101 protein-coding genes (2 of these 101 cut by a window edge) are annotated in these 113290 nt (G+C 68.6%); 45 read left to right on the top strand and 56 right to left on the bottom strand.

Annotated elements, in window-relative coordinates:
• The 3 genes in view from OV287_RS01115 to OV287_RS01105 are tightly spaced (at most 27 nt apart) and all read left to right on the top strand, a layout consistent with a single transcriptional unit that may run on beyond the window.
• Positions 1–685 carry the 3' portion of a sulfite exporter TauE/SafE family protein gene (locus tag OV287_RS01115; protein WP_267532088.1) on the top strand. The gene continues 212 nt to the left of window position 1, outside the view, so the window shows 685 of its 897 coding nt (coding positions 213–897); its start codon lies beyond the left edge, outside the window; its stop codon occupies positions 683–685.
• A 27-nt stretch (positions 686–712) separates the two neighbouring features.
• Positions 713–2794 (top strand): AAA family ATPase, encoded by a 2082-nt coding sequence (locus tag OV287_RS01110; RefSeq protein WP_267532087.1) that lies wholly within the window; start codon positions 713–715, stop codon positions 2792–2794.
• A complete protein-coding gene (locus OV287_RS01105; RefSeq protein ID WP_267532086.1) occupies positions 2791–3459 on the top strand; it encodes a hypothetical protein in 669 nt (222 codons plus the stop codon). The genes OV287_RS01110 and OV287_RS01105 overlap by 4 nt, the downstream gene beginning before the upstream one ends.
• A gap of 35 nt (positions 3460–3494) precedes the next feature.
• Here OV287_RS01105 and OV287_RS01100 read toward each other — a convergent pair whose 3' ends face one another.
• Entirely contained in the window at positions 3495–5456 is a 1962-nt protein-coding gene (locus OV287_RS01100) for a hypothetical protein (protein ID WP_267532085.1), read from the bottom strand.
• A 297-nt stretch (positions 5457–5753) separates the two neighbouring features.
• Between OV287_RS01100 and OV287_RS01095 the strand changes: the two genes are divergently transcribed.
• The 3 genes from OV287_RS01095 to OV287_RS01085 all read left to right on the top strand — a co-directional run bounded on the left by OV287_RS01095 (position 5754) and on the right by OV287_RS01085 (position 9215).
• Entirely contained in the window at positions 5754–7706 is a 1953-nt protein-coding gene (locus OV287_RS01095) for a hypothetical protein (RefSeq protein ID WP_267532084.1), read from the top strand.
• 150 nt (positions 7707–7856) lie between these two features.
• Positions 7857–8705 carry a helix-turn-helix transcriptional regulator gene (locus OV287_RS01090; RefSeq protein ID WP_267532083.1) on the top strand — a complete coding sequence of 283 codons (849 nt, stop codon included), beginning with the start codon at positions 7857–7859 and terminating at the stop codon, positions 8703–8705.
• Between the two features lie 102 nt (positions 8706–8807).
• On the top strand, positions 8808–9215 hold the full coding sequence (locus OV287_RS01085; protein WP_267532082.1) for an SRPBCC family protein: 408 nt from the start codon (positions 8808–8810) through the stop codon (positions 9213–9215).
• A gap of 115 nt (positions 9216–9330) precedes the next feature.
• Here the strand turns inward: OV287_RS01085 and OV287_RS01080 are convergent, their stop codons facing one another.
• Both OV287_RS01080 and OV287_RS01075 read right to left on the bottom strand, forming a co-directional pair.
• Positions 9331–10920 carry a methyl-accepting chemotaxis protein gene (locus OV287_RS01080; RefSeq protein ID WP_267532081.1) on the bottom strand — a complete coding sequence of 530 codons (1590 nt, stop codon included), beginning with the start codon at positions 10918–10920 and terminating at the stop codon, positions 9331–9333.
• Positions 10921–11171: 251 nt separating this feature from the next.
• Entirely contained in the window at positions 11172–12248 is a 1077-nt protein-coding gene (locus OV287_RS01075; RefSeq protein ID WP_267532080.1) for a saccharopine dehydrogenase family protein, read from the bottom strand.
• 83 nt (positions 12249–12331) lie between these two features.
• On the opposite strand from OV287_RS01075, the gene OV287_RS01070 reads away from it, so the two are divergent.
• Positions 12332–13078 (top strand): GNAT family N-acetyltransferase, encoded by a 747-nt coding sequence (locus OV287_RS01070; protein WP_267532079.1) that lies wholly within the window; start codon positions 12332–12334, stop codon positions 13076–13078.
• Positions 13079–13094: 16 nt separating this feature from the next.
• Here OV287_RS01070 and OV287_RS01065 read toward each other — a convergent pair whose 3' ends face one another.
• Together OV287_RS01065 and OV287_RS01060 are read right to left on the bottom strand one after the other, a co-directional pair.
• Entirely contained in the window at positions 13095–13826 is a 732-nt protein-coding gene (locus tag OV287_RS01065; RefSeq protein WP_267532078.1) for a hypothetical protein, read from the bottom strand.
• 203 nt (positions 13827–14029) lie between these two features.
• On the bottom strand, positions 14030–14374 hold the full coding sequence (locus OV287_RS01060; protein WP_267532077.1) for a hypothetical protein: 345 nt from the start codon (positions 14372–14374) through the stop codon (positions 14030–14032).
• Between the two features lie 213 nt (positions 14375–14587).
• Between OV287_RS01060 and OV287_RS01055 the strand changes: the two genes are divergently transcribed.
• From OV287_RS01055 to OV287_RS01045, 3 genes are all read left to right on the top strand, one after another.
• Positions 14588–15937, top strand: a complete 1350-nt coding sequence (locus OV287_RS01055) for a sigma-54-dependent transcriptional regulator (protein WP_267542270.1) — start codon at positions 14588–14590, stop codon at positions 15935–15937.
• 192 nt (positions 15938–16129) lie between these two features.
• Positions 16130–16504: a helix-turn-helix domain-containing protein gene (locus tag OV287_RS01050; protein WP_267532076.1), complete on the top strand. Its 375-nt coding sequence runs from the start codon at positions 16130–16132 to the stop codon at positions 16502–16504.
• A gap of 60 nt (positions 16505–16564) precedes the next feature.
• On the top strand, positions 16565–17125 hold the full coding sequence (locus OV287_RS01045; protein ID WP_267532075.1) for a PIN domain-containing protein: 561 nt from the start codon (positions 16565–16567) through the stop codon (positions 17123–17125).
• 1 nt (position 17126) lies between these two features.
• Here the strand turns inward: OV287_RS01045 and OV287_RS01040 are convergent, their stop codons facing one another.
• The 16 genes from OV287_RS01040 to OV287_RS00965 all read right to left on the bottom strand — a co-directional run bounded on the left by OV287_RS01040 (position 17127) and on the right by OV287_RS00965 (position 37272).
• Positions 17127–18989 carry a HAMP domain-containing sensor histidine kinase gene (locus OV287_RS01040; RefSeq protein ID WP_267532074.1) on the bottom strand — a complete coding sequence of 621 codons (1863 nt, stop codon included), beginning with the start codon at positions 18987–18989 and terminating at the stop codon, positions 17127–17129.
• Complete coding sequence (locus OV287_RS01035) at positions 18986–20146, bottom strand: sensor protein KdpD (protein ID WP_267532073.1); 1161 nt, start codon at positions 20144–20146, stop codon at positions 18986–18988. The genes OV287_RS01040 and OV287_RS01035 overlap by 4 nt, the downstream gene beginning before the upstream one ends.
• Complete coding sequence (gene kdpC / locus OV287_RS01030) at positions 20143–20760, bottom strand: potassium-transporting ATPase subunit KdpC (protein WP_267532072.1); 618 nt, start codon at positions 20758–20760, stop codon at positions 20143–20145. The genes OV287_RS01035 and kdpC overlap by 4 nt, the downstream gene beginning before the upstream one ends.
• A 15-nt stretch (positions 20761–20775) precedes the next feature.
• Positions 20776–22836: a potassium-transporting ATPase subunit KdpB gene (kdpB, locus tag OV287_RS01025; protein WP_267532071.1), complete on the bottom strand. Its 2061-nt coding sequence runs from the start codon at positions 22834–22836 to the stop codon at positions 20776–20778.
• 4 nt (positions 22837–22840) lie between these two features.
• Positions 22841–24565: a potassium-transporting ATPase subunit KdpA gene (gene kdpA / locus OV287_RS01020; RefSeq protein WP_267532070.1), complete on the bottom strand. Its 1725-nt coding sequence runs from the start codon at positions 24563–24565 to the stop codon at positions 22841–22843.
• A 7-nt stretch (positions 24566–24572) separates the two neighbouring features.
• Positions 24573–24662, bottom strand: coding sequence for a K(+)-transporting ATPase subunit F (gene kdpF / locus OV287_RS01015; RefSeq protein WP_267532069.1), 90 nt, complete (start codon positions 24660–24662; stop codon positions 24573–24575).
• A gap of 107 nt (positions 24663–24769) precedes the next feature.
• Positions 24770–25873: an outer membrane beta-barrel protein gene (locus OV287_RS01010; RefSeq protein ID WP_267532068.1), complete on the bottom strand. Its 1104-nt coding sequence runs from the start codon at positions 25871–25873 to the stop codon at positions 24770–24772.
• Between the two features lie 185 nt (positions 25874–26058).
• Positions 26059–26565 (bottom strand): PTS sugar transporter subunit IIA, encoded by a 507-nt coding sequence (locus OV287_RS01005; protein ID WP_267532067.1) that lies wholly within the window; start codon positions 26563–26565, stop codon positions 26059–26061.
• 230 nt (positions 26566–26795) lie between these two features.
• Complete coding sequence (locus tag OV287_RS01000; RefSeq protein ID WP_267532066.1) at positions 26796–27527, bottom strand: M90 family metallopeptidase; 732 nt, start codon at positions 27525–27527, stop codon at positions 26796–26798.
• Positions 27528–27578: 51 nt separating this feature from the next.
• Entirely contained in the window at positions 27579–28109 is a 531-nt protein-coding gene (locus OV287_RS00995; protein WP_267532065.1) for a DUF6232 family protein, read from the bottom strand.
• Positions 28096–28524: a hypothetical protein gene (locus OV287_RS00990; protein WP_267532064.1), complete on the bottom strand. Its 429-nt coding sequence runs from the start codon at positions 28522–28524 to the stop codon at positions 28096–28098. Before OV287_RS00990 ends, OV287_RS00995 begins: the two co-directional genes overlap by 14 nt.
• A 169-nt stretch (positions 28525–28693) precedes the next feature.
• Entirely contained in the window at positions 28694–30361 is a 1668-nt protein-coding gene (locus tag OV287_RS00985) for a right-handed parallel beta-helix repeat-containing protein (protein ID WP_267532063.1), read from the bottom strand.
• 80 nt (positions 30362–30441) lie between these two features.
• Positions 30442–30960: a hypothetical protein gene (locus tag OV287_RS00980; protein ID WP_267532062.1), complete on the bottom strand. Its 519-nt coding sequence runs from the start codon at positions 30958–30960 to the stop codon at positions 30442–30444.
• A 92-nt stretch (positions 30961–31052) separates the two neighbouring features.
• The gene (locus OV287_RS00975; RefSeq protein WP_267532061.1) at positions 31053–33662 is read right to left on the bottom strand and encodes a serine/threonine-protein kinase; all 2610 of its coding nucleotides are present in this window, start codon (positions 33660–33662) and stop codon (positions 31053–31055) included.
• A gap of 158 nt (positions 33663–33820) precedes the next feature.
• The gene (locus tag OV287_RS00970) at positions 33821–36565 is read right to left on the bottom strand and encodes a hypothetical protein (protein ID WP_267532060.1); all 2745 of its coding nucleotides are present in this window, start codon (positions 36563–36565) and stop codon (positions 33821–33823) included.
• A 299-nt stretch (positions 36566–36864) separates the two neighbouring features.
• Complete coding sequence (locus OV287_RS00965; RefSeq protein ID WP_267532059.1) at positions 36865–37272, bottom strand: hypothetical protein; 408 nt, start codon at positions 37270–37272, stop codon at positions 36865–36867.
• Positions 37273–37556: 284 nt separating this feature from the next.
• Here OV287_RS00965 and OV287_RS00960 point away from each other — a divergent pair, with 284 nt between their 5' ends.
• The 4 genes from OV287_RS00960 (at position 37557) to OV287_RS00945 (ending at position 43741) form a co-directional block, all read left to right on the top strand.
• Positions 37557–40667, top strand: coding sequence for a serine/threonine-protein kinase (locus tag OV287_RS00960; RefSeq protein WP_267532058.1), 3111 nt, complete (start codon positions 37557–37559; stop codon positions 40665–40667).
• The gene (locus OV287_RS00955) at positions 40664–41557 is read left to right on the top strand and encodes an RNA polymerase subunit sigma-70 (protein WP_267532057.1); all 894 of its coding nucleotides are present in this window, start codon (positions 40664–40666) and stop codon (positions 41555–41557) included. The genes OV287_RS00960 and OV287_RS00955 overlap by 4 nt, the downstream gene beginning before the upstream one ends.
• Before the next feature lie 106 nt (positions 41558–41663).
• Positions 41664–41978 carry a hypothetical protein gene (locus OV287_RS00950; RefSeq protein WP_267532056.1) on the top strand — a complete coding sequence of 105 codons (315 nt, stop codon included), beginning with the start codon at positions 41664–41666 and terminating at the stop codon, positions 41976–41978.
• 11 nt (positions 41979–41989) lie between these two features.
• Positions 41990–43741: a hypothetical protein gene (locus OV287_RS00945; RefSeq protein WP_267532055.1), complete on the top strand. Its 1752-nt coding sequence runs from the start codon at positions 41990–41992 to the stop codon at positions 43739–43741.
• Between the two features lie 13 nt (positions 43742–43754).
• On the opposite strand, the gene OV287_RS00940 is transcribed toward OV287_RS00945, so the two are convergent.
• The 5 genes from OV287_RS00940 to OV287_RS00920 all read right to left on the bottom strand — a co-directional run bounded on the left by OV287_RS00940 (position 43755) and on the right by OV287_RS00920 (position 50085).
• Positions 43755–44147 (bottom strand): hypothetical protein, encoded by a 393-nt coding sequence (locus OV287_RS00940; protein ID WP_267532054.1) that lies wholly within the window; start codon positions 44145–44147, stop codon positions 43755–43757.
• A 119-nt stretch (positions 44148–44266) separates the two neighbouring features.
• Positions 44267–45598, bottom strand: coding sequence for an FG-GAP repeat domain-containing protein (locus tag OV287_RS00935; protein WP_267532053.1), 1332 nt, complete (start codon positions 45596–45598; stop codon positions 44267–44269).
• A gap of 54 nt (positions 45599–45652) precedes the next feature.
• On the bottom strand, positions 45653–47023 hold the full coding sequence (locus tag OV287_RS00930) for a sigma-54-dependent transcriptional regulator (protein WP_267532052.1): 1371 nt from the start codon (positions 47021–47023) through the stop codon (positions 45653–45655).
• Complete coding sequence (locus tag OV287_RS00925; protein WP_267532051.1) at positions 47013–49130, bottom strand: two-component system sensor histidine kinase NtrB; 2118 nt, start codon at positions 49128–49130, stop codon at positions 47013–47015. Before OV287_RS00925 ends, OV287_RS00930 begins: the two co-directional genes overlap by 11 nt.
• Positions 49131–49305: 175 nt before the next feature.
• Positions 49306–50085: a hypothetical protein gene (locus OV287_RS00920; protein WP_267532050.1), complete on the bottom strand. Its 780-nt coding sequence runs from the start codon at positions 50083–50085 to the stop codon at positions 49306–49308.
• Positions 50086–50782: 697 nt separating this feature from the next.
• On the opposite strand from OV287_RS00920, the gene OV287_RS00915 reads away from it, so the two are divergent.
• The 3 genes from OV287_RS00915 (at position 50783) to OV287_RS00905 (ending at position 53340) form a co-directional block, all read left to right on the top strand.
• Positions 50783–51259: an SMI1/KNR4 family protein gene (locus OV287_RS00915; protein ID WP_267542269.1), complete on the top strand. Its 477-nt coding sequence runs from the start codon at positions 50783–50785 to the stop codon at positions 51257–51259.
• Positions 51260–51690: 431 nt separating this feature from the next.
• The gene (locus OV287_RS00910) at positions 51691–52320 is read left to right on the top strand and encodes a TetR/AcrR family transcriptional regulator (RefSeq protein WP_267532049.1); all 630 of its coding nucleotides are present in this window, start codon (positions 51691–51693) and stop codon (positions 52318–52320) included.
• A 15-nt stretch (positions 52321–52335) separates the two neighbouring features.
• Positions 52336–53340, top strand: coding sequence for an NAD-dependent epimerase/dehydratase family protein (locus OV287_RS00905; protein WP_267532048.1), 1005 nt, complete (start codon positions 52336–52338; stop codon positions 53338–53340).
• A gap of 90 nt (positions 53341–53430) precedes the next feature.
• On the opposite strand, the gene OV287_RS00900 is transcribed toward OV287_RS00905, so the two are convergent.
• Positions 53431–54186: a class I SAM-dependent methyltransferase gene (locus OV287_RS00900; protein WP_267532047.1), complete on the bottom strand. Its 756-nt coding sequence runs from the start codon at positions 54184–54186 to the stop codon at positions 53431–53433.
• 285 nt (positions 54187–54471) lie between these two features.
• Between OV287_RS00900 and OV287_RS00895 the strand changes: the two genes are divergently transcribed.
• Entirely contained in the window at positions 54472–54966 is a 495-nt protein-coding gene (locus OV287_RS00895) for a hypothetical protein (protein ID WP_267532046.1), read from the top strand.
• A gap of 221 nt (positions 54967–55187) precedes the next feature.
• Here OV287_RS00895 and OV287_RS00890 read toward each other — a convergent pair whose 3' ends face one another.
• Positions 55188–55652 carry a hypothetical protein gene (locus OV287_RS00890; protein WP_267532045.1) on the bottom strand — a complete coding sequence of 155 codons (465 nt, stop codon included), beginning with the start codon at positions 55650–55652 and terminating at the stop codon, positions 55188–55190.
• A gap of 193 nt (positions 55653–55845) precedes the next feature.
• Here OV287_RS00890 and OV287_RS00885 point away from each other — a divergent pair, with 193 nt between their 5' ends.
• Together OV287_RS00885 and OV287_RS00880 are read left to right on the top strand one after the other, a co-directional pair.
• Positions 55846–56859 (top strand): phosphotransferase family protein, encoded by a 1014-nt coding sequence (locus OV287_RS00885; RefSeq protein WP_267532044.1) that lies wholly within the window; start codon positions 55846–55848, stop codon positions 56857–56859.
• Between the two features lie 36 nt (positions 56860–56895).
• On the top strand, positions 56896–57495 hold the full coding sequence (locus OV287_RS00880; RefSeq protein ID WP_267532043.1) for a pentapeptide repeat-containing protein: 600 nt from the start codon (positions 56896–56898) through the stop codon (positions 57493–57495).
• Positions 57496–57548: 53 nt separating this feature from the next.
• Here the strand turns inward: OV287_RS00880 and OV287_RS00875 are convergent, their stop codons facing one another.
• Both OV287_RS00875 and OV287_RS00870 read right to left on the bottom strand, forming a co-directional pair.
• Positions 57549–57956 (bottom strand): hypothetical protein, encoded by a 408-nt coding sequence (locus tag OV287_RS00875; protein ID WP_267532042.1) that lies wholly within the window; start codon positions 57954–57956, stop codon positions 57549–57551.
• 10 nt (positions 57957–57966) lie between these two features.
• Entirely contained in the window at positions 57967–58434 is a 468-nt protein-coding gene (locus tag OV287_RS00870; RefSeq protein WP_267532041.1) for a helix-turn-helix domain-containing protein, read from the bottom strand.
• 255 nt (positions 58435–58689) lie between these two features.
• On the opposite strand from OV287_RS00870, the gene OV287_RS00865 reads away from it, so the two are divergent.
• Complete coding sequence (locus tag OV287_RS00865; RefSeq protein WP_267532040.1) at positions 58690–59340, top strand: cytochrome b/b6 domain-containing protein; 651 nt, start codon at positions 58690–58692, stop codon at positions 59338–59340.
• Positions 59333–60040 (top strand): molybdopterin-dependent oxidoreductase, encoded by a 708-nt coding sequence (locus tag OV287_RS00860; protein ID WP_267532039.1) that lies wholly within the window; start codon positions 59333–59335, stop codon positions 60038–60040. Before OV287_RS00865 ends, OV287_RS00860 begins: the two co-directional genes overlap by 8 nt.
• Positions 60041–60056: 16 nt before the next feature.
• Here OV287_RS00860 and OV287_RS00855 read toward each other — a convergent pair whose 3' ends face one another.
• Both OV287_RS00855 and OV287_RS00850 read right to left on the bottom strand, forming a co-directional pair.
• Entirely contained in the window at positions 60057–60491 is a 435-nt protein-coding gene (locus OV287_RS00855) for a hypothetical protein (protein ID WP_267532038.1), read from the bottom strand.
• 11 nt (positions 60492–60502) lie between these two features.
• Positions 60503–61288, bottom strand: a complete 786-nt coding sequence (locus OV287_RS00850; protein WP_267532037.1) for an alpha/beta fold hydrolase — start codon at positions 61286–61288, stop codon at positions 60503–60505.
• Positions 61289–61601: 313 nt separating this feature from the next.
• Between OV287_RS00850 and OV287_RS00845 the strand changes: the two genes are divergently transcribed.
• Both OV287_RS00845 and OV287_RS00840 read left to right on the top strand, forming a co-directional pair.
• A complete protein-coding gene (locus OV287_RS00845; protein ID WP_267532036.1) occupies positions 61602–61724 on the top strand; it encodes a hypothetical protein in 123 nt (40 codons plus the stop codon).
• A 196-nt stretch (positions 61725–61920) separates the two neighbouring features.
• Entirely contained in the window at positions 61921–64293 is a 2373-nt protein-coding gene (locus OV287_RS00840; protein WP_267532035.1) for an isoamylase, read from the top strand.
• Between the two features lie 80 nt (positions 64294–64373).
• Here the strand turns inward: OV287_RS00840 and OV287_RS00835 are convergent, their stop codons facing one another.
• Both OV287_RS00835 and OV287_RS00830 read right to left on the bottom strand, forming a co-directional pair.
• On the bottom strand, positions 64374–64865 hold the full coding sequence (locus OV287_RS00835) for a hypothetical protein (protein WP_267532034.1): 492 nt from the start codon (positions 64863–64865) through the stop codon (positions 64374–64376).
• A gap of 122 nt (positions 64866–64987) precedes the next feature.
• Positions 64988–66307: a DUF4032 domain-containing protein gene (locus OV287_RS00830; RefSeq protein ID WP_267532033.1), complete on the bottom strand. Its 1320-nt coding sequence runs from the start codon at positions 66305–66307 to the stop codon at positions 64988–64990.
• Positions 66308–66368: 61 nt separating this feature from the next.
• Between OV287_RS00830 and OV287_RS00825 the strand changes: the two genes are divergently transcribed.
• Positions 66369–67130 (top strand): SDR family oxidoreductase, encoded by a 762-nt coding sequence (locus OV287_RS00825; protein WP_267532032.1) that lies wholly within the window; start codon positions 66369–66371, stop codon positions 67128–67130.
• Between the two features lie 17 nt (positions 67131–67147).
• Entirely contained in the window at positions 67148–67870 is a 723-nt protein-coding gene (locus OV287_RS00820) for a TRM11 family methyltransferase (RefSeq protein ID WP_267532031.1), read from the top strand.
• 3 nt (positions 67871–67873) lie between these two features.
• Here OV287_RS00820 and OV287_RS00815 read toward each other — a convergent pair whose 3' ends face one another.
• From OV287_RS00815 to OV287_RS00805, 3 genes are read right to left on the bottom strand one after another with little or no spacing between them, the layout of a single operon-like run.
• Positions 67874–68713 (bottom strand): SDR family NAD(P)-dependent oxidoreductase, encoded by an 840-nt coding sequence (locus OV287_RS00815; RefSeq protein ID WP_267532030.1) that lies wholly within the window; start codon positions 68711–68713, stop codon positions 67874–67876.
• Between the two features lie 51 nt (positions 68714–68764).
• Positions 68765–69667: an alpha/beta fold hydrolase gene (locus OV287_RS00810; RefSeq protein WP_267532029.1), complete on the bottom strand. Its 903-nt coding sequence runs from the start codon at positions 69665–69667 to the stop codon at positions 68765–68767.
• Positions 69664–70566 carry a halocarboxylic acid dehydrogenase DehI family protein gene (locus OV287_RS00805; RefSeq protein WP_267532028.1) on the bottom strand — a complete coding sequence of 301 codons (903 nt, stop codon included), beginning with the start codon at positions 70564–70566 and terminating at the stop codon, positions 69664–69666. The genes OV287_RS00810 and OV287_RS00805 overlap by 4 nt, the downstream gene beginning before the upstream one ends.
• A 252-nt stretch (positions 70567–70818) precedes the next feature.
• Here OV287_RS00805 and OV287_RS00800 point away from each other — a divergent pair, with 252 nt between their 5' ends.
• The 7 genes from OV287_RS00800 to OV287_RS00770 all read left to right on the top strand — a co-directional run bounded on the left by OV287_RS00800 (position 70819) and on the right by OV287_RS00770 (position 75811).
• A complete protein-coding gene (locus OV287_RS00800) occupies positions 70819–71379 on the top strand; it encodes a Uma2 family endonuclease (protein WP_267542268.1) in 561 nt (186 codons plus the stop codon).
• 265 nt (positions 71380–71644) lie between these two features.
• Positions 71645–72424, top strand: coding sequence for a Dyp-type peroxidase (locus OV287_RS00795; protein WP_267532027.1), 780 nt, complete (start codon positions 71645–71647; stop codon positions 72422–72424).
• The gene (locus OV287_RS00790; protein WP_267532026.1) at positions 72421–72789 is read left to right on the top strand and encodes a response regulator; all 369 of its coding nucleotides are present in this window, start codon (positions 72421–72423) and stop codon (positions 72787–72789) included. Before OV287_RS00795 ends, OV287_RS00790 begins: the two co-directional genes overlap by 4 nt.
• 74 nt (positions 72790–72863) lie before the next feature.
• The gene (locus OV287_RS00785) at positions 72864–73178 is read left to right on the top strand and encodes a hypothetical protein (RefSeq protein WP_267532025.1); all 315 of its coding nucleotides are present in this window, start codon (positions 72864–72866) and stop codon (positions 73176–73178) included.
• The gene (locus OV287_RS00780) at positions 73175–74527 is read left to right on the top strand and encodes a sensor histidine kinase (RefSeq protein WP_267532024.1); all 1353 of its coding nucleotides are present in this window, start codon (positions 73175–73177) and stop codon (positions 74525–74527) included. Before OV287_RS00785 ends, OV287_RS00780 begins: the two co-directional genes overlap by 4 nt.
• On the top strand, positions 74524–75276 hold the full coding sequence (locus tag OV287_RS00775; protein ID WP_267532023.1) for a hypothetical protein: 753 nt from the start codon (positions 74524–74526) through the stop codon (positions 75274–75276). Before OV287_RS00780 ends, OV287_RS00775 begins: the two co-directional genes overlap by 4 nt.
• Positions 75277–75358: 82 nt before the next feature.
• Positions 75359–75811 (top strand): hypothetical protein, encoded by a 453-nt coding sequence (locus tag OV287_RS00770; protein WP_267532022.1) that lies wholly within the window; start codon positions 75359–75361, stop codon positions 75809–75811.
• A gap of 21 nt (positions 75812–75832) precedes the next feature.
• Here OV287_RS00770 and OV287_RS00765 read toward each other — a convergent pair whose 3' ends face one another.
• Positions 75833–76609: an alpha/beta hydrolase gene (locus tag OV287_RS00765; protein ID WP_267532021.1), complete on the bottom strand. Its 777-nt coding sequence runs from the start codon at positions 76607–76609 to the stop codon at positions 75833–75835.
• Positions 76610–76863: 254 nt separating this feature from the next.
• Here OV287_RS00765 and OV287_RS00760 point away from each other — a divergent pair, with 254 nt between their 5' ends.
• Together OV287_RS00760 and OV287_RS00755 are read left to right on the top strand one after the other, a co-directional pair.
• Complete coding sequence (locus OV287_RS00760; protein WP_267532020.1) at positions 76864–77016, top strand: hypothetical protein; 153 nt, start codon at positions 76864–76866, stop codon at positions 77014–77016.
• A 146-nt stretch (positions 77017–77162) separates the two neighbouring features.
• Positions 77163–77924, top strand: a complete 762-nt coding sequence (locus tag OV287_RS00755) for a hypothetical protein (RefSeq protein WP_267532019.1) — start codon at positions 77163–77165, stop codon at positions 77922–77924.
• On the opposite strand, the gene OV287_RS00750 is transcribed toward OV287_RS00755, so the two are convergent.
• The 3 genes from OV287_RS00750 to OV287_RS00740 all read right to left on the bottom strand — a co-directional run bounded on the left by OV287_RS00750 (position 77870) and on the right by OV287_RS00740 (position 82094).
• Positions 77870–79432, bottom strand: a complete 1563-nt coding sequence (locus OV287_RS00750; RefSeq protein ID WP_267532018.1) for an ATP-binding protein — start codon at positions 79430–79432, stop codon at positions 77870–77872. The genes OV287_RS00755 and OV287_RS00750 overlap by 55 nt on opposite strands.
• A gap of 166 nt (positions 79433–79598) precedes the next feature.
• Positions 79599–80927, bottom strand: coding sequence for a type II toxin-antitoxin system HipA family toxin YjjJ (gene yjjJ / locus OV287_RS00745; RefSeq protein WP_267532017.1), 1329 nt, complete (start codon positions 80925–80927; stop codon positions 79599–79601).
• 360 nt (positions 80928–81287) lie between these two features.
• On the bottom strand, positions 81288–82094 hold the full coding sequence (locus OV287_RS00740) for a hypothetical protein (protein WP_267532016.1): 807 nt from the start codon (positions 82092–82094) through the stop codon (positions 81288–81290).
• A gap of 275 nt (positions 82095–82369) precedes the next feature.
• Here OV287_RS00740 and OV287_RS00735 point away from each other — a divergent pair, with 275 nt between their 5' ends.
• Complete coding sequence (locus OV287_RS00735) at positions 82370–82927, top strand: Uma2 family endonuclease (RefSeq protein WP_267532015.1); 558 nt, start codon at positions 82370–82372, stop codon at positions 82925–82927.
• A gap of 243 nt (positions 82928–83170) precedes the next feature.
• Here OV287_RS00735 and OV287_RS00730 read toward each other — a convergent pair whose 3' ends face one another.
• The 3 genes from OV287_RS00730 to OV287_RS00720 all read right to left on the bottom strand — a co-directional run bounded on the left by OV287_RS00730 (position 83171) and on the right by OV287_RS00720 (position 85674).
• A complete protein-coding gene (locus tag OV287_RS00730) occupies positions 83171–83710 on the bottom strand; it encodes a PDDEXK family nuclease (RefSeq protein WP_267532014.1) in 540 nt (179 codons plus the stop codon).
• Between the two features lie 102 nt (positions 83711–83812).
• A complete protein-coding gene (locus OV287_RS00725; RefSeq protein ID WP_267532013.1) occupies positions 83813–84472 on the bottom strand; it encodes a hypothetical protein in 660 nt (219 codons plus the stop codon).
• 1061 nt (positions 84473–85533) lie between these two features.
• Positions 85534–85674: a DUF2379 family protein gene (locus OV287_RS00720; protein WP_267532012.1), complete on the bottom strand. Its 141-nt coding sequence runs from the start codon at positions 85672–85674 to the stop codon at positions 85534–85536.
• A 122-nt stretch (positions 85675–85796) separates the two neighbouring features.
• On the opposite strand from OV287_RS00720, the gene OV287_RS00715 reads away from it, so the two are divergent.
• Genes OV287_RS00715 through OV287_RS00705 form a run of 3 tightly spaced genes read left to right on the top strand, consistent with a single transcriptional unit; the run spans position 85797 to position 96835 of the window.
• A complete protein-coding gene (locus tag OV287_RS00715) occupies positions 85797–88520 on the top strand; it encodes a hypothetical protein (RefSeq protein WP_267532011.1) in 2724 nt (907 codons plus the stop codon).
• A 3-nt stretch (positions 88521–88523) separates the two neighbouring features.
• On the top strand, positions 88524–94994 hold the full coding sequence (locus OV287_RS00710) for a HEAT repeat domain-containing protein (RefSeq protein WP_267532010.1): 6471 nt from the start codon (positions 88524–88526) through the stop codon (positions 94992–94994).
• Complete coding sequence (locus OV287_RS00705) at positions 94991–96835, top strand: SWIM zinc finger family protein (protein WP_267532009.1); 1845 nt, start codon at positions 94991–94993, stop codon at positions 96833–96835. Before OV287_RS00710 ends, OV287_RS00705 begins: the two co-directional genes overlap by 4 nt.
• Positions 96836–96879: 44 nt before the next feature.
• Here OV287_RS00705 and OV287_RS00700 read toward each other — a convergent pair whose 3' ends face one another.
• Both OV287_RS00700 and OV287_RS00695 read right to left on the bottom strand, forming a co-directional pair.
• Complete coding sequence (locus OV287_RS00700) at positions 96880–97392, bottom strand: hypothetical protein (RefSeq protein WP_267532008.1); 513 nt, start codon at positions 97390–97392, stop codon at positions 96880–96882.
• Positions 97341–99200, bottom strand: a complete 1860-nt coding sequence (locus OV287_RS00695) for a M28 family peptidase (RefSeq protein ID WP_267532007.1) — start codon at positions 99198–99200, stop codon at positions 97341–97343. Before OV287_RS00695 ends, OV287_RS00700 begins: the two co-directional genes overlap by 52 nt.
• On the opposite strand from OV287_RS00695, the gene OV287_RS00690 reads away from it, so the two are divergent.
• Positions 99169–100089 carry an arginase family protein gene (locus tag OV287_RS00690; RefSeq protein ID WP_267532006.1) on the top strand — a complete coding sequence of 307 codons (921 nt, stop codon included), beginning with the start codon at positions 99169–99171 and terminating at the stop codon, positions 100087–100089. The genes OV287_RS00695 and OV287_RS00690 overlap by 32 nt on opposite strands.
• Positions 100090–100265: 176 nt before the next feature.
• Here OV287_RS00690 and OV287_RS00685 read toward each other — a convergent pair whose 3' ends face one another.
• Entirely contained in the window at positions 100266–101447 is a 1182-nt protein-coding gene (locus OV287_RS00685; protein WP_267532005.1) for a DUF418 domain-containing protein, read from the bottom strand.
• An 82-nt stretch (positions 101448–101529) separates the two neighbouring features.
• Between OV287_RS00685 and OV287_RS00680 the strand changes: the two genes are divergently transcribed.
• Positions 101530–102228, top strand: a complete 699-nt coding sequence (locus OV287_RS00680) for a TetR/AcrR family transcriptional regulator (RefSeq protein ID WP_267532004.1) — start codon at positions 101530–101532, stop codon at positions 102226–102228.
• Between the two features lie 33 nt (positions 102229–102261).
• Here the strand turns inward: OV287_RS00680 and OV287_RS00675 are convergent, their stop codons facing one another.
• The 3 genes from OV287_RS00675 to OV287_RS00665 all read right to left on the bottom strand — a co-directional run bounded on the left by OV287_RS00675 (position 102262) and on the right by OV287_RS00665 (position 103919).
• A complete protein-coding gene (locus tag OV287_RS00675) occupies positions 102262–102735 on the bottom strand; it encodes an SMI1/KNR4 family protein (RefSeq protein ID WP_267532003.1) in 474 nt (157 codons plus the stop codon).
• Positions 102736–102737: 2 nt separating this feature from the next.
• On the bottom strand, positions 102738–103286 hold the full coding sequence (locus tag OV287_RS00670; RefSeq protein WP_267532002.1) for a hypothetical protein: 549 nt from the start codon (positions 103284–103286) through the stop codon (positions 102738–102740).
• Between the two features lie 450 nt (positions 103287–103736).
• Positions 103737–103919 (bottom strand): helix-turn-helix domain-containing protein, encoded by a 183-nt coding sequence (locus OV287_RS00665; protein ID WP_267532001.1) that lies wholly within the window; start codon positions 103917–103919, stop codon positions 103737–103739.
• Between the two features lie 117 nt (positions 103920–104036).
• Here OV287_RS00665 and OV287_RS00660 point away from each other — a divergent pair, with 117 nt between their 5' ends.
• The 3 genes from OV287_RS00660 to OV287_RS00650 all read left to right on the top strand — a co-directional run bounded on the left by OV287_RS00660 (position 104037) and on the right by OV287_RS00650 (position 106793).
• Positions 104037–104375 (top strand): hypothetical protein, encoded by a 339-nt coding sequence (locus OV287_RS00660; RefSeq protein WP_267532000.1) that lies wholly within the window; start codon positions 104037–104039, stop codon positions 104373–104375.
• Between the two features lie 179 nt (positions 104376–104554).
• Positions 104555–105586, top strand: a complete 1032-nt coding sequence (locus OV287_RS00655) for a hypothetical protein (RefSeq protein ID WP_267531999.1) — start codon at positions 104555–104557, stop codon at positions 105584–105586.
• Between the two features lie 190 nt (positions 105587–105776).
• On the top strand, positions 105777–106793 hold the full coding sequence (locus tag OV287_RS00650) for a trigger factor (protein WP_267531998.1): 1017 nt from the start codon (positions 105777–105779) through the stop codon (positions 106791–106793).
• 21 nt (positions 106794–106814) lie between these two features.
• Here OV287_RS00650 and OV287_RS00645 read toward each other — a convergent pair whose 3' ends face one another.
• Both OV287_RS00645 and OV287_RS00640 read right to left on the bottom strand, forming a co-directional pair.
• Entirely contained in the window at positions 106815–107153 is a 339-nt protein-coding gene (locus OV287_RS00645) for a hypothetical protein (RefSeq protein WP_267531997.1), read from the bottom strand.
• A gap of 460 nt (positions 107154–107613) precedes the next feature.
• Positions 107614–107880, bottom strand: a complete 267-nt coding sequence (locus tag OV287_RS00640; protein WP_267531996.1) for a hypothetical protein — start codon at positions 107878–107880, stop codon at positions 107614–107616.
• A 324-nt stretch (positions 107881–108204) separates the two neighbouring features.
• Between OV287_RS00640 and OV287_RS56320 the strand changes: the two genes are divergently transcribed.
• Complete coding sequence (locus OV287_RS56320) at positions 108205–109515, top strand: cupin domain-containing protein (protein WP_373371796.1); 1311 nt, start codon at positions 108205–108207, stop codon at positions 109513–109515.
• Between the two features lie 1115 nt (positions 109516–110630).
• Here the strand turns inward: OV287_RS56320 and OV287_RS00630 are convergent.
• The 4 genes in view from OV287_RS00630 to OV287_RS00615 are tightly spaced (at most 42 nt apart) and all read right to left on the bottom strand, a layout consistent with a single transcriptional unit that may run on beyond the window.
• Positions 110631–111365 carry an SMI1/KNR4 family protein gene (locus tag OV287_RS00630; RefSeq protein ID WP_267531994.1) on the bottom strand — a complete coding sequence of 245 codons (735 nt, stop codon included), beginning with the start codon at positions 111363–111365 and terminating at the stop codon, positions 110631–110633.
• A 42-nt stretch (positions 111366–111407) separates the two neighbouring features.
• A complete protein-coding gene (locus tag OV287_RS00625; RefSeq protein WP_267531993.1) occupies positions 111408–112223 on the bottom strand; it encodes a PAAR domain-containing protein in 816 nt (271 codons plus the stop codon).
• A complete protein-coding gene (locus OV287_RS00620; RefSeq protein WP_267531992.1) occupies positions 112220–112504 on the bottom strand; it encodes a PAAR-like domain-containing protein in 285 nt (94 codons plus the stop codon). The genes OV287_RS00625 and OV287_RS00620 overlap by 4 nt, the downstream gene beginning before the upstream one ends.
• Positions 112501–113290, bottom strand: partial view of a beta-ketoacyl synthase N-terminal-like domain-containing protein gene (locus tag OV287_RS00615; protein WP_267531991.1) — the 3' portion only. Its footprint extends 269 nt past the window's final position; the window shows 790 of its 1059 coding nt (coding positions 270–1059); the start codon falls outside the window, past its right edge; the stop codon is at positions 112501–112503. Before OV287_RS00615 ends, OV287_RS00620 begins: the two co-directional genes overlap by 4 nt.

Below are 113290 nucleotides of genomic sequence, written 5' to 3'. Positions count from 1 at the left end.
CGCCTTCGTCTTCGGAATGGGAGGCATGTCGGGCGCCTTCCTGGGCGGACGGATGGCGCGTTTGCTCCCGACGGGGCTGCTCCTCCTCCTCTTCTCCGCCGTCATGGTGGCCGCCGCAGTCGCCATGCTGCGGCGCAAGGAGGCCCCAGCCGGGACGAGTGGAACCGTCGAGGCGCCGGTGCGCCTGCCCGTACCTCGCGTGCTCGCCCAGGGCGCTGTCGTGGGCCTGCTGTCCGGACTCGTGGGCGCTGGTGGAGGCTTCCTCATCGTCCCCGCGCTCATCCTGGTGGGGCTGCCGACTCAAGCCGCAGTGGGCACCTCGCTCGCCGTCATCTCCCTCCAGTGCCTCGCCGGGCTGCTCGGGCACCTGGGCCACGTCCAGATTCCGTGGGGACTCACCTCCGCCATCGTGAGCACCGCTATTGTTGGCAGCTTCCTTGGCGGGCGCCTCGCGGACCACGTCTCACCGGGCTCGCTGCGCAAGGGGTTCGGTGTGTTCGTGCTCAGCGTGGCCTGCATCATGGTGGCCGGGCAGATGCCTTCCTCGGTACGCGAGGGTGTCGCGCCACTCCTCGCCACTCCGTGGCCCTGGCTTGGGCTCGTGGGCATGGTGGGCGCAGTGACGCTGCCCTATGCGCTGTTGTTGCGCGGCAACACGGGGAGGTCAGGTTCAGAGCGGCGCTGAGTGGGCCCGTGCTAGCTTGGGCCTCCCGTGAACGAGAACCTCCGCCAGTTCCTCGATATCGCCGAGCAGCTCGCCCAGGCATCAGGGTACGACGGCATCCGGATAGGGCTTGTATGGACCAACACGCGACCCAAGGTGGTGCTCGCGCTAAGTGCCACCCTGGTCCGTACCCGTGAGGAGCCACCACTCCTCGCCCCGCTGGACGCGGGTCCTGTCTCAGCGAGTCAATTCATCGGCTCCCCCAGCGGGCTTCCGGCACTCCTCTCGCAGTTCGAATCCGGGATGCTCGAGCAGCTGTCCGGCAGCGCTCTGCCAACGCCGCTCCACCTGACAAAGGAGATGCCAGCTACCCTCTCATGGTGGAGTCCACGCACCACTCAGGGCGACGCTGGATATGGAACGTACCTCGAAGGACATGGGGTTGAGATTCGGAAGCTGCTCGGAACCGCCGACACAACCGCGAACGGGGAGATCGCGGCCCGGTCGGATTATGCCTATGCCTCTCTTGGGCGGCTCATCCGGGCCTACACGGGCCTGGAATTGGAATCCAGGCATGCCGCCTCCATCATTCTCGCGGCCCCCTGGCCCGTGAAGCACCTCTCGGCCAGGCAGGAAGCCACGCGGCTGCGCGTTGAAGTGGATGGCTTCTCGGGGCTGGATACCTCCCGCCTCATCCTCAACGTGGAAGGCTCTCGGAGAGACTACCGGCTCGACTCGAGCACACTGCGCTGGCTGCCGGGCCCCGAAACGGCCCCGGGCACACGCACCTATACGTCTGTCTTTGAGGCGAAGGACCCTCGTCCCACCGCCATCAATCTGTTCCTCTCGCAAGTCCCCGCCATCTCCCTACGCGTAGAGGTCCAACACGAGTCGGGTCGGGACGCCCTTTACTGGGGAAAGCCCGAAACGCCCCCAGCTCCCGTCGCTACCCTGGGGAACTCTGAAGCAAGCCCCGAGGGCATACGGCTCACTGCATTTCGCGTTTACACCTTCCGCCTCCTCCGCGCGGCGGAGCTGCGCTTCGATGACCCGTTCTCCGTCATCGTCGGGCCCAACCAGAGCGGCAAGAGCTCCGTGCTCGATGCACTTCAATTGCTCTCGGATGCGGCACGTGGCGAACTCTCGGATGCACTGGTCCGGCGCCGGAGCGGCTTGCGCGCTCTCCAATCGAGAGGCGCCACAGAGCCCATCCGCCTGGAGGCGGAGCTGCAGACGAGCACGGGCCAGGCCTTGCGCTTCCGGCTCCAGCTCGGCTCGGTAGGGGCCTACGACTTCGCCGTGGAGCAGGAGGAACTCGCCGAGTACGTCCAGGGCTCGTGGATGCCCATCCTCACCCGGCAGGGCACCCAGGCGAAGCTTTCGGGTGTCGCGCTCCCCGTTTCCAATGGCCGTGAAGCCCTGCTCTCCCAGCTCGGCGCCATCACACACCCGTTGGTACAGCAGGCCCGGGCCTCCCTCGCGGCCATCGCGGTGTACCCCTATTTCCGGACAGGAGCCGCGTGGGCGGACCCGGAATCGGTCCCGATGCGCCGGCCCGCGAGGCTCGAGCCCGGTGCCCGCCTGGAGCGAACGGGAAACAATCTCTCCGCGGTCCTCTTCTCCCTACGCGAGGAACGCCCGGAGGACTGGCAGGATTACGTGCGCATCGTCCGCCTCGCCTTTCCAAGCCTCAAGGACTTGCGCCTTCCCGCCGTGAGCCGGGGAATGGTCCAGCTCTTCTGGGACGAGGTGAACGGTGGCCAGTTCGACGCCTCGGAGCTCTCCGATGGAACCCTGAGCTTCCTGACCATCCTCTGCGCCCTGTTCCAACCCGGCAGCGCCCTCATCGCGGTGGACGAGCCCGAGGCGCACCTGCACCCGGACGCACTCATGCGGCTGGTGGGCGCGGCACGTTCGCTCTCCGAGCGCCACCCCATCCTGTTCACTACCCAGTCCGATGCGCTCATCGGACTGTTGGATGATGCGCCCGAGTGCGTCGTGGTAGCGAGGAGGGAGGACAACGAGGCGCGGCTGGTGCGTCCCGCGGTCGAGGAGCTGCGCGAGTGGCTCAAGAGCTTCAGCCTCAGGGAGATGCGCCGCGAGCTCGAAGGGTGGGGCTCCACGCCGTGACGAGTGTCCACATCATCACCGAGGACAAGACCGGTGGCGGACTGGAAGCCATCATTCGCGCGGAGGTCCAGCGGCAACGGCACTCTGCCGGCAAGACCCCCCTTCAGTTCTCCAAGGCACGAGGAACAGTCAACGGCAACGCTCAGCTGCTCGAGCAATGCAGGAAGTACGAGCTGTTCCGCTTCAACTACGCCCCACGCATCGAGCATGTGTTCTATGTCATCGACGCACGCAATGCCTGGGACCTGCCACAACTCGAGGTCCAGGCGCCTCGGGTGCCCTACGAGCAGTCGCTCCCCTCCTTCATCTCCACCATTCAGGGAAGCATGGCCGTGCTCGCACGGGGAACCCGAACCCCACAGGAATGGGAAAAGATTCGCAGCGGCTTTCACCCTCACGTCCTGGTGTGGGAGCGCGAATCCCTCATCCTCCCCGTCACCGATCAACTCGGGATGGGAGAGCCCACCATGGATGTCTACGCCGAACGGCGCGCTGCCGAGGCCATCACGGAGCGGTTCCGCCGCGTGAGGAATCGCAAATACGCCAAGTCCATTGATGGTCCGGAGTATCTGACGCGCATCGCCCAGGATGAGCGGCTCCGCGCCACAGTGCTCGCCTCCAATGCCAGCCTTCGCGCCATCGTGGACGAGCTCGTTTCGCTCTGAGGCCAGCGTAGAGAGCCCCTCATGCTCCGAGCTTTCTATGCGTGAGGAAGGTGTGAAAGCACCCAGCGCACCAGGGGGCTCGTGTCCTCTCGGAGTGGAGCGAGGAGTTCCTCCGGCATCTCCTCAGCGAGCAGGAGCGCCCAGCTCCGAATGACGGCGGAGCGCTCACGGAGGACTGGAGCGAGCTCCGCGACAGGGAGGTCTCGCACGCCGAGGGTCCAGAGTGCGCGCGCGGCGGCCAGACGGGGATGGACGCTCTCCCTCGTGTCGAGGAAGACCCATTGCAACAGGGTTCGGGCAGGTGCGGTGAGACTGCGGGCGATGCGGCCCAGGGCCTCCACCCAGACCACCCGCTCGAACGGCCCCGTGTTCCGGTCGGCGAGGAGCTTCTGAAGGAGAACGATCAGTCCTTCGCACTCAGGCCCCGCCACGCGGAAGGTGAGGGAGGTGAGGTAATGGTTGGGCGTTCCCGCCGCGTGGGACATGAGCCATGAGCGCCAGCGCGGCGAGATGAGGAGCGCCGTCAACCAGTCCTCCTCGATGTTGGCGGCACAGGCACCATCTGTCTCTTCCAGAAGGGTGGCGAGCAGCTCCGTCGGCTCTGGAACTTCGGGGAAGAGCGTGCTCCGTTGTGCCGGCTCCAGCTTGAACAAGAGCCGGATGAGCACCAGACGCTCCTCGACCGTGCGGACCTCTTGCGTCACCCGCCGGCACCGAACGTGGAGCGCTTCGGACCCGCTCTCCCCCTGGCTCCCCAGGAACTCAATGAGGAGACCAAGCGCTTCCAGCCGCTTCCCGGTGGGCCCGGCGTCCGTCCACCGCTCCAGAGGCGGGACGATGTCACGGGAAGCGCCACCCATCCGTCCGAGCAGCCCAAGGAGCGGCAGCGCCGTATCGTGGGTCTCTGCTCGTGCAATGCGTTCGAAGAGCTGGGCGCGCAGGTCCGCGGTCGCGGCGTGCTCACCCAGGGAGGCGATGAAGCTCCACACCCGGTGTTGCTGGTGGGGACGGCGGGAAGAGAGGGCCTCGCGCAGCAGGGGCACGAACTCTCCGGTGAGCCCAAGAGCGACGATGGCAACGGCGGTCACATCCATCGGCCAGGGCTCGCTCGTGAAGAGGAGCCGCCTCACGAGTGCTTCGAGCTCCGCTTCGCCGCGCCCCGCGAACGCCTCACAGAGCCGCTGCTCCACCGCGAGGAGCGTCTTCGGATCTGGCTCGGGCCCATTCCGGGTGCGGACGGTGCGGAGGACGGCCAGTCCCGCCCGCACGTGCTCCAACTCGCCGCCGCGAAGGACAGGAATGCTCCAGGCGAGCACCTCCGGGAGGGAAGGTCGGAGATGATGCAGCACCTGGAGGGCATCCTCGGCCAGCTCCTTGTCGGAGTGGAGGGCCGCATCGAGGAGGGCCGAAGCCGCGGACTGGGAAGCGGGGACCAGCTCGCACCACCCGCGCAACAGCTCCCGTTGCTGGAGCGCAGCCCGGGTGACGTCTCCAACCCGCTCACGGTAGTAGCCCGCCGCCACCGCGAGACGCCGCTCCCACTCGGGTGTCCAACGGAGCTCCCGTATCGCGCTGCCCCAGGGCATGAAGGCATCGGCGCTTCCCAGCCGCCGCGAGAGGTCGTGCACGAAGACCTCCCGCCGGAAGCGAGCGCGGTTCCAGTCATCGAGCGCCGCGTCGATCTCCGGGATGGAGTCCTCGGTGGCACAGGCAATCAACTCCACCCCGTGGGCGAAATCGGGATACGCGTCGTCCTCGGAGGGGAGATACGAGCGCCAGTCGTCCAGGGGCTTCAGGTCGCGAGGGAAAATCTGGTCGGGTTCCAGCGTGGCCCCGCACTCACGGCACCGCCTCCCCGAGGCCCTCCCACAGTCACCGCACACGTTCCGCGCGCATCCCGGGCAGCCGTACCAATGCCCCGAGACGAGCTCCGGAACGGGCGTCTCCTTGCGCTGGAAGGAGAGGAAGACCCGGCACTCCGGGCAGGAATGAACCATGGGGCCATGAGTCTACCCGGCTGAGAACCAGCCCCGGACACTCAACCTGATGCGAAGTCGCTCGGGCGTGGGATTCACATGCGGCACAAGTCCTTTGACCTCCAGCGACGGCGCTACCGATTGCCCTTTCTCGCACTCATAAGTGAAGACTCGGCTCGCGAGACTTCCGCACCCCTCGGTGCTGCGACATTTGTCGGAGCAGTGACGTACAGCTGCAACTGCGCGCGCGGATTCATGACAAATGAAGACCGAGTCAGATTCGCAGCGCCATCACTGCAAGTACGAGGAGAAGAGATCGTGGGTGCCGGACGCGTAGGTGACGGTAGAGCAGCAGAGGCGGGTCGTCGTTCAGCGGAAGAGGCCGCGAGACGTGCGGCGGAAGAGGCCGCGAGACGTGCGGCGGAGGCGGCGAGACAGGCAGCAGAGGCCGCGCGGCAGGCAGCAGAGGCCGCGCGCCGTGCAGCGGAGGCGCAGCATCAGCAGTCGTCCTTCGAGCCAGCGGGCCCGAAGAACCGGCTGAGCCTGGACGGCCAGGGCGCGCCCGCCTCGTCGCTGTTCACCGAGAACAGCAAGGACAACAAGGTCAACTGCCTCGACCAGGCGGCGGACTGGGTGAACAAGAGCTCGCCCGAGCTGCAGAGCCGCTCGGAGCTGGTGTTCCTCGAGGACTCGCGCGGCGGCGCCGAGGGCCAGGCGGGCCACGTGGTGGTGCGCCAGGGCGAGCGCGTGCTCGACCCGAGCAGCGGCAAGAGCTACGACGACATGAAGTCGTACCTCAAGGAGAAGCCGCACTACAGCGAGGCGGGCTCGATTCCCGGGACGACGGCCGCGAAGGTGTTCTCCACCGAGGCGGGCTCTCCCGAGCGCGCCAAGGCGCTGGCCGACGCGAAGGTGTCCCCCGAGCTCCAGCGGATGATGGTCGCGGATCCGTCCGTGCCGTCGGAAGCGCCCAACGCCGCCACCGCCACGCCGCAGGAGGTGAAGGTCCCCGGCCAGCCCGGGCCGGTCTCGGTCGAGTTCAGCAAGACGCTCGAGAAGGACGTGAAGAAGAAGGACGGCTACACGACGGTGAAGCTCACCGCCGAGATGGAGGCGTCCGCCAACGGCACCCTGGACCTGAAGAAGGTGAGCGTCGGGGGTGGCGTCTCGACGAACAAGTCCCAGACCTACGAAGTGAAGATGAAGGATGAGGACTTCGAGAAGCTCAAGCGGGGCGAGATTCCGCCTCCGCACCCGCTCAAGCCGGAGACGGTGCCGGACAAGGCCTCGGTGACGATGGAGGCTTCCCAGCTCAAGGGCTGGTCCGGCGAGGCCGGCGTCGATGTGCTCGGCGTGGAGCTGGGCCTGGGAGAGGAGCACAAGAGCGGCAAGGGCCTCTCCATCCAGACTGAGCGCGACGGCGACAAGGTCAAGGTGACGGGAGGTCCCACGGAGCTGCTCGAGAGCGGTCTCTCGGTCAGCGTCGGCGCGGGGCCGGCCAAGCTCTCCCTCACGGGAACGACGGAGCTGACGCACTACAAGCTCCGCACCGCGGAGTTCGACCTCTCCAACAAGGAGGGACGCGCCGCCTTCGACAAGTACGCCACTTCCGGCGAGCTTCCCTTCAAGGATGGAAACGGCGTCTCGGGCGCGGCGAAGGTCGAGAAGCTGGACCTCAGCTCGAAGACCACGCTGGAGGCGGCGCTGGGGCCCCTCGAGGGCTCCGTGGACGTCGTTCCCGAGAGCAGCAACTCCATCGTCGAGACGACCCACCCGGACGGCTCGAAGGACGCCACGATGGAGCTCAAGCGCTCCAATGGTCACGAGCTCAACTACGAGCGCCACATCGACGCCAACGGCAAGGAGGACTTCTCGAAGCAGAAGTTCTCCCTGTTCATGAAGGGCATGGAGGGCGACGTCGAGGAGATGTACGCCCAGGCCTACCTGGTCGATCAGCACAAGTTCGACAAGGAGAACGACGTCCATCTGTCGTTCACCCCGGACCAGATGACGCAGCTGTCCCAGCGCGCCCGCGACTACGTGGCGAAGATGGACCAGCTCTCCCCCCAGGGTTGGCAGACCCGGACCCAGGGCGATGCGTTCATCGACGCCCTGGCCAAGGCCAAGCACCCGGGTGACGTCGCCAATGCCCTGACTCAGTACTCCAGCGACCCCAACTGGATGGGGGATGCCATGACCCGGTTGCGGCTGACCGTGGACCGCGACACCCCGCTCCCGGGCGACATCACCGCACGAAACAGGAACGACTGACCGCGATTCGCTCCGGGGGCCTCAGCGCCCCCGGAGTGAAGCGTGTCAGCGCGGGCGGGCATGGAGCCAACGCGGTCGGAGCGTCACGCCCCCGCCTTCGCAAGAATGTCCAGGTTCGGCCCCGGCTCTTCGGGTAGCGTCGTCCTTCGGATGGCCGTACAGACAATCCTGAAGACGGGCCAGCTCACGGTCGTGGCCTACAAGTGCGAGGCCGGCCCCTCGGCGGCGCCCTTCACCGAGCTGCACGAGACCACGAGCATCTCCTACGTGCGCACGGGCAGTTTCGGGTACCGGGTCGGCCGGCGGGTCTGCGAGATGGTGGCGGGCTCCACGGTCGTAGGCCGCGCGGGCGACGACTACGTCTGCACGCACGACCACACGTGCGGTGATGAATGCCTTTGCTTCCGGCTGACGCCGGAGCTCCTCGAGGCCTTGAGGGGCCCGCCGGACCTCTGGAGCACGCGCGGCGTTCCGCCCATTCGCGAGCTGGCCGTGGCGGGAGAGCTGGCCCAGGCGGCGGCGGCGGGCCGGAGCGACGTCGGCGTGGACGAGGCCGGCATGCTCTATGCGGCGACCTTCGTCCATGCCGTGACAGGGGAGCACGAACGGGCGCTGGAAGTTGGCACTCGCGACCGCCGAAGGGCCGTCCATGCGGCGCTGTGGCTCGACGCCAACAGCCGTGAGGACATCGACCTTGGCGCGGTGGCCGGACAGGCCGGTCTGAGCCCCTTCCACTTCCTCAGACTGTTCTCGGCAGTGCTGGGCGTGACACCCCACCAGTATCTGGTGCACCTGCGACTGCGAGACGCCGCGCGGTTGCTGGCCCAGGGTGACGAGGCGATCAGCGCGGTGGCCTATGACGTGGGGTTCGGAGACCTCTCCAACTTCACGCGCTCGTTCCACCGCGCCGCGGGCGTGTCGCCTCGAAGCTTCCGTCGGCTGGCCCGAGGCGACCGCAAGATCCTCCAAGATCGGTTGGCGGCAGGGCTCGTACGGTGACCGCCTCTCTTCAGGAGGCACCATGTACGACCACATCGGTTTGAAGGTGAAGGATGTCGCGGCGAGCGTCGTGGAAGCGGTTTGCATGAAGGCGGTTGCGTGATGGGAACGATTCGAAAGGAGATCGTCATCCATGCGCCGGCCGAGGAGGTCTGGAGGGCCTTGCGTGACGTGGGACGGGCTCACGAGCGGCTGACACCGGGCGTGCTCGTGGACTGCCGCATGGAAGGAGACGCCCGGATCGTGACGTTCGCGAATGGAATGGTCGTGAAGGAACGGATCGTCACTGTGGACGATGCCGCCATGCGTGTCGCCTACGCGGTCATCGAGGGAGGGCCTGCGCATCACAATGCCTCCATGCAGGTCTTCGCCGAGGGGCCGCGAACCAGCCGGTTGGTGTGGATTTCCGACTTCCTTCCGGACGAGTTCGCGCAAGTCGCCGCACCGCTCATCGAGGCGGGCGCGGAAGCCATGAAGAAGGCACTGGCCGTGGATTCCCTCACCCCGTAGCCACCGTCACGGGTTGGAGCACCGTGACAAGGCACCCTCTCCCCGGGGGGCTTGCCCCCCCTTTGAACGACGGGGGGCTCCTCTCCCGGTGGGAGAGGGGTTGTTGGGGTTTGGGTTAGACGCGGAAGCTCGTCGCTACCTGCTTCAGCCGCTCCAGCGAGGCGTTCATCCGCACCACCGCCTCCTCCGCGTTCATCGTCGACTCCACCACGTCGCCCATCATCTGCGACAGCGTCGTCATCACATCGGTCATCTGCGCGATGCCCGCGTTCTGCTGCGTCACTGACGCCACGATCTGCTTCGCCGCCTGGCTGCTCTCGTGCACCACCGTGGTGATCTCCTTCAGCCGGTCCGCTGACGTCATCACCTGCACGATTCCCGCCTCCATCTGCTGGCTGTCCTGCTCCGCGATGGACACCGCCCTCCGGATGGCCTGGTTGATCTCCAGCAAGATCTTCCCGATGCGCTGCGTGCTCTGCACCGACTGGCCACTCAGCGCCCTCATCTCCCGCGCCACCACCGCGAAGCCCCGCCCCTCCTCGCCCGCCCTCGCCGCCTCGATGGACGCGTTGAGCGCCAGCACGTTCGACTGGTCCGCCAGGTCGCGCACGCTGCCAATGATTTCACCCGCTCGCGCCGCCTGCTCCGACAGGTGCGCCACGCTGCGCATCAGCGCATCCACCCGCTCGCGCAACTGCTGCAGCCCCTGAGCGCTGCTCTCGATGGAGTGCCGCCCCGAGGCGCTGAACGCGTCCGCCTGCGCCGCCACCCTCAGCACCATCTCCGCCCGGCTCGCCGCCAGGTTCGACGTCTGGGCAATCTCACTCATCGTCGAGCCCGCCTCCGACAGGCTGCGCGACTGGTGGCTCAAGAAGGCCAGCTGCCGCTTGCTCGCCTCGGTGAGCCGCTCCGCCGCTTGCGTCAGCTCGCCCACCACCCCCTCCAGCGTCACCGGCACCGTGCGCAGCCGCGTCACCAGCGCCTCAATGCCCCGCGCCAGCTCGCCCAGCTCGTCCTGAGAGTCCACGTCGATGCGCTGCGTGAGGTCTCCCTCGGTGGCAATGCGCGTGGTCACCTGCGTCAGCCGCGCCAGCGGCCCCACCACGCCCCGCATCAGCCAGAGCGACAGCATCCACAGCGCGACGATGCACAGCAGCCCCATGGTGAGGACCCCGAGCTGCCGCCCGCGCTGCAGCATGCGCATCTCGTCGAAGGAGCGCTCCAGCCCGGCATTGGCCCACTCCCCCGTGCCGCGCAGCAGATGCCGCAGCGTCGCCGAGCGCTCCATCGCCTCCGCATAGGCCACCTCCGCATCCGGCCTCCCCCGCGCCGCATGCTCCACCGCGAGCTGGCTCTGAGACCAGAACCCGTCGAAGGCCGCGCCCAACGACTGCACCCGCGAGTCCTCCATCACCGCGTTCTTCGCCCCGCGCGCCAGCTCCTCCTTGAAGGCCTTCGCCTGCTCGCGCATGGGCACCAACCGGGCCGAGTTCCTCTCCTGGTAGGCCTCGCGCACATTGCCCTCGAGCGAGGCCGCCAGAAACTCCAGGCTCCGCGCCATGGAGAGCACCGGTGTGTACCCGTCGACGATGCGCTGGCTTAGCCGTGCCGCGTCCCGGCCCACCACCACGGACACCCCGAGGATGCCCAGCAGGAAGAGGGTGGCCACCACCGGCAGGAGGAAGACCTTCCGTTTGAACGTCATCGTCCCCCCCCGACGGAGGACGTGCAACGCCTGGACATGGCTCTCCTTACCTCCGCGGGGCAGCGCGGCTCCGCGCTTCCCTGCCACGGGCGGCGGGAGTCCGCCGCGAGGGCCGCAGAATACCGGATGAGCCCCCCGGCGCGCGTCACCCCCCTCCCGGGACGCTGCCCTCCTCCCCCCGGGTGGAGCCAACCCCTCGATTTTTCCTCCGAGACCCCGCCTGCCCGGCCGCCCGCCGGGTGAGCGGCTCCCTACACGGGCAGGTCCATCCGGCGCGCGCCCTCGATGGAGAGGACGAAGTCCGCGCCAAAGGCCTGGGCGGGGGTGAGGGCGCCCCTCCGCTCTCCAGCCAGCACCTCCTCCACCGCACGCACCGTGGCAACCGCGGTGAAGGCATAGGCCTCGGGCGTCTCCAGCACCGCCTCTGCTCGACGCCCGTCCGGCGCGCGCGCTTGGGCCCACACCTGGGAGCGCCCCCGTTGGCGCAGCGCTTCATCCGGCCCCCGTACGCGGGCCTCGACGAGCTTCGTCAACCCCTCGCGCACCGCCCCCACCGACAGCAGCCTCCGAAGGACGGGGAAGGCGAAGCGAACGGCCTGGGCCACCGCCGCCGGTTGGGCCATGTAGGTGGTGATGTTGGGAATGCCGGTGGAGTGCCAGGCCGTCGCCAGGTCTCCCCAGGGGATGGGGATGACCGTGCGCTCCTTGTCCGAGAAACGCACCCGGCGCACGCCCTGCCCCATGGGCCACGGCTGCAGCTGGCCGCCCCGGCGCACGAAGCCCCCCGAGGGCAGCCCCTCCAGCATGGACTTGGTGGTGCCGGGGCTCGCCTGAGCGACGGCGGCGATGGCCAGCTCCAGCTCGTGAGCCCCGGGCACCTTCTGGGCCACGTAGAGGGCCAGACAGTCCGTGGGCACCACGTCGAAGCCCACGCCGGACATCAGCACCACGCCCCGGCGCTTCGCCTCGGCGTCATGGCGGAAGGTGTTCTCGAAGACGGGAATCTCGCCGGTGATGTCCAGGTAGTGGGCGCCGGCGGCGAGACAGGCCTGCACCATGGGCTCGCTGGTGTGCACGAAGGGGCCGGCGGCATGCACCACCAGGGGCAGGCCCTCCAGGGCGGACACCAGGCCGCGCGCGTCCTCGAGCCCCACCGCCACCGAGTCCAACCCGAGCCTCGCGGCCAGGGGGGCGAGCTTCTCGCGCGAGCGGCCGGCCAGCACGGGCCTGTGTCCGCGACGCACCGCCTCCTCGGCGATGAGGACACCGGTGTAGCCGGTGGCGCCGTACAGCAACCAACGGGGAGCCGTCTTCGTCGAAGGATTCACGGGCACACCATATGCCGGGCAGTGGGAAGTCGCGTACGGTTCCGCGCGCATCGCGCCGCCGAGTCGGCTAGGAGGGGGGTTCTATGGGTGAGACCGCGACGAAGCCTCCCTCGCGCAAGAAGAAGGACATGCTGGAGGTGCGCGTACGGCGCATCCACCGGAGGGATTTGAACCGGGCCTGGGAGTTCCTCAAGCTCGTCTTCCGGGATGTCAACCGCGAGACGGTGGAGTACCAGCGGCCTCGCTCCAAGCGGCGCTTCCTCGAGGTGTACTCCTCGGAGTGGATAGAGCAGCTCGTCTACGAGGTGAACGGGGAGATTGTCGGCTACTCCGAGTGCGCCTTCGAGGCCACGGGCGATGACAACTGGGTGAACCCGCGCTGGTTCGAGAAGCGTGGCATGAGGCCGCTCTTCGTCGAGGAGCTCGCCGTGCACCCGGACTACCAGGGCCGAGGCGTGGGCAGCTTCATCATGGAGCAGTTGCAGCACCTGGCGCGCACCCGGGGCTGCACCCACCTGGTGCTCGAGGTGGCGGAGAACAACGAGTCCGCGCTCTCGTGGTACCGCACGCGCAACTTCTACAAGCTGGATGCCGCCATCTTCCTCGCGCAGAAGGTGCCCGGCGAGCCGGACCTGCTGCCTCCGCGCCGTATCAAGCCCCGGGCCTCGCGTGCCGAGGGCACTCCCACCACGGGCCTCATGCCCGAGGAGGTCAGCGGACCAGCGCTCGTGGTCAAGAAGGCCCGGGCAAAGCGGGCGGCCTCGGGAGGCACTCGGAAGAAGGCGGCCAGCTCGCCCTCCCCGAGCACCTCGAAGCCGGAGTCGGAGTAGCGTCCGCCCGGAGCCTTTAGAAGGCCCAGCCCACGCCGAGCGTCATGCGTGGAGACACGGACCAGTTGCGGATGTTGTTCGGGCCGAACCCGCTCCCCAGCAGCTGCTGGCCCTCCACGTCCGTCGCCGCACCCCCGCCCTCCACCCTCGGCGTGCCGAAGTTCGTGTTGCGGCTGGAGAGCGCCGTCAGTCCCGCGCCCACCTGGAAGGTCAATCCCGGAGCCAGGATGGCGGTGTAGCCCACGCGCACGCTCCCGCCGTACTGCACCGTCCGGGATCTCGTCTCCACGGTCACCAGATCCCCCTCGCTCAGGGGGACGTCGGGCCTCCCCATGAGGTACTCGTTCTGCACGGTCCAATGATACGTGGCCAGCTCCAGGTGGGGCCCCACCCAGAGGCCCTCGGGGGCACGGCCGGTCAGATAGAAGTGCACGCCCGGATCCACCCCCACGCCCCACGTCTGGCCGGAGGAGCCCGAGCCCCCAGGGAGAAGGGACTCGGTGCCCTGGAGCGCTCCTGACACCTGCACCGAGCCCACCAGCGCCACGTACGAGCCCACCGCGTGCTCCACCCCGATACCCAGCTGGCCCACCAACCCCCAGATGCTCGAGACCGGCGTCCCCGGCATCGCCATCAGCAGCGTGCGCCGCGCCTCCTGGACCTCCTCGAGCTCCTCCTGCGCCTGGGCGCTGCCCGTCATCGGCACCAGTGCCAATCCCACCCCGGCGGCACAGGCCGCCCAACGCATCCATGTCCTCATTGCAGTCCCTCCCATTGGCCGTCCGGCTCACGGCACGCCGCGGACATAGCAGCGCGCGTGCCAGGGCATGCGTCGAGAGGGAAGCCGCCGTGACGCGGCACCCAGGGCTGACAGATTGGCCCGCGCCCTTCCGAGGCGCTCAAGACATTCTGTCTTCCACGGCCTGTGTGGGAGAGATGAGGAACCGCCGCTCAGCGCGTCCCGTAGGAGAGGTACCGGGACGTCTGTGTGCGGCAGGCGGTGCCACACTCGGGGAAGTTGCTGAGGAAACGGGCCTGCCGGCGGCAGTTCCCCGTGAGGGCTCCGCCCGGGTCCTCCTGGCATAAGGCCTCGAAGCTCGCATAGCTCTCCTGGAAGAGCACCGCTCGCTTCCCCGGCTCCATGCTCTGGATGGCCCGCCGCTCGGCCCCCAGCACCCATTGCAGGCCCACCACCACCAGCAGCACGACCAGGGCCCCCACCAGCACCCGGCTGATGACCTTCCAGTGCTCCCGGGTGAGTCCTGGCTCGCCCCGGCTCATCACGCGCGTCGCCATGGCTTACAGATGGGGCACCGTCCGCGCCCGCGCTACCCTCCCTGCACCCTGCAACCGGAGAACCCGGGCCTTCGTGCAGGATGCAACCTCCACCGGGCCCGGAGGCCGCCATTCTCCTCGGAAGACGCCGGCCGCCCGGTATGGCGCGCGGACTGCATTTAGGATGAGGACATGGAGACCGGACCTGTCGCGCCCGTGGTGGAGCCCCGCCCGATGCGGGTGCTGGTGGTGGACGACGAGCGGAACATCCGCACCACGCTGCGCATGTGCCTGGAAGGGCTCGGCTGCGAGGTGCGAGAGGCCGCCACGGCCGATGCGGCACTCGCCGCGCTCGCCCAATCCCCGGCCGACCTGGCCTTCGTGGACCTGCGCCTGGGCACCGCGAGCGGGTTGGACCTGCTTCCCCGCCTGCTCGCCGAGTCGCCTACCCTGGATGTCGTCCTCATCACCGCCTACGCCACCTTCGACACCGCGGTGGAGGCGGTGAAGCGCGGGGCGCGCGACTACCTCCCCAAGCCCTTCACGCCCGCGCAGATTCGCCACTTCGTGGAGAAGACGCGCGCCCACCAGGAGCTGAGCTCGCAGTTGGGCAACCTGGAGGGGCAGCTCGCCCAGTCCGTGCCCGAGGCCACGCTGGAGACGGCCTCACCGGCGATGCACGCGGCCCTCGCGCTCGTCACCCGGGCGGCGGCCTCGGACGCGGCGGTGCTGCTGCGCGGGGAGAGTGGGACGGGCAAGGGAGTGCTCGCACGGGCCCTGCACTCGCTGAGCGCGCGGCGCCGCCGGCCCTTCGTCACCGTCAACTGCCCGGCCCTCTCCGAGCAGCTGCTCTCCAGCGAGCTCTTCGGCCACGTGCGCGGGGCCTTCACCGGCGCCGTGAGGGACCAGCCGGGCCGGGTGGAGCAGGCCGAGGGCGGCACGCTCTTCCTGGACGAGGTGGCGGAGATGAGCCCGGCCTTGCAGGCGCAGTTGCTGCGCTTCCTCCAGGAGAAACAGTTCGAGCGCCTGGGCGAGGGACGCACGCGCCGGGCGGACGTGCGGGTGGTGGCGGCCACCAACCGGGACCTGGAGAAGGACGTAGCCACGGGCCACTTCCGGGAGGACCTGCTCTACCGGCTCAACGTCATCGAGGTGAAGCTGCCGGCGCTGAGGGAGCGGACCGAGGACATCCTCCCGCTGGCCAGGCGCTTCGTGGCGTTCTTCTCGCGCACGGCGAAACGGCCACTGCCGGAGCTGTCGCCGGCGACGGAGAAGATGCTGCTGGCGTACCCGTGGCCGGGCAACGTGCGCGAGCTGCGCAACGCCCTGGAGCGGGCGCTCATCGTCTGGCCGGCGGAGGTGCTGGAGCCGCAGGCGTTCCCGGATCGCATTGCAGCGGCGACGGGCTCGGTGGTGGCGCTGGGCGGGCCCCACACACTGGAGGAGGTGGAGCGCGAGCACGTCCTCCGGGTGATGGCGAACGCCCCCACGCTGGACGAGGCCGCGCACATCCTCGGCATCGACGCGTCCACGCTCTGGCGCAAGCGCAAGAAGTACGAGGCGGCCCCAGGCGGCACGGGGTGAGTGGAGGCACCCGGCCGGTGTCCGCCAACCGAGGGAGCAACCTGCGAGGTGGTTGCGTTTGGGACGAATATCCGTACATTCGTTGATATGCCTCGCGTTCGCAAAGCCCACCCTCCCGCGATGTTGGATCCGAAAAGTCCGGTCTCCGCGTCCGCGCATGCATTGACGGAGGTCGTCGAATTGGCTCGGGTCATGGAAGGCAAGCGCACACAGAGGCCCAGGCTTGTCGGTCCCAAGGGCGAGACCCTCGAACTACCCGAACCTGTCTTCCATCTGCTCCGCCAGATCGTCACGGTGCTTGCTCGGGGAGACGCCGTGACCGTGGTACCGGTACACAAGGAGCTCACCTCGCAACAGGCCGCGGATCTGCTCAACGTCTCCCGCCAATACCTCGTCCGCCTCTTGGATGAGGGAGCCATTCCCTACACGAAGACCGGAAAACACCGGCGCATCCGCATCAACGACCTGCTGGCGTACAAGCAGAAGCGTGATGCCGAACGAGAAGCGGCTCTGGATGAGTTGGCGCAGATGAGCCAGGACGTTGGCGGCTATTCAGAGTGCGGTTGAAGAAAGTGACCTGAGAGGTTAGGGTGCGTAGCTCGTCCGCGAGCCTGTCGACCCAGCCGATTGCTCACTTCCACCTTCAAGAGCGTCCTCGACGCCTGCGTCCTCTTCCCTTTCTCTCTGCGGGACACCTTGCTGAGAGCCGCGCATGCAGGGCACTACCAGCCCTACTGGAGTGCGCAAATCCTCGAGGAGATGCGCCGCAACCTGGTGTCGACAACGACCACGACGGAGGAGCGCTCTCACTCCCTCGTCGCGCAGATGCGGAAAGCCTTCCCTGAGGCCGTGGTGACCGGCCACGAGTCGCTGGTGCCGGACCTACGTAACCATGAGGGAGACCGCCACGTCGTTGCCGTGGCCCTCCAAGCGCATGCGCAGGTCATCGTCACGAGCAACCTGAAACACTTCCGTGCGAAGGATCTGCCTCCCGGCATTGAGGCACAGCACCCGGACGAGTTTCTCGTCAACCTGTTCGATCTGGATCCATCCGGGATGATCGCGCTCTTGGAGAAACAAGCTGCGGCGCTGAGACGTCCCCCGATGGAGCTGGCCCAACTCCTCGACGGGCTCGCGAAGACGGTGCCCGAGTTCGCCCAACTCATCCGTAGCGAGCTCAGCGGTTGAATCATCGGTGGGACGTTGGCTCCAGCTCCTCGCCCTCCGCCTGCTGGCTTCTCGGCAGGGTGAACCAGAAGGTGCTCCCCACGCCGGGCTGGCTCGACAACCCCATCTCTCCGCCGTGCGCCTGGACAATCTCCTGCGCGATGGACAGCCCGAGCCCCGCGCCTCCGGTGCTCGCCCCCGGGACGCGGTAGAACTTCTCGAAGATGCGCTGCTGGTGCTCCGGCGAGATGCCCTCACCCGTGTCCGCTACCTCGAAGCGCACCCGCTCACCGTCGGATCGCGCCCTCACCACCACCTCGCCTCCGTGTGAGGTATGCCTCACCGCGTTGGCCACCAGGTTGGACAGCACCAACTGCAGCCGGTCCGGATCCGCCTCCACCCGCTCCAGCCCAGGCTCCTGCGACATGGACAGCCGCACGCCCCGCTCCTCCGCCGACACCCGGTGCGGGGCCAGCGCCGCCTCCAATACCGCCTCCGTGGACACCGGCCGAACCTCCAACACCACCCGCCCCGACTGAAGCCGCGACAAATCCAACAAGTCATCCACAATGCCCTGCAGCCGCTCGCAGTCCTCGCGTGCCGCATGCAGCAGGTCCGCCTGCTTCTCCGTGATGGGGCCCACCACGCCCTCGGCACACAGGTGAATGGCCATGCGCAGTGAGGTGAGCGGCGTGCGGAACTCGTGCGCCACCGTGGCCACCAGGTCGTTCTTCAGCTCGTCAAAGCGACGCAACCGCGTCACGTCCTGGAGCAACACCGTCGCCCCCACCACTCCCCCCGCCTCCCCGTATACCGGACTGCCTCGCGGCAGCAGCCACCGGTCTCCCTCCGCTCCCTCGACCCGCACCGCCTCCTCGTAGCCTCGCGGCAAGTACGGTCCCTTGCCGCCCAGCACGTGCGAGCACACTCGCTCCAATACCTCACGCACCTCCGGCGCCACCTGCCCCAGCGCCCCTCCGCCTTCCACTGACAGCCGCAACACCTCCTCCGCGGCGCGGTTGACGTTGAGCACCCCGCCCTCTACGCCAAACACCACCACCGGGTCCGGCAGGCTGTCGATGGAGGCCTGCGAGGAGGCCTGCGCCTGGAGCAGCTCTCCCAGTGAGCTCCGCCGGTAGCGCTGCAACGCCTCCGCCATGGAGTTGAAGTCCCGAGCGAGCTGGGCGATCTCATCCTGACCCTGCACCAGCGCACGGGTGGCCAGGTCTCCCTGCCCCAGCCGCCGCACCGCCTGGGAGAGCACGGACACCGGCCGCAGCGCCCGCTGAGTCAGCGACGCCGAGGCGAGGAAGCCGCCCACCAGCGACACCACCACCGCCGTCACCATGAGCGAGTTCACCCGCCGGCTCTTCCGCTGCAGGGCGTCGCTCTTTCGCACCATGGCGTCTTGGTTGAGCGCGAGGATGGTCTGGGTGGCAGCCTTCGCCTCGCGGAAGGCCGGCGCCAGCGAGTCGAAGTAGGCCGCGCGCCGGGCCTCGGGTGCCTCCGCGATGGCGAAGGCCTCGTACGCGGAGCGGTAGCGAGCCCAAGCCCGCCGCAGCTGCGAGGTGGCCTCGGCCTCGCCGGGCTCGGTGACGTTGCCCTCCTGCACCTTCAGCTCCGCCTCGAGCGGTTGGAGGTGTGCGCCCGCCAGTTCCTGACCCCGCTCCCGCTCGTCCACGACGATGAAGAGGGCGGCGCTGTCCAGACGCTCCAGGTGCTCGCCAATACGCTGCATGGCCAGCACGCTGCGGTAGTTGTCCGCGAGGATGTCCTGCCCCGCGCGCCCCACCCGGCCGAGCGTGTTGACGGCCACCACGCCCACCAGCAGCAGCGCGAGCGCCAGCGGGGCCTGAGCCAGCAACAGCTTGTCGCGCAGACTCATGGCTGACGCTCCTCCTGCGGCGCGGTGAAGGACACCACGTGGATGTCGAAGCCCTCTCCCTCGCGCAGCAGCCGCACGTCCGAGGCGCGCCCCAGCATCCGCTTCCACCACGGCTGCCGCGAGCGGCCCACGATGATGTGGCCCACCCCATGCGAGCGGGCGAAGTCCAACAGCGCCGCCACCGGGTCCGACCCCTTCACCCGCACCACCTCCGCGCCCAGTTCCTTCGCCAGCTCGATGTTGGCCAGCAGGTGGCGCTGTGCCTCGGAGTCGATGAGGTGCGGAGCCTCGCCGGGAGTCTCCACGTAGACGACGAACCAGTCCGTGTTGAGCCGGCCCGCCATGCGAGAACCGCGGCGCATCAGCGTGGCCGCGTGCGGCGGGTTGCTGCTGAGCGCCACCATCACCCGGCCCCAGCCTCCGCCCTTCTGCTGCGGCTCCTCGCCCGGGCGCATGCGCGTGCCCATGGCCCGGTCCAAGCTCTCGGCCACCTCGCGCAGCGCCAGCTCGCGCAACGAGGAGAGATTCTCCTGCTTGAAGAAGCTCTCCAGCGCGTGCGTTACCTTGTCCGGCGCGTAGATTTTTCCCGCCTTCAGCCGCTCGTGCAGGTCCTCCACCGCCAGGTCCAGGTTCACCACCTGGTCGGCGTTCTTGAGGAAGCTGTCGGGAAGTGTCTCGCGCACGCGGATGCCCGTGGCGCGCTCGATGATGTCGTTGAGGCTCTCCAGGTGCTGCACGTTGAAAGCACCGATGACGTTGATGCCAGCGGCGAGCAACTCCTCCACGTCCTGGTAGCGCTTGCGGTTGCGGCACAAGGGGACGTTGGTGTGGGCCAGCTCGTCCACCACGACCACCTGGGGCTTGCGTGCCAGCACCGCGTCCAGGTCCATCTCCTCCACGGGCACGTCGCGGTAGGTGAAGACCTTGCGCGGCACCACCTCGAGCCCCTCGATGAGCGCGGCCGTCTCGGAGCGGCCGTGGGTCTCGACGAAGCCGAGCACCACGTCCACCCCGCGCTTCTCGAGTGCATGCGACTCCTCGAGCATGCGGTACGTCTTGCCCACGCCGGCGGCGAAGCCGATGTACAGCTTCAGCCGCCCGCGCCGTCCGCGCTCGACCAGCTCGAGGAAGTCCTCCGCGCGATTCTTCCGCTTCACGGTGCCTCTGCCGTTGTGCTCATGCCCTCGCCGAACTGGCGGTCCAACGCCAGATTGAGCTGTAGCACGTTCACCCGCGGCTCTCCGAGCACGCCCAGGGTACGGCCCTCGATGTGCGCGTCCACCACGGCCAGGATGCGCTCGGGGGCCACGTGGCGGGCGCGGGCCACCCGGGGCGCCTGCCAGCGCGCGGCCTCGGGGGACAGGTGCGGATCCAACCCCGAGCCCGAGGTGGTGACGAGCTCGGCGGGCACGGGCCCCGAAGCGTCCGGGTTCTCCTCGAGCAGGCGCTCGGCCTCGGCCGCCGCCCGGTCCCGCAACTTCTGGGACGTGGGCCCCAGGTTGCTGCCGCTGGAGGCCGCGGCGTCATAACCGTTGCCGGCCGCGGACGGACGAGGCTGGAAGTAGCCAGCCCGGGAGAACCCCTGGCCGATGAGGGCGCTACCCACCACCTGGCCCTTCTCATTGGTAACGAGCGAGCCATTGGCCTCCTCGTGGAAGAGGACCTGGGACAGTCCGGTGACGGCCAGCGGGTAGAGCACTCCGGTGAGCACCAGGGTGACGAGCGCGGCGCGCAGACCGATGCCGAGCGTGGAACCGAGTGTGGAGACCATGGTGAAAGTCCTTTCTCAAGCCAGCCCGACGGCGGTGATGACCACGTCGATGACCTTGATGCCAATGAAGGGGACGAGGACGCCGCCCACGCCGTACAGGAGCAGGCTGCGCCGCAGGAGCGCCGCCGCGCCCAGGGGGCGGTAGCGCACGCCCCGGAGTGCCAGCGGAATGAGGGCGATGATGATGAGCGCGTTGAAGATGACGGCGGAGAGGATGGCGCTGTAGGGCGACGTGAGGCCCATGATGTTGAGCGGGCCGATCTCCGGGAACACGCCCATGAAGAGCGCGGGGAGGATGGCGAAGTACTTGGCCACGTCGTTGGCGATGGAGAAGGTGGTGAGCGTGCCGCGCGTCATGAGCAGTTGCTTGCCCACCTCCACCACCTCCAGCAGCTTGGTGGGGTTGGAGTCCAGGTCCACCATGTTGCCGGCCTCCTTGGCGGCCTGGGTGCCGGTGTTCATCGCCACGCCCACGTCCGCCTGGGCCAGCGCGGGCGCATCGTTCGTGCCGTCGCCCGTCATCGCCACCAGCTTGCCCTTGGCCTGCTCGGTGCGGATGAGCTCCATCTTTGCCTCGGGCGTGGCCTCGGCGAGGAAGTCATCCACTCCGGCCTCGCGGGCGATGGCCGCCGCGGTGCGCGGGTTGTCGCCCGTAATCATCACCGTGCGGATGCCCATGGCGCGGAAGCGGTCGAAGCGCTCCTTGATGCCGCCCTTCACCACGTCCTTGAGGTGGATGATGCCGAGCACGCGCGCACCATCGGCCACCGCCAGCGGAGTACCTCCCTGGTCGCCAATATGCGCCGCCGTCTCGCGCAACTCGGGCGGGACGGAGCCTCCCTGGGCCTCCACGTACTTGATGACGGCGTCCACCGCACCCTTGCGGATGTGGCGCGGGTGCGGGTCCACGAGATCGCAACCGCTCATGCGCGTCTGCGCGGTGAAGGGCACGAAGGCGGCCTGGTGCGCTTGCAACTCGCGCGGGCGCATCTTGTAGGTGTCCTTCACCAGCACGACGATGGAGCGGCCCTCGGGCGTCTCGTCCGCGAGGCTCGCCAGCTGCGAGGCCTCGGCCAGGTCCTCCATGCGCACGCCCGGCAGGGGCAACAGCTCCGTGGCCATGCGGTTGCCCAGGGTGATGGTGCCCGTCTTGTCCAGCAGCAGCGTGTCCACGTCGCCCGCCGCCTCCACCGCGCGCCCGCTCATCGCCAGCACGTTCTTGCGCAGCAGCCGGTCCATGCCGGCGATGCCAATGGCAGACAACAGGCCGCCAATGGTGGTTGGAATCAGGCACACCAGCAGCGCCACCACCGCCGTGCCCGGCAGCTTCACACCCGAGTAGAGCGCCAGCGGCACCAGCGTCACGCACGCCAGCAGGAAGACAACGGTGAGGCCCACCAGGAGGATGTGCAGGGCAATCTCATTGGGCGTCTTCTGACGCGCGGCGCCCTCCACGAGGCCAATCATCCGGTCCAGGAAGGACTCGCCCGGGTCGGCGGTGATGCGCACCACGATGCGGTCGGAGAGCACCTTCGTACCACCGGTGACGGACGAGCGGTCTCCACCGGACTCGCGGATGACGGGGGCGGACTCGCCGGTGATGGCGGACTCGTCCACGCTGGCGATGCCCTCCACCACCTCTCCATCGCCAGGGATGAGGTCCCCCGCCTCGCAGACGACGAGGTCCTCCTTGCGCAGCTGGGGAGCCGGGACGCGCTCTTCTCGCCCGTCCACCAAGCGCCGGGCGAAGGTGTCCTTGCGCATCTTGCGCAGCGAGCTCGCCTGGGCCTTGCCGCGACCCTCGGCCACCGCCTCGGCGAAGTTGGCGAAGAGGACGGTGAACCACAACCACAGCGTCACCGACACGGTGAACCACATCGGCGTAGGTGCCGGACCCGGCGTGACGAGGTCCTTCACCACCAGCACCGTGGTGAGCAGGCTGCCGGCCCACACCACGAACATCACCGGGTTGCGGGCCACGTCGCGGGGGTGGAGCTTGCGCAGGCTGTCCAGGGAGGCCTGCTTGAGGAGCGTCGGCTCGAAGAGTGAAGCGGGTTTGGAAGACGGGGAGGCCATGGTGTCAGAACACCTTTCCGGCCTGGCCGACGTAGTGGTCGACGATGGGGCCGAGCGAGAGGGCGGGAAAGAAAGTGAGCGCACCGACGATGACGACCACACTCACCAGCAGGCCGGTGAAGAGTGCGCCGTTGGTGGGGAACGTCCCAGGGCCGGGAGCCACCACCTTCTTGCCCACCATGGAGCCGGCGATGGCCAGCACGGGGATGATCATCAGGAAGCGCCCGGCGAGCATGGCCAGGCCCAGGCTGATGTTCCAGAAGGGCGTGTTGGCGTTGAGGCCAGCGAAGGCGCTGCCGTTGTTGGCCGTGCCGCTGGTGAAGGCGTAGAGGATTTCGGACAGGCCATGGGGCCCCGCGTTGTTGAGCGAGGACAGGCCCTGGGGAATCACCGCCGCCACCGCGCTCAGCCCGAGGATGACGAGCGGGAAGATGAGCACGTACAGCATGGCGAGCTTCATCTCCTTCGCTTCGATCTTCTTGCCGAGGTACTCGGGGGTACGGCCCACCATGAGACCGGCGATGAAGACGGAGAGCACCACCATGACGAGGATGCCGTAGAGGCCGGCGCCCACGCCGCCGAAGATGACCTCGCCGAGCTGCATGTTCACCATGGGCACCAGGCCGCCCAGCGGGTTGAAGCTGTCATGCATGGCGTTGACGGCGCCGCAGCTCGCGTCCGTGGTGACGGTGGCGAAGAGCGCCGAGGCCGCGACTCCGAAGCGCACCTCCTTGCCCTCCAGGTTGCCGTCCTGGGCCACCTGGGCAGCGGCCAGCGCGGGGTTGGCCTGGGACTCGGCGGCGTAGGCAGCGGCCACGCCCACGAAGAAGAGGACGCTCATGGCCGCGAAGAGGGCCCAGCCCTGCTTCGTGTCCCCGGCCATCCTCCCGTACGTGTACGTGAGGGCCGCGGGGATGGCGAAGATGGAGAACATCTGCACCAGGTTGGTGAGCGGCGTGGGGTTCTCGAAGGGGTGGGCGCTGTTGGCGTTGAAGAAGCCGCCGCCGTTGGTGCCCAGCATCTTGATGGCCTCCTGCGAGGCCACCGGGCCCATGGCGAGCGTCTGCTTCACCCCCTCCAGCGTGGTCACCTCACGGTAGGGCGCGAGGTTCTGCAGCACGCCCTGGGACACGAGGAAGAGCGCGTAGACGACGCACAGGGGCAGCAGCACGTAGAGGGTGCCGCGCACCAGGTCCACCCAGAAGTTGCCCAGCGTCTTCTGTCCCTCGGGGCCAGGGCGCCGGGTGAAGCCACGTGCGAGCGCCAGCGCCACGCCGAGGCCCGCCGCCGCGGACACGAAGTTCTGCCAGGCCAGCCCCATCATCTGGCTGAGGTAGCTCAGGGTGGACTCGCCCGCGTAGGACTGCCAGTTGGTGTTGGTGGTGAAGCTGGCGGCCGTGTTGAAGGCCAGCTCCGGCCCCACCGCCGGCAGGTTCTGCGGGTTGAGCGGGAGCACGTGCTGTAGCCGCTGCAACACGTACACGATGAGCACGCTGAAGAGACTGAAGGCCAGCAGCGACAGGGCGTACTGAACCCAGGTCTGTTCCCGGTCCCGCTTGAGGTCCACGCCACACAGCTTGAGCAGCAGGCGCTCCACGGGCCCGAGCACCCGGGGCAGGGGCTGGGTGGGCCCCTCGAAGACGTGGAAGAGGTAGGAGCCCAGCGGCTTCGTCACCGCGAGCACCAGTGCGAAGAAGAGGAATATCTGCAACCAACCAATGAGGGTCATGGCGAGCCTAGAAGCGCTCCGGCCGGAGCAGCGCGTAGACGAGGTAGACGACGAGCAGCACCGCGAGCACGGCGCCAGCGACGTATTCGAAAGTCATGAGGGACTTGCCTTTCAGAGGCGCTCGCAGCCGTGGGTGTAGGCCCACGAGAGCGCGAAGAATCCGGCGGTCACGAGCACGAGGACGAAATCCATCGGGGGGGTCTCCTAGAAGTAGGCGGTGGCACCGGCCACCACGAGGGTCTGGGTGGAACGAGGGACGGGCGTGCCCTCGGCGGTTGTCTGGGAGCCGCCGAAGACGTCCGCGGTGGAGCGGTCGTGCCGCGCCTCCAGCTTGAGGACGAGGTGCTCTGCGGGCTTCACTTCCAGGGTGACGGTGCCCTCCACGAGCCGCTGGGCCGTGCCGCTGATGAGACCAGCTTGGTCGTCGAAGAGCTCGGCGCGCGCCGTCACCGCCACCGGCTGCGCCAGTTGCACACGGGCGTTGAGGCTGGCGGCGTACCAAAAGGCTGCGTCCTGCTCCGGGCGCTGCTGGGTGCCCACGTCAGCGCTGGCGGCAACGCTGAAGGCGTCCGTCACCTGATAGCTGGCCACCCCGTCCGCGAAGAGACGCAGGCCCGCGCCGCCACCTGAGCCCTCCTCGCCGATGAAGGTGTTGAAGGCGGCGGAGAGCCGATCGCCCGAGTAGGCCACCTGGGTACCCAGCGCCTTGCCCCGGTTGTTCTCGCCAATCGTCTGCCAGCCGTTGAGCAGGTGAAGCTGCGCGCTCCACGCGTCGGAGAACTTCCAGGTGCCCTTGAGGCCCGTCTGGTAATAGGGCGACAGCTCGCCCATCCACGAGCGCGTGTACGTCCAGTTGAGCTGCGACTGGAAGGACTCGAGGCCGATGTGGCTCGGGTACACGCCGGCCTCCAGCGTGAGCGGCCCGTGCGCGAAGGACAGCGAGGCCTGCTGGAGGAAGCGCCACACGTCGGGCCCGGTGGCGCTCCCCACCGGCTCCGCGGCATGCACCACCTCCATCGCGGTCCCGAGGCCCACCAGCACCCGGAAGCCCACCGGCGCTGGCTCCAGGCTCACGCCCAGGCTGGCGAGGTTGAGAGTGAGCTCGTTGTCGCGCTTGCCCGTGGTGCCGGTGCCAGGGATGAAGTTGGCGCCATCCGCCGGGCGGTTGAAGTTGTAGCCGTAATAGACGTCGGCCCCTCCCTCCACCTTCAGCCGGGAGGCGAGCGCCTCGAGCGCGGAGGGTGGATCGGACTCGGACTGGCCGAGCACCAGGGAGGACAGCAGGCAGGGGAGCGCAGCGAAGGACATGGACACCTCGTCCCCTTCGCTAGAGCACCCGCTGTACCAGGAGCCGCGTCGGTCACGGCCCCAGATTCCAAGGGGTTACAGCCCTGAGTGGGCCTTCGCGGTTGCAACCTGCACGATGACCCCCCAGCGCCCCCTGCACCCTGAAATGCCCCCACACGCCCCCGAAGGGCGGGAGGAGCAGGCGCTCAAGGGCCGTTGACGTGCGAGTTGACGTCGGGGCGGGCCTGGCTGGCCAGGTAGGCGTCCTCGGCCCGCACCAGGAGCGTACGGATGTCGGAGGCCGAGCGCGCCTCCATCAACGCCTGCCGCAACCGCGCATCCCGCATCAGCGTCGCAATCCGCGCCAGCACGCTCAGGTGCGTGCCTGGGGCGTGCGTCGGCGACGCGAGTGTCACGAAGAGCCGCACCGGCCTCCCATCCCGCGCGCCGAAGTCCACCCCTTCCGGGTCCACGGCCACACAGGCGGTTATCTGCCGCAGCCGCTCGGAGCGGCAGTGGGGAATGGCCACCCCCTCGCCAATGGCGGTACTCGAGATGCGCTCCCGCGCCACCAGCTGCTCCTCGAGCTGCTGCTGGGGAGCCCGCGTCCTCGCCGCGAGCATCCCGGCCAGCTCATGCAACACGCCCCCTCTGTCCCGAGCCGTCAGGCCCGGACAGATGCAGTCCTCCGACAGGTAATCGGTGAAACGCATCCCACACCTCCCCATCCCAGCAGCGCGCCCCGGTTGGGCTCACACGAGCAGGCTCATGCGGCAGGTACCGCAACCGGGCGCTCTTCAGCACATGCTCGGAATGGTGAGACGCATCGGCAACCCCCACCGTTCCTCGCGGACGCCCCTCCTCGCCCGCGCTGTCCGCTGGCGTACCCGCACGGCCCCGCGGCAAGCAGCGGCCCGAGTGGCTCGCCAGCCCGTTGGGGTTCCTACGTTTCGGGCGCCGGGTCCCAGCCGTAGAAGCGCTGGAGCTCCGCGTAGAGCTCCGGGGTCTTCTCACGCATCTGCCGGGGCTTCTCGAAGAAGGACTCGGTGGCCACGGCGAAGAACTCGGCCTCATTGAGGCCGCCGTAGTCGTCGAGCACCTGACGCTCCAGGCGCCGGCCCTCACGCAGCTTGAGGAAGTGCTCGCCCATCACCGAGGCCCACGCCCGGTAGTGCGAGTACTGGCGCAGCTGCGGCGTGCCGTCGAAGGCCCCGTCCTCCCGGTCCAACACGTGGGCGAACTCGTGGGTGGCCGTGGAGTGCCCATCATGGGGATTCTCCAGCCCCGCCAGCACCGACTGCCAGGAGAGGATGACGGTGCCCCAGTTCTTCGCCTCGCCGAGCACCACGCCCGTGCGGTCCGGAATCCGGAAGGCGTCCGGGTAGACGATGACCTCGCGCAGCCGGTCGTAATAGGAGAGGTCCAGGTGCACCACCAGGCGCACCGCCGTGGCCGACACCACCACGCGCACCTCATCGGTGATGGTGAAGCCGCCGGCCCCGATGAACTCCTTCTCCCAGGCGAAGAGCTTGAGCTGGTCCAGAAAGCGCTGGCGTAGCTCGGTCGGGAGCTCGCGGAAGAAGGGGACGCGCCGCTCCAGGTAGCCGAGCCACTCGGGAGGAAACGGGCGGCGCAACAGGCGGCGGCGCCGGAGGGTGCGGAAGAGGCCAAGCATGAGGGAGAGCGTAAACCCTCACCCCAGCCCTCTCCCAGAGGGAGAGGGAGCTCAGCGCACCAGCGCGAGCCGGCGTACCGTCACCGGGGGCCGGGGCTCGGGCCGCTCGAGCACCTCGCCGAGGGCCTCCACCACCCGGGCGAAGAGCTGATGATCCTGGCAGCGCAGCACCAGGCGCTCGCCCTCGGCGGTGCGCACCGTGAGCCAGTAGGTGTCCGCCGCCACCACCAGCCGGACGATGGCGGCGAAGACGAGCACCGTGGCCACCACCAACGCGGCCGTCACCCGGAACGAGCCCGGCTGCAGCATCAGCGAGGGCACGGCCATCGCCGCCGCCGCGCCCACCAGCAGCGGGAGCTTGAGGCCGGGAGCCTCGTGCCGCGTGCCGAAACCGCGCAGTTCCTCCAACCGCCACGAGCCACCCGCCACTTCCAAGCGTTCGCTGGTGAGCCGGAAGCCCTCCGCCGCCACCAACACCCGCTCACCCGAGGGGGTGAGTGGCTCCGGTGGAAGGGAAGGAACCAGCCTCAGCACGGACTTCCGGTGCAGCCGCGACCCCGGCCAGGACTCACGCTCCATCATCGTGCCTCCCGCGATCACCACTCATCCCCGAAGCGTCCGTCAGGCGCTCCGGACCCCGCGCCCGTGGCGGCCCCCCCACCACATTGCGCAACAGCTCCTTCAGAGACTCCAGCGGGGTGCCCAGCGCGTAGCAACCGCGCGCCCCCAGACTCACCGCCAGAGTTCGCAACCGCTCGTCCTCGAAGGGCAGCAGCGCGAAGACAGGCGCCGGCCCTGCCTCATTCCCGGCCATCCCCAGTACGCGCGACATGCTGTCCTCGCGCTGCACCAGCGCCAGCACCACGTCCGGCCGCTCCACCCCCCCGCCTGGACGCAGGGCAATGCCCATGTCGCCCAGCACGTCGCTCAAGAGCGACCGCAGCGACTCGTCCGCGTCTGGCGCGAGGATGACGCAGCACGGCAAGGGGTAACGCATAGCGGCTCCTCCCCCTGTCCCCCCAGCAAGTCACATGCCTGTAGGCCTTCCCTCGGGAGAGTCCCGACGCACCGCGGCACAACGTGGCACCGTGCAAGAGCCCCCTGGCGGATTGCCACAGGTCCGGCCGGCGGCACACGGGAGCCCTTGCCGCTCTCCTTCGGAGGGCTCAGTGGATGGTCTGCGCCTGGGAGGCTGTGGTCAGACTTCCGCCAGACACCGCCACCGTCGCCGCGCCCGGCTGCGCGGACTTGAAATAGAAGCTCGCCTCCGCCTGGGCGTTGGAGAGACTCACGGTGGTGAGGGCCGCGCCGGAGCAATCCGGGTCCGCGTGGAAGGTGACGCCGGAAGCCGCGGAACCCGAGGCCCCCAGTTGGAACATCCCCGCCGAGGGCACGAGGTTGCCGGCCGCGTCCTGGCTCTGCACGATGACCTTGCCGGAGCAGGAGCTGGTCGCGACATCGTACTCGGGCGTGAGGAACGTGAGCCTCGACGCTGGCTGGAGGGTGTACACCGACACGTCGAAGGTGCGATCAGGCGCCGTGGCCGGGTCGTAGCCCACCCCGGTGATGGCGTTCGAGGTGATGACACTCCCCGTCCCGTAGTAGTCCGCGATGGCGGCCTGAAAGGCCGGATTGGACACCGAGCCGTGCTGGAGCACGTTGTTGGCAATCCGCGCGCTCGCCGACGGGGAGGGCGGCTCGCCGGCGTCCTGGAAGAGGTAGATGCCAATGTCGTTGTCGGTGAGGGTGTTGCCCTCGACGACGAGCCCGCTCACCAGGGGCGCACCTGCATCCACCTTGACCAGGATTCCCGAGCCCGTGGCGCTCGCGCCGGTATAGGCATTCCCGGAGACCCTGTTCCCCGTCACCCGCGCTTTGGCCCCGTTGCTCACCTGGATGCCATTGCGCGCGATGTGGCCCACGGCGCCTCCACCCTCCACGGTGTTGTCCGCGATGTTCACCTCCACGAAGCCCGTGGCCAGGATGCCGAGCTTCTGGAAATCCGAGACGCGGTTGCGCAGCACGTCCACCCGGAAGGGGCCGGCGCTCGCGTCCTCGTTGCGCACCTCGATGCCAAAGCCCTCCTGGCAGCCGCTCGTGGCGCCCTTGCCGAGGCCGCTCACCACGCTGTCCACGACTTCTCCCGAGGCCCCTTCGAGCAGGATGCCCCGGAGCATCTCCGCACCGGTCTCACACTGGTTCTTCAACCCGCTGGCGGTGACGGTCACGTTGCGCACGCGCGCCAGGGTGCCTCGGTTCCGGATGACGGCCCCGATGAAGTGGCTCCCGGGTGGGTCCACCGCCGTGACGGTGTGGCCCTCGCCATCGAAGGTGTAGCCCTCTGGGACAAGCAGCGTGGCATCCGTGGAACAGTCGGCCGCCAGCGCGAGACGTCCGGCCTCGAGCGAGAAGGCACACGGAGTCCTCGTGCAGACCGGGCCCGACCAGGTGACCGGGAAGGTGTGCGAGGAGCTGAGCCCCGCGGCGTTGGTGACCGTCACTGTCACCGTGGGCGTCACACCGGCGGGCAGACAGGACGGAGAGGTCCAGAGGGCCTCGCTGCCATCGGCGTCACTCACGGGAGCACTCACGGTGCCCGCAGTCGTGGTCCACGAGAAGGACAGCGTCCCGCGAGAGGCCGCTGCGGTGACACCCAGGCGCAGTACCTCCCCGGGCCCCACAGAGGCTGAGGACGAGGAGGTCTCCCCGAGGGTGGGGGGTATCGCGGGCGGGTCATAGGTGACGAGGGGAGCGCCATGCTCGTCACAGCCCACCACCCCCAGTGTCAGTCCCACGACGAGCAGCGACAGGTTCCTCACATCTACACGGCTCATGGTCACGCGACTCCCATTCCAGGCCCGGAATGAGCGTCACCATACCGGTAGACCCTCGCCCCTCGAACTCGGAGCCCGCCTCAGCGCGGGCGAGTGACCAGCTCTGAACGCCCGATGGGCTCGATACCCCGGGCCAGCAGCTGCCGGGCGGCCAGCACGGACACGCAGTCCTCCGTGCTGTGGATGTCTCCATAGAAGGAGAGCAGCGTGGCCGGCTCCACCACGCTCACGCCGCCCACCTGCACCGAGGGCACGTGCCTCACGAAGACATCCAGGATGACCTTCGCGCCCTCGACGTACTTCGCGTACCGATAGAAGTGCGTGGAGGTCGCGTCGAAGCGGCTCCAGATGCGGTGGAAGCCCCGGTCCGAGAGCAGCTGCACCAGCTCGGGGAAGCGCGCGGGCTCCACGAAGAGGTCCACGTCCTTGTGGTCGTGGAAGATTTTGAGCTCTTCGTGGGGCGGGGCCATGAAGTGCCAGGCCCACCCGCCAGAGATGGTGACCAGCGGGGCGAGCGCTCGCAGCTCGGCTTCAGCGATGCGGAGACGCTCGGGGTTCCAGGGCTCGTCCGCCCGTTTGGGGTTGCGGGGATCTCCCATGACACGTCTCCTGCTGAGGTTCGCGGCAGAGGACGCGAGCGGTTCCACGAAGCTGACGGACCGGGCCAAGTTCGAGCTTCGAAAACGAACCGTCACTCCGCTACACCCGTGGGTGGAAGGGATTGGAGGCGACGGTGAAAGCGTACGGCCGCAGCATGCGGCCCGCGCTCCGCTACACGGTCCTCATCAGCACTCCCCCCACCACCTCGTTCATCTCCCGGCCGTCTCGGCGCACCCGGCTCACGGCCGCCCACCTCGACGCCTCCACCCGAGAGCAGCTTGGGAACCACCACTCCGGCCCCACCGACGGTCAGGAACCCGATGACGACCATGACGACCCACTTGAGCGGCGAGGACCTGGGAGCGGCGGGTTTCGCCGCTGCCAGGTCCTCAGCCGGGACCGCGGGCGCCGAAGCCAGGGTGTTCTTCGTCGGAGGCTTGGGTGGCAAGACATTGGGAGAGGGGCGTCCCCGCCGAGCCGGCCTGCAGACCTCGGTGCGCTCGTCCGCACCAACCGCGGCAGGAAGCGGTGCGGGAGGACGCGGTGCCGCCACCGCTCCAGCGGCCGTGCGCGGCTGTCCCCCCACGCTCGGGAACGAACCCAAAGGGGGGCCGTTCTGGGCAGGTCCGAACTCCGCCAGCCGCTCGCCCAGCGTGGCCTTGAAAAACTGGGCCACTGCCGCTGGCGACGAGTTGAGCCGGTGGTGGGCCATCACCGCTTCGATCTCCTCGCGCATGGCGGCGGCAGACGGCGTGCGGCGCGCCGGGTCCTTCACCAGGGCGCGAAGGATGAGGTCCGAGACGTCCCGGGGGATGTTCGGCTCGAGCTGCGACGGCACGGGCGCCGGCTCACTCACGATGGCGTTGAGCGTGGCCGCATCATGGTCTCGCTTGAAGGGCTGCTGACCGGTGAGCAGTTCGAAGAGCACCACACCCAGGGCGAACACGTCGTTGCGCGCGTCCAGGGGCTGGCCCGAGGTGGCCTCGGGGGAGAGATAGGAGATCTTTCCCTTCAGCACGCCCGCCTGGGTGTTCTCCTCACCCTGCACCTTGGCGATGCCGAAGTCGCTCAGCTTGATGGCGCCGTCGAGCGAGATGAGGATGTTGTGGGGACTCACGTCGCGATGCACCACCGGGTGGGGCACACCGGCCGGGTCCACGTAGCAGTGCGCGTAGTGCAGACCCGCGGCCGTCTCGGCGACGATGCGCAGCGCGTGCTCGATGGGCAGGGTGAGCCCCTTGCGCCGCAGCTCGTTCATCAGCTTCTTCAGATCCGGGCCGCGCACGTACTCCATGAGGATGTACGCCACGCCGTCATTCATGCCCACGTCGAATGTCTGCACGATGTTGGGGTGAGTGAGGCGCGCGTTGGCCCGCGCCTCCGCGAAAAGCATGTCGACGAACTCCGCGTTCTCCGCGAACTGCGGGAGAATCTTCTTCATCACCACGAACTTCTCGAACCCCTTCACGCCCACCTGCCTGGCGAGGAACACCTCGGCCATGCCGCCCTGCCCCAGCCGGCGGATGCTCTGCAGCCGGGTGGCGCTGATGGAGTTGCTGATGTCCGTGCTACCGCCGCCCTTGGCGTTCGAATCCAGGTGGGTGGAGCCGAACAGGTACTGGCTGAGGGCCCGCGGCTCGAGCGCCTCGAGGTCTTCCAGCGGCTGCTTCACCAGCGACGAGCGTCTGAGCAGCGGCAACAGCCGGGGAATGGAAGGCAGACGCGCGGTCCCGCCGCAGATGGGGCACTCGCGCTCGGGGCTGGCGTTGGTGCGCAGCCTGGCCAGGTACTCGGAAGCGAGGGCGCGCTGGTGGTGCTCGTGGCCGCAGTTGCGGCACTCGCATGGCAGCCACAGCGTGCCGAGCTGCGCGGTGAGCAGTTGGGTGAAGCGGCTGAGCGCGTTGAGCACCGGCGGTGGCACGCGGCACAGCACCACCTTGGCGCCCTGCGACGCCGTGGCCAGCACCTGCTCCAGCCTGGCAACGGCCTCCGGCTCCACCTTGGTGACGTGAGAGAAGTCGAAGGCAACGCGCCCCTCCAGGCCCGAGGCCAGCCGGCGCACGTTCAAGCTCCCCTTCAGCTCGCTGGCGAGGGTGATGTACGTGATGTCGTCCTGGACGATCTTCAGATGCGTGGTGAGCGGGTTGGGCGCGCTGGGCGAGGTGGCGCGCAGGTAGCGCATCACCACCGGATCCACCGTGCCGAGTTGCTGGCGCCCGACGTAGTCGAAGAACTCGCTCGGCAGCTCCGCGAACTCCAGCTTGCCGGCGCACACCGGGCAGGAGTGTTCGGGGGCACAGCCCTTCGCGATGATGGGCGCCTCCGACAGCAGTTCCACCACGCGCAGCCTGTCCTCGCCACAGGCGCGGCACGTGTAGGGCGCCAGCACCGACAGCACCCGCGACACACCGGCGAAGCCCTCCACCATGTTGAGCTGGTCCACCATCACCGGTGGCGCGTTGACCATGTAGAGCGAGCTCCCCCCGGGAGGCAGCTTGCTGGCGAACTCGACCCACCGCCGCACGCCGAAGGAGCTGATGCGCTCCACCCGGCCGAGGTCGACGATGATGAGCCCACCGAGGTCTGGCGAGGAAGACGTCAGCGGGAACGTCTCATCGATGACGCCAGCGATGCGGATGTGGTTGATGGTACCCACGCGCACGCGGCTGATAGTGGCATTGGACCCCTGCTGCGTCTCCATTGTCCCGCTCCTCATTCCGCTCGAAGAGTGGATGAAGTTGGATGGCTCGAGGCCGAGCTTTCGGAGGAAAAGAGGGAAAGACCCGGCCGGCGTCCCAAAAATCTTCCGGTCGCTCGCGTGGCCGCCGCGCCCTGCATCCACCACGCGCCTCGAAGCGGCTATCGAGGCCGCTCGGGCGGCAGGCTCTTCAGGTACTTGACCGCCGCAGCGATGGCCGGGTTGTCCCGTTCGAGGCTGGTCAGCTCGGCCAGGACATCGGCCCTGTTCCAGAGAGGACCGGTCGGCTGCTGGAAGTTCAGGGGGTCCACGAACATCTCGAGCGCCCGTGCCGGATCTCGAGGGTTGCTCTTGGCAACGGCCTCGAGGAGCCCATGAACCACGTCTCCCTTGAGTCCGGCGGCCTTCATCCGCTGAGCGAACCCGAAGAGCTCGTTTTCGTTGGGCTTCCGGTTCACGAGCGGGAAGTACTTCGACAGATCCTGGATCTGCTCTGGCGAAAGCCCCAGGTCCTTGGACAGGTCGTCGAGCTGATGGGAGCTGCCGTAGAACAACTGTTCCCGGTAGTTCTTGTCGGTGACCGCCGACTCCAGGTAACGCTTGACGTCTTGCCGCTTCTTCCAGTCCTCGATGCCGTTGCCGATGACCTCCGCGATGCCGCTGACGGCCTCGCCGAAGCCTCGGACCAACGGGCCCGCTACCAGTCCTCCCCCCGGGACCAGGGAAGCGATGTTGCCGGCAACGGCAACCGCGTCGCCCACGAGCGCGAACGCGTAGGCGGGATTCTTCGTCTCATTGAGCTTTTGCCAGTGGGACACGCCGGAGGCGAAATTGGCGGCCAGTCCCAGGCCGGGAGCCAGCCGCGCCAGGAACTTGGCGGCGTTGGCCCCCTTGCTTCCAAGCTTGCCCGCATTGACCAGACTCTGCGTCGCGCCCGCGAGGAGCTCGGAGCCCTTCTCCCCAGCCGCCGAGAGCTCCTTGAGGGCGTCCGCGTACTCCCCGTCCCCTTCCTTCAATTTGGCATAGGCGGCGTAGAATACGACCACGCCCCCCTTCGCGGCCCGCTGGGTGGGAGTCGCGTTGTCCCAATCCGCGGTCAATCTGCGGAGGTCGTCCGGCTCGCCCGCCGCCGCGGCGTCGAGGGTTGCCCACTCCGCATACGCCCCCTTTGCTCCGGCCGCGGAACCCGCCGCCTCCACCCCGGGCTTGGCGTAGGAATCGACGAGGGTTTTGATGTCTTCCTTGTACTGCTGATAGGCCGACTTCGGATCGCCGGAATGCTCCGCGAGGTACTGTCCAGCCAGGTTCTTGATGGCCGGCGCCGTGATGTCCTTCTCGAAATTGGGATGGGTCGCGAAGGCCTTCTGCAGCTCCGGATCCTTCTTGAGCTGCTTCGCGAAGCCGACGGCCGCCTTGGGCGTGGGTGAGTTCGCTACCGCCTTGAGCGAATCGTAGATGACCTGGCGCGCCTGCGGATCCTGGATGGCTGCCCGAGGCAGATTCGCATGCTTCTGGAGAATGTCGTTCAGCTCCTTGGCCTTCTGGTCCGCCTTCTCATAGACCTCTTTGTTCTTCGGGTCATTGCGGAAGGCTTCGACATACTTTTCCTTTTGCTCCTGGGTGAGCCCTCCCTTCAGCCCGGCGAGCTGCCGGCCGAGCACCTCGTTCTTCTCTTGGACCGCCTCGTTCGCCTTGTCGAGCTCGGCCTTCTTGGCCTTGAGCTCGTTCACCGCGGCATCGTGGATGGGCTCCTTCCCGACCCGCTGGATGCCGAGCCGTTCCCCCAGGTGTTTCCAGGTGTCGTTCTTCGCGGCCAAGTCGCGGACCTCCTGGTCTGAGAGGTAGCCCTTGGAGCGCGCGATGCGGAGCGCGTCCAGGGTGTTCTCCCGGGACTCCTCGGCGTCCTTGTTGGTGAACTTGTATTGGCCGCTGCGGGGGTCCGTCTCGAAGTCGCCGGAGCCGTCACCCGGCGCGACGATCTTCTCGAGCACCTTGTCATCCTTGCAGCGCTTGACGAACTGGGCGACGAAGTCGGGGTCGTGCTTGTTCTGCTTGATGACCTCGTAGAACGCCCCCCGCATACGCGCATCACCATTCGTGGCGGGAGCCCGCTTGATCAGCTTCTCGTAGTACTCGTTGGCGAGCGCCACCGACTTGGGATTCAGTGGCTGATTCGGGGTCGGCTCTGGCGATGGCGTGGGGGAGAACGGCTCCGGTCTTCCCCGGGGCCCGGTCGCGCCCTGGGAATCCGCCACCATCATCTTCTGGAGCTCGGGGGAGATTCCGGCCTGGGACAGTGCCTCGGCTCGCTCTGGAGAACCGGGAGGCGTGTCCAGGATGCGCTTCGCATCCGTGGCGGAGACACGGCCCGCCTCTTGGTAATGAGGCTGTTCCTCAAGGTACGCCTCCAGCGACTCGTAACTCTTGTTGTTGGACGGGTCGATGACCTTCTCGCCCTGGCGCACGACCACGTGGCCGGACTGGCCTTCCGCTCCCGGACGTTTGTCCTCGAGGAAGACGATCTCCGAGCGCTCACGGTCCTCCGGCGAGGCCTTGTTCACCCAGTCCGCCGCGACATCCAGGCAGTTCACCTTGCCGTCGTTGGCATCCTCCGTCAGCAGCGAGGACGCCCCGGCACCTTCAGCGACCTGGGACCGGCCGAAGAGCCTATCGAGCCCCGCACCGTGCCGGATGTCCTCGAAGGTCGAGGCGAACATGTCGTGCGTCCCATCCTTCGTGGCCAGGACGTTCACCTGCTGCCTGGCTCCCTCGGCGCGCTTCACGGAGGGCGCGGTCTTCTCCTTCGTGGTCTCGAGCGGTTTCTGCGCCCGTTTGGACTGATTGGTGGTGCGGTGGTCCTTGGCAATACGGGACAGCGTGTCACCTGATTTGATGCCGTGGCTCATGGGAATCTCCGGGAGAGAGGGTGAAAATGAAAGGAATAACGACTGACAACCGCCTGATTATCGCTCTCACGAATAAAGCGTTGCATGCTCGAGGCCTTTTCGCGAACTCCCCATTGAGGGGAGAAAGAAACGAACAGGCTCGAGAACACACGAACAGCTTAACTGCCAACGAGAACAGGAAACGGATGTATGGGAATGCTCGGCTCGCGCGGGCGCTTGCGCTCTTCCCGAGGAGGAATTCTGGGGCGACAAGAAGACTCCGGAGTCTTCCGTGCCACCGCTGACGGCGGCAACTCGAGCTACATGAAGATGAAATTGGAGTCGCAGTACTGGAGAACGCCAGTGGCACCGTTCCTCAGGCAGCTCCACACCGTAACGCGTATGCCCGAGCCGTCGCGGGGAAAAGATACGTCTTCGGTCTCGCAAAGCCCATTGGAGCCGCCCGCATCCTGCACTTCCTTGCTGTAGCTACCCCACTCGAGGATCCCCACAGCTCGCAGGCCGTCTGGCGCTCCGCTATCGCACACCTGCATGAAACCGGAAGTGCCCGAGGTCATATAAACCTCAACATCCGAGTATCCCCCCCTGGGTGAGTCTCGCGAGATCCACCCGAACAGGAACTCTTCTGCATGAGCAGATGGGACAACAATCACGGTCGCGGCAATCATTGCCGCCATGGTTGCAGAAAGATTCGAATATCGTCGCATACGCATCTGCTTCCTTTCGCTTGTTACTGCGGTGTGATGGTGAGTGCTGGAATCGCCGACATGTGGAAGACAAGCCCGGCATACCTGGGACACGGCGGACGGCGCGGGCCTGGCCCACACCGAAGCAGGGCGGAGCTACCAGCAGGCTTCAAAGATTCAGGCAGACGCATCTCCACTCCGTGCGTGCGGCAACCAGGCAAGGGATGCCCAGGGCATTCAGGGGTAAAAGAGGGAATGGCCCGGCGTGCGTCCCAAAAAATCTTTCGATCGCCGAATCCCACCCCATGAAAACATGCCCCCAAGAAACGACGCTGAGCGACTTCCTGGCGGGGTTGCTCTCCGAGGAGCACAGAGGTGAAGTCCTGGCGCATGTGGAGCGCTGTGCGGACTGCCAGTGGGTGCTGGCAGCGGGAGATGGCGCTCGGGTCCTCTCCAGCCCCTCGGCGACTCTCACGGAGGAGAGCTCCCCGCCAACGCTGGCCTCCGGCTCCACCGTCTCCCGGTACGTGGTGCGGGAGCACCTCGGCTCCGGGGCCATGGGGGTGGTGTACGCGGCGGATGACCCGGAGCTGGGCCGCAGGGTGGCCCTCAAGGTGCTGCGTCCCGAGGGACACCACCGGGAAGAATTGCAGCAGCGGCTGCTGCGCGAGGCCCAGTCATTGGCCCGGCTCTCCCACCCCAACGTCGTCACCCTCTATGACGTGGGCCCCCATGGCGACGGCATCTTCCTGGCCATGGAGCTGGTGGAAGGCACCACGCTGGCGGAGTGGATGAAGGAGCCGCGCCCGTGGAGGGAGGTGCTCCGGGTCTTCCTGGACGCCGGGCGGGGACTGGCCGCCGCGCACGCGGCGGGTCTGGTGCACCGCGACTTCAAGCCCGCCAACGCCCTGCTGGGGCGGGATGGCCGGGTGTACGTGACGGACTTCGGCATCGCCCGTCTGCTCCACCAGGAGGACGGCCCCTCTCCGCAGGTGAGCCCCGAGGCCGCTGTCACCCCTGTGAGCCCCCTCACCCGGACAGGCCTCGTGCTGGGAACTCCCGCCTACCTCGCACCGGAATTGCTGCGCGGCCAGCGCGCCGACGCGCGCTCGGACGAGTTCAGCTTCTGCGTGGCGCTCTACGAAGCCCTCTTCGGCCTGCGTCCCTTCCAAGGAGAGACCCTGAGGGAGCTGGCCAACGCCGTTCAGCAGGGCCGGGTGACTCCACCGGAGCGCGAAGTAAAGGTCCCCGCCCGGGTGCGGCGCGCGGTGCTCCGGGGGCTGCGCGCCGAGCCCGACGAGCGCTTCCCCTCCATGGAGGCCCTGCTGGCGGCCCTCACCCCACCGCCCCGACGGATGCTCACGTGGGTGGTGGCCACGGCGACCGTGACCGGAGTGTTGGGGGCCATCGCCGCCTACGGGGTGACGCAACGGCGCGAAGCGCGCTGCGAGCAGGAGGTGGAGAAGCTCGCGGCCGCCTGGAGCCCCGCTCGGCGCGAGCGGGTGCGTGCGGCCTTCCTCGCCACGGGCGCTCCCTACGCCGCGCCGACCTGGGAGCGGCTCTCGGCGGCGTTGGACGCCTACGCCGACCAGTGGCGTACGCTGCGCACCGAGGCCTGCCTGGCCGCGGGCAGTGACACCTCGGACGCCACTTCCTGGCAGACGGCCGCGTGCCTCGACGCTCGGCTCTGGCAGCTCGCCGCCACCACCGAGGTGCTCGAGAAGGCGGACGCGCTGACGGTGCAGAACGCGCCCCAACTGGCGGCCTCCCTCGAGGGGCTCGCCGGATGCCGGGACTCGCCCGGGCTCTCCAGCCGCCCTCAGCCCCCCGACAACCTCCGCCCCCGGGTGGATGCGGTACGGCACAAGCTGGCGCAGGCCCGGGCCCACCTCGTGGCGCGCCGCTACCCCGACGGCCTCGCGGTCACGTCGGCCCTTCTCGAGGAAATCAAGGGGCTCGACTACAAGCCGCTGGCGGCGGAGGTGCTCCTGGCCCACGGCACGATCCACGGGGAGAACGACAAACCGAAGGAGGCGGAGGAGTTCCTCTACCAGGCCCTGTGGGCCGCCGAGGCCGGGCGTGATGACGAGACCGTGGCGCGTGCATGGCTGGAGCTCATCTGGGTGGTGGGCGAGTCGCTGTCCCGCCCCGCGGACGCGGAGAAGCTCGTCCGGCACGCCCAGGCCGCCGTCGAGCGACTGGGGCGCGAGCGCTTCCCCGACATCACGACGGAACTGCACCACCGCCAGGCTTCGCTGAGGGATCAGCAAGGGAGGCTCGCCGAGGCGGAGCAGGAGGCGCTCCAGGGTCTGGAGTTCTCGCGCAGGAGGAATGGCCCGGACAGCCTCCGCACGGCCAGCCTCCTCCACATACTCGGCCGGCTCCGCATGCGCCAGCACCGCAACGAGGAGTCGCTGGAGCTCCACCTCCAGGCCCTCGAGATACGCAAGCGCCTGCTGGGCCCCGACAACCCGAACCTCGTGATTTCCTACGACAGAGTCGCCTCGGCCTACACGCAGGTGGGCCGGCGCGCCGAGGCCGTCGACATCCAGCGCAAAGCCCTGGCCCTCCAGGAGGCGTCTCCCGTCCCGGAAAACACCGTCCTCGCGACCCTGCTCCTGAACCTCGCCGTGAACCTGCGCGCCCAGGGCCGGCTGGAGGAGGCGCGGCCCCTGCTCGAGCGGGCGCGCACCATCTTCGAGGGCGCCCGTGGACCCAACCACTTCACTGTCGTCCAGGTGCTCACGGAGCAAGCGATGCTGCACGGCGAGGCAGGCCAGCACGACAAGACAATCGCCCTCACCACCGAGGCCCTGGAGCGCATCCAGCGGTCGCTGGGCCCGGACACACCGCGCGCCACCCTGCCACTCACGATCCGGGGGTATGCGCACCTGTTCTCGGGCCACCATCCCGAGGCACGGCGTGACCTGCTGGACGCGCTGACGTGGATGGAGAAGTCGCAAGGCCCTGGTGGGGCGGGCGCGGTGTCGGTGCTACTCCCCCTGGCCGAGGTGGCCCTTGAAACCAAGGCTCCGAAGGAGGCACTCGAGTACTGCGAGCGTGCGCGGAAGCTCACCGAGAAGGCCGATGGCTTGGAGTCCGAGAACGGTGCCAGCGCCCTGACCTGTACCGGGGAGGCGTATCTGGCACTGGGCGCCGCGGACAAGGCCGTACCGCTCCTCGAGCGCGCCTGGTACATACTCACCCAAAGGGGCAGACCCGGAGACCCGTTGGTCGCCAGCAAGACCGCCTTCGTGCTGGCCCGAGCGCTCCTGGAAACGCGCACCTCCCCGGACCGGGCGCGTGCGCTCGCGATGGCCGAGGAGGCCCGGACGCGGCTGGAGTCCGTGGGCGTCCGGGGCCGGATGGGTCTCCAGAAGGTGCTGGCCTGGCAGCGGCGTGAGGGGAAGCGATGAGCGAGGAACGAAAAACAGACACCCTGGCGGCGTTGCTGCGGGAGCACGTGCCCCTGGCGCAGCGCGCGGAGCTGGAGGCCGTGGAGGGGCTCGAGGCGCTGCTGAGCAAGCACGTCGAGGCGGCCCGGGCCGCGTGGCCCACGTTGAAGTTCCCGGCCGAGGCCTTCGTGCGGCACCTGGCCCGGCACCTGCCCGCGGGAAAATCCTCGGAGGTGATGCACATCCTCCATGGCGCCGACCTGTACCTCGCGTGCGCCTGCGCCACCGGGGAGCCCTCGGCCCTCGGGGCCTTCGAGCAGCACATCCTCCGGCACATCCCCGCACGGCTCGGGGCGTTGTCACCGAGCATGGTGGAGGAGGTACTGCAGGTGCTCCGCGAGCGGCTGCTGGTGGGCAGCGAGGGGACGCCGCCCAAGCTCGAGAGCTACGGGGGCCGGGGGCCGCTGCTGACCTGGGTGGGCATCATCGCCGCGCGCATCGCCGGCGAGCTGGTGAAGCGGAACGGGCGCGAGCTCCTCGTCACCGAGCCCCCGGAGGCGTTCGCGCGGATGCTGGCTTCGGGCAATCCGGAGCACGAGCTGCTCCGAGAGGACGCGCGTCAGCACCTCATCGAGGTGCTCCAGAAGGCGGTGGAGGCGCTCTCGGAGCAGGAGCGCACCCTGCTGCGCCTGCACCACTTCCATGGCCTCACCATGGATCGGCTCGCGTTGATGTACGGCGACTCACGCTCCGGCATGGCGCGCAAGGTCGCCAGCGCCCGCGAGCTGCTGCTCGAGCGCGTCCGTATGGAGCTGGCCTCCCGGCTGAAGCAGGACTCCCTCGCGACGGAGAGCCTCCTGGGGCTGGTGCGCAGCCAGCTGGATATCAGCCTCCGACGAATGCTGGGCTGAAAGACAAACAGAGGGCCCCCACACACGTGGGAGGCCCGCTGCTCATGTCCGGAACAGGTGTCCCGGTCCAGGGCGACTGCTTGCCCGCGCGGTATACGTGGTCCACATGCTGTTCATGCGGCTGTTCTGGCCCGCCCTGCGCGTGTTCCTGCAGGAGTCGCCAGGGCTGGCACAACCCGGGAATGGAGGCGGCCATGGCGTGCACCTGCCCGGCCATCGCATGCTTCGACTGAGCCGACTCGAAGTGGACCTCGATCCGCGCAACCTCCTCGGGCTCGAAGTCAGGGTTGCTGCCACCGATCGCGCGTCCGTAATCGGCGCCGAAGCCGCCTGGATGGAAGTCGATGCGATCCACGAACTCGGGATTCTCGCCTCCATCAAGGATGAGGAAGGCCGGGACCGCGCGCGCAGCAAGGCGTAATAGATAGGCCCATGGACACTTCCTCCCGAGGTCGGTGGTTCGCCTTCCCGCGCATCCTGTGGCTCTCGCTGGTGGCGGCGCTGGTGCTCACCCTGCCCACGGCGTGGATCGGCTTCGTCAGTGACGACTACGTCCACCTGCTCATCCTCGAGGGCTTTCCCGCCCCGGGGACGCCCTGGGACCTGTTCCGCTTCGCGGGCGGTAACCCCACGGAGCTTCAGCGGCTGATGGACGAGGGGCCCTATCCCTGGTGGACGCTGCCCGAGCTGAAGCTGAGCTTCTGGCGACCCCTGTCGAGCGCGCTCGCGGTGATGGACCACCGGCTCTTCGGCCGCAACGCGGTGGGCTGGCACCTGCACTCGCTGGCCTGGTACCTGGGAATGGTGGCGCTCTACGGCGCGCTGCTGCGGCGCTTCCTGCCGGGAGCTATCGGGGCGCTCGCGCTGTTCCTCTTCGCCATCGACGGCGCGCACTTCATGGTCGCCGGGTGGATCGCCAACCGCAACGCGCTGGTGGCCGCCGTGCCCGCGCTGTTCGGCCTGTGGATGCACCTCGAGTGGCGCGAGCACCACCGGCCCTGGGCCCTGCCCCTGTCACTGGCCGGGCTCGCCGTCGGCCTGCTGGGAGGGGAGACCGCACTGGGCCTCTTCGCGTACGTGTTGGCCTACGAACTGCTCGGAGGGCGGAGCGGCGTGAAGGAGCGGCTACGGTCCATCGCTCCGGCGGCGCTGCTCGGGCTCGTCTACCTCGTGGCGTACAAGCTGCGTGGGTACGGCGCCTACGGCTCCGGCTCCTATATGGATCCGGTGGGTGAACCGGGGCGCTTCCTGGTGGGCGCGCTGGCGCGAATCCCCGTGCTGCTCGGTGGGCTGCTGCTGGAGGTGCCCGCGGACATCTGGGTGGCCGGCGAGCCAGTCCGTCCCCCGCTGGTGGTCATCGGACTTTTCGGGCTCGGGCTGCTGGTGCTGCTGGTGCGCGCCGCGTGGCCCTTCCTCTCCGAGGACGAGCGCCGGCACTGCCGCTGGCTCTTCCTCGGCGCGGCGCTGTCGCTGCTGCCGGTGGCCGCCACCTTCCCCTCCAACCGGCTGCTGCTCGTGCCGGGCCTGGGTGGCTCGGTGGCCGTGGCGCTGGTGCTCGTGCACGCGTGGCGCTCGCGAGCGCGCGGCTGGCGTCCCCGCGGCGTGGCGGCCGGTGCCGCCGTGCTCGCGCTCATGCACCTCGTGCTGGCACCGCTCCTCTGGCCGCTGATGACGCTCGCCTTCTGGCAAGGACGGGTCCAGCTGGAGCCCGTCGCCCAGACGCTGGAGCGCGAGCTGGACTACCAGCGGCTCCCCCAGCAGCGACTGGTCGTCCTCCCGATGCCGGTGGCGATGACGTCCATGTACATCCCGATGGTCATGGCCACGCGCGGCATGCCGAAGCCGCTCGCCTGGTGGCAGCTGTCCCTGTCTCCGGAGCCGCATGTCCTCACCCGCACGGGGCCAGACTCCATCGAGCTCACGCTCACCCGGAATCAGTTCCTCACCAGCGAGTTCGAGGGAGTGTTCCGCGGCGTGAGCAGCCACCCGCTGCGCCAGGGAGCGCAGGTGAAGCTGAAGGGCCTGACGGTGACGGTGCTGGAGACGAACGACAAGGGCCCGACGCGGCTCGGCTTCACGTTCGACAGGCCGCTCGAGGACCCCTCCTTCGTCTTCCTGCGCTGGAAGGACGACGCACTGCGCCCCTTCACCCCGCCGCCCGTGGGCGAGCGCGTGGCACTCTGAGAGAACAGCCCGCTCAGCTTCTGCGCGAGGGACTGTCCTCTTCCCCGAAGAGCGCATCGGCATCGTCGCCGAAGAGCTCCTTCATCATCGCCTGCTGCTCCTCGAGGTACTGCGGCGAGTGGGTGTCCACCTGGAAGGTGAAGACGGACTCCCGGCCGCAGTCGTCACACGCCACCTCCAGCCTGTCGAGCTTCAGGTGCTCGGGGAGCGCCGGGCTGGAGCTCACGGACTGCTGCACCAGGGACCACTCGCCGCCACACTCGCAGGCGTTGTCTCGGAGCCACGCGTACTCCTCCGAGACCGCCGCCACGGGGATGTGCCCCGGCTCTCCCCGAGGCATGGCCCCGGAAGCAGCTCCCTTCGCACCAGGCTCCCCATTCCCGAACAGCCGCGAGAGCAATCCCATGGGCAATTCCACCTTCTTGGAATGCGAGACGAGCCCAACAGACTACTCGAAGAGGCCGACATCCGGCACGGGCAAGCCCGCGCATCAGCACGGGCGACAACTTCCACCGCCTCGTGTGTCTACCGGCAGATACCCCACAACAACTGGATGCCGTTCCGAGTGAGAACGGCCAGGTCGTTGGTGTTGTCCTTGTCGAAATCCGAGACGGCCAACCCCTGGAGTCCCAGGTCCTGAGGCCAGACGGTGAGCGGCACCTGCGGCGAGAAGGTGCCACCTGGCTGACCCAGCAACAGGCTCACCTGGTTGCCGGTGGCGCTCACTACCAACACGTCCTTCACCGAGTCCTTGTTGATGTCCGCCAGCACCAGCCGCGACGGCGACTTCACCACGGGGTAGGCCACCGGCGCGTAGAAGGTGCCATCGTTCTTGCCGCGCAGCATGAGCACCTGGTTGCGGCTCGAGTCAGCGACGAGCAGGTCCATCACCGCGTCGGTATCGAGCTTCGCTGCCACGAGGCCTCGCGGCGAGCCGCCCGTGGGCGTGAGCACCTGCTTCTTGAAGGTGTCATTCTCATTGGACGCCAGCAGCACGCCCACCGACTCGCACGGAGCGCTCGACGACGAGCCACAGGCTCCCTCGTGGGTAACGGCGAGGTCCAGCTTGCCATCCCCGTTGAAGTCCTCGGCCACCAGCGCGTAGGCACTGGGGGAGGTGTCGTAGTGGACCGCCGCCTGCAACGTGCCATCCGTCTTCACCGGGAAAACGGAGAGCTTTTGCTCGCCCGTGCGGAGGACGGCGGCACCGAAGCTGCCAGCCACCACATCGTTGAGACTCAGGCCAGGGGCCGCGATGGTGGCGGGCACCAGGAAGTCACCGTTGCCCTTGCCCTTGTGCACCGCGAGGTTGGAATCACCGCTGTTGGCGACGAGCAAATCCAGCGACCCGTCCCCGTTGAAATCCTCGAGCGCCAGAGCCGTGGGCTCCTTGCCGGCCGTCCACAGGTCGGGCTTCTTGAAGAGGCTACCGGCTTGACTGAGCAGCACGGCCACCGACCTGCCGTCATTGTTCGCCGTGAGGAGGTCATCGCGGCCGTCCATATTCACATCGCCGATCGCGATGTCCCTCGGGTCTCCAGCGAACGCGAGCTGCACCGGGGCCAGGAAGCCGCAGTTGCCCGCGCAGACGACTCCACCATCCGGGCAGGCGCCCGCACACGAGGCTCCGCTGGCGCACGTGGGCTTCGCCGCGAAGGTGGTGCCATCGCCGCGGACCACGAGCACCCCTCCATCCGAGCCACCCCCTCCCCCGCCACCACCGCCACCTCCACCACCACCTCCTCCTCCGCCGCCAGGAGCAGGCGGCAGATCCGGCGCACAGCCATTCGACAGGACGAGCACCGCGCTCAGCGCGCAGACGAGAAGAACGAGGGAGGAAGTGCGTGACGTAGACACGAGGCGAGAACCTCCAGTGAAGAGAGGTCCGCAGTCTAGACACCGCGCACGTGACTACGTGCTGTTTCCGCTCCGCTCGCGCTCGCGGCGGTGGATGGTGGAGACGTCGATGCCGAGGATTTCCGCTGCCTTCGTCTTGTTGCCACCGCATTGCGCAACCACATAGGCGATGTACTCCCCCTCGAGCTGGCGCAGGGGGATGAGCCGGCCCTGGGCGCGTGACAGCGGATGGGCATCTACCGTCACACCGGGCGCATGGAGCTGGAGCGTGGGCAGGTCCACCGTCTCCTGCACCGTCACCACGGCGAGGCGCTCGACGAGGTTCTCCAGCTCGCGCACGTTGCCAGGCCAGGGAGCGGCAGCGAGCGCGGCGAGGGCCTCGGGAGAGAAACCAGCGAGGCGCGCACGCGGGTTGCGCTTGCGCGACTGAGCGACGAAGTGCTCCACCAGCAGGGGGATGTCCTCACGCCGCTCGCGCAGGGGCGGCACATGCAGCGGCACCACGTTGAGGCGGTAGAAGAGGTCCTGGCGGAAGCGGCCCTCGCGAACGCGCGTCTCCAGCTCCTGGTGCGTGGCGGCCACCACGCGCACATCCACCTTGCGCGAGGCATCCGCGCCCACCGCGCGCACCTCACCGTCCTCCAGAACGCGCAGCAGCTTGGCCTGGAGCTCGGGCGGCATGTCGCCAATCTCGTCGAGGAAGAGCGTGCCGCCATCCGCCTCCAGGAAGAGGCCACGGCGCGGCGTGGTAGCGCCAGTGAAGCTGCCCTTCACGTGGCCGAACAGCTCGCTCTCCAGCAGCGCGTTGGGGATGGCCGTGCAGTTGACCGCCACGAAGGGACCCTCCTTGCGAGGTCCCTCGAAGTGCAGCGCGCGGGCAACCAGCTCCTTGCCGGAGCCACTCTCGCCGCGCACCAGCACCGGGGCGTGGGAGTGCGCCACGCGCTCGACGAGCTCGTACAGGGTGCGCATGGGCGCGCTGCGGCCCACCAGCGCCGCGAAGGCCGAGCGGTCCCCCACCGCCTGACGCAGCGCCCGGTTCTCCTCGCGCAGCCGCCGCTCGGCGATGGCGCGCTGCACGTACAGCAGCACCTCGTCCAGCCGGAAGGGCTTGGTGAAGTAGTGCGTGGCGCCGCGCCGCATGGCCTCCACCGCGTTCTCCACCCCGCCGAAGGCCGTCATGATGAGCACCGGCAGCGTCGGGTCCACCTTGCGCACCGCGGCCAGCACATCGAAGCCGTCCACCTGCTCCATGCGCAGATCGCACACCACCGCGTCCAGCACGCGCCCGCGCACCACCTCGAGCGCCTCCTGCCCAGTGGTGGCCATGTCCACCGTGTAGCCCGCATCCGTGAGGTGGTCGGACAGCAGCCGAGCCATCTCCACGTGGTCATCCACCACCAGCACTCGTCCTTCAGACGGCATGTCGCTCCTCGCTCGGCAGGGGCGTGGCCGGCCACCACAGCGTCACGCAGGTGCCCTGGCCGGGCTCACTCTCCAGCTCGATGCGGCCCCCGTGGTTGCGCACGATTTGAGCCACCATCGTCAGACCCAGGCCCGTGCCCTGGCCGCGCTTCTTCGTGGTGAAGAAGGGGTCGAAGACATGGTGGAGACTCTCGGGCGGAATGCCGCACCCGTTGTCGCGCACCGTCATCCGCACCCCGCTCCAGGCCCCCGGCTCGCCCGGCGCCTCCACGTGCGCGGCGATGCGCACCGAGCCCCCGGGCTCGCACGCATCGCACGCGTTGAGCGCCAGGTTGAGCACCACCTGCTGAAGCTGGTCCGGGTCCGCCGACAGCGGCGGCAGTCCCTCGGGCACCTCCACCTCCACCTTCACCTTGCGCCGCTCGGCCTCGCCGTGCAGCAGCTCCTGCGCCCCACGCAGCAGTGGCTCCAACGCCACGTCCCTCACCAGCGCCGGCTGCACCCGGGAGAAGTCCAGGAGCTGGCGGATGGTGCGGCTCACCCGGTCTATCTGGTCGATGATGACCTGCACGCCCGCTCCCTGCGGGTGCTGCGCGCCCAGCTTGCCCAGCACGTACTCGGCCCGGCCACGCACCACGCCCAGCGGGGTGCCAATCTCATGCGCAATGCCCGCGGCGAGGATGCCCACCGTGGCCAGCTTCTCCGCGCGCAGGAGTTGGGACTCGAGCGCGTGCACGTTGCTCAGGTCCTCCACCACGAGCAGCACACGAACCTCGGCATCCAGGCGCTCCAGGGGCACGGCGTGGATGCGGTACTGGCCCTCCTGGCCAAAGAGAGACAGCGGCTCGCCGTGCAGGCTGAGAACGCGCTCGGCGGAGCAGGCTGCCTCCACCAGCGAGGAGAGCCGGTCCACCACGGCGGCGGGTGCATGGGGGAAGGCCTCGGGGAGCGAGGCGCCCACGGCGGTGGGAGGCAGCCGTTCGCGCAGGGCCTGGTTGACGGCGGTGATGCGCCCGGCCGCGGAGAGCGCCAGGACACCGGTGGGGATGTTGTCGAGAATCTTCTGCGTCTTCTCGTGCAGGTGGGCCAGCCGGTCCGCGTGGCGGAGGCTCTCTTGGAGCGCGACAGCTCGGCTCGAGGCGACGATGACGTAGGCGCCGAAGACGATGAGGAAGAAGGCCACCAGGATGGCGCCAAGCGCCACGCGCAGAATGACGCCGCGCTCGTGGGCGCGCAGCTCCTCGGTGGTGGAGAAGGTGGCCACCGACCAGTGCGCGCCACCGCGCATGCGAATAGGCGTATAGGCGGCGATGACATCCGCCGCGCCCAGGCCAAGCAGCGCCGCCTCGTTCTCGGGGATGCGCACGGTGCCGCGCTCGCCCGCGCGCATGTGCGCCACCAGCTCCACGTAGGCCGGGACGAGGCCCGCCTCGGCGTCCAGCCGCTTGTGCCATTCAATGAGGGTGGGGTCGCTCGCCGGGGTGGGCACTCCATGCGCGCCGATGAGCAGCAGCTTCGCCTGGGGCTTCGTGGCGATGAGCTTCAGGGCGGCGAAGGAAGGCTCGGTGTCCACCAGCACGGCGACCGAGCCCCCGGGCCCATCCTCGGAGGGCGCGTAGGAGGTGGCGAAGACACGGAACCAACCTCCAGGCGCGGCGGCCACGGGCGGAGAGGTGAGGATGTCGCCGGGCGGCCGGGCGAGCGCCTCACGAGCCGCCTCAGTGAGGACAGTGCCCACGGCGCCCCGGGTGACAGCCGGACCTGCGCGCCGGTCCATGATGGTGAAGCGCTGGGAGCCCGCCGAATCCAGGACGACGATGGCCTTGTACTGGCCCACCACCTCCAGGAGGGCGAGCAGCTCGCGCCGGTGCTCGGTGATGGAGCCGGGGCGAGAGAGCAGCTCGCCGGCGAAGCGGAGATCATCGGCCGCGTCGTCAAGCGCATCAGCCACCTCGCGAGCGGCGGCCTCCACCTGGGCCTTGCGGTCCGCGGCGAACTGGTCCACCAGCGCAGCCCGGTCCCGGCGGATGAGGTGCACCACGCCCACCACCACGCTCGCGAGCGCGATGCACAGCAGGAGCACGGAGGCGAAGGCGTTGCGGTTCATGGGGCCGGGGGGAGGCCAGTGTAGCCCGGGGCTCCAAACCTGGAGGGGCGGGTTTTGACTTCCCGTGCTCCCCGGTCGTCAGGGGAGCAAGCGCGCGCGGCGGGGCCCCCCGTTCTTTCTCACACTGCTGGTGGCCTCGCCGGTCCCTACCCGGTGACCCCGGAGGAGCGGTGGGTCAGAAGCACTGGGCCCTGCCGCCAACCCCCCAATGGGCGGAGGTTCCTCGGAGGTACCAGGAGCCCGTATCGGAGACGATGCTGATCGACTCACTCATGCTGTCGAACTGTCCCGTCATGTACGACAGGGCACAGGACCGGCCCGACCTGGTGCCCAGGTGAGTGGGGTAGCTCTGGGTCTGATTCCAGCCCCTGTCACCACCGCTGGCAGGCACCGAGACGCACCGGGCTCTGGCGTGTCCAGTTCCCGACTGGGAGTCTCCGAACAGGTACCACGTGCCTCCGCTCTGATAGACGCGGACCCAATCCGCCGCGCTGTTGAAGGCTCCACCGACGCGCGAGAGGAAGCACACCCGGCCCGTGGTCGTGCCCAGCTCTGTCGGCAACCGCTGCCCCGCACTCCAGCTGCGCTCGCCGCCGAAGGTTTCGCCGGCGGGCAGTTTCGCGCATCCGGCCCTTGCACTCGTCCCTCCAGACCCGCCGACGTACCAGCTTCCTCCCGACGTGAACACGTGGACGGAGTCGGAGGCGCTGTCGAACCTCCCTTGGATACGGGTGAGGAAGCACACCCGGCCCGTGGTCGAGCCCAGGGGGGAGGCGGGCGCGGGAGCCGTCCAGTTGTCTCCGTGGCTGTAGTCCAGCTCTTCCGCGATGGTGCCCAGCTCGGATTGGGGCTCGAGGCCCTGACCGCTCTGCTCGTCCTGCAGGTCCTCGGGGCCGCAGCCCACCAGGGTCGCGGTCAACGGCAGGGCAACAAAGAGGTGCTTGAGCTTGAACATGGGAATCTCCTTGAAATGCAAGGGAAAGGCGAGAGACAAACTAAACCCTCTCCTCCTGGAGACCAGGCAGGCATGACCTGTCTGTCATCCGGTTGATGCGTGTTCCGCTCTCAGGGCAATCAAAATGCCGTCCCGTGTATGGATTGACTGAAGACATCCCGACAATCTCGATTCTTGGCAGATAAGACCCATCTCTCTCGCGACAGACGGCCGTCGTGCGGGCGTCGGGGGAGACTGCTCCCGCTCGCGGAGTGTCGTAGTCAATTGTGATGGGAGTCTGTCGCACCCACGGTGGTCCCGACCGTGCGGTGCCTGACAAGAAACCTGTCTGTCATTGTCCACATCGGCGGAATAGAGGCCGTGTTCTCCCTCACCGCCTCGTACAGCACCGTCCCCTCCGGCTACCTCCGCCGGTACTCCCACCCGCGCTCCTCCACCTGCCCCTCCCCAGCCACACCTCACCAGGGCATACGCTACCGTCAGCATCCTGCGGGCTTCTCGTGAGCCCTTGGGAGACCGGGCCACCATCAGGGGGTGAATCACCACACGGGGACTTCCCATGAAGCTGGCCGGAACGGTGGTGCTGTTGGTGTTCCTCACGGGATGCGCGACACCGCAGGGCACAGGCGAGTCTGGCCCTTCATCAGGCGCCCTGGAATACAGTGGGGCCCAACCTGCCCTATACGGACTACTGACGATGGCCACGCCGATGAGCCTCTTGCTCGAAGAGGTCTCCCGCGAGCACTTCCCCTATCCGCCCGCCACGCCCGAGGAGCTCGAAACATTCGAGCACCGGGTAGGCTGGAAGTTGGACCCGGACCTGCGGACCTTCTACCTGCATTGCAACGGAGCAGAGCTGTTCAAGCGGCTGCCGGATGCCCCCGACCAGATGCTTCCCCTGTCCGAGATCGTCCGGGCGAGGGTGGCCATTCGTCGCGAGGATGACGACCAGTGGGGCCCGGCCTCGATGTACGCCCTCTGCGATGTGCAGGACGGCAACTACGCGGTGGTGGACGTGGCCCGGCAACAGAACGGTCGATACCCCCTCTTCGACGGCGACCACGAGACATGGCCGGACCCGGCCTACTGCGAGCAGATCGCCAGTTCCTTCTCCGAGTTCCTGGAGGAGGTGCTGCGCAGCAAGGGACGCTCGTACTGGCTGGCAAGGAAGTAAGTCAACTGCCAGTGCGCGAACGCCTCGCAGAGCCCAGTCGCAACCTCCTCCCAAACCGCCCGCAGACCGCCAAGCGTGTGCCGTCGCGGATCTAAGCGCCCGGACATAGATGTTGACCATCCCTCGCAATGAGGCCACCGCGGATGGAGGGGGGCGGGGGCGCGCTGCACCTTCCGGCCGCGAGTTGTCCCAACTGGTCCGACCATCGGACCAGTTGCTCGAGTTCGCGCCCGGAAGCCGCCCGTCTCTTCGCACCGAGCCAGACGTGGACAGAAACCATGTCCGGGAGATTAGAGCCCCTCCTCCACGGGTTCGAATCCCGGCGGGTGCCCACGAAGGACCACGCTGTGGACTCGCCCCCGAGACGGTTGACATGATCGCCTGCCATCATTAATAACCATCCGGTCGGAAATAAATATGGAGCTCGGGTGATGGGACGCAAGCGCGTCATCGATCAAGGAAAGGTCCTGGACGCTGCCGAAGCCGTCGTGGCCCGGGACGGGGCTGCGCGGCTGACACTTGATGCAGTCGCAGAGCAGGCCGGCATCAGCAAGGCGAGCGTCCTCTACGACTACGACTCGAAGCAGGCACTGGTCGAGGCCGTGGTCCAACGTGCCGTGCGAAATGACAACGCCTTTCACGACGCAGTCACGGAGAGCCTGGGCACTGTCACGAGCACAGTGATCCGGGGCCGCATCGTGGCGGCGTCCACACCGCCTCCGGATGATGCCCGCGCGGTGGCGCTCAATCTCTGCGCCGCTCTTGCGCAAGACAGCCAGCTCCGGAGAGCCATTCAGACCAATCAGGCCGCCGTCATCGACAAGATCCTGGAAACCTCCGAGAGCCCCCGAGGCGCGCTGCTGGCCTACCTGGCGCTGGAGGGATTGAAGCTCCTGGAATATCTCGATTTTCACAGGTGGCCCGAGGAAGAGCGCGCCCGGATTCTTCGAGAGCTCAACTGGCTGGTCGACGCACATCCGCAGCAGGCCAAGGCCTTGCCCGAGCCGGTGTCGAAGGAACGCAGCCCGCCCCGTGCATCGAAGCGGCCCAGGAAAACCTGAGAACGGATCGACAGGATGGAATCCAGCACCATGACGTCGCGGCTCTTTCTTACAGGCGGCAGTGGCTATGTCGGCCGGAACCTCATTCGTCACTTCACGGCCAGGGGCACCGAGGTGGTGGCACTCACGCGGAGCGCTCGCTCGGCAGAAGTCGTCCAGGCCTTGGGCGCGGTGCCGTGGATGGGTGACCTGCTCGACGCCAATCTGGCTGACGGCATGAGCGGTTGCCAGGCGCTCATTCACGCCGCGGCGGATACCAGCCATGGTCGCGGAACGACGCAGCAGGTCCGCACCAACCTGGAAGGCACTCGCAATGTCTTCGCGTCCGCTCACGCGGCCGGGCTCTCGCGAGCCGTCCACATCAGCAGCGAGTCGGTGCTGCTGGATGGCCAGCCGCTGATCAACGCATCGGAAGACCATCCGCTCCCGCGCAGACCCGCGGGTGCCTACTCTCACACGAAGGGCAACGCCGAGCGCGTCGCCCTGTCGCTCGCCGCGCCTGGTTTCGAAGTGGTGGTCATCCGTCCCCGTTTCGTCTGGGGCCGCGATGACACGACGGCTCTCCCCCACCTCGCGGCAACGGCCGCCTCGGGCCAGCTGGCCTGGATCGATGGTGGCCACTACCGCACCTCGACGACGCACATCGCGAATGTTTGCGAAGGTGTCGCGCGGGCGCTCGACCGAGGGAGGAGCGGAGAGGTCTACTTCATCACGGACGGTGCGCCGGTCGAGTTCCGGAGCTTCATCACGAGCCTGCTCGAGACGCAGGGGCTCGAGGCACCTCAAAAGAGCGTGCCACGATGGCTGCTGCGCAGCACAGCCACGGTCGGCGGCCTCCTGGAGGATCTCTCCCGGGGGAGACTCAAGTCTCCCATCAGCCTTCAGGAGTTTGCGACCATGGCTGTCGAGGTGACGCTCGACATCACCAAGGCACGGACCGAGCTCGGGTACTCGCCAGTCATCACACGCGAGGAGGGTCTTGCCGAGTTGAAGGCGGCGGCGACGCGTCCCAGTCGATGAGCACGTCGATTCCTCGAGAGGCATGTGCCGTCGCGGGACCAGGACACCCCAACGATTTCCGGCCTGGGTGCTCTGGTCCCGTCGCGCCAGCTACTGCTTGGGGATGATGATCAGATCCTCATCCTGCTCCAGGCGATACACCCCGTCGGTGCCCCGGCAGCGCTCGGCGTGCACGCGAATCCGCTCATCGAGCTGGCGCACCTCGTCCGCGCTCAGGGCCGCGAGCTGCTCCGCCGTGTAACAGCCCTCGAGCACGAAGAAGCGGCAGAGCGTGTACATCTCCTCGAAGGTCTTCGCCACGAACCCGCTCATCGTCGCGAGCACCTCGTGCGGGAGCCGCTTCTGCTGCATCGTGGTGAGCAGCTGCTCGCCGAAGAGCATCGTCTCCGAGAAGTCGCGGCACAGCCGGTAGGTCGGCCCTCGGCCAGCGGCCATGACAATCACGCAGTATCCCCCGGGGCGCACGAACGTGAGCAGTCTGTCGATGAACCCTCCCCATTCGGTGACGGGCACGTGGTACAGGACGTGCGAGCACACGACGAGCTCATACTGCTCGGACGACGGGTAGCGCTCCAGGGGCTCAATGAGGACCTTCGCCTTCTCGTGCTTGAACTCGGCGATCTGATTCCGATTGGGCTCGAGCAAGGTGAGTGAGCCAAAGTGCGGTGCGAGCCGCTCGGCCACCTTGCCCGACCCCGCGCCGACATCGAGCAGCGAGGGCTGCTTCGGAAGCCGGGGGAGGATTCTCTCTTCGACGGCTTGCCCGATGTTCTCGGGGTGCCGAGCGGAGGCCGCGAGTATCCGGAACGCCGTAGCGTAGTCCTGCGGCGACATCGTGATTCCCATACCCAGCTCCTTTTCCTTGGGGCCAGGCCCCGGGTTCTGGCCCGTCGTACAGGCCCACGTCGGCTCGGAATATAGAAGGGATGAAGGCCTCTGGCCGAGGCCGGAAGTCGCTGGAATCTCAGCGGGTTCCATGGGGCCCGGTCATTTTTCAGCTTCAGTCTGCATCTTTTTCCTCCTCGTCGGCTCATCTCCTGACGAGGGGGGAAATCATCACTGAATCACCCCCTTATGCCGTGCCAGGAGCGACTCAACGCGCCTGTAGACCAGTGCAGGGGGGTTACACCGATGCCGACGAAAATCGCCGTGACGCTTCTTTCATCGATTCTGCTCTGCGGTTGCTCGACCACCGCGACGATCTCCCGCGTCAATGGAAGGACGCTCGATGCGAAGATTCGACGCAGTACACCCGGTGCCGTGGTGGTCCAGACGGACAGTGGAGAGGAGGTCAGCATCTCGAGGTCGGACATCTCCGACATCGACCATCCGGGCAATGTCTCCGCCGTTCTCGGAGGGCTCCTGGGCGCCTATGGGGTCCTCAACATCGCGGTCGGGGCTCCCAACTGCACTAGCGAAGGTGGAGCGTATTGTGCCGGTGTCTTCCTGCCCGCGGCCTTGGGGGCGTCGATGCTCGCCTGGGGCCTGTCGACCTGGATTGGCTCCACCAGTGCCGCGAGCAACTCCTCGAGCTCGGGCGCCGTACCTGACGCCCCGCCAGCCTCAGCCTTCGACTTCTCCACTCCCACCAACGGAGCCAGTGCCAGCGTCGCTCCGGCGCGTTAGCGCCCTCCGCCTCCACGGGTGCGCATCCCGTTGGGGACGCTGAAAGCCGAGGCCGGAAGCCGCTGGCAGCTCCGCGGTCTCCGGCCTCTTCCATTGGCGCGCCAGGCGTTGAAGCACCAGCAACCTACCGGCCCGCTGGCAACTCACGTGCCGGCGGGGTTGGGTGCGTTCGTCGACATGGTGAAGGAGTTCACGAAGCGCGACGCTTCGCGGTGAGGGGCTCAGCCCACGCGCCCCGCGGGAGACGTGCCGAGGCGTTGCCGTACCCGCATGGCGTGCTCGCTCAGCCCGTTGCTGTCCAGCCGATCCGCTGCCCACGACACCGCCGCCGGCCACGAGGCCAGGATGGAGTACGGCACGACCGAGGGCTTGATGCGGTGGACGAGGACCCGGGCCATCAACGCTACGGTCGGAGAGTTGATGAGCGCCACGATCCCCATGGACCGGCTGCGCATCAGCGCTTCCTGCTCCCGCAGGAAGACCCACTGCTGCTCACGCTGCTCGGAGGTGAGCGATTGGAGCTGACGGAAGTCCACGATGGCGACGTGCCGTTCCCCCCGCCGCAGATAGGCCAGGACGCGCGTGAACAGCTCCGTTTGCTGCTCATTGGTGATGACACGCGGGAACGACACCCTCACCAGGGGCCAGAGTGAATCGTCCACGGGAATAGGAGTCGGCGGACTCATGCGGGGGGAACTCAGGAGCCTCCCCCCTCTTCTACCATGTGGCGTCCAGATTAGCCGGCATGAAGGGCTACTTCTTCGCCGCGGCCACCTCGCGCCCGTTGAGGGGGGCTACCAGTAAGGTTGGAGTCTGCCACTGGCAGAGCGGGGTTCTTGCAGTACAAACCGCTGATACCTTCCGCGCTGGAGACACACGATGCATAGCCGCACCAAGGTGGCACTGAAGAGAGAGGAGCTCGCGCTGCTCGTCCGTGACGTCCTCGGCTCGCAGCGCTCCGTGCGCCGCGTCGACGAGCTCACGGAGGGGATGTTCAACGCCGCGTACGCGCTGGAGCTCGAGGACGGGGCGTCCGTCGTGCTGAAGGTGGCCCCTCCCCCGGAGCTCCCTCTGCTCACGTACGAGCGAGACCTCATGCGCACGGAGGTCGAGTTCTACGAGCACGCCGCCAAGGAGAAGGTCTGCCCCGTGCCGCGCGTGCTGGCCCACGACTTCTCGCGCACGCGCATCGGCAGGGACTTCTTCTTCATGGAGCGGCTGCGTGGCACCCCGCTGACCAGGGCGAAGAATCAGCTGACCACCGGGGAGCGCGCGCGCATCCAGACCGAGCTGGGTGAGCTGGTGGGGCGGCTGAGGACCATCCGGGGACGCTTCTTCGGATACCTCCAGCCAGACACTGGCCTCCAAGCAGGTACGTGGCGCGAGGCGTTCCTCGCGATGGTCGCGGCGCTCCTCCAGGACGCCGAGCGCTTCGCGGTGAAGCTGCCCATGCCGGCCCGCGACGTTCTCGCGCTGTTCCAGTCCGGTGCGAAGGTGCTCGAGCGAGTCGAGGAGCCAACGCTCACGCACTTCGACCTCTGGGAGGGCAACGTCTTCGTACACCGCGTCGAGGGGGCCGCGCGCATCGAGGCCTTCATCGACGGGGAGCGTGCGTTCTGGGGAGACCCGCTGGCGGAGCTGGCGTCCACGGCCCTCTTCCGAGACCCGGAGCAGGAGACGGACTTCCTGCGCGGCTATCAGGCGGCCACGGGCTCGCCGCTGGTCTTCACGGAGGAGGTGCGCCACCGGCTCAACCTCTATCGCGCATACCTCTATCTCATCATGGTCCTCGAAGGCGTACCTCGGGGGTATTCGGGCTTGAAGGCCATGGCGATCCGTCAATACTGCCGGATGAAGCTCCGCGGTGAGCTCAAGCTGCTGGCATCACGCTGAGCCTGGCGCGGTACCTCACGAGAGGCCTGCACGCACATGGACAAAGGCATCGCGACTCGGCTGGCACTCCACAAGACGTGGGTCGACTCCATGGGAAGTCGCGGCGCCCTGCTGTCTCTGGAGGACGCGGACTTCACCCAGGCGAACCTCCCCGGCCAGGTGCTCACGAGCGCCGAGCTACCGGGGGCTCTCTTCACGGAGAGCACGCTGACGGAGGCGGACTTCTTCGGCGCCATCCTGGCCTCTGCCTCGTTCGATCGCGCCGACCTGTCGGGCGCCATGCTGGGCAAGGCCAACCTGGACCAGGCCTCGTTGAGGAAGGCAGTGCTGAAGAAGGCCCAGGCCCTCAAGGCCAGCTTCTACGAGGCGGACCTGGAAGGGGCCGACCTGACGGGAGCGGACCTGCGGCGAGCCTACCTGGTGGAAGCCAACCTCGAGTCCTGCATCCTCCGGGGTGTCCAGCTGGACGAGGCCTCGCTGCACGGCGCCCGGGTGCGCGGGGCGGACCTGCGCGGCGCTCTCGGCTTGTCGTCCATCCACGCAACGTGGCTCAACCTCGGCAGCCGTGAGGCTCCCGTCCGACTCGAGGGTGCGGCACTGAAGCAATGGCTGGCTGAACAGTCGTCGGAACCCTGAGCGGTGGAAATGCAGCAGGTGCTCGGATGGGCGCTGCGGAGCGGTTCTCGAGACTACGTCGCCGCGGGGTGGCAGGACACCGCCAGCGGTAGCCCCAGCGCGGCGAGCTCCGTCAGTTCCCCGGGGGAGAGCTCGAAGTCGCACTGCCGCTCGTAGGCGACCACCAGGTAGAGCGTGGTCCCGGTAACCCCCAGGGCTCGGAGCTCAGGCAGCCGCACCTTCAGCTCCCGCAACGGCTCCAAGGCAGAGGCACCCGGCGCCAGGTCGTCGTCGAGCAGCACCAGCATGGCGCTCCCGTACCTCAGGGCCTTGCCCTCGTAACGTCCCGAGGGAGCAACGTCCCCGGGCTCGTTCGCGTCCACCAGGAGGAGCCCCGTGCGCGCCTGGGCGAGCGATGGAGAGAAGTCATCTCCCTGGAGGAGACAGTAGAGGAAACGCCGTGTTGGGAGCCGCTGGCTCATGCCCGGCACTTCACCCCACGTCCACCACGAGCGCCAGCGGCGTGCCCCGCCGGACGAGCAGGAGCGGAAGGGCGTGCGCCACCGGGAACCTCGCGGTCGCCGCCAGCATCCCCCAGGAGTCCCAGGGCAGGAGGGGAGGCTCCTGGGGAGGCATGGGGAGGGCCCGAGCCCGCGGAGCCCTGGAGCGCGCCGGGCGCTTGCGGCGGGGAGGCCGCGTGGCCTGCTCCACGGCGCGTGCACACTCGGGACCCAGCAATGCATCCAGGGAGAGGCACAGCACCTGGCTGAGCTTGCGCAGGGTCCGGACCCCCGGAGACATGACGCCCCGCTCGAGGCGCTTGTAGGTCGAGACCCCCAGACCGAGCCGCTCAGCCATCTGCTCCTGGGTGAGCGCCGCGCTCTCGCGGGCGGTGCGGAGGGTCTCCCGGAGGGCCTCGGCCAGACGTTCCCGAATCTCAGGAGGAAGGTGACTTGGCATGGTGGCCACAACCCTACTGACCCCTGACGTCAAGTCAACCCCATATCCTATTTTGCCGGTCAGTTGTTTTAATCCCGCCGCCCCAAGTAGGGTCCTCGCGCGCTGTCGGTTGCGAGACGGAGCCGCGAGCCCGGGCGTCCGGAACCGTGCGCCTGCCCCGGAGGGCTCCTGCGTGACGCTGGCGCGCGTGCTGCGCTCCCGGGTGCACAGCGGGCGCCCCACACGGGCCCGCCACTCCTCGGGGAGAAACGCACCGTGCCCCATACCCGACGTCCTCAGCCCGGACCCGTCCGCCTCGCGCACTGGGCCAATGTGCCGCTGCTCGCCATCCTGGCCGCGAGCGGCCTGCAGATCCTCGTCGCCTATCCCATGATGGGACCGCAGGGCGCGCCCTATGGCGTCTACCCCTTCCAAGGCACACCGCCTCCCGAGTGGACCCGGCTGGGCGAGTGGCTCGCTGGCGCGCGGCACTGGCACTTCGCCTTCGGCTGGTTCTTCGTCCTCAACGGCCTCGCCTACGTCGCCTGGCTCGTGGGCTCGGGTGAGTGGAGACGACGCCTCTTCCTCCCACGCCGAGACGCACGCGAGGCGCTGCACACGGCCGCGTACTACCTCCGACTGCGCAAGGAAGCCCCGCGCCAGGAGCCCTACAACGGCTTGCAGCGCTTCGCGTACACGGGCGTGCTGGTGCTGGCCACCATCGAGGTGCTCTCCGGGCTCGTCCTCTACAAGCCCGTGCAGCTGCACCTGCTCACGTCCCTCTTCGGCGGCTATGACCCGGCCCGCCTGGTGCACCTGCTCGTGCTCGCGCTGCTGGCGCTCTTCACCGTGGGACACGTGGTGATGGTGGCGCTCCACCCGCGCACGCTGGGAGAGATGGTGACGGGAGGCAGGCGCCATGAGTGACAGGCGCGGCGGACGACTCCTCACCCGGCGCTCGTGGCTGCTCGGCACGGCTGCGGCGGCCGTGAGCGCGTGTGACAGCAGCAGACCCCGCCAGGGCTTCCTCGGCGTCATGGAGCGCTTCAATCAGCGCGTCCAGGCGGGGCTCTTTGATCCAGAGCAGCTCGCGCCCGAGGAGCCCGTGGCGGCCCTCTCCCGGCCCGGCGCCTTTCCGCAGTACTTCATCTCGGACCGGGTGCCGCTCGCGCCGGCTGGCTGGGCCTTGAAGGTGGGCGGGCTGGTGGCCCGGCCGGGGGTGCTCTCGTTGGAGGACTTGCGGCTGATGCCGCGCACGAACTACCGCATCCGCCATCACTGCGTGGAGGGCTGGAGCGCGGTGGCCTCGTGGCACGGCGTGCGGGTGAGCGAGCTTGCACAGCTCGTGGGCGCGGACCCGCAGGCCCGGTTCGTCGAGTTCCGCTCCTTCGACTCGAACTACTTCTCTTCCTGGGACGGACCGAGCGCCCTCCACCCGCAGACAATTCTCGCCTACGGAATGAACGGCGAGCCGCTACCTCCAGAGCATGGCGCGCCGCTGCGCCTCTACTCGGGCGTGAAGCTCGGCTACAAGATGGTGAAGTACCTCACCGAGGTGAACTTCCTCCCAGAGCCTACGGGTGGCTACTGGGAGGACCGCGGCTACGAGTGGTTCGCCGGGGTGTGACCCGCCGGGGTGTGGCTCAAATGGCCTTCTTGCCAGACACCGGGGGCTTGCCTCCGGAACCCACTGCCCGTTCCGCGGCTCGGTCCGACAGCAGCGCCTTCAGCGCCTCCTCGCGCGAGCGGTAGACGTTCACCGCCGCGCCGTTGATGACGCCGCTGGTGCTGACGAACATCTTCGTCATCTCGTCGCCGCCGAAGCGGAAGGAGCGCTTCGTGTAGCGCGACAGCACCTCGGTGCGCTCGCGCCCGAAGACCCGGCCCGCCGTGTACTTCACCACCAGCCCATCCAGGTTGATGAGCAGGTCCACCTTCGACGGGTACTTCGACAGGAAGCCCTCCACCTCCGTGCGCCAACGTGCCACGTCCAGCGCGTTGTTGAGGACGCAGTCCTGGAACGTCGCCGTCACGACGTCATGCAGGTCGTCGTAGTCGAAGGACATCTTCCAGGCCATGGGATGGCCTCCTATGCGCGGCCAAGACCGGCCAGGAAGGACGTGAGCAACGCGGCCGTCTCCGCGGGACGCTCCACCTGCGGGTAATGCCCCGGCCCCGGCAGGTACGCTAGGCGCGCGTTCTTGATGGCATTCACCACCTTCTCGCGCAGGAAGGCCGGCGGCAGGAACGCGTCATCCGTGGCCACCACCAGCGTAGGCGCGGTGATGGAGGCCAGCTTCGCCTCGAAGCCACCGCCCGTCCACGCGTCGAAGTTGCCCTCGATGGAGCCCTTGGCCACCGTGCCCGCGTCCTTCAGCAGCCGCTCCAGCGCCTCCGCCGAGAGCTGCTTGCACGCCAGGCCGAGGATGATCTTCTGCTTCTCCCGGTCGTTGGCCGAGGTGCGGAACAGCCCCGCGGCGTCCGGCGGAAGCGGCAGGCCCCCGGCGGGCACCGTGTTGAGCAGCACCAGCCCCTCCACGCGCGAGGGCTCCTGCGCCGCCACCCACTGGGCCACCTGGCCGCCCATGCTGTGGCCCACCACGGTGAAGCGCTTGAGTCCCGCGTGGTCCGCCACGGCCAGCACGTCACGCGCGTGCTGCTCGAGCGTGTAGCCGCTCGCGGGCGCCCCGGAGCCACCCGAGCCCCGCAGGTCCGGAATCACCAGCCGCAGGCCCGTGGTGTCCAGCTTCTCCACGAACTCGCCAAATACCGCGCCCGACACCATCCAGCCGTGGACGAGCAACACGTTGCGTGGTCCGTCTCCGACGACGCGGTAGTGGATGGGGGTCTGGTCGCTGGAGGCAACAGTGGGCATGGAAGGGTCTCCTCAGTCGGGGGTATCCGCGGCACGGGGGTACCGCGGCGAGGGACAGCGAAGGGGGCGTGGATGCTACGCCAACTCTCCAACGTGACTGTAGCCTGTCCTGTCCAGCGCGGGAAATCATCGGGTCCCACGTGTCCTGACACCCTCGCCGAGCTGGGCTCCCTGGAGGACACTCCGCTGCCGCAGAACGTGGTGGAGCGCGCCCGCTGGCAGGTGGCCCGTGGCTACGACCTGCGCTTCCGCACCACCTCCTCCGTGGTCTCCCACCTCATCCGAGCACCTCTCCAAGGTGACCCCCGCGTCCATGCAGGCCCTGGTGCAGCAGCTCTCCCTGGGCCGCGAGGTGGTGGTCATCACCGGAGACGCGACCTCGCTCAAGCCGCAGCTCACCGCCGCGGGCTTCTCCGTCGAGGTGCTCGCTCCCTGACATCGCGCGTCACGCGCGCGGCGCCAACCGCCGCCGCGTGCTCACCACCGGGCAGAGCGCGGGGGCCGGGGTGAGTCCAGAACACCCCGGATTGACTCCCAGGAGGGAGAGGTGCTGGAAGGTAGGACAGACGGGTAGGCGCGGGCCCGCCGCCTCGGCCGTTCCAATCCCCCCCCACCGCGCTGGGAGTCACTCCATGAAGTCTGCCATCGGAAAATTCCGCCCATTGCGTGCGGCCCTGCTCACCGCGGGCCTCGCCGCTACGCCGTTGCTCTCCTGCGGCCAGGCCCCGGAGGCCGAGGTCCTCACCATCGACGGCACCCCGGAGGCAGTGGGCGAGACGCAGCAGGGGGCCATCTCCTGGACGCTCGGCGCCCAGTACGACGCGACGAAGAGCAACATCACCTTCCGCGTCTACTCCTCGCGCGCCACCCGCATCGAGGTCTACCTCTACGGCGTGCCCACCGATACCGCGGCAGTGGCGAAGTACACGCTGACCAAGGGCACCAACAGCGTATGGTCGGTCACGGTCCCCACCTCCGGGCTGCCGGCCACGGTGTACTACGGCTACCGCGCCTGGGGCCCCAACTGGACGTACAACGCGAGCTGGACCCCGAACTCCGCGAACGCCGGCCTGGGCTTCGTCACCGACGTGGACGCGCAGGGCAACCGCTTCAACCCGAACAAGCTGCTGGTGGACCCCTACGCGCTGGAAATCAGCCATGATCCCATCCACCCCGGCAACACGAACGGCGCCATCTACGCCTCCGGCGCCGCGAACCGGAACACGGACAGCGGCCCCAAGGCGGCCAAGGGAATCGTCCTGGCGGCGGACACCACCAGCTACGGCACCAAGCCCACGCGCGCGCTGAAGGATGACGTCATCTACGAGGTGCACGTGCGCGGCCTCACCCAGGGTGACTCGAGCATCACCTCGTGCAAGGGCACCTACGCGGGCGCGGCGCAGAAGGCCGCGGCACTCAAGGCCCTGGGCGTCACCGCCGTCGAGTTCCTCCCGCTGCAGGAGACGGACAACGACGCCAACGACGTCAACCCCACCAGCACCACGGGTGACAACTACTGGGGGTACATGACCCTCAACTACTTCGCGCCGGACCGCCGCTACGCCTGTGACAAGTCGCCGGGCGGCCCCACGAAGGAGTTCAAGGCCATGGTGAAGGCCTTCCATGACCAGGGCATCAAGGTCTTCATCGACGTGGTCTACAACCACACCGGCGAGGGCGGCGCCTGGAGCTCCACGGACAAGACGACGTACAACGTCTTCAGCTTCCGCGGCCTGGACAACCCCACGTACTACACCCTCACCGGCGACTTCCAGAACAGCTGGGACAACACGGGCGTGGGCGGCAACTACAACACCTTCAACACGGTGGCGCAGGACCTCATCATCCACTCCCTCAAGTACTGGAAGGACGAGCTGGGCGTGGACGGGTTCCGCTTCGACCTGGCGTCGGTGCTGGGCAACACCTGTCAGCACGGGTGTTTCAACTACGACAAGCTGAACAGCGGCACGGCGCTCAACCGCATCTGGAGCAACCTGGCCCCGCGTCCGGCGGCGGGCGGCACCGGCGCGGACCTCATCGCCGAGCCGTGGGCCATTGGCGGCAACAGCTACCAGGTGGGCAACTTCCCCAGCGGCTGGTCCGAGTGGAACGGCATCTACCGTGACACCCTCCGCAAGGACCAGAACCAGATGGGCGTGGAGTTGGTGACGCCGGGGCAGCTGGCCACGCGCTTCGCGGGCTCCTCGGACCTGTACGAGGATGACGGCCGCAAGCCGTACAACTCCATCAACTTCATGGTCGCCCACGACGGCATGACGTTGAAGGACCTCTACAGCTGCACCAGCAAGGACAACGGCCAGTTGTGGCCCTACGGCCCGTCCGATGGCGGCGAGGACAACAACCACAGCTGGAACCAGGACGGAGTGGCCGCCGACCAGCGCAAGGCGGCGCGCAACGGCTTCGCCTTCCTGATGCTGAGCGCCGGCACGCCGATGTTCACCGGCGGCGACGAGTTCCTGCGCACGCAGTACTGCAACAACAACGTGTACAACCTGGACTCGAGCGCCAACTGGCTCAACTACTCGCTGAACACGGACCAGACGAACTTCAAGACGTTCGCCCAGCGCCTCATCGCCTTCCGCAAGGCGCACCCGGCGCTGCGTCCGGCCAACTTCTTCAGCGCCTCGGACACCAACGGCAACGTGATGGAGCAGATGCGCTGGTTCCAGCCGAGCGGCGCCGTGGCCGACACCGCGTACATGGGCAACACCGGCAACCACGCGCTGGCCTTCCGCATCGACGGCACCGAGTTCGGTGACACGGCGAGCGCCATCTACGTGGCGTACAACGGCTGGAGCGGCGCGGTGGACTTCAAGCTGCCGTGGCCGTTCACGGGCAAGCAGTGGTACCGGGTGACGGACACCTGCAACTGGGCCGAGGGCACCAACCAGGTGGCCAACCCCGGCTCCGAGACGCTCATCGGCGGCGAGAACACCAACTACAACGTGTGCGCCCGCGGCCTCATCGTGCTGATCGCCAAGTAGTCCGCTGACGCAACGTCGTTCATTCGCGGGGCGCGGTGCCTTCCGGGGCCGCGCCCCGCTGTGTTTTCAGGCCCGGCGCCTCAAGGCGCGTAGGTGTCGCGCAGGCGCTTGAGCAGCGTGCGCAGCTCGCTCACTCCCGGCTCGCTACAGCCGGCGAGCTGCGCACGGTAGCTCGAGCCCTCCAGCACCAGCGTGAGGTAGCTGCTGGAGTCGGTGACCCTGCCGCAGGGATATTCCCCGCGCCGCAGCACCTCGAGCAGCTCGGAGCTCGTGGCGGCCTCGCGGACCAACTCCATCTCCTCCGCGGACAGGGCGGTCTCTCGCACCGCACCGCCATAATCCCCGAACCGGTCCACGCGGAAGGTGCCGTCGGCCCGCAGCTCGTCCCAGCCGCTGCAGTCCATCTCCTCCGTGCAGGGCCCACCTCCGGACTCCCACTTCAGCCGGACGAAGCGCTCCTGGTAGAGGAGGTCCTCGGGCTCGAAGACACCACAACTCACGAGCAGTCCCAGCACTGCACCACTGGCGGCGAGACGGCTCAGGCGACGAAGGGGCGGGAAGGAAGGGCGCATGACGGCGCCACCTTGCAGGCCCCGGACCAGCCGCAACCCCGCGAAACGGCGAGGCCACCCGGGAACAGCGGCCAGGGTTCTCCACGGGCCCCACTCGGATTCCTGAGGGGAACGCGGCGGGGTCAGCTCCGTTCCGACGAGGGAGCCTCCTGCTTGTCGGTCGGCGAAGTCCCGGTGTTGGCCACCACACCGGGCAGCGGTTCAGTCGCGGAGCGCAGGAGCGCTGGGGCGGGCTGCTCGCGGCGCAGCGTCACGTAGCCCTTCACCGCCACCTCCAGGCCCACGTCCCGCTTCGCCCGCTCCGACAGGAACCACTTGTGCTCCAGCACCTGGCAGTAGAGCTCGGCCTCGTCCGCCGCCGGCCCGAGCTCCCGCTCCAGCTTGTTCAACGTCGGCCGGAAGCGCTCGTCCAGCCAGCGGAACGCCGCCACACTCAGGGGGACGCTCCGGTTCATCTCGCGCGTCAGCGTGGCCTTCAGCTCGCGCACCTCGTTGAGCAACAGCGCCGCCTGCCGCTCCTCGGCCACCAGCCCCGTCAGGTTGTGGAGCTGGTGCCGGTGGTACTCGCGGTCCGTCACGATGGTCCGCATCCTCAACTGGCTCCCATCCCCGCTCGCCACCAGGTCCACCTCGCCCACCGAGAAGCCCAGCTCGTTCAGCGCCCGGATGCGCTCGTGGATGCGGTAGCTCTCACCCGGCGTGAGGATGAGCTCCTTGTTGATCTCCGCCCACAGCCGCTCGTAGCGCTGGCGGATGCTCGGGGCCGTCGCGTACACGTCGAGCGTCGGAGGCAGCTCCACCATCGCCGCCAGGTCCGCGAGCCCACCCGTCACGTTCTCCTCCATGATGAGCAGATCCAGCTCGCGCTGGCCGTCGGAGAGCTTGGGGTGCAGCTCCGAGGTCTCCGCATCCACCGCATACGCCTGGAGCTCGCCCGCGTCGCGACGGAAGAGGACGTTGGACAGGGAGCAGTCCCCCCAGAAGAAGCCACCGAGGTGCAGCCGCACCAGCAGGCTGGCCATCGAATCCAGCAGCCGCTCGCGGTAGCGCTCCAGGCCCTTGTTCATGAAGAGCACGCGGTAGGGCAGCGACGAGGGCAGGTACTGCGTGAGGAGGATGGCCACCTCGTCCCCGGGCTCGCCTGGAACGCGCACCCGCGCGAGCCCCACCACGGTTACCGCTGGCAGGTGGCGCTCCTCGAGCCCGCGCAGCATCTCGTACTCGCGCCGCCCCACGGACAGGGGCAGCTCCTTGAGCGCGTAGATGTGCGCCCCGTAGCTGACGAAGACCACCGGGTGCCGGGAGAGACCCCGGGGGACCTCGACGAGGCGGGGGCACACCTCCAGACGCCACTCCTCCAGGGGCAGGTACCAGGGCAGGTCCAGGAAGTCCGGGTGCCCCTGGTGGAGGTGCAGCGCGTTGAGCCCACGCGGTGGCGTCATGAAGCCCCATCCTACAGCGAAGGCGTGCACTCCTCCGGCGCCTCATTAGAATCCGCGCCCCATGCAAACCCTTCAAGGATGGACGGCCCTCGTCACCGGCGCCAGCTCGGGAATCGGCGAGGCCTGCGCGCTCGCGCTCTCGCAGGCGGGCGCTCGGCTCGTGCTCGCGGGTCGCCGCGGTGACCGGCTCGAGGCCCTGGCGGCGAAGCTCCCCAACCCCGCCCACTCGCTGGTTCTGGATGTGCGCTCGCGCAGCGACGTCGAGTCCTCGCTCTCCTCCCTGCCCGCCGGGTTCGCCGACGTGGATCTGCTCATCAACAACGCCGGCGTCGGCCTCGGTCTCGAGCCCGCCCATGAGGCGTCGGTGGATGACTGGGAGACGATGATCGACACCAACTGCAAGGGGCTCGTCTACGTGACGCGCGCCCTGCTGCCCGGCATGGTGAAGCGCAACCGCGGGCACGTGGTGAACCTCGGCTCGGTGGCCGCCACCTACCCCTACCCCGGTGGCAACGTCTACGGCGCCACCAAGGCCTTCGTGCACCAGTTCTCCGAGAACCTGAAGGCAGACCTCGTGGGCACGCGCGTGCGCGTCACCGACGTGCAGCCCGGCATGGTCGAGACCGACTTCTCGCTCGTGCGCTTCAAGGGGGATGCCACGCGCGCGAGCAAGGTCTACGAGGGTATGGAGGCGCTCACGGCGGCAGACATCGCGGACATCGTGCTCTGGGCCGTCACCCGCCCCGCCCGCGTGAACATCAACGTCGTCGAGGTCATGCCCGCGGACCAGGGCTTCGGCCCCTTCAACATCAAGCGCCGCTGAGCTTCGGGAGCCATCGCGTGGAGCAGGTACCTTCACAGGGAAAGAGGACGGTTCACTGCGCGGACGCCCTGGCGTGGCTGGAGGGCCAGGGTGTGCTCGCCGGGTGCTCGCTCATCACCTCGATGCCCGATGTGTCCGAGTTCCCTTCCTTCTCGCTCGCCGAGTGGAAGGACTGGTTCGTCCGCACCGCATCGCTCGTGCTCTCGCACTGCCCCGACGACGGCGTCACCATCTTCTACCAGACCGACATCAAGAAGGACGGGACCTGGGTCGACAAGGGATACCTCGTCCAGAAGGCCGCCGAGCAGCTCGGGCACTCGTTGCTCTGGCACAAGGTCGTCTGCCGCACGCCTCCTGGCAGCATCACCTTCGGGCGCCCGGCGTACTCGCACATGCTGTGCTTCTCGCGAGGACTTCGGGCGGACGTCTCGAAGTCCACCGCCGATGTGCTCCCCCAGGCCGGCGAGGTGACGTGGACCCGCGGCATGGGCGTGCAAGCGTGTCTCGTCGCCTGCCGCTACGTGCTGGAGAACACCCCCACGCGCACCATCGTGGATCCGTTCTGCGGCCATGGCTCCGTGCTCGCCGTGGCCAACTGGCTGGGGCTCGATGCCGTGGGCGTGGAGCTCAGCCGCAAGCGCGCGAAGAAGGCGCGGGCCCTGCGCATGCCGATGGGAGACTCGGAGCCCTCGGGTGCGCTGGAGGGCGAGGAGACCGAGGACGGTGACGGAGAGGCGTGAGGTTCACAGCTTCTTCGTGAGGTGCTCGATCACCCGCTCCTGTATCCGAATGGAGCCTCGCGCGAACAATCCCGGAGCCAGGCGCTTCAGCCTCCAGGCCCACCGGCCATCCGCCATCGGAAGCACGTAGAGCCGGTCGTGCTCCACCGCGCGCACGCACGCGTGCGCCACCGTGTCCGCAGACACCGAGGCCTCGTCCACCAGCTTCGACGCCAACCCTTTCAGCCGCTGGCCGTCCTTGTTTTCGATGATGTGCGCCGAGGCCGCGATGTTCGTCCGGAAGAACGTCGGGCAGGCCACCGTCACCCCGATACCCGCGGGCTTCAGCTCCGCGAGCAGCGTCTCCGACAGCGCCACCACCGCGGCTTTCGATGCGTTGTACGCCGCCATGTACGGAGTGGAGATCAGCCCCGCCGCCGACGCGATATTCAGGATGTGTCCCCTGCCCTGCTGGCGCAGCAGCGGCACGAAGTAATGACACCCATGGATGACTCCCCACAGGTTGACGTCCAGCACGCGCTTCCAGTCCGCCAACGGCAGCTTCCCTACCTCGCCCGCGCTCAGTACCCCTGCGTTGTTCACCACCAGGTCCACGCCGCCGAACGCCGCCTCGCTCTCCCTCGCCAGTGCTTCCACCTGCTCCGGCTTCGCCACGTCGCAGCGCACCACGTGGGCCTCGCCGCCCTGTTGCTCCACCTTCCGCGCCGTCTCTTGCGCTGCCACCTCGTCCAGGTCCGACACCACGAGGCGAGCCCGCCGCCGCGCCAATTCCAGACACAGCGCCCGGCCCAGGCCGCTGCCCGCTCCAGTGATGACCGCTCGGGGACGCTCGGGAAGACGCATCTGTTTGAATTCCTCCGCTCCACACGGCACGGGTGGTTAGCGGCGACTGCCTCAGATCAACGGACCCTGAAGGGAAGGGACCTCCACGTCCCGGTGCTCCGTGCCCTCCAGTTGTGGCCGCTCCTCCGTCCCGAGGAGCTCGTAGAGCGCCGTCATCACCGCGTGCGGCTGGTCCCACATGAGGAAGTGTTTGGCGTGCTCCACTCGCACCAACTTCGCGCCCGGTATCTCCCACGCCAGCCGCTCGCCCCACTTCACCGGCAGGATGTCGTCGTCCACGCCCCATACCACCCGTGTGGGGACCGCCATGTGCGGCAGCCTCGGCACCAGTTCCTGTGTCTGGTTGGTGTCCAGTGCTACCGCGTTGCGGACCAGGGACGTCTTCCCCACCTCCGTCCCGTACGGCGCCAGCAGCCCGTCCACCAGTCCGCCCGGCGGAGCCGTCGCGAAGGGCTTCCGCTTCAACACCACCTTCAACAACCTCTGCAACGACGGCGCCGACAACCGCCTCACCACGCCCGGGTGTCCCAGCTGCACCATCAGCTCGAGGGGCCACGCGTCGTAGCTGACACTGTTCATCAGACACAGCCGCGACACCCTCCGCGGGAAGCGGATCGCCAGATGCTGCGCGATGCCTCCGCCGATGTCGTGCCCCACCACCGCCGCGTCCCCTACCCCCAGTCGGTCCATCCACGCATCCAGTGCCTCGGCCTGCCGAGCGATGGATCGGTCGAAGCCCTCGCGCCGGTCCGAGTACCCGTACCCCAGCAGGTCTGGAATCAGCACCCGGTGTGTCATGGACAGCGCCGGCAGCAGCCCGCTCCACAAGAAGCCCCACGTGGGAATCCCATGCAGCAGCACCAGCGGCGCTCCTCGCCCCTCATCCACGTAGCTGATGAAACGGTGGCCCAGCTCCACGACTCGCTGTCTCGCCTGGTACTCGCGCCAGTTCATCGCAGCTCCTCCCCCACCACGAAGTCCGGCACCAGGCGCGCCTCCGCCGGGAAGGGCAGCCGTCGCTCCAGGTCCCCCACGTCTCCCACCAGCGTCGCCATCCCGAGCACCAGCACCGGCAGCCGCCACTCGCTCTGCACCGTCACCCGCTGGATGAGCTCCGCGTCCTCGCGCAGCACCTCCAGCCGCTCCTTCGACAGCGCCACCTCGTACGGCAGCCGCCTCGCCAGCCGCCTCGAGGTCTCCAGCAGGGCGTCACACTCACGGGCCCACTCCTCCGTCCTCATCCGCGGCTTCAGCCGCTCCCATGTCGCCTCCAGGTACTCGGGCCACAGCGCCAACCCGCGAAACTCTCCCGGCAGCGATGGTGGTCCCACCGTCTCCTGAATGTCCTTGAAGAGGACGCGCAGCCGCGCATCGTCCGGCCGCTCCTCCACCCACTCCATCGCCATCATGCGCGACGGAGCCCCCCGCTCTATCCGCTCCGCGCTCCCCAGCGGCTGCAGCGCTCCCACGGGCTCGTCTTGTAATGCCAGCTTCACCGCCGAGGTGAACACCAGCATCTTGGGATTGAGGTAGTGGTACAGCTCCAGCGCGCCTCGCACGTGGTAGCGCTGGCTCTCCCCCAGCACCACCGCGTCCCACGCGCCCAGCCGCCCCAGGCGCTCGGCGGCCTCCACCGCCTGTGCCCTCACCTCGTCCGCCGCCGACTCGAAGGCCCGCGTCTCCGTGTTCGGCCCCATCGCCTCCCACATCCCCACCAGGAAGCGCTCGAAGCTCGCCCACGTGCGCACCGTCACGTCCAGCCCCGTCACCCGCAGCGTCTGCCTCATTTCATAGAGGACCCGCTCCACCTCTCCGTGCGCCTCGTGCTCGCTCACCTGCTTGGGACTGGCCATGGACGCGCCTCCTCCGGTCGGAAGATGGGAGGTGCTTCCAGGCTCGGCAGCCCGTCACGCCCGCACGGCTGCCACGCGGAGGGGCGAGCGACGGGTAGGCGCTCGGCTCCCAGGCACGAGGCTGACTTTTCTGGAGGGGAATGGCTACCCTACTGCTCAAGTAGGGTGTAGACTGCTCATATGGACGGTGAATCGAGCAGTCCTCTCTGGGCCCCTCTTGAAGAGGTCCGCCCGGCTGCCCATGCTCCGGGCATGGGCGGCAGCCAACAACGCAAGGCGAGCTACGCGGACCTGGAGGCGCTCCCAGCGCACGTCGTCGGGGAGATCGTCGCCGGGGAACTGTATGTCAGTCCCCGGCCCGCCCTTCCGCACGCAGTGGTGGCCGGGGAACTCTTTGGAGAGCTGAGGAACCCATTTGGAATGGGACGAGGCGGGCCTGGAGGTTGGCACCTGGTGATCGAACCCGAGTTGCACCTGGGCGAGGACGTGCTGGTTCCAGACATCGCGGGTTGGCGTCATGAGCGAATGCCGCGAATTCCACGCACGGCGGCATCCACGCTCGCCCCGGATTGGGTATGCGAAGTGCTCTCCCCCTCCACGCGGACCCTGGACCGGAAGGCGAAGCTCCCAGTGTATGCGCGAGAGCGCGTGCGGCACGTGTGGCTGGTGGACCCGGACGCTCGCACGTTGGAGGTGTTCCGCCTGGAGGGTGCCAACTATCTCCCAATGATCCCCCACTCGGGCCGAGTCCGAGTTCGTGCCGAGCCCTTCGAGGCACTCGAACTGGAGCTGGCCCTCCTCTGGAAGGAATAAGGCAACACAATGAGGCAACACTAAGTGACATTCCCGCCGTACCCCCTTTGACATCACGAGACCCAATGGGTTCTGCTTGTCTTCGCGCGGTGGGCGTCAAACCTCCGTGCATACGCAATCCTCCGTGCCGGAACATCGGTGCGAGGGTGGGGGGGAGACAGCGATGCGTCCACAGGAAGGACTCTTTCACTCGCCTGGAGCGTTCAGTGGTGTCGCCGTTCTTCGGCTCAGCCGAAATGCAGCCCTCCCCCAATTGCGCGAGGTAGTGTCCGCCGTCCACGCCGAGCTGAGCGCAGCCGAGGGTCTGCACCTGGTGCTCGGCCTGCAGCACACGCTGCTCCCCAACGCGCCCACGCTCTCCGCGCTGCTGCCTCGCGAGGGCCCCACCGCGCGCTTCCCTTCCACCCAGTCCCACGTGCTCGTCCAGGTGAGCGCCGAGGGCCGCGAGCTGCTGCTGTGGTCCCTGCGGCGGATCCTCTCCCTCTCCAAGGCCGTGCTGTACCTCGAGGAGGAGGTGCTCGGCGGCCGCATCGGCGAGGGACGCGACGCCTTCGGCTTCCGCGATGGCCTGGTCCTCCCCACCCGGGAGCAGGTGCTGCGCAACGCCGTTGTCCCCTCGGGTCCGCTGGCCGGCGCTTCGTGGCTGCTCTACCTGCGCTTTCAGAAGGACTTGGAGCGCTTCGGCCACCTCAAGCCCCGGGCCCAGGAGTACGTGGTGGGCCGCACCCGCGACGGCGAGCTCGTCGCCGATGCGCCCGCCGAGGCCCATATCCACCGGGCGCGCGCCTCAGGGGCCGGGGAGAATCAGCTCCTCATCCGCCGCGGCTTCCCCTTCCGCCACAGCGGCGAGGAGGGCCTGGCCTTCGTCTCTGCTTCGGCAGATCCGGACTACTATCAGCGCTCACTCGATGCGCTGCTGGGCGCGGGCGGCCAGACGCCGGACGCCATGCTCCGCTACGCCAGGGCGGTGAGCGGCGGCTTGTACCTCGCGCCTCCGCGCGACTGGTTCCACTCCCCTTCCTCCCCACGGGAGGCCACCTCATGAAGGTGCTCGTCCTGGAGCCCGATGCCCGGGTCTCCCGGGGGCTGGAGCGCACCCTGCGGGTGCTCGGCCACGAGGTGCTCTGCCCCTCCTCCGCCGCCCAGGCCCGCACCACCCTCGAGGCGGAACCCGCCGTGGACATCATCCTCGCTGCTCAGCACCTGGAGCCGGGCGAGACAGGTGCCGGCTTCCTGCGCTGGGCCGAGGCCCATGTGCCCCGCGCGCGTCGCGTCCTCATCTCCGGCACGCACTGCCCTCCCGACTTCATCGAGCAACCCGGCCTGCAGTGGTTCCAGGCCAAGCCCTTTGGCCGCCGCGAGCTGGAGGCCCTGCTCTCCGCGCCAGGCCCCCGAGCCGCGCGCCCATGAAGAGTCCCCCCACCACCCCCCCGAATCCAGCAGACAACAGTCCGGTCCCCAAGGCCGGCGGAGGCAATGCAACAATGAGCTACAACGACATTCGTGGTCCGCGCGTGGTGGGGTTGAACGTGGCGTCCTCGCTCAGTGAGTACCTGATGCGCATCCAGGAGCTGGGCGCGGTGGAGGGCCCCAACGGCGCGCTGGAGATCAGCCCCGAGGTGAAGCCCATCCTCGAGGCCATCCACCAGGTGCTGGCCGGCGGCACGGTGGAGGTGAAAGTGGTCCACCGGGGCAACCCGGATATCTTCAATGAGCTGAATCGCCGCGTGGAGCAGGTGGGACGGGAGGCCAACTCCATCAACAAGGCGGCGGGCTTTTATCTGACCGCGACTTTATGAGCTTCCCCGCCCGCTGGCGCCGACTCGTCCAAGACTCCTTCAAGCGCTGGGTGCGCTCGCAGGACACCCAGGAGGTGCTGGCTGCATCGTCGCTGCAGGCCTGGCTGAGCTCGGCCCTGGTCATCCCGGCGGTGTTGGCGCTCGCGGTGTGGGCGCCAGGGGCGAAGAGCTTCTTCGCGCTGTCCTTCGGCAAGGCGATGGCGTGCCTGGCACCGAGCCTGGTGCTGGGCGTCGTCTTCGCCCTGCTGCACCGGGGCCGCCAGCGCCTGGAGTGGTGGGGCTGGCTGTACCTGGTGGTGGGGACGGCCGCCCTCCAGTTCTACCTGGCCGCGCTGATGGCCCTCGCGAAGATGCCGGGGGCCATGGTGTTCGGGGCGGTGCTGCTCTTCACCACCGGCTATCACGGCCGCATGCACCGCGTGGCGCCCTCGCAGCCCTTCCTCGCGCTGGGCTCGGCGGTGGCCCTGGGGCTGGCGGCGCTGCTGGCCCGCTCCGAGGAGCACGTGGCCCTCTTCGCCGTCATGGCGCCGCTGGCCGTCCTCCTCGAGCTGTACACGGGCACCTTCGCCCTCCAGCACGACCTGGCCCGCGCCGAGGCCGAGCAGCTTCGCGCCGCCGTCCAGGCGCAGATGCTGGAGCAGCAGGAGCGCGACGTGGGCCGGCTGTCCCAAGCCCTGGTACAGATTCTCGGCTACAACCACGACATCAACAACACGCTGATGAGTGTGAGCGCCGCGGCGGACATGCTCTCCGTCATGGGCGTGCAGAGAAACGCGCTGCCGCGCGCGGAGTTCGAGGAGCTGGTGCGCGAGCTCAACGAGGGGCTGACGCGCATCCGCGAGATGGTCATCGAGATTCGCCAGAAGGGCCGGCGCTCGGTGAGCCATGAGCCGGAGAACGTGCACCTGGTGCCAGTGCTGGAGTCGGTGCGCACCAGCCTGGGCTGGCGCTTCCCGGACGTCCACATCCAGGTGAAGGTGGAAGACACAGCGACGCACGCACTGCTGCGAGGAGGGGTCACCACGCTGCGGCGGGTGGTGGAGAACCTGGTGCTCAACGCGTGCGAGGGCAATGGCGAGCAGGGGGCGGCGAACGTGGACATCCTCGCGCGCCCCGAGCCCTACAGCGGACGGCTGGAGCTGCTCATCGCCGATGACGGCCCAGGCTTCCCCGCGGACAAGCTCCAGGCCCCCATCGAGGGGCTGTCCACCACCAAGCCGAACGGCACGGGACTGGGCCTCTACACCTCCGAGTGCCTCATCCGCGCCAGCGGGGGCACGCTGGAGCGCAACAACCGGCCCACGGGAGGAGCGCAGCTGCGCATCCTGCTGCCCCGGGAATTGAGATGAGCGCGGGCTCCGTCTTCCAGGAGGCCCTGCGCGCACTGCGTCGGCATGAGCTTCCGGGAGAGGCCGAGCGGGACGTGTTGGCGGCAATGGAGGCGGGCCGCCCCGGGCCCTTGGCCCTGCTGTACGCGGCGGGCGCCGAGGTGGGGCTCGGGCGCGAGGTGCTGCTGCGGCGCGCGGCGGGACTCTTCTTCTGCTCGTGCGCGGCGAATCTGGCGGACGACCTGGCCGACAGCGAGTGCTCGTACCTGGAGGCGCCCCAGCAGGTGGGGCCTGGGGTGCAGTTTGCTTTGCAGTCGCTGTGCTTCGCCACGCTGGCCCAGGCGGAGTTGCCCGCTCCAGTTCTGGTCGAGGCGGCAGGGGCGATGGTGACGGCGGCGGGGCTGCAGGTGCTCGAGGTGCGCACGGGCGCGTGGACGGCTCCGCGCTTCCAGCAGGTGGCCGAAGGCATCGCCGGACAGCAATGGGCGCTCTACCTGCGGGTGCTCTGGGAGGGCACGGAGCGGGTGGAACGGGCGATGACGGTGGGACGGAGCCTGGGCGTGGCGGCTCATGTGGCCGAGGACATCCGCTCGGGGGATGCGCGCTTTCATGGCATGCCCGAGGAGGACCGGCGCAAGGTGCTGGCCTGGGCCCGGGAGGCGGTGGACACGGTGCGCCGCGAGGGCCTCGCGTGTCTGGACGCGGTGCTGCGGACGGTGGAGCCTCACTTCCCCTCGCCCCCCGGGAGAGGGGAAATTGGGGAAGAGTGAGGTCCCCAGGAAGCACTGGGAGCGAGCAGGCGCCTCTTACCGGCCATCCCCATCTTGTCCCTTCAGAGCACCGGAGGAGCACATGGAGGCAATCGAGCAACCACGGTCCGAGCCACTGGCCTCGGGCCTGAGCGTCACCCAGGGCATCTTCTATGTCGCCACGGGCGTCTGGCCCATCGTCCACCTGCGCAGCTTCGAGGCGGTGACGGGCCCCAAGCTCGAGGGCTGGTTGGTGAAGACGGTGGGCGCGCTCATCGCCGTCGTCGGTGGCACCCTGCTGGCCGCCGGCCTGCGCCGCCGCGTCACTCCCGAGCTCATGCAGCTGGCCGCGGGCAGCGCCGCCTCACTCACCGCGGTGGACATCAGGTACTCGCCCCAGCGCATCTCGCCCGTGTACCTGTTGGATGCCCTCGTCGAGGGCGCCCTCGTCACCGGCTGGTGCGTGATCGCCGCGCGGAGTTGGAAGCGCCGAAGCATCCGGCCACCTCCTCCCCAGTACACGTCCCCGGAGGACGCAGCCGGCTTCCCCACGTAGGCCCTGAGTTCATCTCTGGGCTCACGGTGCGGTGAACCAGGTCAGTGCCTCACGCGCGATGGCGGGGGGCACCGTATGCGGCCCGTCAAACTCGCGGTACTGCACGGTGTAGCCCGCCTCCCGCATCAACGGGGCGATGCGCCGGCCGCACTTTTCGATAGGTAGCACCGGGTCCTCCCTCCCATGAGAGAGGAAGACGCCCGGTCTACCGTGCTGCGCCGCCGGCTCCACGAAGCCTGGGGAGAACGCCACCACGTGGGTGAACAGGTCTCCATTCGTGAGGCCCAGCGACAAGGCGAACGAGGCCCCATCCGAGAAGCCCGCCAGGGCGAGCCGCTTCGGCTCCACCGCATAGCGCTCGAAGACGTGGGCCAGCGCTCGGTCAATGAAGGGCACGTCCGGCCCGTACCCGCCGTCGAGCAGGACGATGTCCCACGTCCGCCCCCGGGACTCTGGCGCGAGCAGCAGGAGCCCCGCCTCGTCCGCGAGCGTCAACCACGGCTCCAAGCCGTCGCGAGCGCCACTCCTCGAACCATGCAGCACCACCACCAGGGGCGCGGGCCGGTCCGCCCGGTAGCTCGTGGGCACATAGAGCAGCCCATCGCGCGGGCCTCCCAGACCCAACGGCCGCAAGCCCCGCTCCGGCGCCTCCACGGTGGGGCGACCCGGACGCGAGCGCAATCGGCCCTCGTTCTCGTCCCGCGGGGCGGCCACCGGAGCCTCGCCCTCGGACTTCGTGTCCTTCGCCTGCTTGCAGCCACCCGCCAGCAGCAGCGCCGCCACGAGCCCCCTCTTCATCCAGGCAGACACGGCTCTCCGAAGAATGGGAACGGGGCGTCGCTTCATGGCTTCACGGACGGCCGGGCCGGGGCCCGTCGAGCGTCCGGGAGCGTACCGCGCCGCCCGAGCACGCCACCAGCGGACTCCTCGCCCCCAGGGTGCCGTCCTCCCGCCGACAGGCGGACCCCTCGCGGACACAGGTGGGTTGTCGCCGCCCCTCGCGATGCGGAGCTTGCCCGCCTGGCGGGAGCGGGTTTCCGGAGGAAGCGAACATGGCGTCTCGGAAGCATGCGGGCGTGAAGGACTCGAAGCACAAGCGCGAGAAGGCACAGACGCGCAGGCGGCCCACGGGTAAGCAGGAGCACCGCTTCCCGTCCGTGCAGGCGCCCGAGCCCATCCACGCCACCCCGCCCTCGGGCGATTGAGGCTTCTCAACCCAGTAGAATTAGCGAAGTTGCTCCCCCGAAGGGATGAGCAAATTTCGTGGATTCCACACTTCCTCTGAAGCGCGGCGTGGTGCATCTTCCCACGCCCCCCTGCCGCCTCGCGCGGCACCATCCAGGAGCCCTGCATGTCTCGCGCGCTCACCCTGGTGAGTCTGCTGCTCTTTTTCCTACCTGTGGAGGCACAGGGAGGTTCCACGCCCACCCCAGAGGCCGAGGTGCTCGCCCGGCGTCTGGGCGAGACGACCCTGGGCATGGAAGAGCTGCTCGCCGGCAAGGTGGAGGAGGTGACCATCACCCTGCGCGTGGAGGAGCTCGACGGGGACGGCAACGTGAAGCACACCCAGGAGCGGGTGGACAAGGTCACGGTGAAGGACGGCCAGCAGCGCCGGGAGGTCCTCCAGGCGAGCAAGGACGGCCAGGACGCCACCGAAGCACTGCGCAAGGACCTGGAGGAGCGCCAGCGCAAGGGCGAGGTCCGCACCCAGTTCAACTCCGTCAACCTGCCCTTCGCCTCCTCGCACCTGGCCCAGCACCGCTTCTCGCTGGCGGGGCCAGACCCGCGCGAGCCCCACAAGCTGCGCCTGCGCTTCGAGCCCCGGGAAGACACCAAGGCCCCCTCCGTGCACAAGGGCGAGGCGATTGTGGACCCCAGCTCCGGCCAGCTCCTGCGCCTGAGCTACAGCCCCACCGAGCTGCCCGACATGGCGGACCGGGTGGATGTGCGCATGGACTTCCGCTCCCACCCCGGCGTGGGCCAGGTGCTCGACACGCTGCGCGTGGACGCCGAGGGCGGCTTCCTCTTCTACAAGAAGCACCTGCGCATCACCGCGCGCTACTCCAACCTCGTGCCCGCGGCCACCACCGCCAAGGCCCCGTCCTCGCCCTGAGCTCGCGCCTCCCCCGTGTCCACCACGGGCAGGAAGACGCGGAAGGTGCTGCCCTCGCCCACCAGGCTGTCCACCGTCATCACCCCGCCCAGCCCGCGGATGATGTCGTGGCACAGCGACAGGCCCAGGCCCGTCCCTTCTCCCACCGGCTTCGTGGTGAAGAAGGGCTCGAAGATGCGCTCGAGGTGCTCGGCGGGAATCCCACAGCCGGTGTCGCGCACCTCCACCACCGCCACCGAGTCCCCCAGCAAGCGCGTCACCAGGCGGATCTCCCCACCCGACGGCGGCAGGGCCTGCGCCGCGTTGACGAGCAGGTTGGTGAAGACCTGGGCGAGCTGCACGGAGTTGCCGAGCACCCGCGGCACCTCGCCGTAGTCGCGCACGAGCCGGTTCCCGCCCCCCAACCGTCCCGAGACCAGGCGGATGGAGCTCTCCAGCGCCTCGTGTAGCGCCAGGGGTTGCGGAGTCGCCGTCTCTCCGCGCGAGAGCGATTGGAGACCCTGGACGATGAGCCGCATGCGCTCGGTGCCCTCGCGGGTGTCGGAGAGCGCCTCCAACAGCTCGCGCAGGTCCTCCTCGGGCAGCGGCAGCCGGCGCAGCTCGGTCTCGATGAAGCCGAGGTTGCTGGAGACGAACGCGAGTGGGTTGTTGATCTCATGCGCCACGCCCGCGGCGAGTCTGCCGATGGAGGCCAGCCGCTCGTTGAGCCGCTGGCGCACCTCGGTCTCGCGCTGCTCGGTGATGTCCCGGACGGTGACGGCCAGACAGTCGCCCACCGCGCGCAGCTGGCGGCGGAACCAGCGACGGCCCAGCCCGCGCAGCACCTGCGCCACCTCCTCGTCATGGCTCTGACCGGTCCGCCAGACCTGCTCGCGCAGGTGCGGTGGGGCGATGAAGGCGGCATGGGGGAAATCGGAGAGCAGGCGCCCTTCCGCCCCGCGCGCCTCGTGGCCCAGCAGCGACTCGGCGAGGGCATTGAGGTGCAACAGGCGCACGCCCTCGCCATCCGCCTGGAAGATGAAGAACGCATCGGGGCCGCTGCTGGCCGCCGCCCGGAAGAGCGCCTCGCTCTGGCGGCGGGCCGCCTCGCTCCGACGATGGGGCAGGAGATCCCTCGCAAGGCCGAACATCCCCACCACCGTCCCATCCGGCCGGCGGAGCTGCCCCTTGGTGGAACACCACTCACGCTGGACTCCCGCCATCCGCTCGCTCACCACGATGGATAAGGGGTGCCTGGAGAGCAATGCCCGGCAATCCAACTCCTGAGTGCGCCGAGCCTGCTCCGCGGGCAGCAGCTCGCTGTCAGTCCGGCCGAGGATCTCCTCCACGGACAAGCCGAGGTAGCGCGCTCCGGCGGCGTTGATGAAGGTGTAGCGCCCCTGGAGGTCCTTGGTGAAGACCGCGTCCGGCAGCGCCTCGGCGAGCGCGAGGAAAAGCTCCCGGTAGGGAAGCTCCGGCGGGGAGGGGCTCGGCGCCCACACGGCCTCTCCCACCCCTGACGACGCCATTTCGGGAACAAGCGCCTCGTTCATGAGGCAACGGAAGTAGGCACGGGGACCCCCGCCGAGAAGTCCACCCCCTGAACAATCTGCGCCCTCGCTGTCCGCCACCCGACGATTCCCCTGCCCCCGAGGGCAGCGGTACGCGTCTGGGACCTCACCCAGTTCGGCTTCGCTACAACCCCGCTGGTGCCCGGGCCGTGAGTTCCTCGACCGCATCCCGGCAGCGTGCGCAACGCTCCCGGAATTCGCTGCTGAGTTCGACAACATCCGCGAGCCGACTCCAGTACGCGATCGCACAGCGAGCGGCGTCGAGCCAGACATCGAGATTCTCCGCCGTGGGAGGCTGCGGCTTGAAGGGGCGCTCGATGACACTCGCACCATCAGGCGCAAACACCATGGGCAGCATGTCGTAGATCGGCGCAAGCCGAAGTTGCCCGGCGTCCTTCACGAAGAAGTCAGGGTCCTCCACGAAGAAGGAGAGGTTTCCGAAGTGCCGATCGGTATTTCCGATGAGCTGCCCGAAGGTATCCAGCCAACGCATCCGCCGGGAATCCTCCGCGTCGATGAATCGCGCGTCGAGCAAGCGCCGGGCAGCCTTCGTCCAGGTGTCCGGCTCACCGAAGTACTCGTTGTCGATGGCTCTGAGCGATACCAGCGCCTTTCTTCCTCTTGTACCGATTCGATCGAAGCGCTCGACCTCCAGGAAGCGATACCCCTCGATGAGCATCGAGCGTGCGGAGGCGGCCTGGAACCCTGCCTGTCGAATGGCCTCGAGCGCGAAGCTCTCGCAGACGAGGAGGTCCCCCCACCGGCGAGAGGCTGCACTCTCATCGCGATCCGCGAACTTCACCAGCACGTGGCCGGCTTCCGAGTACGTCACGAACTTGGGTTGTTCACCGCCGGCCGATGAGCCGGGCTGCCCTGACATCGAGGCACGAACGAGCTGGGGATAATCATCGCAACGAACCGGACGCGGTATCTCCGCGAGAAACCGGTTCAACGACTCGTCACCCAGGATGAGATCGCCAACGCAATCCTCCCCGCGCAGGGCCAGCGCAATCAGCCGGTGGTCGTCACTCCAATAGGAGATGCTCTGCGGAAGCTCCAGCCCCGGATACCGCGCAGTGAAGCTTCGACCGATGTAGCCCTGCGGACTCATGTCCGCCGCGAAGGGTGGCAGCCCGTCGAAACGCTTGCCTGCGCCATCTGCAACCTCGAGCCAATGTGAACCACTCGCGAGCAGATGGAGTACTCCGTACCGCCGAATGCCCCCCCGCTCATCCACCTGATGGATCGGTACCCGCCGCCCGATCTCCTGGAGAGAGCGGGTGAGCGCGTACCGCGTTGCGCGAGCTCGCCCCATCCGACAGACGCGCTCCCCTGCCGCGGTGATGAGCCGCGATACCGTCTGCTGGGAAACCCCAAGCAAGGAGACAAGCTCGCTCGCTCGGACTTCGACCTGGCGACCCAGCACGACCAGGAGCTGTTCCACGGAAACCATCGAAGAGGTCCTGAGTAGATTCCGGAGTAGATTCTTGATGGCAATATGCCGGAATTACTCCAGAATCTCCATTAAAGGTCGTGCTTACTGAGTAGATAGCAACGTCCTGATTACGCGCCCTCGGGGTGCAGGGCGGCCAGGTGGCCCAGGCGCTGGACGGTCACTCCCATTCCGGGAGGCGGACCTCTTCACCGCAGTCAGTTCGCCCAGCCTCCGGGTATAGCGACCGCAGGAGTTCGGTCCCAACCGGCTCAGCGGCATCCTCACGGCGGAAACCCCAGGCCGTGATTCTCAACGGGAAGCACACCAACCGGTTGGAGGTCAGTCACCTGCGCCACGACTCAACAGACTCCCAGTAGCTCACGGTTGGATGGACTGCGGCTCACGCGGCTTGCGCGAGCGCGCCGAGACCGGCGCGTAACACTTGCCCTGGTATTCGGCATCGTCCTCATAACAAGGCGGGCGCTTTTCCAGCGTCTTCCAACAGCCGCCGTTGATTTCCACCTCTCCCTTTTTCGGCAGACACGGCGCCTTCGCCTGGTCGCTGAAAGGCTTCGCAGGCAGGGGATAGGCGATACCCACCAAGCCCTCGTCGCTCGTGCCCACCAGCGTGGGCGCGCGGCTCTCCTCCACAACCTGCACGGCCAACCCGCCGGCATCGTGCTGCTCGCCCCGCTGGCTCTCGAGGTAGGCCCGCACGTGCGCTGCAACCATCAGCAGCACCAGAGCCGCGATGCTCAGCTCGATTCCGTGGTCCAGCCCCTTCGCCAGCACCCGGCGCGCGCCCGCGGCCCACCGCTTCAGCCGTCCCTCCGGCGGGTGCGTCAGGTGACGGCGTGCCTCGTCGCTCCACTCCATCCGCTCCGTTACGCGGGTGAGCACCTCGAACAGCCCCGCCAGTGCTCCCAGCCCTCCCGTGGCCGGCGCCTGTTCCACCTCCAGCGCCACATAGGGCGGCCGAGCCTGGGCCGTGACGCGCAACGTCCAGTCTTCCTCGGGGTCCCCGCACTCGCTCGGACCCGGCACCAGCACCAGCGCTGGCGCATCCGTGTGCACGTTATGCGCCTCGAAGAGCCGTCCCTCCACCTCCGAGCCATTGCTCCCGTGCCGCCTGCCGAGCCGATACGGCCCCAGCATCCCGTCCTTCCCGCGTCTGGTGTCCGCCATGCGAGCGACTCCTCTCTCCCTTCTTCTACACCTCAGGTCTCAGCCCGTCGCCCAGTCCACTCGCTGGACTCCACGCATCGGCCGCAACACCGTGTTCGCAATGCGAAGGTCTCCCGGTTGGCCGCCATCATGACCCCACGAAACGTGACCTTTTGTAACGGATTACCATTGCCTACTTCAGAGGTCATCTCTAGACTGCATGCATGGGTCATGGCTGGATCGACAGTCCCTGGATGCCGCTTGAAGAAGCACCTTCGACTCCCCATGCTCCTGGCATGAGCGGGTCGAAGCGCAGGGCCACCTACGAAGACCTGGAGACGATCCCCCCCAACTGCGTGGGGGAGATCCTCGATGGCGCGCTGTATGTGAGCCCTCGCCCCGCCTCACCCCATGCCCGGGCCGCCTATCGACTCGGGGGGTGGTTGTCGGGACCCTTTGATCTGGGCAAGGGAGGACCCGGAGGCTGGGTCATTCTGGTCGAGCCCGAGTTGCACCTGGAGAATGACGCCCTGGTGCCGGACCTGGCGGGCTGGCGCCGGGAGCGCATGCCGGAAATGCCGCACACAGCGGCCTTCACGCTGAGCCCCGACTGGGTGTGCGAGGTGCTCTCGCCATCCACGGCAGTGCTGGATCGGGAGAAGAAGATGAAGGCCTATGCCCGCGAAGGAGTGAGCCACCTGTGGCTGGTGGATCCACTCCAGCGGTCACTGGAGGTCTACCGGTTGGAGGGCCGGCGCTGGAATCGGCAGGGCCACTGGAGCGGGGAGTCCACCGTGCATGCCGAGCCCTTCGCGGTGCTGCCGTTGGAGCTCGCCATGCTTTGGGAGCGGTGACACTCATACCCTCCTTCCATGGACACTACGGACGACCTCCATTCGGATGCCGAGACCAGTTGGGCCAAAGTGCTTGAGCGCCGAGCCCGGGAGGTCATCAGCGGAGAGGTAGCGCTCGTCAGCCCCGAGGACGCTCGACAACACGTGGCCGAACACCTTGAGCGACTTCGCCGGGAGGCACAGGCCACGAGCGACGTCGACCGGGATAAAGGGTGAAGCGCGTTCGCCGACTCCCGAACCAGGTCAGACAGCCGCGAGCCGCTCCCCACGGATGAGCAGGCCACCGTCCATGTCCCACCCTACCTGACTCGGCCGGCCAGTGACCTCGGACTGCTCCCAGCAATGTTGCGCGGGTGCGCCGGGCTCGTCCGGAGACATGAGCTTGATGCGCTGGTCTCCGTCCGGCACACACAGCCGGATATGGATGGGATGTGGCGGCTGGATGAGCTTGACCAGTTCCACCACTCCGCGGTCGATGAACGGAGACACCAGCACCACCCGGAGCTCGGGCACCTTCGGGCACCCCGCCGCCATCAAGGCCTTCTGGAAAGCGCGTGGATAGAGCAGGAGTTGGGCGAGCGCATCCTTGGATGCCTTCACCTTGAACTCGACCAAGGTGATGCCACCTGCCGTGTTCCGCGCCACGAGGTCCAGGATGAGCGCGCCAATCCGCACCTCGGCCGCGCTCGGCTTCAGGAGGGGAACCTCCGGGTCGAGGTCATCCCAGTGGTGCTCCTCGACATAGGCTCGGAATTCACGCTCGTTCGTTGTCCAGAGATCCATGGCGCCTCCTCCAAGCGCACGATGGCATCAACCCACCCGATATGCCACGCAACACATGGAGCCGTACAAGTTGCCATCCAGCATCCCTGGCGAAGCATGACCTCACTGAAGCCAGGAACCAAACTGGCCTCGGTGCTTCAACAATACCCCCGCGAGCGCCCCTCCCACGAAATCGAAGTAGTTCATGTCCGGAGAGCCGCAGAACCCCTTGTGGCTTTCGAGGAACCGCCCCCTCGCGATACTGGCATGGAGCAAGGGAAAGATGTTCACCTGGCTGGGATTGAAGTTACCAACGCTCTTCTTGAACTCCACCCCCATCTTCGTGGTGTTCCATTCCCCATACGCCTTGTTCGGACTCTCACCGAGCGCACGACGGGCAAACTCCCAGGCGAACGAACCAAAGCACAGGACGAGCCGGGGTTTGTGCTCGGCCAGCAATCTCTCGAACTCTGTGACGTCGCTACAGACCTCGTCCTGCCAGCCCGCCACATCCGGCCTCGGCTTGCGCTCGGGATGCTTCACCGCATTACGCACATAGAGCTCGCTGTCGTCGAGCCGAACACGGTGCGCCCGGAAGGCATGGGCCTGAATGACATCAAGAATGGGCGTCCAGATGTTGTGCCTCGTGGGGTGAAGACGATCGAGCGGAACGGTGAGGCGATCACTGAAGTTCGCTGGCTCGGAATCGCCCAGCAGCCCCAACGCACTCGATTTCTGTCCTGCATCGCGCGCCATATTGGAGATGCGTTTCTCCACCATCATGTCGTCCCCCTTTGCTTGTGAGGGCGAGGTGTTGGACCCGCCGCCCCCTCTCTCTCTACGCAACACCCCGCGAGCAGTTGCCCCGGGCCTTCTCCGCGCCCTGCCGCTTCTTGAGCGGGGTCACGAAGTCATCGCTCACCGAGTAGGCTCTCGTCTCCGCAGCGTACTCCACTTGTGCCGTCAGGGAGTTGGTGACCAGTCCGGCCAGCAGCGCCCCGGCTTACCAGGGTTGTTCTTCACACAGCGGAAGCCCGAGCCGCACGAGGCAGGCTCGTGAGGCTCGCAGGGCAGCTCACAGGTCCTCGTGAAACAAAAGCGACCTTCCGGACACGCCGGGAGTCCCTTGCCACACTCCCGCACGCACGCCATCCACACCTTGCCCGGAGCCGTGACTCCATCGAGCACCTTGCACACCTGACTCTCTGGGCAGGCTGACTGCTGACAGTTGGGGCCATATACCTCCATGCAGGCAGAGACGCCTTCCTCGAACCGGATGCACTGCTGACCCGTGGGGCAACCTCGCGCCTCGCATGTCGGTAGACACAGTGGCTCGGGGACGACATCAGCGCAGAAGGACCCCTCCGGGCAGTCCTTCGCCGCATCCAAGCGGCAGGGACGACCGCACCAGCCCTCACGTCCACCGCACAGCAACCCAGGCCCGCAGGCTTCATCAGCCCTGCTGGGAAGCACCTCGCACCGCTCGCCGTCCTTACGGGTTCCCATCAGGACGCAGAGGCGCATCAGCGAACCGTCCTCACCTGCGGCCACGCCACGACAGACGTGCCCGTCTTCGCAATGCGAATCCGACATGCACTGGCTGTCGGCGCAGATGGAGCGCCAGGTCCGAGGGTCCCGCATGCAGCGCAAGGGAGCCTCACATTCGGAGCTGCGCATGCAGGCACGGCCATAGGTCTCCAGGCGCCTACGCTCAGCGGCCTCCAGCATCGGGATGAGGCGCGCTCCTTGCCGGGGAGCGGGTCGCAGCACACCGCTCAGAAGCAGGGCCAGGGGCAGGAGGAGGAGCAGCAGCACACCAGCCCCCAGCACCATCCGCCATTTCATCATTTCAGCTCGTCCAGCTTTGCCAGTTCGCCTGCGGCGATTTCACGGTAGAGGGGGGCGACCTCCACCGCGAGCACCTCCTCCATCCGCCTGCACGCGCCCTCAAGGTCGCCCGCACGACTCCTGGCGTTCGCGGCCATGCCGTGACTCCAGCATGCGTGTCCCCATGGGTCAACGGAGCGCGTTGGAGACGGAGCCATCTCGCCAGAAGCCACTTCCCCTCGCCGCCCGGCCGTCCACCTGTGCTAAACCCCTCCGCCCGATGGCGACGAGCGACGAGCTGACGGCAGCAGATCTAGAGCGGTTGTCACGGGCCGAGGCGCCCGACCTCGCGGAGGCCGTGCTGGCCTTCCTCGAGCAGCCCGACAAAGAGCCCGAGAAGCTCCCCAAGGGAGCCCTCACCTTCGACGGGCTCATGTCCCTGCTCCACCAGTCCCAGGCCCGCCGCAGCGCCGAGGCCCGTCACACTGGCGCCCGCGAGGCCTGGCAGCGCTACCTCGCCCAGAAGGACGTCCCCCTCCCCGCCCGCTTCGCCCTCGCGGACCTGCTCGTCTCCCTCTACGAGCGCAACACCAGCGCCTCCCGCGCCGCCCTCTTCGAGCTCGCCCGCAAGGCAGACCTCCGCTACGGCCTCTGGGGCGGCCTCAAGCGCATCTACAAGCTCGCCGAGGAGCGTCACGATGCCGAGATGTTCGGCGTCCTCGCCTGGCGCTTCGACACCGAGCGCTCCGAGTCCTACCGCACCCGCGACGTCTCCCGCGGCACCCTCACCTACCTCCAGCGCCGCGCCTGGCGCTACCTCCGCCAGCTCGGCCAGTCCGTCCCCGAGCTCTACCCCCAGTTCGCCGTCGAGGTCCTCCGCCACTACGAGCCCGATACCTCGTGGCGCTCGTGCTGGGTCTCCAACCACATCTGGTCTCACGAGACGGACAACTACTCCGCCGACACCTTCCCCATCGAGCCCCCCAGCGACATGGTGAAGAAGCGCGCCTTCACCGACGCCTGGAAGCGCTCGCCCGACGCGCTCATGCGGCTGCTCGACACCTGCCAGTCGGACCCCGCTGCCCGCTTCGCCATCCAGGGTCTCCGCAAGGACTTCCCCGACACCCTGCGCTCCCAGCTCACCCCCGCCTGGCTCGACCGGCTCGCCCGCCGTCCGCTCGCCAGTGCCCATGACTTCCTCGTGGAGACCCTCCAGGGCTCCCCCGAGTTCCACCAGGGCAAGCTACGCGAACTCGGGCTCCACGAGGCCGTGCTCGCCCTGCTCGTCTCGGAGAGCACCAAGGCGCGCACCTACGCCATCGAGTACGCCCGGGCGCACGCGCAGGACCTCCCCGCCGAGCGCCTCGCCGAGCTGCTCGCGGGCGAGCACAACGACGTGAAGGCCTACGCCGCCGCCGTGCTGGAGAAGCGCAACCCGCGCGAGCTCGGCCCGGACTTCCTCGGCCGGCTGCTCGTCCACAAGCAGACCGCGAAGTTCGCCGCCAAGGCCCTGGAGCAGAGCTTCGACCGCGCCGAGCTCACCCAGAAGTTCCTCTTCGACATGCTCTTCGGCGACGAGGAGCAGATTGAGTGGGCCACGAAGTACCTCAAGGCCAAGTACGGCAAGGGCGAGCTGCCCGTGTCCTTCTGGAAGGCCCTCCTCGATGACAAGCGCCTGGAGGAGTACGGCAGCGACGTGGAGGAGCTGGCGCTCGAGTCGCTCAAGGCCTTCAAGCCCGCGGACATCGGCGCCGACTGGTTGCTGGATCGCGCCATCCACCCGAGCTTCGGCGACACCATCTCCGAATGGCTCACCGAGGCGGACGCGCTGCCCGGCCTGGATGTGGAGCGCGTGAAGGGGCTCGTCTTCAACGCGAAGTACCGCCACGTGGCGATCCAGCTGCTCGGCAACCGCAAGCTCTTCGCCCCTCGCGACGTGGGCATTCCGTGGTTGCTGGCACTGGCCCGGCGCGCGGACCCCACGCTGCACGAGTTCGCCCATCGCTACCTGCTGGAGAACGTGGTGCCCGCCGACTTCAGCGAGTCCGGCGATGCCAACGCGGGCCTGGAGCGGCTCTTCGATCTGGCGCTCGGTGCGAAGCAGCCCGCGCCCGTGCGCACCTTCGCCCAGACGTACCTGCGCTGCCACCACCCCGTCATCGGCCCCGAGCAGCCCGAGTCCAAGTCCTACCAGCTCAAGCCCAAGGCGCCTCGCAACGCGTACACCCCCGAGCGCCTGTGGCCCGCCCTCTTCGATGCCCGCGACGACGTGCGCCACTTCGCGCTCGCCGTGACGCGCGTGGAGCTGCGCGCCTGGGGCTGGCACACCCGCGTGTACGAGCTCGCCGAGGCCAACGCCAAGGAAGTGCGCAACCTCGCCTATGACGCCCTGCTCGACGCGGGCGAGGAGGGCGCCGACAAGCGCCGCACCCTGACTCCCGAGGAGCTGGACCCCGTGAAGGTGTTCACCCTCACCGAGAGCACCAAGCGCTCCACGCGCGAGGTGGCCGTGGAGCTCATCCGCCGCCACTACGCGCGCCTGGGTGGGCCCGAGCGGCTCGCGTGGCTCATGGAGAGCGCCGACCGCGAGGTGGGCCTCTTCGCCATCCGGCTGCTCTGGGAGAAGCACCGCCCGCTGCACCTGCCGGAGGGGTGGAAGCCCTCGGGCGCCGCGGAGTCTCCGGTGGGCGCCACCGAGCGCTTCGCCAATGTGGAGGCCCTGCGCACCTTCCTGCGCCGCATGCTCTTCGGCCTGCCCCCGGGGCGCTCCAAGGAGGGCCGCGAGGGCAATGTGGTCCGGAGGGTGTCGGCCAGCGAGGCCAAGCGCCGGGTGATTGAGCTGGTACGGGATTTGGGATTGGAAGACGAGAGCTTTGCCCGCGTCGTGACGCCGGTGCTCGGTGAGTTCACCGGCTCGCTGGCCAAGGGCGAGTGGCATAGCTGCCTTGCATCGCTGGTGAGGCTGCGCGCCGCGCACCCCGGTGTGGAACTTGGAGGATTCTGACGTATGGCTTCACTGTCCATCGGCCATTACGAGAAGGTCCGCGCGCTCGCGGCCAATGCGCGCCTGCTGCTCGTCGGAGGCGCTCGCGCCGCCTCCAACAGCCGCCTCACCGCCTACGAGCCCGCCACCAACAAGGTGGCCTGGAGCGTGGAGCTGCCCGCCGCCGTCCTCGGGCTCGCCCTCGCCGGCGAGAGCTGGGTCGCCGCCTGCGCCGATGGCACCGTGCGCATCGGCGCCCTCGGGGATGGCACCGTGCAGCGCGAGGTGAAGGATGCCCACCGTGGCGCCTGCACCGCCATCGCCCTCAGCCCCGACGGCACTCGCGCCTTCACCGTGGGCCTGGATGGTTTCCTGCGCGCCTGGGAGCTCGCCAAGGGCAAGCGCGTCCACGAGTGGCAGGCCTCGCCCCTGCCCCTGCGCACCGTCGCCGTGGACCCCTCCGGCACCTACGCCGCCTGCGCCGGTGATGACTCCGTGGTGCGTTCCTTCACGCTCGCCAACGGGGCCCGCCGCGACATGCCCGGCCACGAGGGCTCGGTGCGGTCACTCGCCTTCACCCCGCGCGATGGGCGCCTCGTCTCCGCCGGAGATGATGGCAAGCTGCGCATCTGGTACCTCGTCGGCGCCGTCGAGCACGAGGTGCGCGGTGACAAGGACTCCGGCCATGCCGGCTCCGTGCTCGCCCTCCTCTTCCCGCCCACGCCCACTCCCGAGCGCGGTGAGGAGGCCTCCGACCGCATCTTCTCCTCCGGCGACGACGGCAAGGTGAAGGCGTGGCGCCTGGACGAGCGCCGCAAGCCTCGCACGCTCGACTGCGGCAGCAAGCCCGTGCACGCCCTGGCCTTCGCTCCGCCGGTGAGCGCGCGGCAGGCCAAGGTGCAACTCGGCCTCGTCTACACGGGTGGCGAGGACCGCACGGTCCGCCGCTTCGAGCTGGACACCGAGGGCAAGCCCTCCACCGACACCACCGCCTACGCCCACGGCTTCGACCTGCTGGAGGAGTCCCGCCGGGGCAACCGTCCCAAGCGCGAGGCCGCCGTGCGCGAGGCCGCCGCCCTGGAGGAGTCCGAGGCGCTCGACTTCGTCCTCGCGATGCTCTCCTCGGACCGCGAGCACGAGGTGCGCAAGCTGGCCGCCGAGGAGCTGGGTCGGCTCGGCCGCACCGGCGCCCGCGTCAAGCTCCGCGAGCGTCTGGACGATGAGCACCCCGCGGTTCGCGCCGCTGCACTCGAGTCCCTCGCCACGCTGGAGAAGGAGTCTCCGCTCGCTGCCCCGCGTGCCGCGCTGGACTCGCGCTATGCGGACACGCGCATCGCCGGATTGCGCCGGCTGGCCACGCTCGGTGGGACGTCGCCGCTGGTGCCGGGCCTCATCTCCAGCAAGCTGACGGACTCGGATGCCTCCGTCTCGACGACCGCGCTGGACGCGCTGGTGCAGGTGTTCCCCAAGGAGAGCACCGAGCCCCTCAAGACGGCCTTCGAGCGCGGCACCGCCCACCTGCGCGCCGAGGTCCTCATCCGCGCCGCGGGTGCCGGCTGGCTGGGCTCGCCCCAATTGCAGCCCCTGGTGGCCCGCGCCCTCGATGACTCGGACGCCGACGTGCGCCGCGTGGCCTTCACCGTGCGCGTGCTGGAGCGCCGGCCCCTCGCCCACGTGCTGGAGGAGAAGGACGAGGACTTCGCTCGCGCCGCCCTGGACGTCGCGCGCCGCCTCACCCACCGTCCGCGTCCCACTGATGACGAGGCTCGCGCCGCCCGCGCCGAGCTGCCCGGTACTGGCAAGGCCGGGGAGCCTCTCTCCGAGCCCAGTCTGGAGCCGCTGCTCGCCGCCATGGCCTGCCGCACTCCGGATACCGCCGTTCGTGGCGCTCGCGGCCTCGCGCAGCTCGGGGATGCCCGGGCACTCGGTGCCCTGCTCCAGCTCTCCCGCGAGCCCGACGCCGCCATCCGCCGTCAGGCCGCCGAGGCCCTCCGCGCCCTCCAGGACCCCCGCGGCCGCGAGCGCCTCGTGTGGATGCTGGATGACGAGAACGCCGACGTGCGCGCCACCGCCCTCGACGCGGTGGTGACGCTCGACACCGAGGCCCCTCTCTCCAGCGCCGAGGCCGCCCTCCGCTCGTCCTTCGAGGATGTGCGCGTCCGGGGCCTCGACCGGCTCGTGAAGCTCCCGGGCAAGCGCTCCGAGGCCGCCGTGCACCTGCTCGGCGATGCGCTCGAGGACGAGTCCGCCAAGGTGCGCGACGAGGCCTTCCGCACCCTCTGGGCCTGGAACGAGAAGAATCCCCAGGAGGCCCTGGAGCGCGCGCTCTCTGGTCGCTTCCCGGACCTGCGACGCCGCGCCGTGGACGAGCTCGCCGCCCGCCTTAATAAGGAGGACTGGGCGCTCGAGCGGCTGAAGAAGGTCGTGGGCGACCGCGACGCCGGCGTGGCCCAGGCTGCCTATGAGGCCTGGGTGAAGCATGCGGGCAAGGAGCAGGCCGAGCCGCACCTCGCCGCCATGGACACCGCTCACGCCTCGCTGCGCGCCCTGGCCGCGAAGAACGCTGCCCAGGCCCCCGCCGAGTCCGTGCGCTCGCCGCTCCTCAAGCTGCTGCTCGCCGAGGAGCCCCAGGTCTACCTCGCTTCTATTGAGTCGCTCGACAAGCTCATCAAGAACGAGAACGGCCCCCTGCTCGCGGGTCTCGGCTCCGGTGAGCTGCCCCTCAAGGTGCGCGCGGCCGAGCTGCTCGCCGCCCGCGGCGCCGAGGACATCATCGAGTCGATGCGCAACCTCCTCACCGACAAGGAGCTGCAGCGCATCCATCCGCCGGCCTTCCTCGAGCCGTTGCGCCACCGGGCCGCGAGCGCCCTCGCCACCCTCGGCTCGCGCCGGCTGCTGTCCTTCTTCGCCACCACGCTCCTCAAGGACGAGGCCAGCGGGGTGCGCGAGCAGGCCGCGCGCGGGCTCGCCACCGCCAGCCGCCGCGGCGACGAGGGCTACCTCCTGGACGCGCTCGGACACGCGGACGTCGCCGTGCGCTCGTGGGCCGCGGATGGTCTGTCGCGACTCGGCGACATCCGCGCCCTCCCCGTCCTCACCGGCAACCTGCGCCACGAGCACCAGCCCATCCGCATCGGCGCCATCCTCTCCTTCGCGGCGCTCGGGCCTGACGGGGACAGCGGCCTGCTGCACGGCCTGGAGGACCGCGCCCGCGAGGTGCAGGAGACTATCTTCGCCATCGTCCTCGCCCGGGACCTGCGCGCCTCGCGCCGAGGCGAGCCGCCCGACCTGCTCACCAGTGCCCTCTCCAGCGCACGGCCCGAGGTGCGCTACGCCGCGGCCCGCGCCCTGGAGCTGCGCACGGAGACGGAGGCCTACCACGCTCACCTGGTGGAGGTGCTCCAGCCGACCCGCCCCGAGAAGGCCGGCGACATGAAGGACTGGCCCACCGAGGCCGAGCGTGCCCGCAACATGGTGGGGCTCGCCGAGGCACTCGCCAGCGACGTGCCCGAGCAGCGCTACGCCGCCGCCCAGGTGCTGCTGCTGCGCCACAAGCCGCTCGACTACTTCCGCGAAGCCTCGAAGGCCGCCCGTCCGCGCTCGCTGGAGGCGCCGTGGAAGCCCGAGACCTCTCCCCAGGTCCAGTCCCGTCCCGTGGAGGAGAAGCCCGCGCGCAACTGGCTGCGCCGCCTCTTCTCCACCGCCACCGGCAAGGCCGCCACCGCCGAGCCCTCGCCCGAGGCGCTCGTCTCCGCCGAGAAGCAGCACCTGCGCCGGCTCGCCTTCGGTGCCTACGTGGGCCTGCTGCGCCAGGTGTCCGCCGGTGACGACGAGGGCCACCGCGTGCGCCGCGATGCCGTGGACCGCGTGGTGAAGCTCACCCAGGAGGGCCATGCCGGCACGCCCGCCGCCGTGGCTGCGCTCCTGCGCGCCCTGGAAGACCCCCACCAACTGGTGCGCAAGGCGGCCCTCGCCGGCCTCAAGGAGCTGTACCCCGCCGGCTCCGACGAGCCGCTGTCGCTCGCCCTGGCCTCGCTCTCGCCGGATGTGGCTCGCGCCGCGCTGGATGAGCTCGCCACCCGCGGGGCATCCACCAAGGGCCGCATCACCGCCGCGCTCAACTCGCCCCTGGCCGACGTGCGCAAGTACGCCTTCGAGCTGCTGGAGCGCCTCAGCCCTCCGGGCAGCCTGGAGCCCCTGCTGGCCGCGCTCGGCAGCGAGCATGCAGACCTGCGCGTGGGCGTCATCGAGCGGCTCGCCGGTGCCAATGACCCGCGTGTCACCGAGGCCCTCGGCCGCGCCGCTGGAAGTGAGCATGAGGATCTGCGCCTGCGCGCCGCGGAGCTGCTGGCCTGGCGTCAGGATGACCGCGCCGTGGAGGTGCTCGCCGCCTTCCTGCGCTCGGAGAACGCCTCGGCGGTGAAGCGCGCCCAGGAGGGCTTGGCCCGGCTCGGCTCGGCCGCCGCGGTGGGAGCGCTCGCCGCTCGGCTGCGCACCTCGACGGAGGCCAACGAGCGCCTCGCCCTGGTGAAGGCCCTGGGCCTCACCCACAGGCCCGAGGCCGTGGATGCCCTGGCGCGGCAGCTCGACGACGAGTCCAACCCCGTGCGCCTGGCCTGCGTGAGCGCCGCGATGGACGTGGCCACCCCGCCCCAGAAGGACGAGAAGGGCGAGAAGAAGCGCGACGCGGCCCTGGCGGTGCGCTTCCTGCGCGCGGCCGTGCGCAGCGCGGACCCCATGGTGCGCAAGGCCGCCGCCACCGAGCTGGAGCAGGGCGACGACGTGGGCCAGGACGAGCTGCTCGCCGGCCTCTTCGCGGACCGGGACGTGACGGTGCGCATGGAGTCGGTGGCGCGCTACGCCTCGCGCGTCATCCACAAGGGCGCGAAGGTGGAGCCTCTGGAGGAGGTGCTGCGCGGCGGCGCTCGCGAGCTGATGCTCCCTGCCGCCGAGGGCGTGGCCTTCCGAGGCCTCACGAGTGCCCTGCGCCCGCTGCTGCTGTACGTGCGCGCGGGCGAGGAGGGAGACCGGGAGCGGGCCCTGCTGGCCCTGGGCACGCTGGGTGACGCGCGCGCCCTCTCCGAGCTGGAGCAGGTGGCCGCCGGTGGCACGCCCGAGGCCCCCGTGGAGGAGAGCATGGTGGCCGCGGCCCTCGAGGGCCTGGGCCGGCTCGCTCCGAAGCTGCCCGAAGGAGAGGATCGCCGCCGCACCGAGGAGAAGGTGGAGCTCTCCGCGATGGAGGGCCGCTCCACCGAGCTGCAGAAGGCCGGCGTCCGGGGCCTGCGCTTCATCGGCGGCGAGCGTGCTCGCTCCCGGCTGGAGACGCTCCTGGGTGACGACAACATCAACAACGAGGTGCGCTTCGTCGCGGCCCAGGAGCTGGGCAAGCTCGGGGACATCGCCGCCGAGGGAACGCTGGCGCAGGCGCTGAACGATTGGGACGACGACCTGCGCACCGCGGCACGCAAGGCGCTCGACGCGCTCTTCCCCAAGGAGCGCATCCGGGTGGAATTCCTCGCCGTGGCCAGCGAGCAGGAGGACATCTCCGAGCCCGCCGCCAGCTACCTCGCCACCGAGGCGGACCCGGTGCAGTTGCTGCCGCGGCTGGCCACGCTGGACAAGGAGGAGCTGCGCCAGCGGTTGCGCCGGGGACTCGTACGGCGCGCGTCGCTGCCCGCCGGAGCGCTGGCGATGTTGCTCGGCCACGAGAAGCCCGCCGCTCGCGAGGAGGCCGCCTGGCTGGTGGGCGCGCGCACCGGTGAGCAGGACGCTTCACGGGCCTGGTCCGCCGACGACCGTGCCCTGCTGGGCCGTTCCATCGTCACCGCCGAGCGCCGCACCGCCACGGAGTGGGCCTCCACGCCCGCCCCCAAGCGTGAGCCCCTGGAGAGCGCCTGGGAGATGCTGCTGTGGGCCGGCTCGTGCCTGGGCGTGACGGAGCTGGCCAAGGCGGGCAAGGACATCCTCCAGGGCGGTGAGGCCAAGGCCCCGGCAGGGGTACGCCTCGAGGCGGCCCGAGCGCTGGGCCGGCTGAACACGGCCCCCGAGGCCCTGCGTGCCGCACTGTCCGACCCGGACGCAGAGGTGCGCGAGGCCGCCGCCTCCGCCCTGGCCCGCATCACCCCCGAGCGCGCCGCCGAGTGGGCGCTGGAGGTGCAGCCGTTCGACCCCGTGGCCACCGGCCCCGCGGGTGGAGCGGTGCGCAGCCCCAAGCAGCTTGCCTCGTCCGAAGCCCGCCGCATGGCGCTGCCCTCGGTGCTGGCCGGCAAGGAGCTGGAGCCGCTGCGTCCGCTGGCCACCAATAAGGATGAGCAGGTGCGGCAGGATGCCTGGGCCGCCCTGGGCCGACTGGGAGGCACCGAGGCCGCGGAAGTGCTGCGCGGCCAGGCCTTCGACAAGTCTCAATCCGTGGAGCTGCGGAAGGCCGCCTACCGCGCCCACAAACGTGCACTCCGCGCCGCCGAGCGCGCCCGGAAGGAAGGGAGCCCGTCGTGAGCACCGCCACCCACCACGCCGTCGAGCTGCGCTACGCCACCACGAGTGACGTGGATGCTGGCGCCAATGCCTCGCGCGTCCAACTGGCCCTGGAGGGCTCGCGAGGCACCGTGGGCGTTCGCGGCCGGGTGCGTGAGCCCGCGCTCTTCCGCGATACGCTCGCCGCCGCCCTCGGCATCCTCGCCTCGGACCTGCGCTACCGGGGCAAGGACCGCACCGCGTACCTCGCGTACCTGATGAAGCAGGGCAAGCGCGCCACGGCTCAAATCTGGGAGGCGCAGAAGGCCTTCCTGGACCAGTCGCTGGAGGGCGAGAAGAAGGCGGACGCGGTGCTGGACCCGGTCCTCACCGTGGACCCGGACCAGGTGTCGCTGGAGGTGTTCTCCCGCGACGAGAGCGCCTATGCGCGCCTGTCCTTCGACAACTCGCTCTTCGAGGGCCGCGAGGCCGCGCACGGCTCCACCTTCCTGGACGTGCCGGCGGACCTGTTGGCCAAGGTGGACCGGCTGCGCACCTACGTGCCGGTGTCGCTGGAGGCCCACGTGGCGCTGCCCGCGCGCGGAGACGAGTCCCGCGCCCCGCGCAATGTGGAGGTCCCTCTCGCCTGGCTGCGCGGCTTCCTCCAGGTGCAGTCCGCCGCCACGCTGCCGTCGAGCACCTGCTCGCTGGCGCCCATCGACCTGTACAACCTGCTCTTCGCGCTGCGCACCCGGAAGGCGAAGAAGGCCCCGCGCGCCCTGCGCTTCGAGCTCGTCCCCGGCATGCAGCCGAGGCTCGTGCTGGAGCCGTGGGAGCTGGTGCTGGAGTGCCATGGGCCGAAGTACCAGGGCAACGCGCCCGCGGTGGTGCGCACCTTCGGACGGCAGCGGCTGGCGGCCCTCGCGCGCCTGTTGCCCCATGCGCAGGGCGTGCGCGTGCAGATGCTTGGGCCAGGCCTGCCGGTGTTCTGGGTCATCGACCTCGGCCCGGCGACGCTCACGCTTGCGCTCACCGGGTGGACGGAGAGCGGCTGGTCCAGCGCGGCGGCCTTCGATGCGCTCATGCCTCGCGACGTGCCGGACGGGCTCGCGGAGAAGCTGCGCAACCGGCTGCGCAAGGAGGGCCCGCTGAGCTTCGAGGTGCTCGCCTCGGGGACGGACGCTCCCAAGGACGCGGTGCGAGGGGCGCTGCAGCTCGAGTGCCTGCGCGGGCGCGTGCTGTATGACATCGCGAAGGGCACGTACCGGCCGCGCGAGCTGCTCTCCACGCCGGTGAACGAGGCCGTCATCCGCTACGGCAACGAGCGCGAGGAGCGGGCGCACCGGCTGCTGGGCGACGGTGGCGCCGGCGCGGGCGAGGTGAAGCTCACCAAGGTGCACGACGTGGTGGGCGTGGGCACGCGGCTGAGCGGCGAAGTGGTGGACCGCGAGGCGGTGCGCAGCTTCTACCCTGGCTTCCTGTTGGACCTGGAGGGCCGGGTGCGCGAGGCGAGCTGCGGCTGCCCGCACTACCGGCGCTCGGGGCTGCGCGAGGGCCCGTGCGAGCACATGATTGCCCTGCGGCTGGCGTACGCGCGGCAGAGGGCGCAGGAGGAGGCGCTGCGGCAGACGCCGAAGGGCCGGGCGCTCATCCGCGCGGAGACGCGCTCGTACGTGCGGCGCGACGAGGCCGGCCAGGAGCAGGTGTACCGGGTGTCGCTGGACGGCAAGCTGGTGTCGGTGGAGTGGGGCCCGCGCCTGGGCGAGCAGCGCCACCAGCGGCTGTGGTTCGACACGGACAGCGAGGCCCGCACGGCCTACTTCACGCGCCTGGAGTCACTGGCCGCCGAGGGCTTCATCGACTCGGCGGGCGGGGCGGTGTAACCGGAGGCCACGGTGACACCGTGGCCCTCCTCCGCCACCCGGCTTCACAAGGCGAGGCTCACCGCGCGGCAGGCCTCCGGCTCCACCACCACCCAGTCCGGTAGCCCACGCCTCAGGGCCTCGATGTCCCTCGTGGCGTAACCCTGGCGCCACTCCTTGAGATTCACCTGCACTGGCGCCTCGCCCCGAAACACGAGGCGCACGGACCACTCCCCAGCGGGCGGCACCACGACCCGCAGGACGAGCTCGGGGCCCTCGGGGAGCTGCGCCGGCAGCGACCAGCCCACCACCGAATCCCGGGGCAGGCGCATGACGAGCTGGGTTCCCGGCTCGCCCCACCAGCTCAACGTGACGGCACGGCCCGCCTCCGAGGCCCCCTCCTGCTTCACGGCGATGGGCAACGGCCCCAACCCCGAAGGCTCCGCCGCGAGCCAGGCCTCTCCCCTCCCCAGCGCCGCCGCTCTCCGGCCCTCGAGCAGCCCGCCCAGGGGCAGTCCATCCTCTGTCACCACCTCCAGTCGCGCCTGAGCCCCCTGCTCCTCCATATGGGTGAGCACCAGCCGCCGAGGCTGCTCCTCATCGGACGGGCGCACCGCGGCGAGCGCCCCACACCCCACCAGGCCAGCAGCGCCACCGCGCCCGCCGTCCGGCCCGGACGTCCTCCCCCACCGAGTGCCACGCCGAGCCCCAGCGCTCCCGGTAACACCGCCAGCGCCACCAGCAACGCCACAACCGCATCCAGGGGAAGGCCCACTGCCAGACGGCCCGTCACCGGGATGAACATCGCCAGCAGCCGCCACACGAGCTCCACGGTGAGCACCCACCCCGGGACGCTCGCCACCAACAGCACGGGCCCGGCCAGCCGCTCGCGAAGGCACGCCACGCCCAGGAGCACCGCTCCCGGCAGCGTCCACCACGGAAACAGATAGGCCACCCCGAGCCCTACCGCCGTGAGCGCCGCGCCCACCGCCCACGCCAGTACCAGCGCCGCCGCGCCTCGAGCCAGCACCGTCCGCTCTCCCGGCACCACCGCGCTCCCCCACAACACGCCGGCTAGCGTGAGCGCTCCGAAGGCCGCCCCCGCAAGCCACGGGGCCGCGTACCACCCGTGCGGCCTCCCCAGCACGAAGCCGAGCAGCAGCGCCGCCCCCACCGGCACCAGCACTCCGAACAGTCCCCACACCAGAAGCCCCCCCAGCGCTCGCGCCACGCTCGCGGGCGCCACCCCGCTCCGCCGCCAGGCCACGCCGAGCGCCCCCAGTGCAAACACGCCCCCCAGCACCACCAGCCCCCAGGCCGTGCTCCGGCCATACGCCACCATCCCCACCCCGAGGACGTCGTAATAGGTGCTCACCGCCTCGCCCGCGTCCTCCGGCCGGGGGCCTCGCGCCAGCTCACGCACCAGGGCCAGCACGTTCTCCCCGAGCTGCCGCAGGCTCCCGGGCTCCACCCGCGCGAGCCCATCCAGCGGCGTGTGGTAGGCGTAGCCATCCTGGTAGAGCGCCAGGTCCATCCCCGGCCAGTGGGCCTCGCTCGTGAAGACGCGGTAGTCGGTGTCCGACGGGATGAGGCCCGACTGGAAGAGCTCCTGCCCCACCACCAGCGCATATGGGTGCGGCACCGAGCGCGCATAGGCCGCGAGCAGCCACGGCGCCGACGGCGTGGATTGAAACAGGAGCGACCTGCCCCGGGAGCCCGCCGCGTCGAGGTTGATGAACGCCTCCACCCCCCCCAACCAGGGATGCCCCAGCAGGCCCGCCGCACCCACCAGCCCCGCCTCCTCGGCGCCGTTGAGGCCCAGCACCACCGTGCGCTCCGGCCGAGGCCCCGCCGCCAGCGCCCGCATCACCTCCACCGCCGCCGCCACCGCCAGCGCGTTGTCTCCCGCTCCCGGCTCCGCCTCCGCGGAGTCATAGTGCGCCGCCACCAGCACCACCCCGTCCCTCGTCCCCGGCAGCCGCGCCAGCACGTTCTCCGTCCGGTAGTCCAACGCCTCGTGCCCGTCCACCCAGACGCCCGCCGCGCGCTGGAGCTCCACCTCCACACCCGGAATCCCCCGCAGCTGCTCCACGAGGTACTCCGCGGCACGCGCCTGTCCCGGCGTGCCCGCAACCCGCGGCCCCACCTCGTCCACCAGATGGCGCAACACCGGCCAGGCCCTCGCCTCCGAGAACGCCTCCGCGGGCACCTCCGACCCCAGGGGCTCCGGCGGACGCTCCGAGCTCCACACGGCCCCCAGCACCCCCACCACCAGCACCCCCCAGAGGCCCCACACCCCGCGCACGCCCCACCCCGCCCGGGAGTCCGGGTGTCGGAGGGATGCGCGAGGATTCGTGTCCACCGCTTCCGACTCCACCTCCGCCATGAGCCACCACCTCCAGTTCGCCACCGCTCTCTCGGAGAGCGAGGCCCGCACCGTACTCTTCGGGGCCAACACTCGCGGCGCCGGCTTCTCCGAGAGCGCCCGGGGCAAGGCCGGCGAAGCAGGCGAGCTACGCACCCTCTTCACCGCCGACTTCGTGCGCACCGCCGACAACGAATCCCCATCCCTCACCGAGCGGCTGGAGGACGGCGCTCCCCTCTTCGACGCGGGCAACCTCCCCCTCGAGGGGCTCTCCCTGGAGGCGCAGGTGGCCGCAGTGCGCGAGCGCTTCCTCGGCCTGTTGCGCCGGGGCCAGCGAGCGGTGTGCCTCGGAGGGGACCACCTCATCAAATACGCGGCCCTGTCCGCCATCAGCGCCGTCCATGACGACTGCGGCGTCGTCTACCTGGACGCCCACCCCGACTGCACCCAGGACGAGGCGCTCTACTTCGGCTCCATCCTCCATCACGCTTGGCAACTCCCGCACATCCGCCCGGAGCGCACGAGCCTGCTGGCCCTGCGCCAGGTCAACCCCCGCGAGCGCGGGGGACTACAGCACTGGCGCCCCGGCATCATCCCCGCCCTGGACTTCTGCGAGCGCGGGCTGCCCGCCGTGGTGGAGTCGCTGGTGGCGCAGCTCGGCCCCGTGAAGCGCGTCTACGTGTCGGTGGACTTGGACGGGCTCGCCCCGCATGAGGTGCCCGCCGTCGAGGCGCCCTACCCTGGAGGCCCCACCCTGCGGGAGGTGCTGGTGGTGCTGCGCGCGCTCGCCAGCCGCTACGAGCTGGTGGGAATGGACGTCTCCGAGTTCATCCCCGAGTTCGACCCGCTCAAGCTCACCGCCCTGGCCACCGCGCGGCTGGTGAAGGAATTCGCCCGACTGCTCCCCTGATTACACGTTACGCGCGCCTCATTGGGCACATCCTCGAGCGAGCGCTCCAGGATGGCATCCGTCAGGGGCGTGGGGCTGGGTACCTGGAGCAACCCCACGAGCAGCGGAAGGGAAGGGTCTCCATTCTCGAAGAGGGGGACGGCGCCCTGGCGGTCAGTGAGCGCTCGCGGCAGGGTTCACGCGCCACGCTGCCCGACGTGTGACACACGCGCACGGAGCGAGAAGTCCCCGCGCGCGAGGCCTCGCCAGAGCGCCTCAAGCGGCCCGCGCCCGAAGTACCTCGACCAGAGGCTGGCAAGCAGCACCTGCAGCGCCCAAAAGACAAACGCGGCGAGCAGAAGCGTCGAGCGGCTCCACGTCCCGAAGGCGCCAAGGCCGTGCCCCCCGAAGACCAGCGTTCCGACGACCGACTGCATCAGGTAGGCGGTGAACGCGACCCTGCCGAGGGAAGCGATGGCACGCGTGGGCGCGGCAAGCGCGAAGCGCCGGGCCAGCCCGACCACCGTGCACCCGATCGCGATGGCCAGAGGCACCGCCCCCACCTCGTGCAGCACCTGCGCGAACACCCAGGCACGTGGTGAAAACCCCCCGGCAATCTGCACTGCCAGGCCCGCCGAGGTGGACGCAAGGCCGAGCACCCAGAGCAGCAGCACGGCCCGCGGCGACGCGAAGTGCCCCTCGAACATCCCTCGCTGAAGACCAGCCATGCCGAGCAGCATGCACCCCGCCGCCCTCCAGCCCGTCTCGTAGATGAGCGCGGAGGTCTGGCCCTCGAAGGCCAGCTTTGCCCGGACGGGTAGCTGCGTCATCCAGTCGCCCCTGAAGGCCGCGAGCTCCCCCGCGACCGAGCGTGCATCGAGGTGCTCGAGGAGCACTCCGAGCAGGGAGGGCGGGAGGTAATCGAACGCGAGGGCGGTCACCAGCGCGAGCGCTGGCCCAACCGAAACCAGCGCGAGGCCGAGGCGCAGCTGCCGCCCGGGGGGCCATGCCCGCGCGCCGACGACGAGCATGCCGACGGCGCCGTAGGTGAACAGGATGTCGCCGTACCAGACGCCGTAGGCATGCAACAGCCCGAAGACGATCAGCCACGCGAGCCGACGGCGCGGGGACGTGTCGTCGCCCCCGAGCACGAGCGACGCGCCGAAGAGCATGGCGAACAGGTTGAGGAACTTGAAATCGAAGAGGAGGCGACCGAGCGACCAGGCAAGACCGTCGACGCCGTCGAGCGCTCCGAACACGGAGGGATTCAGATAGGCCGCGAGGGGCATCGCGAATGACTGGACGTTCATCACGAGGATGCCGAGCAGGCAGAAGCCCCGCAGGGCATCGAGTGTGGTGAGGCGGGCACGCTGGCTCATGCGATGGAGATTATGAAAGAATGCTCGCATTCAAGACTCGCGGCGGGCTCGCGTTCGAGGGGCCGTGTGCAGGAAGGTGACGATGCGCGCAACGCTCGGAAGTTCCAGGCAGAATGGCGCCCGAAAGCAACCCTCGCAGGCCCGCAGCAAGGCGCTGGTCGACGCACTGATTCAAACGACAGCTCGCATTTTGCTCCGCGACGGCTGGCAGGCGCTGACCACCAACCGGATCGCGCGAGCTGCGGGGGTGAGCGTGGGCAGCCTGTATCAGTACTTCCCGGACAAGGAGGCGCTGCTGCTCGCGCTGGTCGAGCGGATCGCCGACGAGATGACGGCGCACTTGATCGAGGTGGGCACGTCGCTTCACGACGCGTCGGTCGACGAGGGGATCGCGAAGCTCGTGCGTGTCGCGCTCGACGTCTCACGGCGCGACGCGCCGCTCTACCGGGCTGTGCTCGTCGAGCTGCCTCGCCAGGGCACACTTGAGCTCTTCGATCGCGTCAACCGCCGACTCGCCGACGCGCTGGCCGAATGGCTGGCGGCGCGACGCGACGAGCTCGACGTCGTCGATCCGTCACTGACGGCGCACATCCTGGTGACCTCGCTCGACGCGCTCACCGACCACACGCTGCTCTTCCGCCCGGAGCTGCTCGACAGCCCGCGCTTCGAGCGTGAGCTCCGCGCGCTGGTGACCGGCTACCTCGGAGTACGTCGCCCATCGCCCGTCCAGCCGTGCCCGCCCCGCGAACGCTCCCGGCGTCGCCGCACACGCACGACCTGACGCTGGCAGCGGACATGAACCGAACGGAGAATTTCATTCCCCCAACCAGTAGAGGCCGCGCCGGGTGCGCAGCACCTGCTCCAGGAACTCCGAGAAGGAGCTGGCGACCTGCTTGCAATAGGCCGGGTCCGGCCACGCCTCATGGTCTCCGTCGAAGAGGGGATAACGACCATTCTCCTCGTGGCTCACGTCCAACAGCACGTAGTTACCGTCCTGCACGTCGCAGATGGCGTACACCGAGGCAGGCCCCCACTTGTCGTCATCCTCGCCGTAGATGGCCACCCGTGCCCGGACGATCTCGGACAAGGGAAGCATCTGGTATGGCGAGTTCGGCAGCCGCTTGATCAGTTCCGCCCCATTGCAGTGCAGGTAGAAGGCCCTGAGGTCCGGATCCAGCTTCCAGCCCACCCGCTGCTCGAACGCTTCGATCTCCTCGGGCGTGGCGGGCGAATAAGGGAAGTGGTCGCGAGAAACTTCTTCCAGCAGGCGGCTCATGGGCGTGGCCATCGTCAGTTGTCCGTGTAAGGCAGATCGGGACCCACTGTATTCCAGGGTGGCTGGCCGCCGTAGCATGCGGGATACGCCCTGTTGTACAGGTCATGGACGCTGGGCTTCGCGGGGAAGATGTTGTTGGGGTCCACCGGATCGCCTCCGTGCTGGAGATCCCGGACGTGATGGCCTGGCCACGACTTGGCGCCATCGCTGGGCCACTCTCCGAACTTCTTGCTCCAGTCCTCCCGGAAGGACTCTCGAAACCTGTCCCACCTCTTGCGTTCCACTTCCTTCTTGTCTGTCGGCAGCTTGGGATAGTTGCAGCAGCAGTGCCAGATGCCATAGCGACTACCGGCATCAACATCCACGGGCAAGAGAACGAGGCGTCCCTTCCAGTCGAACTTGAGATCGGCCAGCCACACGCAGCCCATGAGCGAGTAGCCCTCACGGGCGCACTGTACCTGGCACTGATTCATGAATTCCCGGCGGCACTGCCAGGGGCCGTAGAAGAGGGTCGTCTTCATCTGCCCGCCCGGCACCGTCAGCCATGGCAGTTCCTTCTTCACGGCGGGCCTGGCCCCAGGTGATGGCGTGGGTCTGGTCCCGAGGGAACCGCTCGCTTCGTTGATGGAGCCGCATCCGGCAATCCGCATCAGTAGCACCGCCGTCCAGCCCAGCTTCATGAGAATCCCCCCGTGGTGATGCCCCCCTGATGGGTGACCGCGCCAATGGGATACCCGATGGGGCTGACGACTCCCGGGACTCACCTTTGAGGGCCGGGTGCAATCAGCGTCCACTCGACGAGCGGAATCGACCGTTCGATCCCGGCGTACCCCGTTCTGCGGTTCGCTGAAGTCTTGTGCAATGCATGGGTGTCTGGCATTCCACCGCCTCCGCGGTCGGTGGATGTGCTCAGCGGCGCCGTCTTGCGAGCCCTCAGGCCGAGCGGCGTTCGGACCTTCGCCACTGGCTCGGCGTCACCCCTTCCCAACCTCGGAAGGCCCGTGTGAACGAGTTCAACTCCTCGAAGCCCAGCGTAAGGCCACCTCGCCCGCATCAAGGTCGGTGTTCCCGAGTAGCCGGCACGCGGCCTCCCGGCGGACCTCGTCGAGCAGCGCTTGATAGGTCGTCCCGGATTCCTTGAGCCGACGCTGGAACGTGCGCGGACTCATGCGGAGCTCGTCGGCGATCGTCTCCACGGAGGGGCGCTCGCCACACGTCCCGCCCGCAGCCGGTTTCCAGCTGGCGGTGGCGGCGGCGATGGCGGAGAGGTTCGAGAAGGAACTTCGGTTCGAGCGGAAGTAGCGTCCCTTGTCATGCCGAAGAAGACCTTTCTCGTGACGCTGACGGTCGCGGTCGAAGCCTCCGATGAAGAGCTGGAGTCGGGGCTCTCCGAACTCGCTCAGGTCGAGCGGTCGCTGACTCGAGCCGTGAATGCGGCTCTGGAGCAGCCTCCGCCCCTGGGCTGGCAGACCCTCAGCTCCTCGGAATTGGACCCCGCGTCGAGCAACTGTGGTCGATGCACCCGGTGTGGAAGCTGGGTGACGGACCGGGACCGGCCGGAGCCCTTGAACGGACTGTGCAACGGAGCACGTGTGGACGGTCAGCTCCTCTGCGACGAGCACTTGCCAGAAGGGCACCGCTGGGCGTTCTGATCTTCATGCCCGATTGCCCGGGCGATTCATGCCGACTGGGGAAGTCCAATGATTCCGAGGACTTGGCGCTTGGACAGCGCCTCCGCTCGCGCTGCTCGAAAAAGAGGCGAGCCTGACGCAACTCTCGCGCGTCGGGTGCGATAATCCCGGCAGGTTCCATTCATTTTGTGAGGCCCCCCATGGGTTTCCCCGACATCAAGAAGACCTTCAATACCGTCCGCACCAACGTCCAGAAGACGTTTCAGGAGAACAAGGAACTCGTCAAAGGCGGGGTCGCGGTCGCCAGCCAGGGCGTGAAGGCCTTCAACTTCGGTAAGGACGCCTTCCAGCAGATCAAGAACGTCTCGACGAAGGGCGCGCAGGGCCTGCTCGGAAAGACGAACCTGGACTTCGTCCGCAATCCCACCTTCGATAAGGGTGCGTTCAAGGGTCTGACCAAGTTCGGCGCGAACCTGAACGCCGGCCTCCGTTACGCGGGCATCCCCGGTGCGGTGGCGGCTGGCGCCACGGCCTTCAAGGACATCCGCCAGGCCATCCGCTCGGGCAGCAAGGACGACATCATCACGGCCACGCGCTCCAGCCTGGACGCGGCCAAGGCCGGTATCACCGCCGCGACGGGCGGCATCGTCGGCAGCAAGGTGATGGGCGGCGTGCTGGGCGGCACCATCATGAAGGGCAAGCTGGACGCCGGGAAGGCGGCCGTCGACGCCTTCAAGAAGAGCCTCCCCAACGCCAGCGACGACGTGCTCAAGGCCGTCAAGAACGCCGCCACCAAGGGCATCATGGAGGGTGGCACCGCGAAGGCCGTGGGCCGGGCCATCTCCTCCGCCGCTGGGGACGCCGCGAAGGCGGGCAGCACCCTGGCCCAGGGCATCCTGGGCAGCGGTACGCGCTCCGCCGCCAAGGCCGCGCTGTCCACGGTGGGCAAGGAGGCCGGTGAGGCCGCCCTCAAGCAGGGCGCGAAGGCCGCCGCGGGCACCGCCGCCAAGACGCTGGGCCGGTTCGCTCCGGGCGTCAACGTGGCCATCGCGGCCGTCGACGTGGCCAACGCGGGCGCGACGCTGATGGACAAGAACGCGAGCACGGGCAAGAAGGTGACGTCGGTCATCACCGCGGTGGGCTCCATCGCCGCGGCCACCAACATCCCGATTGTCAGCCAGGTGGGCGCCGCGGTCTCCACGGTGTCCAGCATCGTGGGCGCCTTCTTCTAGGCGGTCATCCTTTCGCAGTTTGTCAGAGCGGCTCGGCTGGACTAAACCAAGGTCCATGCCGAGCCGTCGCTTTGTTCCCCATTGGCGCGGACGCTGGCTCGCCTACCTCCCGGGAGCATTCGTGAGCAGCAATCAAGGGAATCCAGGATCAGGTCAGGGCGTCGAGCGCCTTCTCAAGATAAGCCCGGTGGTGAGCAGCGTCTCCGCCGGGGCCCTCAAGCTCCCCAGCGTGGCGGCGCCCTCCCTGGAGAAGCTCTCCGTGCGGGTCCCCACCCCGGAGGATTTGACCGAGGAGGATCTGCTGCGGAGCTTCCACGAGAAGCGCCGGGCCCTGGCCACCACGCGCGAGCGTCAACCGGGCGAGCCGCTGGAGCTGGGCGACGACGTCCAGCTCAACATCGTGGGCTACTGCGATGGGAAGCTCATCCCCTTCTCCGCACGCTTTGGCATGAAGACGGAGTTGGCGCCCATCGAGGCGCTGCCCGGGTTCTGCGAGGCCGTGGCGGAGGGCGGCAAGGTGGGCGAGTCCATGCAGATCGCCCTCGAGCTGCCGGAGAACTACCCGGTGGAGCACCTCCAGGGGAAGCCGGCGCGCTTCCTGGTGGACATCGTATCCGCCCGCGCGGTGACGCTGCTGCCGGAGAGCTCCCCCGAGTTCCTGGAGAAGCTCGGGATGGGCAGCACCTTGGAGGAGGTCATGGACAACCTCCGCGAGGAGCTGGAGGACGAGCTCTCCGGGCAGCTCTGGGTGCAGGCCCAGGACATGGTGCTGGACGAGGTGGCCCTGCGCGCACCGGTGGAGCTGCCTCGGGCGCTGGTGGACGAGGAGCTCCGCCGCCGCTGGGTCCAGGCCGAAGGCCAGGCCATGGTCGAGTACCAGTTCGACGTCGAGGAGCAGCAGGAGGCGCTCCGGAGCTGGCTCACGGACCCCACCACGCGCGCGGACGCCGAGCGCCGGCTGCGCATTGGCATCGTGCTGAAGGCCATCACCGAGGCGGAGAAGCTGCAGCTCACCCCGGAGAATCTCGAAGAGCTGATCCGCGACCACATGGAGCCCTTCGGGTTCAGCGCGGAGGACGTCCACGCCGCCCTGCGCGAGACGCCGGAGACGACCCGGCGCCTGACCGAGCTGGGCTGGTACCTGCTCGCCGTCAAGCACGTCATGAACAAGGCGAAGGTCACCTTCGAGGGGGCGGAGCAGGGTTGAGGCGCGTTGTCCGAGCGCGACTCAGCCCTCGCTGAACCACAGCCCCAGGCCGCCCAGCAGGCCCATGCCCAGGAACAGCGCTGCCAGTCCCCACGTCTGGCGGCGCGACCACCTGAGTGACTCGCCATACCGGTAGCCACACACCAGGATGAGTATGGCGAACCCCAGGCAGATGGACGCGGGCCCCAGGGCGACCAGCGCCTTGCGGGGTGTCCCGCTCACGTCCATGACCGCCAGCAGCAACAGCGGCCAGAAGCCGATGACGAGCAGGCCGAACACGAGTCCGAAGGCCCGCCTGCCCTCGGGGCTGGTCAGCTCCAAGAAGTCCAGGACCTGCCGCCACCAGGAGCGGGACGGCACCTGAGGCTCGCGACGACGTCGGGGGGCGGTGGGCGGCACGCGCGCGGACTCCAGGGACTTGGCCGGTGCTCCAGGGACTTCTAGTGCAGCCCGGCGCCTTTTTGAAGCGCGACGGGGCCGCTGAAGTCCACTTTCGCCCCGCACACTGGCGCATCCGAGCATCGGCCCGTGTCTCCACGCCCCTCCGCGTCGTCATGCGGCTCGCACTCCTCGCCAGTGGATATGCAGTGAGCGCGGGCGCCAGTCCTCCAAAGCATCGCGTCCTGGCCGACGTCTTCGTGCGCACGCGCGCACAGCATCGCGGTACCGGGTTCAACGGTGCCCGAAGGCAGCCAGCGGCTGGGGGCCGCTTGTCGGGCCGACCGGCGGCTATCAAATCCGCTGCTCCACGTCTTTTTCGTGACCGAACGATCCCGAGGCCGATTGCGCCTCGCGTGTGTTGTGGTTTCCTTGATTTTCCTCAGGACGAGTCTTGAGAAATGATTGCTCTCTTGCGTATCTGACTACTCCGCCGAGATGAGGGTGACGAGCTTGGGGTTGAAGCTGGGATGGCCTTGCGGTCGAAGAGGTCCACCACATCGAACTCGAGCGGGGGGATCGTCGGAGGCGGCTGGAAGGAGAAGCGGTAGACGCTGTGGATGGAGTCGCGCTGCCCCACCACCTCCGGAGGTGGGGCGGGAAGAGACTCGGCGGCGGCACGCAGCTCGGAGAGCACCTCCTCATCCATGCTCGAATCGCAGGAGGGGGCACGGATGGTGGCCGCGAGGAACCTGCCCCCGATGGGGCCTGGACGAGGCGCACCTCCACCTCGCAGATACGGCCGGATTTGCGCCGGGCGGACGTGCCGGTGGCGCGCCAGACCCCGAGCAGGACGTCCTGGAGCTGGCCAAAGTAGGCATGGACGAACCCGCTACGAACCCGTTGCTCGGCCACGAGCCCGCGCACCGCGTCGCCGGGCTCCATGGGCTCGGGGGCACGCCGCCGAGGTCCTGCCGCACCCGTCGTGCCCGTTCCCGGGTCCTTGCCGGGAGCGCTCGCGAGTGGGTCCGGGATGAACTCCCACGCCGGGGCGGACGGGGAGATTCGAGGCAGGAGGGACTCCTGGCGCACGGGAAAGTCGGATGCCAGTGCCCTGGGCCCCGAGGAACCCTCCGCCGCCACGCTTGCGGCGCTCGGCGCCCGGGGACTCCCGCACCACGTCAGCCACATCGCCAGCCGCACGCTCTCGTCCTCTCACGAGCCGGTTGTCGCCACCTTCGCTCTCTTCTTCCTCGTCACTGGCGGCAAGGGATGCGGCCACCATTTGGAGCTGGTGGACGTGCGCCCGGGGGAACTCCACTTCATCCCCGCGGGGGTGGAGATCCACGCCCTCAACGAGGGTGAGCTGGAGGGCTGGCTGGTGGCCTTCGACCCCACGCTGCTGAACTCGCTGGAGACGGAGCCGCCGGGCCGTGCCCCGGTGACAGGAGGGCCTTCGGCGGCTGACCTGGCAAGCAGCCTCGCCGCCCGGTGGTCCTTCAGGCTCCTGCCCGGTGAGGCGCGGCGCCAGCAGATCGAGCGCCTCATCGCCGCGCTGGACGCGGAGCTGAGCGAACGGTTGCGGGGCTTTGAACGCGCGACGAGCGCCCTGTTCACGCTGCTACTGACGGAACTCCAGCGCGAGGCGCGCGAGCACGCGTCTGGGCATTGGCCATCGCCGGGCAGGCTGGTGCGGGACGTACTCGCCTTCATCGCGACCCACAGCCTGGAACCCATCTCACTGGCGGACGTGGCGGCGGTGGACCGGACGCCCTCGTACGTCGCCACAGCGGTGCACGAGGAGACCGGGCTGACCGTGGGCGATTGGCTGCTCCAGCGCAGGGGCCACCCCAGCGCGCGTGGTGTTGAGCCCCAAGCCGTAACACTGCCCCACAAGCCCACTCCCCCTGCCACCCCCTCCTGGGTGGGCCGCTTGGGCCGGCGTGTGCCTGAAGCGGGCTGCACCTCCTCTCCACAGGCCCGGCGCACAGCCCGGCTGGCACTCGTCAGCGGCCCTCCTCGTCTCCTCGGCTCCAGCCCTCTCCCTCAACAGGTCCCCCATTCCGCCCACACGCGCCACGAGGAAGGCGGGCTTCATGGAAAGGATCCACTCGGTGGCTTCGGCCATGGCGAGGGGAGTCTGGCACTCAGGGGGTATGGGGGCCAGCCCTTCCACTCCCAGTGCACCAGCGGGCGAGGGCCTCACGCTGGCGGCGCACGGGCCAGTCGGGCTCGAAATCCAGGGGCCTTCCGGAACGGAGCCTCCATTCCAGGGCCGTGCGGCTTCGAACCGCGAGCGGGCTGTGCGGATCCTCCAACTCCTCCAGGCAGCCCTCGAGGGTGAATCGCCGGCCGTGGCGCCAGCGTTGCCCCCCTTCGAACTGGCGCCCATGGGCTTCCCACCACTGGCGCCAGGCCCGAAGGTCGGTGCTCCACGCTTCCTGCTCCTGGCCCGCTTCTTCGCCTTCTCCGGCGGCTACCCGGACCTTCAACCCGGGCCCGGCACCGCTGAGGAGCCCGAGCGCCGAGGCGGCGGCCTGTCGCTGCCGGGGATTCTCTGCCTCCAGCTGCTCCAGCAGTTCGGGGACGGCGGCGGCCAGCCCCAGCAAGCCCAGTGCCTCGAATGCCGCTTCGGTGAGGGGAGGCTGGCGCGTACACAGTCGGCGCAACACGGGCAGATCCTGGGTGTCCCCTGCCAACGCGAGCAACGGCGGGAGAGTTGGAGGCGGCATGCCGGAGTTACACAGCTGGCGACAGAACGTCAGCGCCTGGCGTGAGCCCAGCAGCAGCGCGGCCCGTGCCAGAGGCTCTGTATGCTCGGTGGGCGAATGGGCGAGCAGGGATTCAATGGATGGCAGGGCGGGCCGGTGGCCTAGCCGGGCGAGGGCCAGGGCGGCGGTGCTACGGACCCCGCCGTCCCCATCCTCGAGCAGGGGCATGAGCCGGGATGGTTCTCCCTCCCGGCGGTGACCGAGGAGTGCGGCGGCGGCGGCACGCACCCGGGGATGCGCATCGACCAGCGCTCGGGAGCAGCAATCCGCCAACTCGGGGTGAGCGGCGAAGGCGAGCGCCTCGGTCCAGGTGGGCAGCACTTCCTCGAGGCTCGCCTCCCGGGCCTGGAGAAGGGGGGCGATGCCCGCCTCCTGGGGCGCCAGTGATGCCAGCACATGGAGCCCCGCGAGGAACTGCCCGTCATCTCCGCTGGCCACGGCTTCTCGCGCACAGCCCAGGGACACCTCGGCGGAGGCACGCATGGCCGCGAGGTGGCGGGCGAGCCGTGTTTCGGTCTCCTCGGCGTCGGTCCAGCGGGCACCGGCCTCGTGGAGCAGCCGCTTGCGTTGCCGCAGGAGGAACTCCACCTCTGAGAGGTGCTCCTCCTGGAACTCGCGCAGGAAGGACTCGGCGCCAGAGTGATCCAGCAGGGTCTTGGTCATGGTCTGAGAAACGGTCGGGCTCACATCAGAGGAGTGCCGTGTTGTCACGAATGATTTCGATCAACTTCTTGAACTCCCGCTCATCCTGCGCGGCCAGTTGCGCCGTCATCCCGCCCCCCTCGGGATTGCGGCTGGCATAGAAGGCCGCGTCGCCTCTCTCGAAGAGTGGGTTCAGTTCGCTGGTGTACGGCTGCTTCTCGAATCCCAACCTCGCCAAGACCTTTTCCACGGAGTCCATCAGTCCGGGCGGAACGCGCGACAACCCGTCTTTTCCTTCCTCGAAAGAGGGCGTGAACTGCCGCCGATGGGGCATCAATCCCATTCGTTTGACATCGAAGGCGAGCACGAAGAGCATGTCCTTGAGCGACGGAAAAGATACCCAGAGATTGTCGGTTGTCTTGAATGGCTCCTGGGGGTCGGCCCTGAGCACGGGACAGTCCTGGTGTTGGCCGTCACCACAGTCGAGGAGGTATCGATCGTAGGGATCCTCGACCTGCGCACCGATGAAGATGAAACGGGTAGGCGGCTTCTTCTTGCCGAGTTCATAGAATTTCAACACCCGGCCAATACGAAAGTCAGTCTCTGGCATCTGGAGGTCGCCCATGTCCTTGCCCAGATGCAGCAGGAACTCCTTGTAGTGGGCTGGTAGGGCTCGACCCACCAACTGCGCGAGTCTCACCGTCTCATCAGCGGAGGCTCCCCGAATCTTCGAGGGGTATTCCGGATCGTATTGCCGGATGAATTCAATCAGGTCGCGCATCTTTTCCTCCCGGTGACTTCAGGAACAACGCGGTCACCGCACTCAACACGTCTTCTCCTGGACATCACAGAGCATCGCAGTCAACACCACCTTGCAGGTGTCACATGAGGGAACGCTCTGACGATGCCTGAATGCTTTTTCTGCCTCCAGTTCGTTCCGGAGGTGCTTGACCCTCACGATCTTGCTGCCTTGGGGGAAGCGCCGGAGAATGGGGGGGCGGAACCATATCTCGGACATCGACCCAGGCACGTGTCCATCACCCAAGGCCTTCTGGATGAGCTGGGGCCCCGCGCAAACTCCTGGTCTGTTCCTGCCGATGTTGTCCTTGAATTCAGAAAGCTTCATCTTCTTGCCCTGGGGATTCGTAACGATGGCGTCCTTGCCCAGAGGAGAACAGAGGGTCCACCTGCCATCTCTTTGTTGAAGGCTCTTGACCGCCTCTGTGAACGCATCAACGTAGTAGCCACCAGACATGGCTGCATAGAGTTTCTGCCCGCACTTGCAGATGAGGGCGCCGATCATGTAGCCCGAAAGGATCTCGACCCCTTCTTCGTTCTCGTGCGTTTTGAGCATCCCGAGCTTCTGCTTGCTGGCCACTCTCAAGATTTCTTTCGAGAGTTTTCGCGCCTCCGCCTGGACGAAGTGCAGCTCGTGTATACGGTGCTCTGATTTCTCCTTTTTACACTCGGGGCATTTCGTATTTCCCTTGACCGGGTCATCCCCATACGCCAGCCCCGTTCCGCCTTCCTGGAGGAAGGCCGTGTTGAAGGTGTTCCCGTTGTGCTGGGTGACGTCCATGAAGCGCACCACCCCCTTGCCTTCGAACTTCACGTCCAGGCTATAGGTGCCCCAGGTCATCTTCCCCTTCGTCTTGGAGGAGATGAGCCCCCGCCCGCCGTTCCGGCCTCGTCTCCCGTGCTCGTGCTCAGGGCCGAGCCCTTCAGCGCCACCGGATTGCCTTCGATCTCCACCGTCTTGCTGGCCTCGGACAGGTCGCCGTCCTTCGCCACGTTGACATACGGCACGGGCACCGGTCCTCCCGGAGAGGGGGTCTTGCACACGTCAGGTGCCGCGGAGATGTTGGTCTTGCCATCGCCCTTGTGGACGATGGTGCGCCCGTTCGCGAATGTCTTCGTCATGTCTCCCTCGAGATGATGAAGGCTCCGACCCGGCCCTCGTCGGAGCAGCCGTACACCAGGGCCCGGAGGGCCTGTTCGTGCTCCGGGTCCAGCTCCCCCAGGACATGGAGCGCATGGCCGAGTTGGATGGCACCGGCGCCTGCCCCCACGTCCCCCTGACTCTCCGCCACCAGATGGCCCACCAACGGTTCGGGCATGAGGGCCGCGTTGCGCAGGTATGCCCGGTTGAACTCATGACCCCAGTAAGCCTCTCCCGTCTGGCAGGAGAGCACATGCGCGACCCGCCGGGAGCCAGCGGCCGGGTGCGCGTGGAGCTGGCGGAAGACCGACGTGAGCCCCTCGGCCAGGCTGGGCTCGGTCTGGAGCCTGTGGCGGGGCTCCTTCGCGAGCGCCAGGGCGTGGATGCGTCCCTGGGCTCGTGGCCCGTCGCGCCTGGGCGCCGAGGCCCGCGCGAGCAGCACGAAGCCGGCTCCTTCCCCAGGGAGGATACCCTCCCGTGCCGAGGAACACAGCAGCCGCCTCCGCGCCAGCAGGTGCTCCAGTGAGCCCGGGTCGCACAGGGAGTCCACGGCCCCCACCACCACGCGCCTCGCGTGCCCGGACAGGAGCAGTTCCATGGCCCGGGCCAGCGCCACGAAGAATCCCGCGCGTCCGTCGCGGCATAGCCCTTCGGGCCGCACCTGAAGCCGGGCTGGCGCCGCCACCTCCGCGAGTGCGCGCAGCAGCGATTCCTCGTCAACTGCCGGGCCACTCCCCGGTGTTGGCAGCGCCAGCACCAGGGGCAGG

Source organism: Archangium lansingense (assembly GCF_026626635.1).
Classification (GTDB): Bacteria; Myxococcota; Myxococcia; order Myxococcales; family Myxococcaceae; genus Archangium; species Archangium lansingense.
Note: the sequence above shows the minus strand (reverse complement) of the source record. Positions and strands in the feature narration are given on the sequence as shown.

Excerpts from the sequence above, each read along its gene's own strand:
- OV287_RS01100 (WP_267532085.1), bottom strand. The coding sequence starts at position 5,456 with ATGGTTCATTCCTGCCCGGAGTGCCGGGTCTTCCTCTCCTTCCAGCGC.
- OV287_RS01090 (WP_267532083.1), top strand. The coding sequence starts at position 7,857 with ATGGCCGTACAGACAATCCTGAAGACGGGCCAGCTCACGGTCGTGGCC.
- OV287_RS01085 (WP_267532082.1), top strand. The coding sequence starts at position 8,808 with ATGGGAACGATTCGAAAGGAGATCGTCATCCATGCGCCGGCCGAGGAG.
- OV287_RS01080 (WP_267532081.1), bottom strand. The coding sequence starts at position 10,920 with ATGACGTTCAAACGGAAGGTCTTCCTCCTGCCGGTGGTGGCCACCCTC.
- OV287_RS01070 (WP_267532079.1), top strand. The coding sequence starts at position 12,332 with ATGGGTGAGACCGCGACGAAGCCTCCCTCGCGCAAGAAGAAGGACATG.
- OV287_RS01065 (WP_267532078.1), bottom strand. The coding sequence starts at position 13,826 with ATGCGTTGGGCGGCCTGTGCCGCCGGGGTGGGATTGGCACTGGTGCCG.
- OV287_RS01060 (WP_267532077.1), bottom strand. The coding sequence starts at position 14,374 with ATGGCGACGCGCGTGATGAGCCGGGGCGAGCCAGGACTCACCCGGGAG.
- OV287_RS01055 (WP_267542270.1), top strand. The coding sequence starts at position 14,588 with ATGCGGGTGCTGGTGGTGGACGACGAGCGGAACATCCGCACCACGCTG.
- OV287_RS01050 (WP_267532076.1), top strand. The coding sequence starts at position 16,130 with ATGGAAGGCAAGCGCACACAGAGGCCCAGGCTTGTCGGTCCCAAGGGC.
- OV287_RS01040 (WP_267532074.1), bottom strand. The coding sequence starts at position 18,989 with ATGAGTCTGCGCGACAAGCTGTTGCTGGCTCAGGCCCCGCTGGCGCTC.
- kdpC (WP_267532072.1), bottom strand. The coding sequence starts at position 20,760 with ATGGTCTCCACACTCGGTTCCACGCTCGGCATCGGTCTGCGCGCCGCG.
- kdpB (WP_267532071.1), bottom strand. The coding sequence starts at position 22,836 with ATGGCCTCCCCGTCTTCCAAACCCGCTTCACTCTTCGAGCCGACGCTC.
- kdpA (WP_267532070.1), bottom strand. The coding sequence starts at position 24,565 with ATGACCCTCATTGGTTGGTTGCAGATATTCCTCTTCTTCGCACTGGTG.
- kdpF (WP_267532069.1), bottom strand. The coding sequence starts at position 24,662 with ATGACTTTCGAATACGTCGCTGGCGCCGTGCTCGCGGTGCTGCTCGTC.
- OV287_RS01010 (WP_267532068.1), bottom strand. The coding sequence starts at position 25,873 with ATGTCCTTCGCTGCGCTCCCCTGCCTGCTGTCCTCCCTGGTGCTCGGC.
- OV287_RS01005 (WP_267532067.1), bottom strand. The coding sequence starts at position 26,565 with ATGCGTTTCACCGATTACCTGTCGGAGGACTGCATCTGTCCGGGCCTG.
- OV287_RS01000 (WP_267532066.1), bottom strand. The coding sequence starts at position 27,527 with ATGCTTGGCCTCTTCCGCACCCTCCGGCGCCGCCGCCTGTTGCGCCGC.
- OV287_RS00995 (WP_267532065.1), bottom strand. The coding sequence starts at position 28,109 with ATGATGGAGCGTGAGTCCTGGCCGGGGTCGCGGCTGCACCGGAAGTCC.
- OV287_RS00990 (WP_267532064.1), bottom strand. The coding sequence starts at position 28,524 with ATGCGTTACCCCTTGCCGTGCTGCGTCATCCTCGCGCCAGACGCGGAC.
- OV287_RS00985 (WP_267532063.1), bottom strand. The coding sequence starts at position 30,361 with ATGAGCCGTGTAGATGTGAGGAACCTGTCGCTGCTCGTCGTGGGACTG.
- OV287_RS00980 (WP_267532062.1), bottom strand. The coding sequence starts at position 30,960 with ATGGGAGATCCCCGCAACCCCAAACGGGCGGACGAGCCCTGGAACCCC.
- OV287_RS00975 (WP_267532061.1), bottom strand. The coding sequence starts at position 33,662 with ATGGAGACGCAGCAGGGGTCCAATGCCACTATCAGCCGCGTGCGCGTG.
- OV287_RS00970 (WP_267532060.1), bottom strand. The coding sequence starts at position 36,565 with ATGAGCCACGGCATCAAATCAGGTGACACGCTGTCCCGTATTGCCAAG.
- OV287_RS00965 (WP_267532059.1), bottom strand. The coding sequence starts at position 37,272 with ATGCGACGATATTCGAATCTTTCTGCAACCATGGCGGCAATGATTGCC.
- OV287_RS00960 (WP_267532058.1), top strand. The coding sequence starts at position 37,557 with ATGAAAACATGCCCCCAAGAAACGACGCTGAGCGACTTCCTGGCGGGG.
- OV287_RS00955 (WP_267532057.1), top strand. The coding sequence starts at position 40,664 with ATGAGCGAGGAACGAAAAACAGACACCCTGGCGGCGTTGCTGCGGGAG.
- OV287_RS00950 (WP_267532056.1), top strand. The coding sequence starts at position 41,664 with ATGCTGTTCATGCGGCTGTTCTGGCCCGCCCTGCGCGTGTTCCTGCAG.
- OV287_RS00945 (WP_267532055.1), top strand. The coding sequence starts at position 41,990 with ATGGACACTTCCTCCCGAGGTCGGTGGTTCGCCTTCCCGCGCATCCTG.
- OV287_RS00940 (WP_267532054.1), bottom strand. The coding sequence starts at position 44,147 with ATGGGATTGCTCTCGCGGCTGTTCGGGAATGGGGAGCCTGGTGCGAAG.
- OV287_RS00930 (WP_267532052.1), bottom strand. The coding sequence starts at position 47,023 with ATGCCGTCTGAAGGACGAGTGCTGGTGGTGGATGACCACGTGGAGATG.
- OV287_RS00925 (WP_267532051.1), bottom strand. The coding sequence starts at position 49,130 with ATGAACCGCAACGCCTTCGCCTCCGTGCTCCTGCTGTGCATCGCGCTC.
- OV287_RS00920 (WP_267532050.1), bottom strand. The coding sequence starts at position 50,085 with ATGTTCAAGCTCAAGCACCTCTTTGTTGCCCTGCCGTTGACCGCGACC.
- OV287_RS00915 (WP_267542269.1), top strand. The coding sequence starts at position 50,783 with ATGGCCACGCCGATGAGCCTCTTGCTCGAAGAGGTCTCCCGCGAGCAC.
- OV287_RS00910 (WP_267532049.1), top strand. The coding sequence starts at position 51,691 with ATGGGACGCAAGCGCGTCATCGATCAAGGAAAGGTCCTGGACGCTGCC.
- OV287_RS00905 (WP_267532048.1), top strand. The coding sequence starts at position 52,336 with ATGGAATCCAGCACCATGACGTCGCGGCTCTTTCTTACAGGCGGCAGT.
- OV287_RS00900 (WP_267532047.1), bottom strand. The coding sequence starts at position 54,186 with ATGGGAATCACGATGTCGCCGCAGGACTACGCTACGGCGTTCCGGATA.
- OV287_RS00895 (WP_267532046.1), top strand. The coding sequence starts at position 54,472 with ATGCCGACGAAAATCGCCGTGACGCTTCTTTCATCGATTCTGCTCTGC.
- OV287_RS00890 (WP_267532045.1), bottom strand. The coding sequence starts at position 55,652 with ATGAGTCCGCCGACTCCTATTCCCGTGGACGATTCACTCTGGCCCCTG.
- OV287_RS00885 (WP_267532044.1), top strand. The coding sequence starts at position 55,846 with ATGCATAGCCGCACCAAGGTGGCACTGAAGAGAGAGGAGCTCGCGCTG.
- OV287_RS00880 (WP_267532043.1), top strand. The coding sequence starts at position 56,896 with ATGGACAAAGGCATCGCGACTCGGCTGGCACTCCACAAGACGTGGGTC.
- OV287_RS00875 (WP_267532042.1), bottom strand. The coding sequence starts at position 57,956 with ATGAGCCAGCGGCTCCCAACACGGCGTTTCCTCTACTGTCTCCTCCAG.
- OV287_RS00870 (WP_267532041.1), bottom strand. The coding sequence starts at position 58,434 with ATGCCAAGTCACCTTCCTCCTGAGATTCGGGAACGTCTGGCCGAGGCC.
- OV287_RS00860 (WP_267532039.1), top strand. The coding sequence starts at position 59,333 with ATGAGTGACAGGCGCGGCGGACGACTCCTCACCCGGCGCTCGTGGCTG.
- OV287_RS00855 (WP_267532038.1), bottom strand. The coding sequence starts at position 60,491 with ATGGCCTGGAAGATGTCCTTCGACTACGACGACCTGCATGACGTCGTG.
- OV287_RS00850 (WP_267532037.1), bottom strand. The coding sequence starts at position 61,288 with ATGCCCACTGTTGCCTCCAGCGACCAGACCCCCATCCACTACCGCGTC.
- OV287_RS00845 (WP_267532036.1), top strand. The coding sequence starts at position 61,602 with ATGCAGGCCCTGGTGCAGCAGCTCTCCCTGGGCCGCGAGGTGGTGGTC.
- OV287_RS00840 (WP_267532035.1), top strand. The coding sequence starts at position 61,921 with ATGAAGTCTGCCATCGGAAAATTCCGCCCATTGCGTGCGGCCCTGCTC.
- OV287_RS00835 (WP_267532034.1), bottom strand. The coding sequence starts at position 64,865 with ATGCGCCCTTCCTTCCCGCCCCTTCGTCGCCTGAGCCGTCTCGCCGCC.
- OV287_RS00830 (WP_267532033.1), bottom strand. The coding sequence starts at position 66,307 with ATGACGCCACCGCGTGGGCTCAACGCGCTGCACCTCCACCAGGGGCAC.
- OV287_RS00825 (WP_267532032.1), top strand. The coding sequence starts at position 66,369 with ATGCAAACCCTTCAAGGATGGACGGCCCTCGTCACCGGCGCCAGCTCG.
- OV287_RS00815 (WP_267532030.1), bottom strand. The coding sequence starts at position 68,713 with ATGCGTCTTCCCGAGCGTCCCCGAGCGGTCATCACTGGAGCGGGCAGC.
- OV287_RS00810 (WP_267532029.1), bottom strand. The coding sequence starts at position 69,667 with ATGAACTGGCGCGAGTACCAGGCGAGACAGCGAGTCGTGGAGCTGGGC.
- OV287_RS00805 (WP_267532028.1), bottom strand. The coding sequence starts at position 70,566 with ATGGCCAGTCCCAAGCAGGTGAGCGAGCACGAGGCGCACGGAGAGGTG.
- OV287_RS00800 (WP_267542268.1), top strand. The coding sequence starts at position 70,819 with ATGGGCGGCAGCCAACAACGCAAGGCGAGCTACGCGGACCTGGAGGCG.
- OV287_RS00790 (WP_267532026.1), top strand. The coding sequence starts at position 72,421 with ATGAAGGTGCTCGTCCTGGAGCCCGATGCCCGGGTCTCCCGGGGGCTG.
- OV287_RS00785 (WP_267532025.1), top strand. The coding sequence starts at position 72,864 with ATGAGCTACAACGACATTCGTGGTCCGCGCGTGGTGGGGTTGAACGTG.
- OV287_RS00780 (WP_267532024.1), top strand. The coding sequence starts at position 73,175 with ATGAGCTTCCCCGCCCGCTGGCGCCGACTCGTCCAAGACTCCTTCAAG.
- OV287_RS00775 (WP_267532023.1), top strand. The coding sequence starts at position 74,524 with ATGAGCGCGGGCTCCGTCTTCCAGGAGGCCCTGCGCGCACTGCGTCGG.
- OV287_RS00770 (WP_267532022.1), top strand. The coding sequence starts at position 75,359 with ATGGAGGCAATCGAGCAACCACGGTCCGAGCCACTGGCCTCGGGCCTG.
- OV287_RS00765 (WP_267532021.1), bottom strand. The coding sequence starts at position 76,609 with ATGAAGAGGGGGCTCGTGGCGGCGCTGCTGCTGGCGGGTGGCTGCAAG.
- OV287_RS00760 (WP_267532020.1), top strand. The coding sequence starts at position 76,864 with ATGGCGTCTCGGAAGCATGCGGGCGTGAAGGACTCGAAGCACAAGCGC.
- OV287_RS00755 (WP_267532019.1), top strand. The coding sequence starts at position 77,163 with ATGTCTCGCGCGCTCACCCTGGTGAGTCTGCTGCTCTTTTTCCTACCT.
- OV287_RS00750 (WP_267532018.1), bottom strand. The coding sequence starts at position 79,432 with ATGGCGTCGTCAGGGGTGGGAGAGGCCGTGTGGGCGCCGAGCCCCTCC.
- yjjJ (WP_267532017.1), bottom strand. The coding sequence starts at position 80,927 with ATGGTTTCCGTGGAACAGCTCCTGGTCGTGCTGGGTCGCCAGGTCGAA.
- OV287_RS00740 (WP_267532016.1), bottom strand. The coding sequence starts at position 82,094 with ATGGCGGACACCAGACGCGGGAAGGACGGGATGCTGGGGCCGTATCGG.
- OV287_RS00735 (WP_267532015.1), top strand. The coding sequence starts at position 82,370 with ATGAGCGGGTCGAAGCGCAGGGCCACCTACGAAGACCTGGAGACGATC.
- OV287_RS00730 (WP_267532014.1), bottom strand. The coding sequence starts at position 83,710 with ATGGATCTCTGGACAACGAACGAGCGTGAATTCCGAGCCTATGTCGAG.
- OV287_RS00725 (WP_267532013.1), bottom strand. The coding sequence starts at position 84,472 with ATGATGGTGGAGAAACGCATCTCCAATATGGCGCGCGATGCAGGACAG.
- OV287_RS00720 (WP_267532012.1), bottom strand. The coding sequence starts at position 85,674 with ATGGCCGCGAACGCCAGGAGTCGTGCGGGCGACCTTGAGGGCGCGTGC.
- OV287_RS00715 (WP_267532011.1), top strand. The coding sequence starts at position 85,797 with ATGGCGACGAGCGACGAGCTGACGGCAGCAGATCTAGAGCGGTTGTCA.
- OV287_RS00710 (WP_267532010.1), top strand. The coding sequence starts at position 88,524 with ATGGCTTCACTGTCCATCGGCCATTACGAGAAGGTCCGCGCGCTCGCG.
- OV287_RS00695 (WP_267532007.1), bottom strand. The coding sequence starts at position 99,200 with ATGGCGGAGGTGGAGTCGGAAGCGGTGGACACGAATCCTCGCGCATCC.
- OV287_RS00685 (WP_267532005.1), bottom strand. The coding sequence starts at position 101,447 with ATGAGCCAGCGTGCCCGCCTCACCACACTCGATGCCCTGCGGGGCTTC.
- OV287_RS00680 (WP_267532004.1), top strand. The coding sequence starts at position 101,530 with ATGCGCGCAACGCTCGGAAGTTCCAGGCAGAATGGCGCCCGAAAGCAA.
- OV287_RS00675 (WP_267532003.1), bottom strand. The coding sequence starts at position 102,735 with ATGGCCACGCCCATGAGCCGCCTGCTGGAAGAAGTTTCTCGCGACCAC.
- OV287_RS00660 (WP_267532000.1), top strand. The coding sequence starts at position 104,037 with ATGCCGAAGAAGACCTTTCTCGTGACGCTGACGGTCGCGGTCGAAGCC.
- OV287_RS00655 (WP_267531999.1), top strand. The coding sequence starts at position 104,555 with ATGGGTTTCCCCGACATCAAGAAGACCTTCAATACCGTCCGCACCAAC.
- OV287_RS00640 (WP_267531996.1), bottom strand. The coding sequence starts at position 107,880 with ATGGATGAGGAGGTGCTCTCCGAGCTGCGTGCCGCCGCCGAGTCTCTT.
- OV287_RS56320 (WP_373371796.1), top strand. The coding sequence starts at position 108,205 with ATGAACTCCCACGCCGGGGCGGACGGGGAGATTCGAGGCAGGAGGGAC.
- OV287_RS00630 (WP_267531994.1), bottom strand. The coding sequence starts at position 111,365 with ATGCGCGACCTGATTGAATTCATCCGGCAATACGATCCGGAATACCCC.
- OV287_RS00625 (WP_267531993.1), bottom strand. The coding sequence starts at position 112,223 with ATGACCTGGGGCACCTATAGCCTGGACGTGAAGTTCGAAGGCAAGGGG.
- OV287_RS00620 (WP_267531992.1), bottom strand. The coding sequence starts at position 112,504 with ATGACGAAGACATTCGCGAACGGGCGCACCATCGTCCACAAGGGCGAT.